The organism is Streptomyces sp. CoH27, assembly GCF_020181035.1.
Lineage (GTDB): Bacteria > Actinomycetota > Actinomycetes > Streptomycetales > Streptomycetaceae > Streptomyces > Streptomyces camelliae.
This window is the reverse complement of record NZ_JAIQYY010000008.1, coordinates 116801-232143: the sequence shown is the minus strand read 5'-3', so window position 1 is coordinate 232143 and position 115343 is coordinate 116801. Positions and strand designations below refer to the sequence as shown.

The 115343-nt window shown below is 71.0% G+C and carries 99 protein-coding genes, 2 tRNA genes and 2 pseudogenes (1 of these 103 cut by a window edge); 68 read left to right on the top strand and 35 right to left on the bottom strand.

Translation table 11 applies throughout. The features are described from left to right. Together LE548_RS15205 and LE548_RS15200 are read left to right on the top strand one after the other, a co-directional pair. Positions 1 to 494, top strand: the 3' portion of a protein-coding gene (locus tag LE548_RS15205) for a SigE family RNA polymerase sigma factor (RefSeq protein ID WP_374116097.1). It extends 187 nt beyond the left edge of the window; 494 of the gene's 681 nt are visible here — the last part of the coding sequence; the start codon falls outside the window, past its left edge; it ends in the stop codon at positions 492 to 494. An 88-nt stretch (positions 495 to 582) separates the two neighbouring features. Next, positions 583 to 1725, top strand: a complete 1143-nt coding sequence (locus LE548_RS15200) for a hypothetical protein (RefSeq protein ID WP_225097358.1) — start codon at positions 583 to 585, stop codon at positions 1723 to 1725. A gap of 77 nt (positions 1726 to 1802) precedes the next feature. Here LE548_RS15200 and LE548_RS15195 read toward each other — a convergent pair whose 3' ends face one another. Then, complete coding sequence (locus LE548_RS15195; protein WP_225097357.1) at positions 1803 to 2597, bottom strand: SURF1 family protein; 795 nt, start codon at positions 2595 to 2597, stop codon at positions 1803 to 1805. Positions 2598 to 2929: 332 nt separating this feature from the next. Here LE548_RS15195 and LE548_RS15190 point away from each other — a divergent pair, with 332 nt between their 5' ends. Next, positions 2930 to 4747, top strand: a complete 1818-nt coding sequence (locus LE548_RS15190; RefSeq protein ID WP_225097356.1) for a prolyl oligopeptidase family serine peptidase — start codon at positions 2930 to 2932, stop codon at positions 4745 to 4747. A 63-nt stretch (positions 4748 to 4810) separates the two neighbouring features. Here LE548_RS15190 and LE548_RS15185 read toward each other — a convergent pair whose 3' ends face one another. Next, positions 4811 to 6694 carry an NAD-binding protein gene (locus LE548_RS15185; protein WP_225097476.1) on the bottom strand — a complete coding sequence of 628 codons (1884 nt, stop codon included), beginning with the start codon at positions 6692 to 6694 and terminating at the stop codon, positions 4811 to 4813. 170 nt (positions 6695 to 6864) lie between these two features. On the opposite strand from LE548_RS15185, the gene LE548_RS15180 reads away from it, so the two are divergent. Beyond that, positions 6865 to 7881, top strand: a complete 1017-nt coding sequence (locus LE548_RS15180; protein WP_225097355.1) for a permease — start codon at positions 6865 to 6867, stop codon at positions 7879 to 7881. Further along, the gene (locus LE548_RS15175; protein ID WP_225097354.1) at positions 7878 to 8618 is read left to right on the top strand and encodes a TIGR03943 family protein; all 741 of its coding nucleotides are present in this window, start codon (positions 7878 to 7880) and stop codon (positions 8616 to 8618) included. Before LE548_RS15180 ends, LE548_RS15175 begins: the two co-directional genes overlap by 4 nt. Positions 8619 to 8622: 4 nt before the next feature. Here LE548_RS15175 and LE548_RS15170 read toward each other — a convergent pair whose 3' ends face one another. Beyond that, on the bottom strand, positions 8623 to 10659 hold the full coding sequence (locus LE548_RS15170; RefSeq protein ID WP_225097353.1) for an NAD(+) synthase: 2037 nt from the start codon (positions 10657 to 10659) through the stop codon (positions 8623 to 8625). Between the two features lie 160 nt (positions 10660 to 10819). On the opposite strand from LE548_RS15170, the gene LE548_RS15165 reads away from it, so the two are divergent. Then, the gene (locus tag LE548_RS15165; protein WP_225097352.1) at positions 10820 to 11815 is read left to right on the top strand and encodes an ATP-binding cassette domain-containing protein; all 996 of its coding nucleotides are present in this window, start codon (positions 10820 to 10822) and stop codon (positions 11813 to 11815) included. Next, the gene (locus LE548_RS15160) at positions 11812 to 12606 is read left to right on the top strand and encodes an ABC transporter permease (protein WP_225097351.1); all 795 of its coding nucleotides are present in this window, start codon (positions 11812 to 11814) and stop codon (positions 12604 to 12606) included. The genes LE548_RS15165 and LE548_RS15160 overlap by 4 nt, the downstream gene beginning before the upstream one ends. A gap of 21 nt (positions 12607 to 12627) precedes the next feature. On the opposite strand, the gene LE548_RS15155 is transcribed toward LE548_RS15160, so the two are convergent. After that, a complete protein-coding gene (locus tag LE548_RS15155; protein WP_225097350.1) occupies positions 12628 to 15768 on the bottom strand; it encodes a BTAD domain-containing putative transcriptional regulator in 3141 nt (1046 codons plus the stop codon). A 350-nt stretch (positions 15769 to 16118) separates the two neighbouring features. On the opposite strand from LE548_RS15155, the gene LE548_RS15150 reads away from it, so the two are divergent. Further along, on the top strand, positions 16119 to 17696 hold the full coding sequence (locus LE548_RS15150; protein WP_225097349.1) for a Na+/H+ antiporter: 1578 nt from the start codon (positions 16119 to 16121) through the stop codon (positions 17694 to 17696). Between the two features lie 130 nt (positions 17697 to 17826). Here the strand turns inward: LE548_RS15150 and LE548_RS15145 are convergent, their stop codons facing one another. Next, positions 17827 to 18381, bottom strand: coding sequence for a flavoprotein (locus LE548_RS15145; protein ID WP_225097475.1), 555 nt, complete (start codon positions 18379 to 18381; stop codon positions 17827 to 17829). A gap of 124 nt (positions 18382 to 18505) precedes the next feature. On the opposite strand from LE548_RS15145, the gene LE548_RS15140 reads away from it, so the two are divergent. The 5 genes from LE548_RS15140 (at position 18506) to LE548_RS15120 (ending at position 22528) form a co-directional block, all read left to right on the top strand. Then, a complete protein-coding gene (locus LE548_RS15140; protein ID WP_225097348.1) occupies positions 18506 to 19696 on the top strand; it encodes a helix-turn-helix domain-containing protein in 1191 nt (396 codons plus the stop codon). Positions 19697 to 19926: 230 nt separating this feature from the next. Further along, positions 19927 to 20517 (top strand): hypothetical protein, encoded by a 591-nt coding sequence (locus LE548_RS15135; protein ID WP_225097347.1) that lies wholly within the window; start codon positions 19927 to 19929, stop codon positions 20515 to 20517. A gap of 43 nt (positions 20518 to 20560) precedes the next feature. Then, complete coding sequence (locus LE548_RS15130; protein WP_225097346.1) at positions 20561 to 20701, top strand: hypothetical protein; 141 nt, start codon at positions 20561 to 20563, stop codon at positions 20699 to 20701. A 56-nt stretch (positions 20702 to 20757) separates the two neighbouring features. Beyond that, the gene (locus tag LE548_RS15125) at positions 20758 to 21876 is read left to right on the top strand and encodes a methyltransferase domain-containing protein (protein ID WP_225097345.1); all 1119 of its coding nucleotides are present in this window, start codon (positions 20758 to 20760) and stop codon (positions 21874 to 21876) included. Between the two features lie 142 nt (positions 21877 to 22018). Further along, positions 22019 to 22528: a DUF6879 family protein gene (locus LE548_RS15120; protein ID WP_374116096.1), complete on the top strand. Its 510-nt coding sequence runs from the start codon at positions 22019 to 22021 to the stop codon at positions 22526 to 22528. 19 nt (positions 22529 to 22547) lie between these two features. Here the strand turns inward: LE548_RS15120 and LE548_RS15115 are convergent, their stop codons facing one another. Together LE548_RS15115 and LE548_RS15110 are read right to left on the bottom strand one after the other, a co-directional pair. Next, complete coding sequence (locus LE548_RS15115; RefSeq protein ID WP_225097343.1) at positions 22548 to 22754, bottom strand: hypothetical protein; 207 nt, start codon at positions 22752 to 22754, stop codon at positions 22548 to 22550. Positions 22755 to 22787: 33 nt separating this feature from the next. Next, positions 22788 to 23300: a hypothetical protein gene (locus LE548_RS15110; RefSeq protein ID WP_225097342.1), complete on the bottom strand. Its 513-nt coding sequence runs from the start codon at positions 23298 to 23300 to the stop codon at positions 22788 to 22790. Between the two features lie 218 nt (positions 23301 to 23518). Here LE548_RS15110 and LE548_RS15105 point away from each other — a divergent pair, with 218 nt between their 5' ends. The 4 genes from LE548_RS15105 to LE548_RS15090 all read left to right on the top strand — a co-directional run bounded on the left by LE548_RS15105 (position 23519) and on the right by LE548_RS15090 (position 29655). Beyond that, positions 23519 to 25357, top strand: a complete 1839-nt coding sequence (locus tag LE548_RS15105; RefSeq protein WP_225097341.1) for an APC family permease — start codon at positions 23519 to 23521, stop codon at positions 25355 to 25357. A gap of 200 nt (positions 25358 to 25557) precedes the next feature. Further along, entirely contained in the window at positions 25558 to 25911 is a 354-nt protein-coding gene (locus tag LE548_RS15100; protein WP_263636140.1) for a metalloregulator ArsR/SmtB family transcription factor, read from the top strand. Between the two features lie 49 nt (positions 25912 to 25960). After that, the gene (mgtA, locus tag LE548_RS15095) at positions 25961 to 28582 is read left to right on the top strand and encodes a magnesium-translocating P-type ATPase (RefSeq protein ID WP_225097339.1); all 2622 of its coding nucleotides are present in this window, start codon (positions 25961 to 25963) and stop codon (positions 28580 to 28582) included. A gap of 152 nt (positions 28583 to 28734) precedes the next feature. Beyond that, positions 28735 to 29655 (top strand): undecaprenyl-diphosphate phosphatase, encoded by a 921-nt coding sequence (locus tag LE548_RS15090; RefSeq protein ID WP_225097338.1) that lies wholly within the window; start codon positions 28735 to 28737, stop codon positions 29653 to 29655. Between the two features lie 17 nt (positions 29656 to 29672). On the opposite strand, the gene rodA is transcribed toward LE548_RS15090, so the two are convergent. The 4 genes from rodA to LE548_RS15070 all read right to left on the bottom strand — a co-directional run bounded on the left by rodA (position 29673) and on the right by LE548_RS15070 (position 35814). Then, a complete protein-coding gene (gene rodA, locus LE548_RS15085) occupies positions 29673 to 30872 on the bottom strand; it encodes a rod shape-determining protein RodA (protein ID WP_225097337.1) in 1200 nt (399 codons plus the stop codon). Positions 30873 to 30969: 97 nt separating this feature from the next. Next, positions 30970 to 32706: a TIGR03767 family metallophosphoesterase gene (locus tag LE548_RS15080; protein WP_225097336.1), complete on the bottom strand. Its 1737-nt coding sequence runs from the start codon at positions 32704 to 32706 to the stop codon at positions 30970 to 30972. Between the two features lie 156 nt (positions 32707 to 32862). Beyond that, the gene (locus tag LE548_RS15075; protein ID WP_225097335.1) at positions 32863 to 33717 is read right to left on the bottom strand and encodes a ZIP family metal transporter; all 855 of its coding nucleotides are present in this window, start codon (positions 33715 to 33717) and stop codon (positions 32863 to 32865) included. A 234-nt stretch (positions 33718 to 33951) separates the two neighbouring features. After that, entirely contained in the window at positions 33952 to 35814 is a 1863-nt protein-coding gene (locus LE548_RS15070; protein ID WP_225097334.1) for a protein kinase, read from the bottom strand. Positions 35815 to 36351: 537 nt separating this feature from the next. Between LE548_RS15070 and LE548_RS15065 the strand changes: the two genes are divergently transcribed. Continuing rightward, the gene (locus LE548_RS15065; RefSeq protein ID WP_225097333.1) at positions 36352 to 36885 is read left to right on the top strand and encodes a hypothetical protein; all 534 of its coding nucleotides are present in this window, start codon (positions 36352 to 36354) and stop codon (positions 36883 to 36885) included. Between the two features lie 86 nt (positions 36886 to 36971). On the opposite strand, the gene LE548_RS15060 is transcribed toward LE548_RS15065, so the two are convergent. Beyond that, positions 36972 to 38429, bottom strand: a complete 1458-nt coding sequence (locus LE548_RS15060; RefSeq protein ID WP_225097332.1) for a cell wall metabolism sensor histidine kinase WalK — start codon at positions 38427 to 38429, stop codon at positions 36972 to 36974. Positions 38430 to 38571: 142 nt separating this feature from the next. Further along, entirely contained in the window at positions 38572 to 39354 is a 783-nt protein-coding gene (locus LE548_RS15055; protein ID WP_225097331.1) for a class I SAM-dependent methyltransferase, read from the bottom strand. 182 nt (positions 39355 to 39536) lie between these two features. Between LE548_RS15055 and LE548_RS15050 the strand changes: the two genes are divergently transcribed. The 5 genes and pseudogenes from LE548_RS15050 (at position 39537) to LE548_RS15030 (ending at position 43480) form a co-directional block, all read left to right on the top strand. Next, the gene (locus LE548_RS15050; protein ID WP_225097330.1) at positions 39537 to 40352 is read left to right on the top strand and encodes a hypothetical protein; all 816 of its coding nucleotides are present in this window, start codon (positions 39537 to 39539) and stop codon (positions 40350 to 40352) included. 169 nt (positions 40353 to 40521) lie between these two features. Then, positions 40522 to 40623: pseudogene (locus LE548_RS15045) on the top strand (fluoride efflux transporter CrcB); the annotation flags it as partial. 29 nt (positions 40624 to 40652) lie between these two features. Beyond that, the gene (locus tag LE548_RS15040; RefSeq protein WP_225097329.1) at positions 40653 to 41864 is read left to right on the top strand and encodes an MFS transporter; all 1212 of its coding nucleotides are present in this window, start codon (positions 40653 to 40655) and stop codon (positions 41862 to 41864) included. Between the two features lie 246 nt (positions 41865 to 42110). Beyond that, positions 42111 to 42833: a dienelactone hydrolase family protein gene (locus LE548_RS15035; protein ID WP_225097328.1), complete on the top strand. Its 723-nt coding sequence runs from the start codon at positions 42111 to 42113 to the stop codon at positions 42831 to 42833. 302 nt (positions 42834 to 43135) lie between these two features. After that, positions 43136 to 43480 carry a hypothetical protein gene (locus tag LE548_RS15030; protein WP_225097327.1) on the top strand — a complete coding sequence of 115 codons (345 nt, stop codon included), beginning with the start codon at positions 43136 to 43138 and terminating at the stop codon, positions 43478 to 43480. Positions 43481 to 43988: 508 nt separating this feature from the next. On the opposite strand, the gene LE548_RS15025 is transcribed toward LE548_RS15030, so the two are convergent. Then, a complete protein-coding gene (locus LE548_RS15025) occupies positions 43989 to 44900 on the bottom strand; it encodes an exonuclease domain-containing protein (RefSeq protein ID WP_225097326.1) in 912 nt (303 codons plus the stop codon). A gap of 916 nt (positions 44901 to 45816) precedes the next feature. Here LE548_RS15025 and LE548_RS15020 point away from each other — a divergent pair. From LE548_RS15020 to LE548_RS15010, 3 genes and pseudogenes are all read left to right on the top strand, one after another. Further along, entirely contained in the window at positions 45817 to 46164 is a 348-nt protein-coding gene (locus LE548_RS15020; protein ID WP_225097325.1) for a trypco2 family protein, read from the top strand. After that, positions 46109 to 46672: pseudogene (locus LE548_RS46485) on the top strand (trypsin-like peptidase domain-containing protein); the annotation flags it as partial. The gene LE548_RS15020 and the pseudogene LE548_RS46485, both read left to right, overlap by 56 nt. A gap of 69 nt (positions 46673 to 46741) precedes the next feature. Continuing rightward, entirely contained in the window at positions 46742 to 49441 is a 2700-nt protein-coding gene (locus tag LE548_RS15010) for an NACHT domain-containing NTPase (protein ID WP_225097474.1), read from the top strand. Positions 49442 to 49828: 387 nt separating this feature from the next. Here the strand turns inward: LE548_RS15010 and LE548_RS15005 are convergent, their stop codons facing one another. The 3 genes from LE548_RS15005 to LE548_RS14995 form a co-directional block, all read right to left on the bottom strand. Beyond that, positions 49829 to 50206: a hypothetical protein gene (locus LE548_RS15005; RefSeq protein WP_225097324.1), complete on the bottom strand. Its 378-nt coding sequence runs from the start codon at positions 50204 to 50206 to the stop codon at positions 49829 to 49831. Continuing rightward, positions 50203 to 50415: a hypothetical protein gene (locus tag LE548_RS46015; protein WP_308030182.1), complete on the bottom strand. Its 213-nt coding sequence runs from the start codon at positions 50413 to 50415 to the stop codon at positions 50203 to 50205. The genes LE548_RS15005 and LE548_RS46015 overlap by 4 nt, the downstream gene beginning before the upstream one ends. A gap of 128 nt (positions 50416 to 50543) precedes the next feature. Continuing rightward, entirely contained in the window at positions 50544 to 50951 is a 408-nt protein-coding gene (locus tag LE548_RS14995; protein ID WP_225097322.1) for an ATP-binding protein, read from the bottom strand. Positions 50952 to 51164: 213 nt separating this feature from the next. Here LE548_RS14995 and LE548_RS14990 point away from each other — a divergent pair, with 213 nt between their 5' ends. The 13 genes from LE548_RS14990 to xerC all read left to right on the top strand — a co-directional run bounded on the left by LE548_RS14990 (position 51165) and on the right by xerC (position 59326). Then, complete coding sequence (locus tag LE548_RS14990; RefSeq protein ID WP_225097321.1) at positions 51165 to 51479, top strand: putative quinol monooxygenase; 315 nt, start codon at positions 51165 to 51167, stop codon at positions 51477 to 51479. After that, the gene (locus LE548_RS14985; protein WP_225097320.1) at positions 51469 to 52698 is read left to right on the top strand and encodes a helix-turn-helix domain-containing protein; all 1230 of its coding nucleotides are present in this window, start codon (positions 51469 to 51471) and stop codon (positions 52696 to 52698) included. The genes LE548_RS14990 and LE548_RS14985 overlap by 11 nt, the downstream gene beginning before the upstream one ends. A 318-nt stretch (positions 52699 to 53016) precedes the next feature. Continuing rightward, entirely contained in the window at positions 53017 to 53367 is a 351-nt protein-coding gene (locus tag LE548_RS14980; RefSeq protein ID WP_225097319.1) for a hypothetical protein, read from the top strand. 5 nt (positions 53368 to 53372) lie between these two features. Beyond that, positions 53373 to 54746, top strand: coding sequence for an FtsK/SpoIIIE domain-containing protein (locus tag LE548_RS14975; RefSeq protein ID WP_225097318.1), 1374 nt, complete (start codon positions 53373 to 53375; stop codon positions 54744 to 54746). Between the two features lie 55 nt (positions 54747 to 54801). Continuing rightward, positions 54802 to 55035, top strand: coding sequence for a hypothetical protein (locus LE548_RS14970; RefSeq protein WP_225097317.1), 234 nt, complete (start codon positions 54802 to 54804; stop codon positions 55033 to 55035). Further along, on the top strand, positions 55035 to 55655 hold the full coding sequence (locus tag LE548_RS14965; protein WP_225097316.1) for a DUF2637 domain-containing protein: 621 nt from the start codon (positions 55035 to 55037) through the stop codon (positions 55653 to 55655). Before LE548_RS14970 ends, LE548_RS14965 begins: the two co-directional genes overlap by 1 nt. 19 nt (positions 55656 to 55674) lie before the next feature. Further along, on the top strand, positions 55675 to 55878 hold the full coding sequence (locus LE548_RS14960) for a hypothetical protein (protein WP_225097315.1): 204 nt from the start codon (positions 55675 to 55677) through the stop codon (positions 55876 to 55878). Beyond that, on the top strand, positions 55875 to 56066 hold the full coding sequence (locus LE548_RS14955; protein WP_225097314.1) for a mobile element transfer protein: 192 nt from the start codon (positions 55875 to 55877) through the stop codon (positions 56064 to 56066). The genes LE548_RS14960 and LE548_RS14955 overlap by 4 nt, the downstream gene beginning before the upstream one ends. 12 nt (positions 56067 to 56078) lie before the next feature. Continuing rightward, a complete protein-coding gene (locus LE548_RS14950) occupies positions 56079 to 56273 on the top strand; it encodes a hypothetical protein (protein WP_225097313.1) in 195 nt (64 codons plus the stop codon). 14 nt (positions 56274 to 56287) lie between these two features. Further along, positions 56288 to 56545 carry a SpdD protein gene (locus LE548_RS14945; RefSeq protein ID WP_225097312.1) on the top strand — a complete coding sequence of 86 codons (258 nt, stop codon included), beginning with the start codon at positions 56288 to 56290 and terminating at the stop codon, positions 56543 to 56545. 132 nt (positions 56546 to 56677) lie between these two features. Continuing rightward, entirely contained in the window at positions 56678 to 57982 is a 1305-nt protein-coding gene (locus LE548_RS14940; protein ID WP_225097311.1) for a replication initiator, read from the top strand. Continuing rightward, positions 57975 to 58157, top strand: coding sequence for a helix-turn-helix domain-containing protein (locus LE548_RS14935; RefSeq protein ID WP_225097310.1), 183 nt, complete (start codon positions 57975 to 57977; stop codon positions 58155 to 58157). Before LE548_RS14940 ends, LE548_RS14935 begins: the two co-directional genes overlap by 8 nt. After that, entirely contained in the window at positions 58157 to 59326 is a 1170-nt protein-coding gene (xerC, locus tag LE548_RS14930; protein WP_225097309.1) for a tyrosine recombinase XerC, read from the top strand. The genes LE548_RS14935 and xerC overlap by 1 nt, the downstream gene beginning before the upstream one ends. 96 nt (positions 59327 to 59422) lie before the next feature. On the opposite strand, the gene LE548_RS14925 is transcribed toward xerC, so the two are convergent. The 3 genes from LE548_RS14925 to LE548_RS14915 form a co-directional block, all read right to left on the bottom strand. Next, a tRNA-Pro gene (locus LE548_RS14925) sits at positions 59423 to 59496 on the bottom strand. Positions 59497 to 59570: 74 nt separating this feature from the next. Beyond that, positions 59571 to 60329: a Pr6Pr family membrane protein gene (locus LE548_RS14920; protein ID WP_225097308.1), complete on the bottom strand. Its 759-nt coding sequence runs from the start codon at positions 60327 to 60329 to the stop codon at positions 59571 to 59573. Between the two features lie 55 nt (positions 60330 to 60384). Continuing rightward, positions 60385 to 61320 carry a metallophosphoesterase gene (locus LE548_RS14915; RefSeq protein WP_225097307.1) on the bottom strand — a complete coding sequence of 312 codons (936 nt, stop codon included), beginning with the start codon at positions 61318 to 61320 and terminating at the stop codon, positions 60385 to 60387. A 109-nt stretch (positions 61321 to 61429) separates the two neighbouring features. On the opposite strand from LE548_RS14915, the gene LE548_RS14910 reads away from it, so the two are divergent. Continuing rightward, positions 61430 to 61897, top strand: coding sequence for a GatB/YqeY domain-containing protein (locus LE548_RS14910; protein ID WP_225097306.1), 468 nt, complete (start codon positions 61430 to 61432; stop codon positions 61895 to 61897). 248 nt (positions 61898 to 62145) lie between these two features. Here LE548_RS14910 and LE548_RS14905 read toward each other — a convergent pair whose 3' ends face one another. After that, a complete protein-coding gene (locus LE548_RS14905) occupies positions 62146 to 64473 on the bottom strand; it encodes a transglycosylase domain-containing protein (RefSeq protein WP_225097305.1) in 2328 nt (775 codons plus the stop codon). A 408-nt stretch (positions 64474 to 64881) separates the two neighbouring features. On the opposite strand from LE548_RS14905, the gene wblA reads away from it, so the two are divergent. Then, positions 64882 to 65220 carry a transcriptional regulator WblA gene (gene wblA, locus LE548_RS14900; RefSeq protein WP_225097304.1) on the top strand — a complete coding sequence of 113 codons (339 nt, stop codon included), beginning with the start codon at positions 64882 to 64884 and terminating at the stop codon, positions 65218 to 65220. A 286-nt stretch (positions 65221 to 65506) separates the two neighbouring features. On the opposite strand, the gene LE548_RS14895 is transcribed toward wblA, so the two are convergent. Together LE548_RS14895 and LE548_RS14890 are read right to left on the bottom strand one after the other, a co-directional pair. Beyond that, a complete protein-coding gene (locus tag LE548_RS14895) occupies positions 65507 to 66976 on the bottom strand; it encodes an ArsA family ATPase (protein WP_225097303.1) in 1470 nt (489 codons plus the stop codon). After that, positions 66973 to 67950, bottom strand: a complete 978-nt coding sequence (locus LE548_RS14890) for an ArsA-related P-loop ATPase (protein ID WP_225097302.1) — start codon at positions 67948 to 67950, stop codon at positions 66973 to 66975. The genes LE548_RS14895 and LE548_RS14890 overlap by 4 nt, the downstream gene beginning before the upstream one ends. A gap of 116 nt (positions 67951 to 68066) precedes the next feature. On the opposite strand from LE548_RS14890, the gene LE548_RS14885 reads away from it, so the two are divergent. Genes LE548_RS14885 through LE548_RS14870 form a run of 4 tightly spaced genes read left to right on the top strand, consistent with a single transcriptional unit; the run spans position 68067 to position 70456 of the window. Continuing rightward, positions 68067 to 68225, top strand: a complete 159-nt coding sequence (locus LE548_RS14885; protein WP_086024262.1) for a DUF4177 domain-containing protein — start codon at positions 68067 to 68069, stop codon at positions 68223 to 68225. Further along, positions 68222 to 68686 (top strand): RidA family protein, encoded by a 465-nt coding sequence (locus LE548_RS14880; RefSeq protein ID WP_225097301.1) that lies wholly within the window; start codon positions 68222 to 68224, stop codon positions 68684 to 68686. The genes LE548_RS14885 and LE548_RS14880 overlap by 4 nt, the downstream gene beginning before the upstream one ends. A 58-nt stretch (positions 68687 to 68744) precedes the next feature. Further along, entirely contained in the window at positions 68745 to 69629 is an 885-nt protein-coding gene (locus tag LE548_RS14875; RefSeq protein WP_225097300.1) for an NUDIX domain-containing protein, read from the top strand. Continuing rightward, a complete protein-coding gene (locus LE548_RS14870; RefSeq protein ID WP_225097299.1) occupies positions 69626 to 70456 on the top strand; it encodes an MBL fold metallo-hydrolase in 831 nt (276 codons plus the stop codon). The genes LE548_RS14875 and LE548_RS14870 overlap by 4 nt, the downstream gene beginning before the upstream one ends. A 30-nt stretch (positions 70457 to 70486) precedes the next feature. Here LE548_RS14870 and LE548_RS14865 read toward each other — a convergent pair whose 3' ends face one another. Next, complete coding sequence (locus LE548_RS14865) at positions 70487 to 71308, bottom strand: nucleotidyltransferase domain-containing protein (protein WP_225097298.1); 822 nt, start codon at positions 71306 to 71308, stop codon at positions 70487 to 70489. 114 nt (positions 71309 to 71422) lie between these two features. Beyond that, the gene (locus LE548_RS14860) at positions 71423 to 72097 is read right to left on the bottom strand and encodes a Crp/Fnr family transcriptional regulator (protein WP_014674022.1); all 675 of its coding nucleotides are present in this window, start codon (positions 72095 to 72097) and stop codon (positions 71423 to 71425) included. Between the two features lie 275 nt (positions 72098 to 72372). Between LE548_RS14860 and nth the strand changes: the two genes are divergently transcribed. The 3 genes from nth to LE548_RS14845 all read left to right on the top strand — a co-directional run bounded on the left by nth (position 72373) and on the right by LE548_RS14845 (position 75412). Then, the gene (gene nth, locus LE548_RS14855; protein WP_374116095.1) at positions 72373 to 73350 is read left to right on the top strand and encodes an endonuclease III; all 978 of its coding nucleotides are present in this window, start codon (positions 72373 to 72375) and stop codon (positions 73348 to 73350) included. Positions 73351 to 73426: 76 nt separating this feature from the next. Further along, positions 73427 to 74119 (top strand): CoA pyrophosphatase, encoded by a 693-nt coding sequence (locus LE548_RS14850; protein ID WP_225097297.1) that lies wholly within the window; start codon positions 73427 to 73429, stop codon positions 74117 to 74119. A gap of 93 nt (positions 74120 to 74212) precedes the next feature. Next, on the top strand, positions 74213 to 75412 hold the full coding sequence (locus tag LE548_RS14845) for a MarP family serine protease (protein WP_225097296.1): 1200 nt from the start codon (positions 74213 to 74215) through the stop codon (positions 75410 to 75412). Positions 75413 to 75903: 491 nt separating this feature from the next. Here the strand turns inward: LE548_RS14845 and LE548_RS14840 are convergent, their stop codons facing one another. From LE548_RS14840 to LE548_RS14820, 5 genes are all read right to left on the bottom strand, one after another. Next, complete coding sequence (locus tag LE548_RS14840; RefSeq protein WP_225097295.1) at positions 75904 to 76824, bottom strand: alpha/beta fold hydrolase; 921 nt, start codon at positions 76822 to 76824, stop codon at positions 75904 to 75906. Beyond that, a complete protein-coding gene (locus LE548_RS14835) occupies positions 76821 to 77309 on the bottom strand; it encodes a phage holin family protein (RefSeq protein WP_225097294.1) in 489 nt (162 codons plus the stop codon). Before LE548_RS14835 ends, LE548_RS14840 begins: the two co-directional genes overlap by 4 nt. Before the next feature lie 71 nt (positions 77310 to 77380). After that, positions 77381 to 78835 (bottom strand): Na+/H+ antiporter NhaA, encoded by a 1455-nt coding sequence (gene nhaA, locus LE548_RS14830; protein WP_225097472.1) that lies wholly within the window; start codon positions 78833 to 78835, stop codon positions 77381 to 77383. 187 nt (positions 78836 to 79022) lie between these two features. Further along, positions 79023 to 80978, bottom strand: a complete 1956-nt coding sequence (gene acs / locus LE548_RS14825; RefSeq protein ID WP_225097293.1) for an acetate--CoA ligase — start codon at positions 80976 to 80978, stop codon at positions 79023 to 79025. A 116-nt stretch (positions 80979 to 81094) separates the two neighbouring features. Further along, entirely contained in the window at positions 81095 to 83830 is a 2736-nt protein-coding gene (locus tag LE548_RS14820; RefSeq protein ID WP_225097292.1) for a SulP family inorganic anion transporter, read from the bottom strand. 281 nt (positions 83831 to 84111) lie between these two features. On the opposite strand from LE548_RS14820, the gene LE548_RS14815 reads away from it, so the two are divergent. Beyond that, on the top strand, positions 84112 to 85380 hold the full coding sequence (locus tag LE548_RS14815; RefSeq protein ID WP_225097291.1) for a hypothetical protein: 1269 nt from the start codon (positions 84112 to 84114) through the stop codon (positions 85378 to 85380). 3 nt (positions 85381 to 85383) lie between these two features. On the opposite strand, the gene LE548_RS14810 is transcribed toward LE548_RS14815, so the two are convergent. Then, a complete protein-coding gene (locus LE548_RS14810) occupies positions 85384 to 86364 on the bottom strand; it encodes an ATP-binding protein (protein ID WP_225097290.1) in 981 nt (326 codons plus the stop codon). Between the two features lie 101 nt (positions 86365 to 86465). Between LE548_RS14810 and LE548_RS14805 the strand changes: the two genes are divergently transcribed. After that, a complete protein-coding gene (locus tag LE548_RS14805; RefSeq protein ID WP_225097289.1) occupies positions 86466 to 87290 on the top strand; it encodes a Fic family protein in 825 nt (274 codons plus the stop codon). Positions 87291 to 87638: 348 nt separating this feature from the next. Here the strand turns inward: LE548_RS14805 and LE548_RS14800 are convergent, their stop codons facing one another. Beyond that, positions 87639 to 88469 (bottom strand): HAD family phosphatase, encoded by an 831-nt coding sequence (locus tag LE548_RS14800; protein ID WP_225097288.1) that lies wholly within the window; start codon positions 88467 to 88469, stop codon positions 87639 to 87641. Between the two features lie 593 nt (positions 88470 to 89062). Between LE548_RS14800 and ssd the strand changes: the two genes are divergently transcribed. The 7 genes from ssd (at position 89063) to LE548_RS14765 (ending at position 94445) form a co-directional block, all read left to right on the top strand. Next, positions 89063 to 90169, top strand: a complete 1107-nt coding sequence (gene ssd / locus LE548_RS14795) for a septum site-determining protein Ssd (protein ID WP_225097287.1) — start codon at positions 89063 to 89065, stop codon at positions 90167 to 90169. Further along, positions 90166 to 91356, top strand: a complete 1191-nt coding sequence (locus LE548_RS14790; protein ID WP_225097286.1) for a TadA family conjugal transfer-associated ATPase — start codon at positions 90166 to 90168, stop codon at positions 91354 to 91356. The genes ssd and LE548_RS14790 overlap by 4 nt, the downstream gene beginning before the upstream one ends. Positions 91357 to 91437: 81 nt before the next feature. After that, a complete protein-coding gene (locus LE548_RS14785) occupies positions 91438 to 92319 on the top strand; it encodes a type II secretion system F family protein (protein ID WP_374116094.1) in 882 nt (293 codons plus the stop codon). A 98-nt stretch (positions 92320 to 92417) separates the two neighbouring features. After that, positions 92418 to 93197 (top strand): type II secretion system F family protein, encoded by a 780-nt coding sequence (locus LE548_RS14780; protein ID WP_225097285.1) that lies wholly within the window; start codon positions 92418 to 92420, stop codon positions 93195 to 93197. Positions 93198 to 93272: 75 nt separating this feature from the next. Beyond that, positions 93273 to 93479: a DUF4244 domain-containing protein gene (locus LE548_RS14775; RefSeq protein ID WP_225097284.1), complete on the top strand. Its 207-nt coding sequence runs from the start codon at positions 93273 to 93275 to the stop codon at positions 93477 to 93479. 22 nt (positions 93480 to 93501) lie between these two features. Continuing rightward, the gene (locus LE548_RS14770; protein ID WP_308030181.1) at positions 93502 to 93840 is read left to right on the top strand and encodes a TadE family type IV pilus minor pilin; all 339 of its coding nucleotides are present in this window, start codon (positions 93502 to 93504) and stop codon (positions 93838 to 93840) included. 239 nt (positions 93841 to 94079) lie between these two features. After that, the gene (locus LE548_RS14765; RefSeq protein ID WP_225097282.1) at positions 94080 to 94445 is read left to right on the top strand and encodes an Rv3654c family TadE-like protein; all 366 of its coding nucleotides are present in this window, start codon (positions 94080 to 94082) and stop codon (positions 94443 to 94445) included. Here the strand turns inward: LE548_RS14765 and LE548_RS14760 are convergent. Next, the gene (locus tag LE548_RS14760; protein WP_225097281.1) at positions 94354 to 97122 is read right to left on the bottom strand and encodes a DEAD/DEAH box helicase; all 2769 of its coding nucleotides are present in this window, start codon (positions 97120 to 97122) and stop codon (positions 94354 to 94356) included. The two genes, LE548_RS14765 and LE548_RS14760, sit on opposite strands and share 92 nt — an antisense overlap. Positions 97123 to 97203: 81 nt before the next feature. Between LE548_RS14760 and bldG the strand changes: the two genes are divergently transcribed. From bldG to LE548_RS14705, 11 genes are all read left to right on the top strand, one after another. Continuing rightward, positions 97204 to 97545, top strand: coding sequence for an anti-sigma factor antagonist BldG (gene bldG / locus LE548_RS14755; protein ID WP_225097280.1), 342 nt, complete (start codon positions 97204 to 97206; stop codon positions 97543 to 97545). A gap of 157 nt (positions 97546 to 97702) precedes the next feature. Continuing rightward, positions 97703 to 98137 carry an ATP-binding protein gene (locus LE548_RS14750; RefSeq protein WP_225097279.1) on the top strand — a complete coding sequence of 145 codons (435 nt, stop codon included), beginning with the start codon at positions 97703 to 97705 and terminating at the stop codon, positions 98135 to 98137. A gap of 271 nt (positions 98138 to 98408) precedes the next feature. Continuing rightward, the gene (locus LE548_RS14745; protein ID WP_225097278.1) at positions 98409 to 100811 is read left to right on the top strand and encodes a sodium-translocating pyrophosphatase; all 2403 of its coding nucleotides are present in this window, start codon (positions 98409 to 98411) and stop codon (positions 100809 to 100811) included. Positions 100812 to 101048: 237 nt separating this feature from the next. Beyond that, a complete protein-coding gene (locus tag LE548_RS14740; protein WP_225097277.1) occupies positions 101049 to 101675 on the top strand; it encodes a small secreted protein in 627 nt (208 codons plus the stop codon). Positions 101676 to 101763: 88 nt separating this feature from the next. Then, on the top strand, positions 101764 to 103284 hold the full coding sequence (locus LE548_RS14735; protein ID WP_225097276.1) for a class I SAM-dependent methyltransferase: 1521 nt from the start codon (positions 101764 to 101766) through the stop codon (positions 103282 to 103284). A gap of 545 nt (positions 103285 to 103829) precedes the next feature. Next, positions 103830 to 104027, top strand: a complete 198-nt coding sequence (locus tag LE548_RS14730; RefSeq protein ID WP_225097275.1) for a hypothetical protein — start codon at positions 103830 to 103832, stop codon at positions 104025 to 104027. A gap of 268 nt (positions 104028 to 104295) precedes the next feature. After that, positions 104296 to 107130, top strand: a complete 2835-nt coding sequence (gene topA / locus LE548_RS14725) for a type I DNA topoisomerase (protein ID WP_225097274.1) — start codon at positions 104296 to 104298, stop codon at positions 107128 to 107130. Between the two features lie 138 nt (positions 107131 to 107268). Beyond that, positions 107269 to 110679, top strand: a complete 3411-nt coding sequence (gene tmk, locus LE548_RS14720) for a dTMP kinase (protein WP_225097273.1) — start codon at positions 107269 to 107271, stop codon at positions 110677 to 110679. A 215-nt stretch (positions 110680 to 110894) separates the two neighbouring features. After that, positions 110895 to 112100, top strand: a complete 1206-nt coding sequence (locus LE548_RS14715; protein WP_225097272.1) for a DNA polymerase III subunit delta' — start codon at positions 110895 to 110897, stop codon at positions 112098 to 112100. A 100-nt stretch (positions 112101 to 112200) separates the two neighbouring features. Continuing rightward, entirely contained in the window at positions 112201 to 113814 is a 1614-nt protein-coding gene (locus tag LE548_RS14710; RefSeq protein ID WP_225097271.1) for an alpha/beta hydrolase, read from the top strand. Positions 113815 to 113945: 131 nt separating this feature from the next. After that, positions 113946 to 114019: transfer RNA gene (locus LE548_RS14705), tRNA-Thr, on the top strand. 232 nt (positions 114020 to 114251) lie between these two features. On the opposite strand, the gene grpE is transcribed toward LE548_RS14705, so the two are convergent. Further along, positions 114252 to 114818 carry a nucleotide exchange factor GrpE gene (gene grpE / locus LE548_RS14700; RefSeq protein ID WP_225097270.1) on the bottom strand — a complete coding sequence of 189 codons (567 nt, stop codon included), beginning with the start codon at positions 114816 to 114818 and terminating at the stop codon, positions 114252 to 114254. A gap of 2 nt (positions 114819 to 114820) precedes the next feature. Further along, the coding region (locus LE548_RS14695) for an Hsp70 family protein (protein ID WP_225097269.1) at positions 114821 to 115343 on the bottom strand (523 nt) is incomplete at its 5' end.

Sequence of the window (115343 nt, the reverse complement as noted above, 5' to 3'; positions counted from 1 at the left end):
CCGGGACGACCGTCGACCACCTCACCGAGACCTACCGCGCGCACTACCGCTCGCTGCTCGGTCTCGCCGCGCTGCTCCTCGACGACACCGCCTCCTGCGAGGACGTCGTCCAGGAGGCCTTCATCCGCGTGCACTCCGCCCGCAAGCGGGTGCGCGACCCCGAGAAGACCCTCGCGTACCTCCGCCAGACCGTCGTCAACCTCTCCCGGTCCACGCTGCGCCGGCGGATCCTCGGCCTGAAGCTGCTCTCCAAGCCGATGCCCGACATGGCCAGCGCGGAGGAGGGCGCCTACGACCAGCTGGAGCGCCGGGACCTGATCAAGGCGATGAAGGGCCTCCAGCGCCGCCAGCGCGAGGTCCTCGTGCTGCGCTACTTCGCGGACATGACCGAGGCGCAGGTCGCCGAGACCCTCGGGATCTCCCTGGGCTCCGTGAAGGCTTACGGTTCGCGGGGCATCGCCGCGCTGCGGGTGGCCATGGAGGCACCGGCATGAGCGAGCGAGGGACGGCATGAAGCGCCATGAGCAGCGCCATGAGCAGCGCTTTGAGCAAGAGCACACGCAATCGCACGCTGGGAACGGAATGGTGAACCACGGCCCCGACGAGAAGCACCCCGAGGGGCGCGGCCCGGATCCGGACCAGGGCTTCGGCTCACTGTCCGGCGCCGGTCCCGAGAAGCTCGCCGCGGAGCTCGGCGGGCTCGGGAGCGAGGAGCTCGCCCTGCGGCGGCTGCTGCACTCCGTCGTCGACGACATCGAGCCGCGCACCGGGACGCTGGAGCATCTGCGCCGGGCGGTGCCCGCCCGGCGGGCCCGCAAGCGGCAGGCCGTCGTCGGGATGGCCGCCGCGGCCCTGTTCCTCGGCACCGCGATCCCGGCCCTCGTACACGTCTCGGACTCCGGTGGTTCCGACCCCGACACCGTCATGGCGGGTCAGTCCTCCCAGGCCCAGGGCGGCACCGGGCAGGGCAAGGACGAGACCGGCGGCACGGGCGGCACGAAGGACACGGGCGGTACGAGCGCCCAGCCCGGCAGGCCGCACGGCGGACGCGGCGAGAAGGGCCGCGGCGGCGCCGGAACCACCGGTTCCACCGGCGGCGCCAACCCGAGCGCCTCGGTCTCCGCGGGCGGTGCCCCGTCGTGCACGGCGGCCCAGCTGGGCTCCGCCACCGGCAGCGCCGAGGCCCCCGACTCCGCCGGCGTGGTCTACGGCGTCTTCAAGGTCACCAACATCTCCAAGGCCGCCTGCGCCGTCAGCGGCGCGGGGTCCGTCACCCCCGCCGCCCGGGGCGCGGCCGACCCGGCCAAGATCACCACCGCTCGGCACACCGCCGGCGACGCGGCGACCGGACTGCCCGACCCCTCCCAGGAGGTCTCCGGGCTGGTCCTGCAGCCCGGCGCGGCCTACGCCGAGAAGTTCGCCTTCGTGCCCTCGCAGACGTGTCCCACCACCGGCGGCGGCACCAGCACCGGCGGCACCACGACCGGCGGCGCCTCGCCGACCCCGAGCCCGACCCAGGGCGCGAGTGCCACCGGCGGCTCGGACGCGGGGACGGGATCCACGACGCCGGGTACGACCACCCAGACGGTCACGGAGGAAGGCACGGCCGACGGGAGTGTCGTGGTGACGCACACGGCACAGGGCGGCTCGCCGTCGGCCTCGGCGACCGTGCCGGGTGAGTGCGCCGGGGTCGTCTACTACACCGGGGTGCTGGCGGGGTCGTAGAACCCTCTGCACCGGGGTGCTGGCGGGGGTCGTAGAACCGTTTACACCGGGGTGCCGGCGGGGTCGTGGAACCGTCGCTACGGGGCGCTCACCGTCGCCGGAGCCGTCTCCTCCTCCGGCACCAGGCCCAGCTCGGCGTCCCGTACCGCCTCCGCCTCGCGGCGCAGCAGGCGGAACCACATGAAGACCACGAAGCCGGCGAAGACGAACCACTCGCCGGTGTAGCCGAGGTTCTGGAAGGCCTTCAGGTCCAGGCCGGTGCCCTGCGGGGCGCTCGCGGGGACGGCCTTCATGCCGGAGTCGGCCTTGTCGAGGGTGATCCAGGCGTCGTACAGCTTGTCCGGCACCAGGTTCACCAGCGAGGCCGAGCTGATCGCCGCCGTCTGGCCCGAGGGGAGTCCGCCGCCCGCGCTGACGCCGTTGTCGCCCGGCGTCTCGGAGGCCTGGAGCGCGCCGGTGACGGTGACCTCACCGGTGGGCGGGGCCGGGGCCTTCGCCGCGTCCGCCGTGCCGGGCAGCCAGCCCCGGACCACCGGCAGGGACTTACCGGAGCCGGTGCGCAGCAGGGTCAGGACGTAGAAGCCGCTCTTGCCGTCGACCTGCCGGCCGGGCACCAGCAGCTGGGTGCCGTACCGCCCGTGCGCGCTGACCCGGCGGCCGGAGGTCGCCTTGTCGACGGGCAGCATCCGGTCCAGCGGCTGTGCGGTCTCGTGCCGGTCGGAGGCGGCCTGCTGCGTCGCGGCGCGGCTGTCGTGCACCCGCCCCTCGAACCGGCTCAGCTGCCACGACCCCATGAAGATGCAGAACGGGATGGCGAGCAGCACGAAGACGTTGATGCCCCACCAGCGGGGTGTCAGCAGAAACCGGTACACGCCCTCCACGGTACGGCGCCCCCGCCGCCCGCCCGCCCGCGGGGCGGCCCCTCAGGGTCTGGCGGCTCTCAGGAAGCAGATCAGCGGGATGCGCGGGTGGCCGGCCGGGAAGCGGTGGAAGCGGTGGAAGCCGTCGAGGTCGGAGAAATCGCCCGCGACATGGGACCGGGACCCTTTCGTCCCACATGGAACGGGTTGTCCTCGCGCCGGTTCGAGGGGACGGACGCGGAGGAGGGGGGCGGCGGTCATGGCCGGGAAGTTATCCACAGGCTGCGGACACTCGCCACACAATTGTCGGCGCGGCCAGGCAGTATGGGCGCATGACTGGGGTGATGAGTGAGAGCAACCGGCCGGGCACGCACAGTGCGCCGGCCACGCCGGACTGGGAGAAGCGCTTCCGGGCGCCACGGGTGTCGCTGCCCGACTGGGCGGAGGACGCGCCGCACCGCTCCCTGTTCGTGTCGAACGCGACGGGGACGTACGAGCTGTATGCCTGGGACCGGGCGTCGGGCGAGCAGCGGCAGGCGACGGACCGGCCGAACGGCACGACGGACGGCGTGCTCTCCCCGGACGGCACCTGGATCTGGTGGTTCGACGACAAGGACGGCGACGAGTTCGGCATCTGGCGCCGCCAGCCCTTCGCGGGCGGCGCGGCCGAGCCGGCGGTCCCCGGCCTCGCCCCCTCCTACCCGGCCGGCCTGGCCCTGGCCCGCGACGGACGCACGGCGGTCGTCGGCCGCTCCACGGACGAGGACGGTACGACGATCCACCTCGCGCGCGAGGGCGAGGCCCCGGCCGAGATCTACCGGCACCGCGAGTCGGCGGGCGTCGGCGACCTCTCCCACGACGGCACCCTGATCGCCGTCGAGCACACCGAGCACGGCGATGCGATGCACGCGGCGCTGCGCGTGCTGCGCCCGGACGGCACGACGGTCGCCGAGCTGGACGACACCAAGGGCGGCACGCAGGAGCTGGGCCTGGAGGTGCTCGGCTTCGCCCCCGTCGAGGGCGATGCCCGCCTGCTCATCGGCCATCAGCGCCGGGGCCGCTGGGAGCCGCTGGTGTGGGACGTGGCGACGGGCGAGCAGACCGACCTCGACCTGGAGCTGCCCGGTGACGTCAGCGCCGAGTGGTATCCGGACGGCTCGGCCCTGCTCATCGCGCACGGCTTCGAGGCCCGCAGCGAGCTGTTCCGCTTCGACCTCGCCACGCGCGAGCTGACCCGCATCTCCACCCCGCCCGGCACGGTCTCCGGCGCCACGGCCCGCCCCGACGGCAGCGTGGAGTACCTGTGGTCGTCGGCCGAGGAGCCGCCGGCCGTGCGCTCCACCTCCGGCGGGGTCGTGCTGGACCCGCCGGGTATTGTCTGCCCGCCGTCGGTGCCGGTGGAGGACGTGTGGGTGGAGGGGCCCGGCGGCCGCATCCACGCCCTGGTCCAGAAGCCGGTCGGCGCCACCGGCCCCCTCCCCACGGTCTTCGACCTGCACGGCGGCCCGACCTGGCACGACAGCGACTCCTTCGCCGCGGGCCCGGCCGCCTGGGTCGACCAGGGCTACGCCGTGATCCGCGTCAACTACCGCGGCTCCACGGGGTACGGCCGGGCCTGGACCGACGCGCTGAAGCACCGGGTCGGCCTGATCGAGCTGGAGGACGTGGCGGCGGTCCGCGAGTGGGCGGTGTCCTCGGGCCTCGCCGACCCCAGCCGCCTGGTCCTCACCGGCGGCTCCTGGGGCGGCTATCTCACCCTGCTCGGCATCGGCACCCAGCCCGACGCGTGGACGGTGGGCATCGCGGTCGTGCCCGTCGCGGACTACGTCACCGCGTACCACGACGAGATGGAGGCCCTGAAGGCCATGGACCGCACCCTGCTCGGGGGCACCCCCGAGGAGGTCCCGGAGCGCTTCGCGGCGTCCTCCCCGCTGACCTACGTCGACCAGGTCAAGGCACCGGTCTACATCTCGGCGGGTGTCAACGACCCGCGCTGCCCGATCCGCCAGATCGACAACTACGTCAAGCGCCTGGAGGCGAGGGGCGCGGTGCACGAGGTCTACCGCTACGACGCCGGCCACGGCTCGCTGGTCGTGGACGAACGCATCAAGCAGGTCCGCCTGGAGATGGACTTCGCGGCGAGACACCTGCCGGGGGCGTAGGTAGGGCCTGTCCGGCGGATCAGGTCGGAGGAAAAGTGCGGCGCCTGATCAGGGCCCTGGCGGTCAGCGGAGTTCCGCCAGGCCCCGGCGGGTGGCGGCCACGACGACCCGGTCGCCCTTCTCCAGGACGTGGTCGGGGGCCGTGTCGGTGCGGCCCTCCAGGGCCAGGACACGCCAGGAACCGGCCCGGAAGGCCTCGCGGACCGTGCGGCCCTCCAGCTGGGGGTGGGCGGCGACGTCCACCGCGGCGAAGAGCAGGACCCTGCGCTCCACGGGGATCGCGCCCAGCACCTGCCGGCCCAGCATCGCCCCGGCGAACGCGGGCGCGGCCAGGTGCGTGACGCTGCGGCTCCGGGTCAGGGCGTGCGGGTACGCGGCCCGGAGCGTGCGGTACACCGCGGTGGCGAAGTCGTCGTCGTAGAGGCGCAGCACCACCCGCAGATCGGGGCGTACGGTGCGCGCGTACAGCACGGCCTCCAGGTTCGTGGTGTCGGCGCTGGTCACGGCGAGCAGGGCGTACGCCCGGTGGATCTTGGCGGCCTCCAGCACACCCTCCTGGGTGACATCACCCAGGACCACCGGCACCCGCAGGCTGCGCGCGGTCGCGAGGCCACGCGCCTCCGGGTCGGACTCCACGCACACGACGGGGACGTTCAGCTCGCGCAGCCGGGTCAGCACCCGGGTGCCGATCTTCCCGAGCCCGAGCAGCACCACATGCCCGCCGAGGCCGCGCGGCGGTTTGCGCAGGGCGGAGGCGGTGCGGAAGGTGCCGAGCGCCTCCAGCACGGCCGCCAGCAGTACCGGCAGCAGCAGCAACCCGACGAGACCGGAGAGGAGTTGGAGGATCTGGCGGCCCAACGAGTCACCGATGGCGGGGTTGTCGATGGCGAACAGGTCGAGGAGCGTGAGGTAGAAGGCGCCCAGGGGGTGGATACCGGTCACCAGCCACAGTGAGACGGCGAGCGCGACGACACAGCCCACGATGCCGGCCAGCGACCAGCGCAGCCGCCGGGAGAAGAGGGAGGCGAGGGGCGGCACGCCACCCACCCCGCGACCGCCCGCCCCGCGACCGCCCCTCCTCCGGCGGCCGGGCGTGGCCGGCTCCGGGCCGACCGCCGCCGACGCCTGCTCCAGCACCAGGGCCGTCCGCCCGGCGGCCCGCCCCCGTTCCACCTCCTCGTCGTCCGGCAGCAGCCGGGGCTCCTGCTCCGCGGTGCCGTCGTGCTCGTCCGTACCTGCCGTGGCGGCGGGGTCGTTGCCCGACAGCAGGGCCAGCGTCGGCAGCCCGGAGCCGGCGGCCGGCCCGCCCTCGGGCAGCGGGCGTTCCACGGCCCGCAGCAGCAGCCCCTCGGTCTGCACGACCTTGCTGGTGCCGGCGACGGCGGTGGCGGCGAGCGCGGGCGCGGCGGTGTCGGCGTCGGACAGCACGGTCGTGGAGGCGTCCGCGCCGCCCTCGCCGCCGCCCGTCGCCAACGCGGCCGCCTGGTCGAGGAGTTCCTCGATGTGCTGGCCCAACCGGCGGTTGTAGAGCCGGAGGACGAGCCGGAGGCGGGGGTTGAGCCGGCGGGCGGTCAGCGCGGCGCGGATGTTGGTCTCGTCGTCGTCGAAGACGAGGGCGAGCGCGGCGGCCCGCTCCACCCCGGCCTCGGCGAGAACGGCCTCGGTGAGGTCGGCGGCCTCCAGCACCCGGGGCCCGTCGGCCCCGCCCGCGCCACTGGCCGCACTCGCCGGCGCCGTCGCAGTCCCGGTGACGGCGCCCGCCCGGTTCACCGCGGCGCTGACCATACGGTCGAACAGCGCCGCCGACGCGGCGCGGGCCCGGCCGACGACCGGAGGACGGGCGGTGCGCTCGTTCGGTGGCAGCACCAGGGTGACCTGCTCGCCGTAGACCCCGCGCAACTCGGCCGCCAGCCGGTGCGCGAGCCCGTCGTCACCGCACACCACCATGTGCGCCGCCGGGGCACCACCCCCCGGCCCCCCTTGATACGGAACGCTCGCCACGAGGGAAAAGAGTGCCCCAAGGAGAGGAGTGGTTCCAGCAACGGTGTGAACGCCCGAGGGACCATGCGCGTACGCAGGGGGAGCGAGCCAGGACAGCCAGCCGGAGGTAACCACCCGTGGCCATCACCGAAGAAGCCCCGCCCGGCACGGAGACCGGCCCCGGAACCGAAACCGGGGCGGAGAGCCGACGGGGCAACTCCTCGCTGGTGCTGACCCTGCTGCTGGTGCTGGCGGTGCTCGCCCAGTCCCCGATCCGCGGGCTCCTCGGCACCCCGTTGATGCAGAGCTGGATGACGGTGTTCGTCGCGGTGACCGTGCAGGCGCTGCCCTTCCTGGTGCTCGGCGTGCTGCTCTCGGCGGCGCTCGCGGTGTTCGTGCCGCCGTCCTTCTTCGCCCGCGCTCTGCCCAGCCGCCCCGCCCTGGCCGTCCCGGTGGCCGGAGTCGCGGGCGCGATCCTGCCGGGCTGCGAGTGCGCGTCGGTGCCGGTGGCGGGCGCGCTGGTGCGCAGGGGAGTCACCCCCGCCGCCGCCCTCGCCTTCCTCCTCTCCGCCCCCGCGATCAACCCGATCGTGCTGACCGCCACCGCCGTCGCCTTCCCGCGCAACCCGGAGATGGTCCTCGGCCGGTTCGCCGCGAGCCTGCTGGTGGCGTGTGCGATGGGCTGGCTGTGGCAGCGGCTGGGCCGCACCGACTGGCTGCGCCCGCCGGCCCACGGCGCGCACGAGGGCGCGACCAAGGGGGAGGCGTTCTGGAACTCGGTACGGCACGACACGGTGCACGCCGGCGGCTTCCTGGTGCTCGGCGCGATGGCCGCCGCGACCCTGAAGGCGGTGGCCCCGGCGTCCTGGCTGCGCACGGCCGCCGGCAATCCCCTGGTCGCGATCCTCGCCCTGGCCGTCCTCGCCGTGCTGCTGTCCATCTGCTCGGAGGCGGACGCGTTCGTCGCGGCCTCCCTCACCCAGTTCTCCCTGACGGCCAAGCTGGTGTTCCTGGTGGTGGGCCCGATGATCGACCTCAAGCTGTTCGCGATGCAGGCCGGCACCTTCGGCCGTACCTTCGCCCTGCGCTTCGCCCCCGTCACGTTCGTGATGGCCGTCGCGGGCGCCGTGGTGACCGGGACGGTGCTCCTGTGAACCGTCAGTCCCAGGCCGCCGTCATGTTCCTGCTCGGCGCCGCCCTGCTGCACGCGGGCAGCACCGATCTGTATCTGCGCTACGTCAAGGCGGGCCTGCAACCGCTGCTGCTGGCCTCGGGCGCGGTGCTGATCGCGGGGGCGCTGGCGACCGTCTGGTACGAGCGCAAGCGCCATCGCCTGCGGCACCAGCCCCACGAAGGCCACGCCCACGAAGGACACGCCCACCCCGAGCCCCGCATCTCCTGGCTGCTCCTGCTCCCCCTCCTCGCCCTCATCCTCATCGCCCCGCCCGCGCTGGGCTCGTACAGCGCCCTGCGCTCCGGTACGGCGCTGCAAAAGCCGTACGGCCTCGGGCCGTTGCCCGGTGGCAGCGGGCCGGTGCAGCTGTCCGTGGTCGACTACGCCTCCCGCGCCGCCTACGGCAACGGCCGCTCCCTGGACGGCCGGACGGTCCAGGTCACCGGATTCCTCGCGCTGGACGGCTCGGGCGCGCCGTACCTGGTGCGCATGGCCCTCAACTGCTGTGCCGCGGACGCCCAGCCGGTCAAGATCGCGCTGACCGGCCAACTGCCCCCCGTGCTGCGGCCGGACGCCTGGCTGACGGTGACCGGCAGCTACAGCCCCCGGCTGAGCCGCGACCCCGTCAACAACGGCCCGATCCCCTATCTGAAGGTCACCTCGGCACAGCCGGTACCGGTGCCGCAGGACCCGTACGACGAGACCTGGAACAACTGAGCGCCTACGTCAGATCGAACCGCTCCAGATCCCGCAGCCACGCCAGCGCGTTCCCGTCCGACGGCGCCCGCCAGTCGCCTCGGGGCGACAGCGCGCCGCCCGCCGAGACCTTCGGGCCGTTGGGCATCGCCGAGCGCTTGAACTGGGAGAAGCCGAAGAAGCGGCGGATGAAGACCTCTAGCCAGCGGCGGATCTCGGGGAGGTCGTAGGAGCCGCGTTCGGCCTCGGGGAAGCCGGGGGGCCAGGCGCCCGACTCGCGGTCGTGCCAGGCGTGCCAGGCCAGGAAGGCGATCTTGGAGGGGCGGAAGCCGTAGCGCAGCACGTGGTAGAGGGTGAAGTCGTGCAGCGCGTACGGGCCGATCTTCGACTCGGTGGACTGCAACTCCTCGCCCGGCACCAGCTCGGGGCTGATCTCGGTGTCGAGGATCGCGGCGAGGATCTTGCCGGTCTCGTCGTCGAACTGGCCGCTGCTGATCACCCACCGGATCAGATGCTGGATCAGCGTCTTCGGCACGCCGGAGTTGACGTTGTAGTGGCTCATCTGGTCGCCGACGCCGTAGGTGCACCAGCCGAGCGCCAGCTCGGAGAGGTCGCCGGTGCCGAGGACGATGCCGTCGCGCTGGTTGGCCAGCCGGAACAGGTAGTCGGTGCGCAGGCCCGCCTGGACGTTCTCGAAGGTGACGTCGTAGACCGGCTCGCCCGCGGCGAAGGGGTGGCCCATCTCCTTCAGCATCAGCCGCGCGGTCGGCGTGATGTCCAGCTCGGCCGCCGTGACGCCGAGCGCGCGCATCAGCTTGTGGGCGTTGTCCTTGGTGTGGTCGCTGGTGGCGAAGCCGGGGAGGGTGAAGGCCAGGATGTCGGTGCGCGGGCGGCCGGCGCGGTCCATCGCGCGGGCGGCGACGATCAGCGCGTGCGTGGAGTCCAGGCCGCCGGAGACACCGATGACGACCTTCGGGCCGCCGATCGAGGCGAGGCGCTGCTGGAGCGCGGCGACCTGGATGTTGTAGGCCTCGTAGCAGTCCAGGGCGAGCCGCTCGGCGTCGGCCGGCACGAACGGGAAGCGCTCCACACGCCGGCGCAGACCCAGGTCGGCGGTGGCGGGCGGGGCGAGTGCGAAGGAGACCGTGCGGAAGTCGCCGGTGCGCGCGGCATGCGTACGGCGGTTGTCGTCGAACGTGCCCATCCGCTGCCGTTCCTGGCGCAGCAGATCCAGATCGACGTCGGCCACCGCGTACTGCTCGCCGGCCGGGAAGCGCTCGGTCTCGGCCAGCAGCACCCCGTTCTCGTAGATCAGGGTCTGGCCGTCCCAGGACAGGTCGGTGCTCGACTCGCCGAGACCGGCCGCCGCGTAGACGTAGGCGGCGAGGCAGCGCGCGGACGCCGAGCGGCACAGCAGCTTGCGGTCCTCGGCGCGGCCCACCGTGATCGGGCTGCCGGAGAGGTTGAGCAGGACGGTCGCGCCGGCGAGGGCCGCCTCCGTGCTGGGCGGCACCGGGACCCACATGTCCTCGCAGATCTCGGCGTGCAGCACGAGGCCGGGGACGTCGTCCGCGGCGAAGAGCAGGTCGACGCCGAAGGGGAGGTCCGTGCCGCCCAGGCGGATCGTTCCGCCGCGCTCGTCGTCGCCGCCGGCGATCTGCCGGCGCTCGTAGAACTCGCGGTAGTTCGGCGGGTACGACTTCGGTACGACGCCCAGGATCCGGCCCCGGTGCACGACCACCGCGCAGTTGTAGATCCGGCCGCGGTGGCGCAGCGGGGCGCCGACGACCAGCACCGGCAGCAGCTCGGCCGACCCGGCGACGACGGTGGCGAGCGCCTTCTCGACGTCGTCGAGCAGCGCGTCCTGGAGGAGGAGGTCCTCGATCGCGTACCCGGACAGGCACAGCTCCGGGAAGACGGCGACGGCCACGCCCTCCTCGTCGCACCGGCGCGCGTGGCGCAGGACGGAGGCGGCGTTGGCGGGCGGGTCGGCGATGACGGTGTGGCCGGTGCAGGCGGCGACCCGTGCGAAGCCGTGCTGATAGATCGACCAGAAGCTCAACGGGACGCCCTCTTTCCGATGCGACTTTCCTACGAGGGAAGCCTAAACGCCGTGTCTCCACCCGCCGCCCACCTGCGGGTTTCAGCGTGCTGAAGCCCTCCCCGGCGGCTGAAACCCGGTTGAAGCCGCCGTGAACCGCCCCCGCCGCACGCTCTACGGCATGACGACGACCGACCACGAACTCGCGATCGCGGCCACCGGGCTGCGCAAGGCCTACGGGGACAAGACCGTCCTCGACGGCATCGACTTCCAGGTGCCCGCCGGCACGATCTTCTCCCTCCTCGGGCCGAACGGCGCGGGCAAGACCACGGCGGTCAGCATCCTGTCCACCCTGATCTCCGCCGACGCGGGCCAGGCGCGGATCGCCGGGCACGACCTCACCGCCGAGGCCCACGCGGTCCGGGGCGCCATCGGGGTCACCGGGCAGTTCTCCGCCGTGGACGGGCTGATCACCGGCGAGGAGAACATGCTGCTGATGGCCGACCTGCACCACCTCTCCCGCCGGGAGGGACGGCAGGTCACCGCCGACCTGCTGGAGCGCTTCGATCTGGTCGAGGCCGCGAAGAAGCCCGCCTCCACCTACTCCGGCGGCATGAAGCGCCGCCTCGACATCGCCATGACCCTGGTCGGCAACCCGCGGATCATCTTCCTCGACGAGCCGACCACCGGCCTCGACCCGCGCAGCCGCCACACCATGTGGCAGATCATCCGCGAGCTGGTCTCCGGCGGTACGACCGTCTTCCTCACCACCCAGTACCTGGACGAGGCCGACGAGCTCGCCGACCGGATCGCGGTGCTCAACGGCGGCCGGATCGTCGCCCAGGGCAGCGCGGCGGAGCTCAAGCGGCTCGTGCCCGGCGGTCATGTACGGCTGCGGTTCGCCGACCCGGCGGCGTACGAGCGGGCGGCGACCGCGCTGCGCGAGGCCTCCCGGGACGACGACGCCCTCAGCCTCCAGATCCCCAGCGACGGCAGCCAGCGCGAGCTGCGGGCCGTCCTCGACTGGCTCGACGCCGCCGGCATCGACGCCGACGAGCTGTCCGTGCACACCCCCGACCTCGACGACGTGTTCTTCGCCCTGACCGGCAGTTCCGTACCCGCCCAGACCGCCCCCCAGACCACCGCTCGGACCGCCGACAAGGAGACCGCCCGATGAGCACCGCCGGCCACGCCTTCCGCGACAACCTCACCATGCTGCGACGCAACCTCCTGCACGCGCGCCGCTACCCCTCTCTCACCCTGAACCTCCTGCTCACCCCGGTCATCCTGCTGCTGCTCTTCGTCTACGTCTTCGGCAACGTGATGAGCGCGGGCATCAACGGCGGCCACGCGAACCGGTCCGACTACGTCGCCTACCTCGTCCCCGGCATTCTCTTCCTGACCGTGGCCATGACCTCGCTCGGCACCGCGGTGTCCGTGTGCACCGACATGACCGAGGGCATCATGGCCCGGTTCCGCACCATGGCGATCTCCCGTGCCTCCGTGCTGACCGGCCACGTGGTCGGCAGCGTGATCAAGACGATGACGGCTCTGGTGCTCGTCCTGGGCATCGGACTGGCCATCGGCTTCCGGCCGAACGCCACGCCGGTGGAGTGGATCGCGGCGGCCGGGCTGATGGCGCTGGTCAGCCTCGGGCTGACCTGGATCGCGGTCGGCATGGGCCTGGTGAGCCCCAACCCCGAGGGGGCCAGCAACATCGGGACCCCGCTGGTCATGCTGCCGTTCCTGTCCAGCGCGTTCGTACCGGTGGACGCCATGCCGGGCTGGTTCCGCTGGTTCGCCGAGTACCAGCCGTTCTCGCCCGCCATCGAGACCCTGCGCGGGCTGCTGCTGGGCAGCGGGATCGGCACGAAGAACGTGGTGCTGGCCGTCGCGTGGTTCGTGGGGATGACGGTGCTGGGTTATGTGTGGGCCAGGGCGACGTTCAACCACGAGCCGAAGCGGTGAGAACGCGGGAGGGGCGGGGCGTCACCCCGCCGTCAGCTCCCTCAGCACCTCCGCCCGCACCTCCTCCCGTCCCAGGGCGGCGTACTTCGACCTCGCGTCGGTGTATGCCGCCCTGTCGGCGTTCTCGGCCGCCTCCCGGGAGCGGGTCAGGGACATGGTGGGGAAGTCCCGTACCGCCGGCATCCGTTCCGCGAGCGCCATCAGCCGGACGGCTCCCGCGTCGCCCCGGGCCAGTCCGGCGAAGCCGAGGGCCAGCAACACCGTGCCGTTCACCGACGTTTCGGCCGCACCCCGGCCGGCCCCGTCGGACAGCATCCCGAGCAGCCGCGCCCGCAGCTCCTCGGCGAGGCCGGCCACCGGCTGGAGCCGGCCGGCCTGCGCGTGCGCCGCCAGCGCGCCCGAGCGCACCGTCAGCGACCACGGCTCCACGAACGGGTCATCGGGATACAGCAGGCTGTCCTCCCGGATCTGCGCGACCGCCCGGCGCCACAGCCCGAGTCCGACCTCGGTCAGCCCCCGGGCCAGCGCGATCTCCGCCCGGTTCGGCAGGTCGGAGCTGAAGACCTGGGCGGACTCCGGCGGCCGGTCCAGTGCCGCGAGCCCCAGCCAGTACTCCGCCTCGTCGACGTCCCCGCGTTGCAGGCAGGCGAGCACCAGCGCCGAGTGCACCCCGACCGAGTCCGACCAGTCGCCGAACCCGCTGAACTCGCTGAGCGCGTCCAGCGCAGCCCGCAGATGGCCGTACGCCTCCGCGCCCCGCTCGGACTGCAGACACAGCTCGCCGACCCGGCCCTGACTGAGCAGTGCCGTGGCCGGATTGCCGAGCGGATTCAGCGCGTCGAGCGCCCGGCGGGCGTACTCCAGCGCGCGCTCCGTCTCGTGCTGCGCTTCCCACACATAGCTCGCCACGGTCGCCGCGACGCCCGCCAGCAGCGGTTCGCCGGCCGCGCAGAGCTCCTCCAGCCGCTCGTACCCCGGCGGCTGAATGTCCGGTACGGCGCACAGCACGACGGCCAGCGCCCGCAGCAGGGTGTCCGGCGGTGCGGGCGGCAGCCGGCGCAGGGTGACCAGCTGCCGTAGGGCGGCCTGCGGGCCGTGGGCCATGAAGAGGCTGGCCGCGCACACGGCCGCCGCGCTGCGGGCCGGCTCCGCGTCCTCGGGGTTCCGGGGCCCGGGGCGGAACCGGGACAGCGGCCCGCCGGTCTCGGCGACGAGGGCGGCGAGCCGGGGGTAGTTGGAGTCGATGGCCCACAAGGAGGCCAGTACGCCGGCGAGGGCGGCGATGGCGGGTCCGTCGGCGCGGGCCAGGGCGTGCCGCAGCGCCAGGACGAGGTTGTCCTGCTCGGCGCGGACGCGCAGCCAGGCGGGCACCGGGTCGGGGCCGAACAGCACGTCGTGGTGGGCGCGGCCGAAGTCCCGCGCCCAGGCCAGGAACCGGTCGGTGACCGCCTCCTCCTCGCCGGCCTCGGCACGCCGGTCGGCGCCGAACTCCCGCAGGGTCTCCAGCATGCGGAAACGCACCCCGGACGGGCTGTCGTCCACCTTGATCAGGGACTGTCCGGCCAGCTGCTCCAGCAGCGCCAGCGTGTCCCCGGTCTCGCCGAGGACGTACTCCGCCGCGTCCTCGGCGAAGCCCCCGGGGAACACGGACAGGGCGCGCAGGGCTGCCCGGCCGTCGGGTTCCAGGAGGTTCCAGCTCCAGTCGACCACGGCCCGCAGCGTGCGGTGCCGCTCGGGGGCGTCGCGGGCGCCGCCGCGCAGCAGCGCGAACCGGTCCCGCAGCCGGCGGGAGATCTCGGGCACGGACAGCACCCGGACCCGGGCCGCGGCCAGCTCCACGGCGAGCGGCAGCCCGTCGAGGTGCCGGCAGATCTCGGCGACCGCCTCCGCGGGCAGCTCCACGCCGGGCCGGGCGGCCCGCGCCCGCTGGGTGAACAGCTCCACCGAGGTCGTCAGGGACAGCTCCGGCAGCGCGTACACCGACTCCGACGTCAGCCCCAGCGGGGCCCTGCTGGTGGCCAGGACCCGCAGCTTGCTCGACCGCGACACCAGCGCCTGGACGAGGGCGGCGGCGCCCGCGACGACGTGCTCGCAGTTGTCCAGCACCAGCAGCGCCGGCCCGGTGCCCAGGGCACCGACGATGCCGGTCACCGTGTCCCCGCCGGCGAACCGGCTCTCTCCGGCGCCGACCGCCGAGGCGACCTCACCGGCCACGTCGTCGTCGGCGGTGACACCCGCCAGCGGGACGAAGTGCACCACGGGCTGCTCGGCGGCCCGGCTCACCGCGTGGGAGAGGCGGGTCTTGCCCAGCCCGCCGGGGCCGGCGAGGGTCACCACCCGGGCCTCGCGCAGCAGCCCGGTCACGGCGGCGAGGTCGGCCTCCCGCCCCAGCAGCGGGTTCGGGTCGTGCGGCACGCCGTGGCGGACCGGCGGGGCGTCGGCGCTCAGCAGCTCCTGGTAGACGGCCCGGAGTCCGGGGCCCGGATCGGTTCCCAGGTCGTCCCGCAGGGCGCGGCGGTAGCCGTCGTACCGGGTCAGCGCCGCGGCCCGGCCGGCGGTGGCGGCCTCGCAGCGCAGCAGCTCCGCCAGCACCTCCTCGTCCCGCGGCAGTTCCTCAGCCAGCCCGGCCAGGGGCGCGGTGGCCTCTTCCCGCCGCCCCAGCCGGGCGAGCGCGAGCGCCCGGGAGCGGACCAGCGCCCGGTGCGTGCGCACCCGCGCGGCCCGCAGCGCCACCACCGGATCGTGCAGATCCTCTCCCGACCCGGCGGCCACACTCCCGTCCCACAGCGCGAGCCCCGCCTCGGCCCGGGCGAGGGCGCCCTCGTGATCCCCGGCCCGCGCGCGCTCGGCGCTCGCCGCCTCGTGCAGCAGCAGTGCGGCGCTGTCGACCCGCGTCTCCTCCAGCGCCAGCCGGTAGCCGTTCGGCGTGCTCACGACCACCTCGGCCCCGAGCTGCGCCCGCAGCCGCGACACGAGGATCTGCACCGCCTTGCCCGGCCGCTCCGGCAGCTCCTCGGCCCACAGCCCCTCCACGAGCCGCCCGGTGCTGCATCCGGCCCGCAGGTCCTCCGCGAGCAGGGCCAGCAGTCCGCGCAGCCGGGGTGCGGTGATCTCCCGGCCACGGAAGGCGACTTGGGGCAGCAGGGTCAACTCGGTCGTCACACGTGCAGGTTAGCCAGCGGTCACGAAAGACCGGAGGCCCGGAGCACCGCCGGTTCCGTCTCGCCGTCGACACGGTGGCCCAGCCGGTCCAGGACGTCCGCGCCGTGACACAGCGTGCCGCACGGGAGCGAGCGGCGCACGCCGGTGCCGGGACCCGCGCTCAGGCGTGCCCGGCGGGACCGGCGACCGTCGCTGAGGCGGCCCTGACGGGGCGGTGCCGGATCCTGACGCGGCCCTTACGCGCCCGATAGGGTGAGGGCAGGTGTGCCGGGAAGTCTGGTCGGCCGGAGGCCGGGGTGGCTTCCGCAATCCCCTTCCGTGTTGTCGGAGGGAATTCCCAGGGGGACGGCATGCGCAGCGTCGGTACGGTTCTCGCCCTCGTGGTCCTCGCCACGGTGGTCGCCACCTTCGCGCGCCGGTGGCGGATCCCGGCGCCGTCGCTGCTCGTGGTCGCCGGTCTCGCCGTCGCGCTGCTGCCGGGCACCCCGCAGATCCAGATCAGCCCGCAGATCATCGCCCTCGTCGTCCTGCCCCCGCTGCTCTACGCGAGCGCCGAGGACATGCCCTGGCGGGAGCTGCGCGCGGTGTGGAAACCGGTCGGGATCCTCGCGATCGGCCTGGTGCTGGCCTCGGCGGCGGCCGTGGCCGCGGTGGCGGCCCTGATCACCCCGCTGCCGTGGCAGATGGCGTTCGTGCTGGGCGCGGTGCTGGCCAGCACCGACCCGGTGGCGGTCACCGCGCTGGGCCGCCGGCTCGCGCTGCCGCCCCGGGTGCAGGTCCTGGTGCAGGCGGAGAGCCTGTTCAACGACGCGACCTCGCTGGTGCTGGTCCGGGTGGCGGCGGGCATCGCCATCGCCGCGGCGGCCGCGGACTGGGGCTCGGCGAGCGGCGAGTTCTTCCTGCTCGCCGGCGGCGGCACGGTGATCGGAGCGGCGGTCGCGGGAGTGATCGCCCTGATCCGGCGCCGCACCGAGGATCCGGTGCTGGAGACGGTGATCGCGCTGGTCACCCCGTACGCCGCCTACCTCCTGGCGGAGGCCGCGCACACCTCCGGCGTGACCTCGTGCGTGGTCGCCGGAGTGGTCCTGGGCGGCCGGGGCGACCGCCTCACCAACGCCCGCATCCGCCTCCAGCTGCACGCCGTCTACGGCACCGTCGTGTTCCTGCTGGAGAGCGTGGTGTTCAGCCTGATCGGGCTGGCCCTGCCCGCGCAGGTGCGGGCGCTGGCCCACGGCGACCGGGCCTGGCCGCTGTACGCCCTCGCGGTCGCCGCCACCCTGATCGCCGTACGGCTGCTGTGGCTCGCGCCGCTGTCGGCGGTCGTGCAGCGCAAGGGCGGGCTCGGCCGCCTGAACTGGCGGATCCCGGTGGTGCTGACCTGGGCCGGCACCCGGGGCGTGATGCCGCTGGCCGCCGCGCTGTCCATCCCCGAGGTGACGAAGAGCGGCGCACCGCTCGACGGCCGCGCGCTGGTGCTGGTCCTGACCACATCGGTCGTGGTCGTCACCCTGGTCGTGCAGGGCTTCACCCTGGCCCCCGTCGTCCGCGCCTCCGGCATCGCCCTGGAGCCCGCGCACACCGCCCGCGAGGAGGCCCAGGCCCGCTCCCACCTGGCCCACGCCGGTCTCGCCCGGCTGGAAGAACTGGCCGAGCTGGAGGCCGTGTCCGACGTCGTCCTCGACCGCCTCCGCCGCGGCCTCACCGCCCGCCTGGAGGACGCCCGGGACCGGCTGGCCGAGAGCAACGGGGAGAACAGCGCGGCCACCGAGTCGGCCGACCTGGTCTACCGGCAGTTGCGGCGGGACCTGATAGCGGTGGAAACGGCGGAACTGCACCGGCTCTACGACGCCCACGCCATCAGCGACACCACGCGGCGGCGGCTTCAGCGAGCGCTCGATCTGGAGGAGGCGCGGTTGTCGGATGCGTGACGCTTCGCTGAGGGGCCGGTTCCGGGCGCCGGACGCCCGAGGAAGCCGCGAGGACATCTCTGTGACGATCGCCCGGATCACGGGTCGGTCACGCACCTGCCCGGGCCTGAGCGCAGGCTCGCTGAGCGACTCAGTCACACATGCCGGCCATGCTCTGCGCGGCATCGAGGACCAGGTGCCACGGGTACTCCTTCGGCTTGCCCTGGCCCGGCTGGTTCGGGACGAAGCCGCCCTCGCCGTACAGGACGCGCACGCCCATGTCGCGCAGCTCCGCGACGCTCCGGTCGAACTGGCGGTGCTGCACGTAGGCCGCGTTCACGCAGGGCATCGTCACCATGGGGATTTCCTTGCCGATGCCTTCGGCGGCGACGCCCACCACGAAGTCTCGTGTGATCCCGAGAGCCCATGCGTTGATCGTGTTGAAGGTCGCCGGCGCCATTGCGATCACATCGGCTTTCGGCCATACGTCCGGCTCGCCCGGCAGCTTGTACTCGCTGCGCACCGGGTGCCCGGTCAACCGTTCCAGCTCCGCCAGCTGCGGTGCGAGCCAACGGGCGGCGGTCGGGGTGAGGCCGAGGCACACGTCGAACCCGCGGGCCTGCGCATCCTGAATCACCGACGCGGCTTCGAAGACGGGCGGGGCCGCCGAGCCGAACAGGTACAGCACACGATCCGTTGTCGTCATGGTCATGGGGCCATCCGATCACGCGCAACCGCCCCCACTCTCAGGGGAGTCGGGGGCGGAAGGCTGCACCCACGCCGCTCGGCGCGGGTACTTTTCCAAGTGGGTGCTGAGAACGGAGACCACTATGCCCCCACTGGACGACAACCACACGGGCGCACGCATCAAGGAACAGCGCCGACTGGCCAGGCTCACGCAACGCCAACTGGCCGACCGTCTCCCGTACTCCTACAGCTTGGTCAACCAGGTCGAGTGCGGCGCGCGCCCCGCCACGGCAGACTTCGTGGCCGCGTGCGCCAAGGCACTCAGCATCGATGTGACGGTGCTGACCGGGCAGCCGTACGTGACCGAATTGCAGCGGGACCGTCTGGCCGAACTGGTCCGTCCCATCCGGGAATCCCTCGACCTGTACGACCTCGGCCCCAATCCGGATCTGACCGTAGGCCCGGCCGAGCAGCTCATCGCAGGTGCCGACGCGTTGTGCGAAGAGGTCCGTGCCACGCACCTGCGCAACGCCGCCCGCCGGCTCCCCGGCCTCATCGCTGAACTCACGCACAGCGCCTGGTCGGCGTCCTCGACCGAGCTGTGGCGGGCCCTCGCCTCGACCTACCGCACCGCGCACGACATCAGCGTGAAGCTCGGCTATTACGATTTGTCCGCGGTGGCCCTGGACCGCATGGACTGGGCGGCGCAGCGCGCCTCCGACCCGTGCCTGTCTGCCGTCCGCCAGTACATGCGGGCCCTGGTGTACTTCCGTGAGGGCGAATACCGGATCGGGCAGCGCCTCGCCGCCTCCGGCCACAACGCCGTCGCACAGGCCGGCGACACCCGCGAGGCCCTGGCCGTCGCCGGGCAGCTGCACCTCGGGGCCTCGGTCATCTCCGCGCGAGCCGAGGACGAGACGGCGGTGAAGACCCACATTGCCGAGGCCCGTCGGATTGCGAAGCGGATCGGTGACGCCTCCGAGGTGCACTGGCTCAGTTTCGGCCCGACCAACGTGGACTTGCATGAGATGTCCGCCGCTGTCGAGATGCACCAGTACGACGTCGCATTGAAGAGGGCCCGCAAGATCGGCAAGAAGCTGCCGACACAATTCGCGACATCCCGTCGCGCCCACTTTCTGATCGACCAAGCCCGCACCGAGATGGAGACAGGGCACACCGAGGACGCGCTCAAGTCCCTGGTCGAAGCCCGGCGCATGGCCCCTGAACAGACGCGGTATCACCCCGCTGCCCGCGAGACGATCACCGGCCTCGTGCACCTGTCACGCCGAACCCCGGACACCCTCAGTCACATGGCCGCCTGGGTCGGCCTGTAGGGAACGCTCACAGCGCTCACAACACTGTGAGCGTTCCGGCCTTCTCGGAGCGTCACGCTGTTCTCACACTTCGTCAACGACGATCGGGGAGCAGCGAGGTGCCCCACGGCTGGAACGGTCTGACGTGCACCCTCGCCACTCGCCGCCGTCGTCGCAAGCTCAGGCCCGGCGGCCGCGCACACGGCCCCGGGAGTGGCCAACGCTCGAACCAGAGAGGGAGCGTCGACACCATGAAACCTACCGCTGCACCCGGGACTACTGCACTACGGCCGGTCGTATCGGAGCCGGGTGCGCTGGTCCACTCCGCCGCTGACCGGCGGCTGGCCAGCGAGCACTGGCTGATGGCGACCTGTCCCGCGTCGGGTCACGAGCGGATCCGGGCGGAGTGGCAGGAGAACAAGGTGGCGCTGCTGCCGTTGGGAACCCTGTTCTCCGCCGTGCGGATCCCGGGTCGCCTGATCTTCGCGACGGCCCTGACGGAAGATTTCGAAGAGGTCGACGCCTTCCTCGACGACGCCCTGAAGGGCGGGCCGGTCATCTGTGACCCGTCCAGCCGCCGCTACTACGCGCTCGTGCCCGCGAGCATGGCCCGTACCTGGCACAAGGCGGCGGACGAGTGGCGGGCGAAGTCGGACGTCGAGGTCCTCGGCAGCGGCACCTACCTCGGCGTACCACGGCTCGACCTGACCGAGTTCGACCCGCAGGGACACGTCTCCTACTGGTCGGTCCCGATGGCGTCGGCCGCCGCGCTGTGTGCACCGCTGACCGTCGCACGGCTGATCGCGGCCGGACAGCACGCGACGCCGGACGACTCCCGGTAGTCGGGCTGGTCAGGCAAGACCCACTGAAGTGAAGGAGAGGACGATGAAGGTACGTATCGAACTGCACGACCAGCCGGGCGAGGGTGACGGCGACGGCCACCCCGGGCAGCCCTGGCAGCCTCCGCAGGACCCGCCGAGCCCCGACGGTTCCAGCCCCGAAGGCGACGGGAAGCACCGCAGGTGACACCCGACGTTCTTCGTACGGACCGCCCCGGCCGCACAGAGCTGGGGCGGGTCCTCATGGCATCCGGTGCGCTGTCGTCGGACTGGGCGCCGACGTTCACGGCCGTCGACCGGGCCGCGTTCCTTCCGGATCTGATGTGGCCGTACGACCTGGACACCCGCGCGAGTGTCACGGTCGACAAGCGGGAGGACCCGGACGCCTGGTACGCGGCGGCGGACAGCAACGTTCCCATCGTGACCCAGTGGGACGACGGCGCCCACTCCGGGCCAAGCCCGGGGAGGCTGTCCACGAGTTCGTCCTCCATGCCCGCCACGGTCTACCTCCTGCTCCAGGACCTGGCCGGGGAGGACGGCATGCGCGTGCTGGACGTGGGCACGGGCACCGGCGAGACGGCCGGCGCGCTGACCCACCGACTGGGGCCCGGCCACGTGACGACCGTCGAGGTGGACGGGGTCGTGTCAGGGACGGCCCGGGAGCGGCTGTGCCGGTACGGCCTGTACCCGGAGGTGGTTGTCGGCGACGGGTTCGAGGGGTACGCCGACGCCGCACCGTACGACCGCGTCCTCGCCACAGTAGGTGTCCGGGAGATCTCTGGTGCCTGGGTCACCCAGACCCGGCCCGGGGGGATCATCCTCGCCTCGTTCGGCACCCCCTACGGCAACGCCGACGCCATGGTGCGCCTGGAGGTCAAAGGGGAGGTGTCTATGGGCCACTTCACCCGGCGGGTGGAGTTCATGAAGCTCCGCACACAGAGGGGCCCCGACATCGGCGCGGACGACTACCTGTCCGCGGGCCCCCTGGCGGACGCCGACAACGACAGGACCTCCCTCACGGAAGGGGAGTTCCTGACCGGCCAGTGGTCCGATCTGCCGTTCGTACTGGGTCTCCGGGTGCCTGCCTGCCGCCACATGGTGGCGGACAAGCGTGACGGCGCGCGGCCGGTGTGGTTCTACAGCCTGTCCGACCTGTCGTGGGCGTGCGTGATGTTCCGGGACGGGGAGGCGGAGGCGGAGGTCTGGCAGTCAGGCCCGCGCCGCCTGTGGGGCGAGGTGTCCGACGCCTACCACTGGTGGCAGGACCAGGGGTCTCCCGACGTGACCCGGTTCGGGCTCACGATCGCACCTCACGGTCAGCGCGCCTGGCTGGACGACCCGAAGGAGTCCTGGCCGGTCTGACGTCCCGAGCGGCGCGTTTATCTTGGGAGTGAAGGCGGGCGAGTTCGCCCACTTCGTGAACTGACCGGCTCGGTGCGGGAGAAACCGTGATCCGACCTCCCGCCAGCATGCTCCCGTTCATCCCACGCCCGGAGGCCGACCAGTGACGTCAGCAGTCCGCCAAGGGTTCGCTGCCGCTCAGCACTCCGCCGTCCACCTGGAGATGCGCGACAGTTATATGACCGACGACCCTGTATTCATCGCGTGGCAGCAGGGACGCCCGTTCGACCCGGCCGAGGAGTACCGCTCGTGGTCCGAACTGATGCGAGAGGTGACCGGTCGCGGGGTGGTGGTTCGCCGCGCTCGCATCGTGTCGGAGCCGGTCAGCGAATACATCCGGTGGGAGCACTCCCTCACCGGTCCGCACAACATCGCGGCCGGTGAACAGGTCCGGTGGCTTCCCAGACCCCGAACCAAGGATCTCGCGCTCCCCGGGGTCGACTACTGGCTGTTCGACGGAACCACCGTGGTCTTCAATCACTTCACCGGCGACGGTCAATGGGCGGACCCCGGCATGGAAACGCTCACCGAGCCGGCCGTGGCCAAGCTGTGCTCGGCCGCGTTCGAGTCAGTGTGGGAGCGTGCCATCCCGCACGAGCAGTACCTCATCTGACCCGGCCCGACCCGACAACCTAACGGCCCACCCGCCGCCGCCCAGGAAACAGCGCGCACAGCGTCCCGCACACCAGCGCCCCGAACAGCAGCCCGCCCCACGGCACCCCACCCGGCCGGTGCGTGACCACCGCGTACGCGAAGGTGCCGAGGCCGCCGCCCAGCAGGAAGACGGCGAAGCCGCGCAGCCCCAGCCACCAGCGGGGGCGAACCGTCCGTGCGTTCATGCCGGGCATTGTGCACCCCACCGGATCACGGCCTCACTCCAGCCCCGACGCCCGGAACACACCCAGCGCCGTCTCCCGGTCCAGCCGGGACGACAGCCGGCGCAACGCGGTCTCCCCGCACAGCAGTACGCCGCTCGCCGCGGCCTTCCGCGCGCCCTCGTCGAGGAGGTGCCACAGCCGCGGGTTGCGCGCCAGCACCTCGGGGTCGATCTCGACGTGCCCGCCCAACGCGTCGCGCAGCAGCAGCCGTGGGGAGATGCCGTCCAGGCAGCGCACCGAGATCAGGAGGTCCGTGCGCACCCGGCGCTCGCGGCCCAGCCGGCGTGCGGCCAGCCAGTCGGTGCCGGCGGAGATCCGGGCGGGGTACAGCACGGCGAACAGCAGCCCCGAGATCGCGCACCACAGCGCAGTCCGCCACAGGGCGCCGCGGCCGGAGCCCCAGTCGACCAGGAGGAGCAGAGCGAGCAGGACGCCGGCGCAGCGGACGGCGCTCCACCACTCCTGTCGCCAGTCCTGGTCGTTCGCCACCACGCCGGAACCCGCCATGGCGACGACGGTACTGACCTGCGGAAGCGGATTCCGGCACCTTGACACGGCTCTGACGCGGATCCCTGTCAAGGTCCCGTCAAGACGGACCCATTGGGTGCGAAGATCCCGTAAAGACCGGTCGGATGCGGTCGGAAACGGACGGAACCTGGGTGCGCCCGCGCACGTAAGGAATGGGTGCGCCCGCGCACGTAAGGAAAAAAGAGGAGCACGTGCCCATGTCCGTCCTGACCACCGAACCGGATGCCGTCCCCGCCGGCGAGGAGCCTCCTGATACCGGCGAACGGCACCGGCTGACCGCCCTCACCGGGCTCGCCGCCCTGTCGCTGGACGCGATGGCCTCGGTGGCGTACGGGCCCGAGGCGATCGTGCTGGTCCTCGCCGCCGCCGGCGCGCACGGGCTGGGCTTCACCCTGCCGGTCACACTGGCCATCGCCGCCCTGCTCGCCGTCCTCGTCGCCTCCTACCGGCAGGTCATCGCGGCCTTCCCGGACGGCGGCGGGTCGTACGCCGTCGCCCGGACGCATCTGGGGGCGCGGACCAGTCTCGTCGCCGCCGCCTCCCTCGTCCTCGACTACGTCCTCAACGTCGCCGTCGCCGTCACCGCGGGCGTCGCCGCTCTCACCTCCGCCTTCCCCTCCCTCTACGCCGACCGGCTGTGGCTGTGCCTGGCCGTGCTCGCCCTGGTCACGGGCGTCAATCTGCGCGGCATCGCGGAGTCCGCGAAGGCCTTCATCGTGCCGACCGTCGTCTTCGTCGGGTCCGTCCTCGTCCTCATCGCCGTCGGGCTCTTCCGGTCCCACCCGGTGAGTACGGCGACCGCCGCCGGGCATGCCTCCGTCGTCGCGGGCAACGCCTCCGGCGTGGGCGCGCTGCTCCTGCTGAAAGCATTCGCCTCCGGCTGTGCCGCGCTGACCGGCGTCGAGGCCATCGCCAACGCCGTCCCCTCCTTCCGGGTCCCGCGGGTACGGCGGGCCCAGCGCGCGGAGGTCGCCCTGGGCGCCGTACTGGGCCTGATGCTGATCGGTCTGTCGGTGCTGATCGGCCGCTTCCACCTCCAGCCGGTCGCGGGCGTCACCGTCCTCGCCCAGCTCGCGGACGCCTCCCTCGGCCACAACTGGGCGTTCTACGTGCTCCAGTTCGCGACGATGATCCTGCTCGCCCTGTCCGCGAACACCTCCTTCGGCGGGCTCCCGGTGCTGCTGAAACTGCTCGCCCGGGACAACTACGCCCCGCACGTCTTCGCTCTGAAGGCCGACCGCCAGGTCCACCGGCACGGTGTCCTCGCGCTCGCCGTCGTCTCGGCCGCGCTGCTGGTCTTCTCCGGCGGCGACACCAACACCCTGGTGCCGATGTTCGCGATCGGTGTCTTCGTCGGCTTCACCATCGCCCAGGTGGGGATGGTTCGGCACTGGCGGCTCGAAAAGGGCCCCGGCTGGCGCGGGAAGGCGCTGCTCAACGGGTTCGGGGCCCTGCTCACCGGGGTCGCCGCCGTCGTGGTCACCGCGAGCAAGTTCACGGAGGGCGCCTGGCTGATCGTCGTCGCGCTGCCGCTGCTGGTGGCCGCCTTCCTCGCCGTCCACCGCGCCTACGGCCGGATCGGCGAGCGGCTCGGGCTCGGCCGGATCCCCGAGGCCCCGCACCGCGACCGCTCGCTGGTGATCGTGCCGGTGTCCTCGCTGTCCCGGCTCACCTCCGAGGCGCTGACCGCGGCCGCCTCCCTCGGTGACGAGGTCCGCGCGGTGACCGTCTGCTACCCCGACCCCGAGGACCGGGCCCAGCTGCACGCCCTGGAGCGCGCCTGGGCCGAGTGGGACCCCGGGGTGCCCCTGGTACGGCTGGCGTGCGAGCGGCGCACCCTCGGCCGGCCCATCGCCGCGTACGTCGGTGCGGCGGCCGCCGAACCGGGCACCCGGGTCACCGTCCTCATCCCGGAGGCCGAGCCGGAGCGGCTGTGGCAGCGGCTGCTCCAGAACCAGCGGGGCGCGGTCGTCGCGCACGCCGTACGGCGGGAGACGGACGCGGTGATCTGCCGGCTGCGGTTCCGGCTGTCGTAACCGGCCACGGGGGAGCCGCGGCCGGAGGACAGCCGTGGGCGGGCGGTCGGATCCGGCCGGACAGGCGACTGCGGGTGAGCGGGGAGCCGATCACTCCGTCCCCGGCCGGCGCGCGGCCGGTGACACCTACACTGAGGGCCGCGCGTTCCTGTGACGCGGCGGACCGGGCAGGGGACGGACGGGAGAGGACTGTGGGGCAGATGGCCGGCGGTTTCGAGGATCCGTCCGCCGAGGTGCTCGCGGAGGCCGCCGCCGCGTTCGGGCTGCTGGCGGCGGCGCCCCGGCTGCACATCATGTGGGCGCTGGCCCAGGGCGAGAGCGATGTCAGCCATCTCGCGGACCGGGTCGGCGGTGCGCTGCCCGCGGTCAGCCAGCACCTGTCGAAGCTGAAGCTCGCCGGTCTCGTCCGCTCCCGCCGTGAGGGCCGGCGGCAGATCTACTACGTCGGCGACCCCGATGTCGTCACGGTCGTACGGGTGATGGTCGGTCAGCTCGCCCAGCGTGCCGCGCAGGCACCCGGGGCGACGGGCGGGCTGCAGGGGACCGGTGCCTAGGACCGCCCCGGCCTGGGGAGAGGACGCCGGGACGCCGGTGCCGGGGGCCGTGCCCGAAGCGCCGGCCGCGAGCGAGCCCGGGGAAGCGGCCGCGGCGACCGCGCTGCAGGTGCTGCGGCGGCTGGACACCGGGCCGCGCGGGCTGACGGAGGACGAGGCCGCGCTCCGCCTGGGCCGGGTCGGGGCGAACACGCTGCCGGCCCGCCGGCACGCCTCCTGGCCGCGGCTGCTGCTGCGGGGCCTGCGCGATCCGTTCACCGCCGTGCTGCTGTGCCTCGCCCTGGTCTCCGCCGCCGTGTTCGCCTGGTCCACCGCCTGTGTGATCCTCGTGCTGGTCGTGACCAGCAGTGTGCTGCGGGCCTCCGGCGAGTACCGCGCCGACCGGTCCATGGCCCATTTGCGCGAGCTGGTCGCCACCACCTCCTCCGTGCTGCGGCGGGCCGCCGAGGACGCGGCACCCGTCGCCCGGGAGGTCCCGGTGGAGGAACTGGTCCCCGGCGACATCGTCCAGCTCGGCCCGGGGGACCTGGTCCCGGCGGACGTACGGCTGCTGCGCGCCCGGGGTCTCACGGTGCATCAGGCGGCGCTGACCGGGGAGTCGGTCCCCGTCGCGAAGCACGCGGGGGACGTCGCCGGGCCGGACCGGGGCGCGGTGTTCGAGCAGCCGCAGCTGTGCTTCCAGGGCAGCAGCGTCGCCACCGGCAGCGCTACCGCGGTCGTGGTGGACACTGGCGGGCGCACCCGGTTCGCGGCGGCTCACGACCGTACGGCAGGGCTGCGCGAGGCGAGTGCCTTCGACCGGTCGGTGTACGGCATCTCGTGGATCCTGATCCGGTTCATGCTGCTCACCCCGCCCCTGGTGCTGATGGCCAACGCGGCGCTGCGCGACCGGGGCCTGGAGACCCTGCCGTTCGCGGTGGCGGTGGCGGTGGGGCTGACGCCGGAGATGCTGCCGGTCGTCGTGACCACCTGTCTGGCGCGCGGGGCGGCGCTGCTGGCCCGCGCGCACGGGGTGATCGTCAAACGGCTCCCGGCCCTGCACGACCTGGGCGCGGTCGACGTGCTGTGCCTGGACAAGACGGGCACCCTCACCCAGGACCGGCCGGTGGTCGAGCGGGGCCTGGACGCGGCAGGCGCAGACGCCCCCGAGGCGGTGCACTGGGCCGCCGTCAACGCCTGGTGGACCCTGCAACTGGCCGAACTGCCCGCGCCCGACGCCCTGGACGAGGCGGTCCTGGACGCGGCCGACGAGGACGGCCTCATGGCGTACGACGGGATCGCGGCGCTGCCGTTCGACCCCGTGCGCCGGCTGTCCACGGCCGTGGTGCGCACCCCCGGCCGGCTGGGCACGCACACGCTCGTCGTCAAGGGCGCCGTGGAAGCCGTCCTGGAGCGCTGCGCCCTGCGGCCGGAGGAGACGCGGCGGCTGACCGAGCTCGCGGACCGGGCCGCGCGGGACGGCCTGCGGGTGCTGGCGGTCGCCACCGCCGAACGCCCGGCCCGGCTGCGCGACTACACCCCGGCCGACGAACGCGGCCTGGACTTCCGGGGCCTGGTCACCCTGCGCGACGCCCTCGCGCCCACCGCCGCGCCGGCCCTGGCCGCGCTCGCCGGCCGGGGCGTCACCGTCAAGATCCTCACCGGCGACCACCCGGGCACCGCCGCGCGCGCCTGCCGCGATCTGGGCATCGCGCTCGGTGCGGACGCGGTGGTCACCGCCGACCGCACCGACGCCCTGACCGACGCCGAACTGGCCCAGCTGGCCGCCCGTACGACGGTCTTCGCCCGCTGCACCCCGGAGCACAAGGCGCGGATCAGCGCCGCGCTGCGCACCGGCGGGCACACGGTGGGCTTCCTCGGGGACGGCGTCAACGACGTGTCCGCGCTGTGGGCGGCCGACGTCGGCATCGCCCCGCGCGACGCCACCGACGTGGCCCGGGAGAGCGCCGACGTGGTGCTCGCCGAGAAGGACCTCACCGCAGTCGACCACGCCATCGCCGCGGGCCGACTGAGCGGCGGCAACATCGCCACGTATCTGCGCATCACCCTGTCGTCGAACCTCGGCAACGTCGTCGCGATGCTCGCCGCCGGCCTGCTGCTGCCCTTCCTGCCGATGCTCCCGGCCCAGGTGCTGGTGCAGAACCTGTGCTTCGACTCGGTGCAGCTCGCCTTCGCCTACGACCGCCCCCACCCGGCGTTGCTGCGCCGGCCGGCCCGCCTCGACCCGCGCGCCCTGCTGCGCTTCATCACCGGGTTCGGCATCCTCAACGCGGCGGCCGACCTCGCGACCTTCGGCGTCCTGGCGCTCGCCCTGCACGGCCGGGGGCCGGGGGAGGACGAGGCGGTGTTCCACTCCGGCTGGTTCACCGAGAACCTGATCACCCAGAGCCTGGTGATGCTGCTGCTGCGCACCGGCCGCCGGCTGTTCGAGGACCGCCCGCCCGGCCCGGTGGGCTGGACGGCGGGCGCCCTGGCGGTCATCGGCGTGCTCCTGCCGCCGTCCCCGCTCGGCCCGCCGCTCGGTCTGACGGCATTGCCACCGGAGTATTACCTGCTTCTCACCGTCGTCCTCGCGCTGTACGCCGCCGCGCTCGTCCTGGCCCGCACCCGCCAGGAACAGCACCTCATCGGGCGGGGCGAATGGGTGGAAAGCGGTCGTTTTCCGCGCTGACGTTCCCGGGATGGAGGCGGTGAACGGGCCGCTTCGTGCGACCTGTCCGCGTTTTTACACTCGTGTAGTAGCTTCTGCGCGCGGAGCCGCCCCTCGCGCGTGCTGTCCCCGGCTCCATCCCTTGTCGCGCACCTGGAGTCGAAGGCCGGCCGATGTCCGTTCTGACCTATCCCGAAGCCGTGGGCGTGGGCCTGCTGCAAGGCGTCACCGAACTGTTCCCCGTCTCCAGCCTGGGGCACAGCATCCTGATACCCGCGCTGCTGGGCGGGCACTGGAAGCACGACCTCGACGTCTCCGCCGACGGATCCCTGTACCTCAACGAGCTGGTCGGCCTCCATCTGGCCACCGCGCTCGCCCTCGTCGTCTACTTCTGGCGGGACTGGGTGCGGGTGATCCGCGGCCTGTCCACGTCGATCACCCAGCGCCGGATCGAGACCGTCGACCAGAAACTCGCCTGGCTGATCATCACCGCGTGCGTCCCGGTCGCGGTCGCGGGCGTCGCGCTCGACAAGGTGTTCCGTACGACGCTCGGCAAGCCCGTCCCGACCGCGATCTTCCTGGCGCTCAACGGCATCGTGCTCTTCGTCACCGAGCAGCTGCGGCGCGGCGGGACCGGCCGCCGGCGGGCCGGAGCCGCCGTCGCCCCCGGCGAGGAGCATCTGTCCGCGGACGAGCAGTCGGACCTGCGGATCACCCGCATGACGATCCGGCAGGCCGTGACGATCGGCGCGGCCCAGATCCTCGCCCTGTGCCCCGGCATCAGCCGCTCCGGCTCCACCATCAGCGCGGGCATCTTCAAGGGCCTGGGCCACGAGGACTCCGCGCGCTTCGCGTTCCTGCTCGCCACGCCGGTGATCGGCGGCGCCGCGCTGCTCAAGCTGCCGCCGCTGCTCGGCCCGCAGGGCAACGGCCTGCGCGGTCCGCTGCTGGCGGGCAGCGTGGCCGCGTTCGTGGCGGCCTACCTCGCCACCCGCTTCCTCGTGCGCTACTTCGAGGACCGCACCCTGATCCCGTTCGCGATCTACTGCTCCGTCGCGGGCCTCGGCAGCCTGGCCTACTTCACCCTCGCCTGACCGCGCGCGGGCCGGCGCTAGGCCCGCACCGGCCGCTGGACCTTGATCGACTGAAGCAGCCCCACGGCCACCCACACGGCGAACATGGACGAGCCGCCGTAGGAGACGAAGGGCAGCGGGATGCCCGCCACCGGCATGATGCCGAGCGCCATCCCGATGTTCTCGAAGGACTGGAAGGCGAACCAGGCGACGATCCCGGCGGCCACGATCGTGCTGTACAGCTCGGTCGACTCGCGCGCGATACGGCAGGCCCGCCACAGGATGACCCCGATCAGGCCGATGATCAGGATGCCGCCGGCGAAGCCCAGCTCCTCCCCGGCGACCGTGTAGACGAAGTCGGTCTGCTGCTCCGGCACGAACTGCCCGGTGGTCTGCGCCCCGTGGAAGAGCCCCTGCCCCGTCAGGCCGCCGGAGCCGATGGCGATCCGGGCCTGGTTGGTGTTGTAGCCGACGCCGGAGGGGTCCAGGCTCGGATCGGCGAAGGCGGCGAAGCGGTTGATCTGGTACTGGTCCAGCAGATGCAACTGCCAGATGGCGACCGCGCCGAGCACCCCGACGGAGAGCAGCCCGAAGATCCACCGGTTGGAGGCGCCGGAGGCGAGCAGCACACCCAGGATCGTCACGGTCATGACCATCGTCGAGCCGAGGTCGGGCATCATCATGACGACCATGATCGGTACGGCGGCCAGCCCCAGCGCCTGGATCACGGTGCGGCTGTCGGGATACGGCCGGTCGCCGGCGTCGACCTGCGCCGACAGCAGCATCGCCATGCCCAGGATGATCGAGACCTTCACGAACTCCGAGGGCTGGAGCGAGAACCCGCCGCCCAGCACGATCCAGTTGCGGTTGCCGTTGATGGTCGCGCCGAGCGGAGTGAGCACCGCCAGCACGCCCGCCAGGGACAGGCCGTAGAGGACCGGCACCGCGTTGCGCAGGGCGCGGTGGCCCAGCCAGAGGGTGCCGGTCATCAGGACGAACCCGATGCCGAGGTTCATCAGATGCCGGACCAGGAAGTAGTGCGGGTCTCCCTGGTTGATGGCGGTGCGGTTCCGGGTCGCCGAGTAGACGAGCAGCGAGCCGATGAACGACAGCGCGAGCGCCGACAGGAGTATGGGCCAGTCCAGCCGCCGGATCACGGAATCGCGGGCGAGGAGCCGCGTCCACCGGGGCCGTTCGGGCCCGTACCCCGAGACGGAGAAGCTTTTCACGCTGGTCATGTCAGCAGCCTCCGGCCTGCCCACCTGCCTGGTCGCCGAAATGCTAGCTGCGCAGTTGCGTAAGACAGCAAACGTCACGCGTGCCGGAAGGTAAGAGTCAGGTGGTGGCCGGCCTGGTGAGGAGCAGCTCGGTGTTGTGGTCGGCGGCGGTGCCGATGCGGGTGGCGGGGGTGGCGTAGGGGTCGTTGTAGGCGAGTTCGCGGTACAGGGCGGCGAGGCCGGGGTCGGAGGTGTCGGCGAAGTCGGTCCGGTAGGGGGCGGCGGACTCGATGAGGGTGGTGAACAGCGAGAGGGTGCCGTCGTGATTGTCGGCGATCTCGATGATCCGGGCGTGGTGCGGATAGTCCACGTGCGAGGCGGTGTTGATCTCCCAGAAGGCCCGCTCCGCGACGCTGTGGCCGTGCGGGATGATCTGGTTGGTGTGGGTGTGCCCGTTGACCCAGGCCACGACGTTCGGGAACCGCTGGAGCAGGGCGACCAGCTCGGCCCCGCTGTGCCGCCCCTCGAAGAGCCGGTACGGATCGGGCAGCAGGTTCCCCATGGTGCCGCTGGTGTGATGGCTGAACACCACGACGAGCCGGCTCTGGGATCCGCCTCGCACGACATGCCCGTCACCGTCGTACCAGTGCCCGCTGTTGGCCTTGAGGACCGACTCCAGCCAGTGCAGCTGCGCCGTACCGAGGGAACCGTCGGCGAATCCGGCGCGGTTGGTGGTGTCGAGGCTGATGCCGAGGACACCGTCGGCGAGGTCGAAGGTGTAGTAGAGCCGCCCGCTGTCGGCGGACTCCTGGCTGAACCCGTGCCCGACGGGTCCGGCGCCGGTGTGCGCGGGGTCGAGGTGGGCGCGGGCGAACTCGGCGGGCGTGAACGGGTGCCGCCGCTCGTCGGGCGTCACGGTACGCAGGGCACCGCCGCCGGCCAGCAGCTTGCCGAGCAGGAGGACGGCCTCACCGGGATCGTGCAGCAGGGCGTCCGCGAGCTGCCGGGCGGTGGCGTCGTCACACCCCTCGACCTTCCGCGCCCCGGTGTAGAGGTCGTTCAGCAGTCCCAGATCGGGCAGGCTGCCCTCGATGCTGTCGTCGTGGTTGCCGACCGTGGTGTACCAGGGCACGCTCAGCCCGGGCGCGTCGAAGGGCCGGATGGCGGAGCTGAGCAGCCCGGGAATCAGCGGCAACCCCTTGGCCTTGTAGGCGTCCTGAAGCCCGGACTCGGGATTCCAGTACATCCCGCTCCCGGAGTTCTGCACCCCCTCGTACCGCCCGGGATCCCCACTGTTCGGAGTGATCCGCCCGCCGCTCATGACGGTGAGATACCAGTCGAGCTCGATCCGCTCGTGGTTGTCGGTGTTGTCCCCGGTGGCCATGACGAAGGAGAACGGCAGCCCCGTGTAGGGCCCTTGCCGCACCGCGTTGACCCGCTCGACGAGCGACGAGGCGCCCCGTACGGTCAGCGTCTCCTGCGGCCGGTGCGCACTGTCGTTGAACCGCGCCAGATACTCGAACCGCACCGGCGACTCGGTGTCCGTCAGATGCAGATCGGTGAACTGCACGAAGGAGGCGAGCCCGGCCCGACGCGCGTCCCGCCCGCCGTCGGCCCCGGCCAGCTCACCCCGCACCACCAACGGCCACCCGGGCCCGGCCACCAGCCGCTTGTACGCCCCGTCCCCCACGGGCATGGCCACCTGCTCCAGCGTGGTCCCGCCGATCCGCACGGCCCGCTCGGCACTGCGCGTCAGGGCCCGCTCCCGCGCCGCGGCCCGCCCCGGCCACAGCGCGACACCGGCCCCCGCCCCGGCCATCCCCGCGACCAACCGCCGCCGACTGATCCCACCCATGAATCCCCCTGTCCACCAAGGCGTTCGCCTCGTCCGTCTCACTCACCGGGCCGAGACGGCCCGCCGCCCGAACCTTACTGACGAGTAGTGAGGTGTCCAGGGGGTGGACGCAAACTTGGGGGAAACAGGGGGTCAAACAGGGGACTTGGGTACTGCTCAGGCGCCCGCGGCCGTGACGACGGCGTCGGTGGCGAAGCCGAGCAGGAGGCCGAGGAGGATGCACCAGGTGGTGAGCGTCTTGAAGCCGGCCTTACGGGCCACGGCCAGCAGCTCGATGACGACGTAGAGGATCGAGCCCGCGGCGAGGCCGAGGAAGGCGATGGACAGGGTGTCGTTGACGAGGTGCTGGCCGACGACCGTGCCGAGGAAGGTGGGGCCGCCGCCGATCAGGCCGAGCCACAGCAGGGTGAGCCAGGAGGGGCGTTCGCCCTCGGCGGCCAGCGGGGCGACGATGCCGAAGCCTTCGGTGGCGTTGTGCAGGCCGAAGCCGACGATCAGCAGCACGGCGAGGGAGAGTTCGCCCTGGGCGGCGGAGTTGCCGATGGCCAGGCCCTCGGCGAAGTTGTGCAGTCCGATGCCGGTGGCGATCATCAGCGCGAGCGAGCTCGCCTGACTGCGGACCTTCGGCGCCGCTTCGGCCAGTTCGGCGGAGGCGGCCGCGCCGGGGCCCGCGGACCGGGCGGCGGCGGCGCGGTCCACGGCGGCCTTGCGGCGGCGGGCGATCCAGCCGTCGTAGTGGACGAGTCCGGCGAGTCCGATGGTCAGGCCCGCGACCAGGGTGAGGCCCCCGGACGCCACCGTCCCCCAGTCGTGCTTGCCGAGCGCCTCGTCGGTGGGCTCCCAGGCGTGGGTCAGCACGTCCCAGACGAGGAAGACCAGGATGCCGATGGCCACCGCGTTCAGGCCCGCCTTGAGCCGGGGCGTCGGCGTGCGCAGGCGGCCGAGGGGCAGGCCGAGGTAGATGGTGAAGCCTGCGATGGCACCGAGCAAGGTGATGTTCGCGCTGGACATGACGGGACTCCGGTCTGACGTGCACAAGAAGCCCACAGAACGTAAAGGAGGTAAGCCTTACCTAACAAGGCAGGGTGGCTGACTTGATGGAAGCTTGGCGAAGTCATTACGTGCGTCATTCCGACGGATTTCGCCGCCGAGGACGACGAATCGCTGGTCATCGACGCCTGCGCACTCCTGGCCAGACGGACTGACGCTTCCACGCGGCAGGACATCCTGCTCGTCCGAGCCGATCTAGTAGGGCACTGTGTTGCACCAGGTCTGCGCCCAGGCGGAGGCGCCGTACTTGTTGGCCGCGCGCACGGTGATGCAGATCTTGTCGCCCGAGTACGGGCCGTTGATCGTGTAGCTGGTGTTGCTGGTGGAGTAGACGGTGTCGACGTTCTTCGCCGTGAAGTTGCTGCCCTTGTCGGTGTAGTGGATGTCGTAGCGGGTCGCTCGGGAGACCGCCGTCCAGCTCGCCTTGATCGGCATGTCGCACGCTCCGAAGCAGGAGTTCGTGTACTGAAGGCGGTAGCTCTTCAGATCGGGCGGCGAGGAGCCGGCGGAGGAACCGGAGGACGAGTCGCCGGAGCCGGACGAGCTTCCAGCGGTCGTGTCCGAGGAGTTGCCGGACGAGCCGCGGCCGGAAGCGTCCCCGCCGGCCGTCCCTGCGCTCCCGCTGCCTCCCTCCGCCTTGCCGCCGTTCGTGGCGTCCCCGCCACCATCGGAACCCGTTTCCTTCTTGTTCTTCCCGTTCTTCCCGTCGGACGTCTTGGACGGTGAACCGCCGCGCGTCACAGGTGAGTCACTGCCTTCCGGCGTGGGACTCACGCTGCTGCCCGGCGCCTGGGCGTGGGCTCCGCCCCGATCGCTGCTCCAGGACCAGGGCTGGAGCACGACCATCGTGGTCCCACCGACGGTGAGGACGACGACCACGGGCAGGGCGATGAAGGTGCGGCGGCGGCGCGGGCGGCGTTCACGCTCTTTCGGCTCGCCGCCACTGCCCGGCTCGCCGCCGCTGCCCGGCTCGCCGCCGCTGCCCGGCTCGCCGCCGCTGCCCGGCGCGACGGCCGCGGGCGGCTCGGACGGCGGGCGCAGGCCCACGGTTGCCCGGTCCACGGACTCCTCGCGCAGCGGCCGCACCTCGGCGTCGAGCAGCTCGGCGGCCTGCCGAGCGATGCGGGCGAGGACGTCGGCGGGCAGCCACGCCTTGCCGACGGCCGAGGGCCGAGCCCGCTCCGGGTCGGCCAACAGCTCGTCCACATCGGGCCGTTGCCCGGCGTCCTTGGTCAGACACCGCGTGATGAGCGCCCGCAGAGCGGGGTCCTCGACACCCTTCAGATCCGGCTCGTCCTGCACGATCTGGTACATGACCGCGTGATGGTTGCCGGCCCCGTGCCCGAAAGGCAGCCGCCCCGTCGCCGCGTACGTGAGCACACACCCGAGGGTGAACACATCGCTCCTGGGTCCGGCGCTCTGCCCCTGGACCTGCTCCGGCGACATGAAGCCGGGCGACCCGACGACCATCCCCGTACTGGTCAGAAGCGACTCGACGGAGGTCTCCAGGGCCCGCGCGATCCCGAAGTCGATGACCTTGACCCCGTCCACGGTCAGCATGACGTTCGACGGCTTCAGGTCGCGGTGCACGATCCCCGCGTCATGGATGTCCTTCAGGGCGCGCAGCAACCCCTCGGCGAGGGTGTGCAGGGACTCGGCAGGCAACGGGCCGTACCCCCGCACGACCTGCTCCAGCGAGAGGCCCGGCACATACCCGGTGGCGACCCACGGTGGCTTCTCGTCGGGCCCGGCGTCGAGCACGGGTGCCGTGTACCGCTCGGCGACCCGGCTCGCGGCCTCGATCTCCCGCCGGAACCGCGCCCGGAACCGCGCGTCCGACACATGCTCCTCGTGCACCACCTTCACGGCGACGGTGCGCCCGCCGTCGGACCGTGCGAGGAACACTCTCCCCATGCCACCGGCGCCGAGCCGCCCGAGCAGCAGGTACGGCCCGATCCGTGCCGGGTCCAAGGCGGTGAGCGGTTCGACGCCCCCGCCGAAGCGGTCGTCCCGCCGGGTCTCCCGCTCGCCGCGCCCGCCCCCGTGCGTACCGCTCATGCTGGTATGACTCCCCGCCTCTTGCCGCCCGGTCGATCGGCGTAACGCCCCTGAGAACAGAGGTCGTTGATGATCCCGGTGGAGAACGAGGACACGCGGGCGGAAGCAACGGTTCTGTGTGACAGTCCGGGTACGGGTACGTACGCAGACCCGGGTCCGGTGAAGGACGTGGCTTCTCTTGGGCGGGCGACGACCACGCCGGCCGCAGGATCTCGCGAACTTCGGTGCCTCGGCTCAGGGCCACGTGCGCTCGATACGGTCGTACCGCACGGCGTACGCTGCCGGACCGCCTTTCTCGACGGCCCGGTGGATCGCGTCACGGCACTCGACGAGCCGTTCGGTCATCAGTCACCGGCTCAGACGGCGAACGTGACCGCCCGTGTCCCGCGCCTGCAAGCTGGTCACCCGGACGGGTGACGCGGGCCGTGCGGGCCCCGGCCTCGACTCGCCTGTGCATACCCCGCAGCTGACGACGGTCGGCGTCGCCGTGGGTGCCCGTCCTGTCCCCAGCTCCTCGTCTCCGGAGACGATACGACCATGTCCATCTTCAGCAAGCGCCGTACCGTCCGGCTCTCCCAGCACCGTACGGCCGAGAGCCCGTTCGGGCCGATACGGATCAGCTACGACCGCTGGCCCGCCGTCATCGCGCTCGTCCAGGGACCCGGCATGCCGCCCGTCACGGTGCGGCCCGGCCGTGAGCACGGCTGGATCAAGGTCGACGGGCAGGTGATCCCCACGCGCCGGGGAAGCGACAGCCGCTGGGCCCTGCGCCGCAGAACGCGTACCCGTACGGCCGTGGTGGGCGAGCGGACCTACGAGCTGCGGCCCACCGGCCTGTGCCGGGCCCGGATCCTGCGTGACGGCATGCCCATCGCCGAAGCGCATGGCACCCTGGGCGCGTACGGCCCTCTCCGTAGCATCCCCGGCATCGACGCCAGGCTGACCTGGTCCCACGGCCTCGGCCGCTACGACGTGGCGATCGGGCAGGCCATGGTGGTCGCCTTCGGCGCGGGCGCCCCCGGTGCCCTGGCCACGATCGCCTCCTTCTGGCTCGACCTCATCGGCTCCTGACACACCACCGGGCCTTCGGCGGCGTGGCGGACGCGGGAGTCGTGGTCGGCGGGGTGCTCTGAGGACGGCCGGGCCGGTTGTGCCGGTCAGCGGGGTGTGGCGGCGGGGTCGGCCGTCGGTGCCGTACGAGGCCGTCGGACGCGGGACGCGGGGTCGAGGGTGAAGCCGATGATCGCGCCGCCGCCGGCGCGGTTGTGGGCGAAGGCCGTGCCGCCGTGGGCGACGGCGACGGCGTGCACGATCGCCAGGCCCAGCCCGGAGCCGGGCAGGCTGCGGGCGCTGTCGGCGCGGTAGAAACGGTCGAAGACACGGGGCAGGTCGGCCTCGGCGATGCCCGGTCCGCGGTCGCGCACCTCCACGCGGATGCCCTTGATGGCGAGTTCTATCGGCTCGGTTCCGTCGTGGTCGAACTTGGCCGCGTTCTCCAGGAGGTTGGTCAGCGCCCGCTGCACCGCGTCCGGCCGGGCTCGTACGACGGTGTCGTCGGCCTCGATGAGGATCTCCCGGCCGGTGCGGCGCCGGGTGAGGGCGGCCGCGTCCTCGGCCAGGGCACCCAGGGTGATCTCCGTGGGCTGTTCGGCGTTCCGGTCGCCGGCGGCGAGGTCGACCAGTTCGTTGACGAGGTTGATCAGTTCGCGGGTCTCGCTCTTCATGTCCGCGATCAGATCCGCCTTGGCCTGCGGGGGCAGTTGGTCGATGCGGTCCAGGAGGGCCGCGTTGGCCTGCAACGAGGTCAGCGGGGTGCGCAGTTCGTGCCCGGCGTCCTGGACGAGGCGACGCTGGATCTCCTCGGACGCGGCGAGCCGCCCCAGCATGCCGTCGAACGCCCGCCCGAGCCTGCCGACCTCGTTCTGCCCGGCGACGGGGACCTCGGTGTCCAGCCGGCCGGTCCGGGCCACGTGCTCGGCGACCCGGGTCAGCCGTACCAGCCGCCCGGCGATCCGGCGCGCCAGCCACCAGCCCGCGAGGCCGGCCACGACGATGACGATGGCACTCAGTTCGACGGTGCGGTCCTTGAGCTTCCGGAGCAGATCCTCCGTGTCGCTGTACTGCTGAGCCACCTGCACGGCGCCCCGGCCGCCACCCAGCGCGACGGTGGCGACGCGGTAGCGGTCCCCCTCGATCCGGGCCTTGTAGTAGATGGTGTGGCCGGCCGTGGCGTGTGAGGCCGCGGCGCGGTCGGCCGCGCGGACCGGCAGCGCCGGGAAGCCGCGTTCCTCGACGCGGCCCGCACGGCCGAGGACCTGGACGTCGGTGCGTATGCGCCGCGAGAGATCGTCGCGGGGGCTGTCTCTGTCGGGGCTGACGCTGAAGTAGTCGGACGGCGACAGGCGACGCTGGGCGACCTGCTGGTGAAGGTCGTTGACGACGCCGCGGAAGACGGCGTCCTGGTCGACGCGCACCATCTGGGCCGCCGCGTTGTAGCTGAGGAAGCCGCCGAGGAGGGTGGTGGCAGCGGTGACGCAGGCGAAGGAGAGGGCGAACACCGTGCCCAGGCTGCGGCGGGGGTGCAGGATGGCGAGCCGTTGTCGCGTGCTGTCCATGGGTGGGGCTTCCTCCGGGGCGGTCGGCGCCGCCAGTGTGCCTGGCCGACCACCGCCGACGGCAGCGCCCGGGGCCCGTCGGCGACTGCTCTTACTGGCCTCTCACCAGCGGCTTCACCAGGACCGCCGCAGAGTGTGGCCGCTACACCGGCACCGCGTGCGTGACCCGGATCTTCGACTGGCCGTGCGGGCGCCGTTCCCAGTCGTCCATGAAGCGGGCGGTCAGCCCGTGCCGTTCGGCCAGCGACAGGAGGGTCTCGGTGCGGTAGTAGAAGTCCTCGCGGAGCACCTGGTGCTCCGGGCCCTCCGTGCGGTCGTAGGTGAAGTCGAAGAAGCCGCCGGGGGCCAGCACCCGTCCGACGCTGGCCAGACACTCGTCGATCACCTCCAGCGGCGAGTGCGAGAAGACGCTGTGGGCGTGCACCACGGTGAACCAGCCCGGGGGCAGGAAATCGAGCGTCAGGTTCTCGACGAGGGCCAGATGGGGGAGGCGGTCCTGCAGCCCTCGGTGGACGAGGGTGCGCTGTGCTTCCAGGAGGATGTCCGGCGAGATGTCGATCCCGTAGTAGTGGCCCGGTTCGAGGTGGTCGATGAACCGCCACCCCGCGCGAAGGTTCCCGCAGCCGATCTCCAGCATGCGGTCCTGCGGCCTCAGGCCGTGTTCGATCAGGTAGTCGAACTGCATCTGGCCCAGCGCCAGCCAGCCGGCCTGCGAACCGCTGCCTACGGCACGCTCGGGGCTGCGCGCGGTGTCGGAGGCCATGACGGCGCGGTAGTAGGCGACGTGATTGCGGTGCCGGAGGCCCAGCCAGGTGTCCCGGGCGGCGCGGCGCAGGTGGGGAGAGATGCGGTCAGGGTGCCGCAGGGCGTAGCGGATCTTGTGTCGCAGAGAGGACCGGTTCCGCTGCAGTTCGGGCTTCGGCATGGCTGACTCCGTGATCCAGGACAGCCCCCGCCTGGCAGCGTAGCCCGGAGCCTGCGGCACGGCCTCCCCACAGCGTGATCGGCTGAAGGAACGAAAGGCTGCTCTGTTCGGCCCTGAGCGCATGGCCGTGGTGAGTACCCCGAGCGAGTCTGTGCTCACGTCGGCTGCGGAGAGGTGCTTCGGTGAGCAAGGTCCCTGTGAACAAGTTGCCGATGGTCGGCGTGCTCTTCTGGACGATCAAGATCGTGGCGACCACGCTGGGTGAGTCGGTGTCGAACTTCGTGTCGATGGCACCCCTGAACCTCGGCTACGCCACCAGCGCACTCCTCTTCCTGACGGCCTTCGCGCTCACGCTGACCATGCAGCTGAGGACCGACCGGTTCCGGCCTGTGGTGTTCTGGTCGGTGATCCTCACGACCAGCATCGTGGGCACCGCGATGTCGGACTTCATGAACCGCACCGCCGGCCTGGGTTATGCCGGCGGTGCGACCGTGCTGACGACCCTGCTGGTGCTCGTACTGATCGGATGGCGGGCGACCGGCCAGACCATGGACGTGGAACGGATCGCCACCACCAAGAGTGAAATCCTGTACTGGACCGCGACCCTCGTGTCCAACACGCTGGGCACCTCCAGCGGTGACTTCCTCTCCGACGGACTGGGCATCGGTTTCCGCGACAGCGCCCTGGTGCTGGGCGGGGCGATGCTGCTGATCCTCGCCGCCCACTACTTCTCACCGATCTCGGGCACAGTGCTGTTCTGGGCGGCCTACGTCCTGACCCGGCCCCTCGGCGCGGTGGCGGAGAACGCCGTGGAAAAGCCCGTGGCGCAGGGCGGCCTCGGGGTGGGGACCACCATCACCTCCGGCGCCCTGCTCGCCGTGCTGGCCATCCTGGTGGGCTACCAGCAGCTCACCCACCAGAAGCAAACCGTCACGCTGGAAGGTCCCCGAGCGGAGGGCCAGGCCGATCAGCAACCGGAGGCGGCTCCACGGCGGTGACAGCGGACTGTCCATGGCGGTGACAGCGGACTGATTGTCCAGGTGATGGACGCAGGGCTCTCTGGTGACCCGGGATGGCGATAGCCTGATCGTCGGTTGTGGTCTGTGATCTGTCATCTGTGATCACGAGGAAGGCGTGAACCGGCTGCTCGTTGTCGGCGCCATGGTCGGCGCGAGGTTCTTCGCCGCCGCCGATGTCGTCGCCGGTGTGGTGGCCGGCCTGGGGGCGGCGTTCGTCGGGGTGTCGTTCGCACAGGCGCTGTGGGCATGAACCGGCCGGTGCCCGAGGAGAGGGAACCGGTGCCCGAGGAGAGGGAAGAGGAGCGGCCGTCGGCGCGGATGGGGCCGTGGCGGTTCGTGGTGTGGTTCGGCACGGTCAGCATGCTCGCGGACGTGGTGTACGAGGGCGCCCGCTCGATCACCGGGCCGCTGTTGGCTTCGCTGGGCGCTTCCTCGCTGGTGGTGGGCGTGGTCACGGGTGCGGGGGAGGCGGCTGCGCTGGGGTTGCGGCTGCTCTCGGGGCCGATGGCGGACCGTACCCGCCGCTTCTGGGGCCTGGCCATCGCCGGGTACGCCCTGACGGCGGTCTCGGTGCCGTTGCTGGGTGTGGCCGGGGTGCTGTGGGCCGCGTGCGTGCTGGTGATCGCCGAGCGGGTCGGCAAGGCGGTGCGCTCACCGGCGAAGGACACGCTGCTGTCGCACGCCACCGCGGCGACGGGGCGGGGCCGCGGCTTCGCGGTGCATGAGGCGCTGGACCAGATCGGCGCGCTGGCCGGTCCGTTGCTGGTGGCGGGCGTGCTCGCGCTGACCGGGAACGACTACGGCCCCGCGCTCGGCGTCCTCGCCGTCCCCGGCATCGCCGTGCTGCTGCTGTTGTTCTGGCTGCGGGCGCGGGTGCCGGACCCGGAGGCGTACGAACGCGAGGTCACCGGCGTGGTGCCCGCGACGGCGCGGGTACCGGAGAGCCGGCTGCCGAGGGCGTTCTGGACCTACGCGGCCTTCACGGCGGCCACCACGACCGGGTTCGCCACCTTCGGTGTGCTCTCCTACCACCTCGTCGAGCGGCATCTGCTGTCCGCTGCGTGGGTGCCGGTGCTGTATGCGGGGGCGATGGCGGTGGACGCGGTCGCGGCGCTGGCCACGGGATGGCTCTACGACCGGGTCGGCCCGCGTGTGCTGCTCGCGCTGCCGGTGCTGACGGCGGGTGTGGTGGCGCTGGCATTCACCGACACGGTCGCGATCGCGGTGGCTGGGTCGCTGGTGTGGGGGGCGGCCATGGGCATCCAGGAGTCCACGCTGCGCGCGACGGTCGCCGATCTGGTGCCCAGCGGGCGGCGGGCGACGGCGTACGGGCTGTTCGCGGGTGTGGTCGGTGCGGCGAGCCTGGCCGGCGGCGCGCTGACCGGCGGTCTGTACGGCTACTCGATCCCCCTGCTGATCACGGTCGTCGTCGCCATCCAGGTCCTGGCTGTGGCGCTGCTGGCAGCCACCAGGGCCGGCCGACGGCACTGAGCCGGTTGTACGTCGCGACGCATTTGGGCGTAACCGGCGTCTCGATGACTTCTCTGCACCGGAGCGTCCGCAAAAACCCGTTGGCGGACCACTGCGAGCACTGCTACTTTTCCGGAGGCCGTGCGAGAGAACGAGGAGGTGGTACCCGTGAACGCAGTATCGACATGGGTGCTCCCCTCCGGGGTCACGGTCGGACGGTAGGTCGTCCGGGAGCGCCGTTCACGAGCCCTCCCGAAAGGCACGACCATGCGATTCACTTCCGAACAGCGCCTCGACGACGGCGTCCTCGAACGCGAATTCACCCTCGGTGAGATCCCCGGCACCCTGTGGACGCCTGAATCCGCCACACCGGCCCCGCTGATCCTGATCGGCCACAACGGCGGCCTGCACAGGCGGGAATCGCGGCTGGTGGCCCGGGCCCGGCAATCCGCGGCGTACGGCTACGCGGTGGCCGCCATCGACGCCCCCGGGCACGGGGACCGGCCCCGTTCCGCCGGCGATGACCAGGCCCGCGCCGACCTCCGCCGGGCGATGCAGGCCGGCGAGCCGGTCGACGAGATCTTCGAGTCCTTCATCGGCCCGCTGGTCGAAAAGGCGGTCCCGGAGTGGCGGACCACCCTGGACGCCCTCCTTGCGCTGCCCGAGATCGGCGGCCCGGTCGGGTACTCGGGGTGGACCGCCGTCGGTATTCGGCTGGCGGTGGTCGAGCCGCGCATCGCGGCCGCCGGTTTCTTCGCCGGGGGTTACGTGCCCCGCGCCCAGCGCGAGGAGGCCCGGCAGGTCACCATCCCGCTGCTGTTCCTGCTCCAATGGGACGACGAAGGAAACCCCCGGCAGCGGGCCCTGGACCTGTTCGACGCCTTCGATTCCCAGGAGAAGACGCTGCACGCCAATCTGGGCGGACACGCCGGTACCCCGTGGTTCGAGGTGGACGACGGGGACCGGTTCTTCGCCCGGCACCTGAAGTGAGACCGGGCCGTCAGGCCGGCAGCAGACGGTAGGCAGTACCGGTCAGGATGCCGCTCATCGAGGACAGGCCCCGCATAGCGCGAGTCACCGTGGGTTCACATCCCACCCCCACCGCGCAGATGAACGGCCCCTGACCAGGCGTTACGGTCGGGGGCCGTTGCGTTGCGCGGTGCCCGCTCGTCTCCGTAGCTCCCCGTGGTTTTCCGCAGGATCGGGCACGGATGGGGCACGGGCCTGCTACGAGGCAGACGAACAGGATGCACTCTGGCGGGCTTGCCTTGCACTTCTATGATCTCCGGGTGATGAGACGTGATGGCCTCACGGTCACGGTCGCGGTGATGGTCGGGCGTGGCACGCCTGTCCATGGGTGGGGCTTGCTGGTGCCGTTTTCTCTCGGGGTGCTCTTCGCGGCTGTGGGTTTGGTTCTGGTTCTCGATTACCGAGGGTTCGCGACCTGGCACCGCCGGCGGGCTGAAGCGAGTGTGCCCTCGTGGCTGCGGCGCCTGTCCGAGGGCCGTAGAGGGCAGCGGCGCGACCTCAACGACCGCGTCAACCGGGTCATGCAGAAGGTCGTGGCCTGGGGGTTCCTGGTTGTTGGCGTGTTCTTCGCCGTCGGCGTGTTGGTCCAATGGATCTCGGGACTGTAGGTCTGGTACTTCAGCTTGGGCAGCTGCGGGCATTTTGCGGCCCGTTCGTGCGCTCACCTGGGCGAACGGTCTGGGCGCCGCCCCGTTGTCCTCGGCGGCTCTCCCCGCTGGTCCCGCCCATCTTCGCCGAAGATCAGGAAGAGGAGGAGACGGAGGACCCGGAGGGAGGGCGACGCAGTGGCCTGATCAAATTCGTTTGGCCCCCCGTTTGGCCCCCCAAACACATCAGAGGCCACATACGGAAGTCCGTATGTGGCCTCTGATCAGCGTCGGGGTGGCGGGATTTGAACCCACGACCTCTTCGTCCCGAAGCAACTTGGGCGGGCGCCTGGCCTTGGCCTGGTGTGCCGTCCACCTGCGACGATGGTCCGCCGACGTCCGCGCTCGTCCGCCGACGTACGTCGGCGTTGTCACGCAGTTAGGCACTCATCCCGCACCTCTGCTCTCCGCTGAACGACTGTGAACCAGACTGGATGAGAGGGGTCTCTCATGCCCGGCGGGGGGTGTGTCAGCAGTGCAGACGTCGAAGAAACTCGTCCTCGTCGATGACCTCGATGTCCTGCCCGGATTGCAGAAGTGCCTGTGCTTTCTTGGCCTTGCCGCTCAGGGTGTCGCCGGGCCTGAGCCTGGACTGGGAGGCGGAGACGAGGATGTCGGTGCTCTTGGTGACATTCTCCGCCGGCTGCGCACCGACCTCGGCGAGCGTGCGGAATGCCTCGTCCCTGGTCATGGAGCTGAGTTTCCCGGTCAAGCACACCGTTGCCCCATACAGCGCACCGTCTGGATCGGCGTTCGGGTTGGCATCGGGCAGGGGCTTGCGCGGGCGTGCGTTGTGGCCTCTGTAGTGGCTGCCCAGCCACTCGCCCGCCGGTGTCATCCAGCCCCAGCGGATCCTGTGGCCGTCGAGCAGGCTGTCGAGCGATGTGGTCTCGGCGGATCGTAGCGCCGCGAGCATGACCTCGGCGGCTGCGGTGGCGTCCGCGCCTGCGTTGTGATGGTCAGCGAAGGCAACCCCGGCGGCGTCCGCGCAGTAAGGGAGGCTGTAGGAGAGTAGTTTCCAGGTGCGGCGGGCCACGACCTGCGAGCATGTGTATCGCAGTTCAGGCCATGCCATGCCGTCAGCGTCGCAGGCGGCCCGAATGACGCTCATGTCAAAGCCTGCGTTGTGGGCCACCAGGGGGAGTCCGTCGGTGAACGCCACGATGTCGGCGAGGGCTGCCTTCCAACCTGGGGCGCTCACTACATCGGCAGCGGTGATGCCGTGAATCGCGATGTTGAACGGGTTGAAGACGCGCAGACCGGCGGGCGGCTGGATCAGCGTGCCCCAGGTGTCGGCTATGTGACCGTCGATGACCTTTGTGATGCCGACGGCACAGGGGCTTCCCCTGTGCTCGTTCGCGGTCTCGAAGTCAATAGCCACCCATGTAGAAGACATAGCGTCAGATTTCCCGACGGTTCACTTCCGGTCAAGGGACGTAACGATCCTCCGTCACGACGATTTGACCCACACCTCGACCAAAGCTTGGCGGACGGCTGCGTACGCCCCAGCGACGCATGAACCTCAGCCGCGACAGTCAGCTACGACGGCGGCCGTGCCGACCGCTCAGGCGCGCGTATGCCCCGCTGCACCCCAGCCGCGGGTGCAGTGCTGTGACGGCAGAAGTCGCGCCGGCCGGACCGTAGGGACGGCACAGAGCTGATCGCCGCCCGAAGCCTCAGCTTGGGAAGCTTGGGTCTTCTGGGAAGCAGTTGCTGTGCTGACCTGCAATTGAGTGGCGTTGGAGTCCTGGTCGCCCCTGTGGCCAGTGCCCGCTGCTCCCCGTGGTTCCCCGCACGATCTGGCACGCGACTGGCACGGCTCCTTCGTCTCAGCCACCTGGGGCGGGTAGGCCCCGACCGAACGCAGTTAGAGACACTCAGCCGCGCAAGCCGGCCAGGCGCTCAGAAGATGCGGGCACGCCTTGGTGGGTGGCGCTGACGCGGCCTTGCCGATGCCGCCTAGGGGCTGGTGTCCATCTCATTGCCGTCACTGGCGCATATCGGAGCCGTGCCGCCAGCCTGCCAGTTCAGCCACAACTGATCACCGACGGCCATGGCCTGCGGCCGCCTGAACGATCAGCGCCCTGACCTGCAGGGCTGTTGGCAGTTGTCGACGTTGGACACCATCGAGCGCCCTTCCACGGCCTCAGGACAGCCCGGCACAGCGCTCGTCTATGTGATGAGCGCACCTGGCTGGAAGCGACTGACTGAGCTTCTGCCGCGCCTCGGCTCTGGTTGAGGACCCCAATTGGCAGGAAGCCATGGCACAGCCACCCCGGGAGCCGTACCGTACGCGAGTGGATGCTTCCTTGAGCAGGATTGATCTGGCAGAGGCCATCGGGGCGATTCGCGACGACATCCTTGCCGCAACGTACCGGAACACTGGTTCGCCTCTGCGCTTCGAGCTTGGCGATATCCAAATGGAGTTTAGCGTCGAACTTCGACGTGATCAGCGCGCCAAGGGCGGGGTTAAGGCATGGGTTGTCGATGTCTCCGCAGAGGGTGGACAGGCAACTACGTCTGTGCAGCGTGTAGCTTTCAACCTTAAGCCCAAAAACGCGACAACTGGCGCTGGCTGGGATATCGCAAATGATGACGAAGGTTCGACAAGTAATTTTGGCGCAACTGGAGAACCTCATGCATGAGAGAGGACCCAGCAAAAACCGTGTGGCAGCAGTTCTTTCCGGCGGTCGACAAGGCAGCGGTTACGTAATAGCGCCGGGCCTAGTGTTAACCGCAGCTCATGTTTTGACGGACCTCAATGATGTTCGCGTTGCGATTCTAGGTCGGCCAGAACAGGTCCGATGCGCGGTCGTCTGGCAACGCCATGATGACCGATGTGACGTGGCGCTAATCACCCCTAAGGTCGGAAATTTCTCAGATTTCACCTCCACGTCTCCGGTCCGTTTTGGCCTTTGTCAGGAGTCATTGGAACCTATACCAAACTGTCAAGCGGTCGGATTTCCCAGTGTTCAGCGTAATAGCGGTGGACTGCTAGACACGGAACAATTTTTGGGAACGCTAAAGACGGGGGCAAAGCTACTCAGCGGGCGTCACGTTTTAGATAGCTCCCATAATCCCCCCGCCAGTCAAGGTGATTGCAACTCCCCTTGGGCCGGATTCTCTGGCGCGGTTGTTTTTTCAGAGGGGGCAATCGTTGGCGTAGTAGCTCACGATCCATCGGGTTGGCAGCACGGGCGCCTGGAGGTTACCCCTACGGCTGTGCTATCGACGGATGCACAATTTAGGAATGTGCTAGAGCGTGCCGATGTGGCACACTTTTTTACCCAACTAGCCGGAGCGAACCCATCAAATACGGCAGAATTCGAAGACCGGTACCGTCAATATGTTATCTCTAAGTACGGGACCCTCACCATCTTTGGCATTGACCTCACCGACCGTTCGCATGCTGAGTGGCCGCTAGACGCCGCCTATCTGAGCCTAGAAGCGAGCGGTTCCGAGGATCCCATCGGAAGCCGCCCACCCGACGGCTTGGCAACGAAATTGCAGGGGCAAGCTCAGCCTGCTGATCGAGCCCTAGCGGGCCATGAGCGAGTACTTCTTCGCGGCGTTGCCGGCTCCGGGAAGACCACACTCGTACAGTGGTTGGCAGTTTCGGCGGCTAAGCAAGAACTCGGAGAGCATCTTGGCCACCTTCAAGGTCGTATTCCCATCGTCCTCCCATTGAGAACCCTCATTCGATATGGAGAGCTACCTCTCCCTGCAGAATTTCTAGCTGCAGTCCGTAGCCCTCTTGTTGGGATTCAGCCTGAAGGCTGGGTTGAGAATATCCTTGCCACGAAGAGGGGACTACTCCTCGTGGACGGTATTGATGAGATCTCTGAGCGAGATCGAGAACGCGTTCGCGAATGGCTTCGCGAACTTATGCTAGCCTTTCCCGGCAATATGTGGCTGGTGACATCACGCCCGTCGGCGGTAACAGATTCTTGGCTGTCCAGCGAGGGGTTTATAGAGCTCAGCCTTCACGCAATGGGCCGTAGCGAAGTCGCGGCCTTTGTGCACCGCTGGCATACTGCCGCAATTTCAACATGTCGGGACGACGAGGAAATTAAGCGCCTTGCCGTATACGAATCTGCTCTCATAACCGCCATCAGAACTAAGCAGGATCTTGGAAGGCTCGCTACCAACCCACTCATGTGCGGGCTTATCTGCGCCTTGCACCGCGATCGTCGAGGCTATCTCCCCGCTGGCCGCAAGCAACTCTATGACGCAGCACTTTCCATGCTGATCGCTCGACGCGATCGCGAGCGAGACCTAGACGTTCGCCTGGACGAGGAATCCCAAATTCAGCTACTTCAGAAGTTGGCTTACTGGCTAATTAAAAACGGCCAAGTAGAAATGGATCGTGCGGATGCACTCGATCTGATCAGCGCCGCACTCCCCGCTATTCCTTCGGTCGCCGAGCTGGGGACGCCGTCACAGATATACAATTATCTGCTCCTTAGGAGCGGCCTGTTGCGTGAACCTGTTCAAGGCGTTGTTGATTTTGTTCATAGAACTTTTCAGGATTATTTGGGAGCAAAAGCGGCGGTAGAAGAGCGCGATTTTGATCTTATGGTGCGAAATGCACATCACGATCAGTGGGAAGATGTAATCCGTATGGCGGTGGCGCACGCATATCCTGCGGAGAGGGCGCGGATACTGAATAAGCTCATCAAGCGTGGTGACCGCACTAAGACCCATCGCACGCGTCTTCACCTGCTGGCCATGGCCTGCCTGGAGCACGCCACTGAGCTGGATGCGAGCGTCCGTAGCGCAGTAGAGGAACGTGCGGCAAGACTTATTCCTCCAGAGGATCATGACGCGGCCGAAGCGCTTGCCTCGGCGGGGCCTATGGTTCTGGATTTGCTGCCGGGGCCCGAGTCTCTTACCGAGGAGCAGGCTTATGCAGTAGTGCTGACAGCTACCCTCGTGGGCTCAGACGCAGCGCTGCCCATCCTTGCGAAATTCCGCGGTAGCACTGATACCAGCGTCCAAGACACGTTGGTTAGAGAGTGGCGAAATTTCGATTTCGATCAGTATGGTCGCGACATTATCGCATATTTGCCGGAGGATCAGCTTTTCTGGGCGTACTCCACTAAAGAGCTCAGATTTTTAAAGGAACTCGGTGGCCGTAAGCAGGTGATCTTTAACGGGAATGCTCCAGTGGACACGCTTAGAGATCTATTTCCTGGGGACGGTCCGACGACTCTCGGTCTTCATGAAAATGCAGAAATTGAGGATCTTTCCGGCTTTCCGTTGGGGCGCCTTGAAAATCTATACTTGTATAATTGCCCGCGTTTTCACGACCTTTCTCCGCTGCAACAAAGTGATAATCTTGCCGAATTGAGTATCAATAAAATGAAGGGACTGTATGACCTGCGTGGTCTAGATTTCCTGACGAGTCTGACTGAACTCAGCATCTTTCAACCGGTCGCGGGATTGGCGCTCTCCTCCTTGCCTAAAAATGGCAGATTGGAGTGGCTTGCGCTGTGTGAGGGGGCAGTTGAATCGACTGGCCTGCGTGGTCTGCGTGATTGCGGAACGCTCAAAACCCTCGTACTGCGCCTTCGTGACCCAGGATCACGCGGCACCCCTGTGGTAGAGGATGCTCTGCCTGTTGATTGGGGCGAGATTTCTGCTCACCCCAGCCTGGAAAGTATCCGTCTGGATGGTGCACTGCTTCAGTTGCTTCTGCATTCTGCGATTCAACTCCCCAGGATAAGGCATCTGGCTCTGGATTTCGCGAGAGGTGATGCCCTTACAGCCGAAGAATCCCGGGCAATTACCAGGGTTTTCCCCGGCCTGCGGAAAGTCTCTGGCTATTTTGGCGATGACGAGATTCGCGAAATAGAGAATGTCATGCCGGACCTTGAGGTCGGCGACATTCTAGAGCCAGTACTTCGCGATGATCGAGACTAGGAGAAATTTCACTCGAAGGATACCAGCTCAAGATCGATGCAAATAGGTCGGCGGAGCGGCTTTGGGCTGGAGCTGCTTTGGCGCGAGTGATCATGGCCCCGTAAGCTTCCGGCGCGTCGGGCAGTCTGTGGACCTGCCCGGTAAAGCACGACGTAGGGGCCATGATCTTCGAGGCTCGCGCCAAAGTGGCTGCCTAAAGCCGTGGAGCCGACCGCCCCAGCCACGACGTACCCCTTCTCTTGCATCAGGCGGCTGACTGCTGTGCGCGCGGCACGGGCGCCGGCCGGGCTGGAGCGGGGCGGAGACAGGAGCGCAGGCCCGGCCGGGGGCCGGGCCGCGCGCGGTGAGCGGAGCGAGCCGCCTTGAACCCGTAGAGAAAGTTGTAACTCAGTCGGTCGCGTGGGGTTTGAAGTCGTGTGCGCAGGCCGGTAGTTCGGCCCCTTGGCGGTGGGCGAGCGGCACGAAGAGAACCGGCCGGATCGTCCACGTGATGCGAGTGCTGGCTTGAGTGATCGTGACCGTGCAGGACTCGAAGCGCAGGAGGGCTCGGCGGGTTGCGATCCGGCCCTCGTACAGCCAAGCCCACGCAACGTCTGAGGCGTCGGAGTCCAGGGCCGGTGAGATCGTGCGGAGGGTGACCGCGACCCATCTGTCTGCCTGGGGTGCGGAGTAGGCGTCGAAGGCTGCCCTGAGTGCTGGCGGCTGGTCGCCGCTAAGGTCCTCGGTCCAGCACTCGCACCAGTAGCCGCGCGCGAGTCCCGTCACGATGCCGCTCCTCTGGGGTAGGCGACGAGCACGTAGCGCGTGTTCTCGTCGTACAGGGTGAGTTGGTAGGCCGTTCCTGTGGCCAGGTACGCGAGGGCTCGTTCGTGTTCAGGCTCGTCGGTGAGCCAGTGGCGGCCTGGCTGTGCGTAGGCGGCGTCGAGCTGGTCCGTGATGTGCCTCGTACGCTCCTGAAGCCAGCGCAATGCCACGCGGGGGCTTGTGGCGGTGTGCGACCCCAGAGTGATGGAACGGACCTCGTGCAAGGGGTAGGCGGCGGCCCAGCACTGATAAGAGGCGTACTGGCCGCCCGCATGTAGGTCCTCAGCAAGGGCCGACGTCAGCATGACTGTCCTTCTGAGCCCGGCTGTGCGAAGAGTTCCGCGGTGACCGTGCGGCCGGATTCGTCGCCTTGGACCATGACGCTGTCGGCGAGGGCGGCGACCATGCCAAGCCCTCGGCCGTGGGTGGCGGTGAGGGGTGGATGCTGGACCCCGGGCGTCGTCTTGGCGTGTCCGGAGTCGGTCACCGCGATGGTGATGGTCAGCTCGGAGACGGTGACTGCGACGCGGAAGGTACCTGCGGCGTCGCCGCTGGCGGTGTGCATGAGGGCGTTGGTGCCGAGTTCGGTCACGATCAGCGCGGCGTCTTCGCAGTGAGGGTGGCCGTCCAGTGTGGTGCGGATCCAGTTGCGCGCGGCGCGGAGTTCTTGGGGATCTCCAGGGAAGGTGCGTCGGTGGGTGGGCATGGCGTCCTCCATGGCGGTGACCTGCTGTTTTCGGTGCCAGCTGTGTCGACCGGCTGACACGGACCATGCAGAGCCGTACAATTAGTACTAGCACCGTACCGAATGTGCGCGTACTTGGAGTGCGGGTTCGTACTTTTCGTGCGGGCGGGCCGCGCATAGCGTTCGCCGTGTGGTCTGGTGCTGATCTGGATGCCGATGGAGAGAGGACCTCGCATGTTCGGACTGATGGTGCGCTTTACCTGCAAGGACGAGGCGGCGGCGGCTGGCTTCGACGACCTGGTGGCGCGGACCGGTGAGCAGATCCGTGCGAACGAGCCCGGAACGGTGATCTACACCGTTCACCGCGTTGACGGCCGTCCGCTGGAGCGCGTGTTCTACGAGCTCTACCGGGACAAGGCGGCCTTCGAGGAGCACGAATCGAAGGACTACGTGCAGGCATTCCTCTCCGAGCGGGACCGCTACCTCTCGGCCACAGAGGTCGACCGCTTGGACTTCATGTCCGGCAAGGGCGTGGACGTTGAGCACTGAGTATCAGAAGGCACTCGGCCGCAAGATCGCCTTCAACCGCAAGCGCCGGGGACTGTCCCAGAAGGAGTTCGCCGGGCTCTTGGGGCGCTCCGAAGCATGGGTGTCCCAGGTGGAGCGGGGCGTGCGCCGTATCGACCGGATGACCGTGTTGGAGAAAGTCGCCGACGTCCTTGAGGTGCCGGTCGCCGAGCTGGCGGCCGAGGCCCCCATCGTGGCGTCGGTGGCCGAAGGCGAGCCGCCTGGGGCGAGTCGGCTGCGGCTGGTGCTGAGCGCCGCGCACTCGCTGAAGGCGATCCTCGGCCGACAGGACGCTTCCCCCGATGTGCCGGCGCTTCGCGCCGAAGTCGACCGCGCCTGGTCGCTGACACATCAGGGCAACTACGCCGACTTGGCCGAACTGCTCGAAGGGTTGGTTCCCCGGCTGGAGTCGGCCGCCCGCTCGGTTCCGGAGTCGGACCGCGTCGAGCTGTTTCGTCTGCTCGCCGTCATGTATCACACGTGCAGTGGCGCGCTCGCGAACTTGGGAGAGCCAGAGGCAGCTTGGATCGCTGTCGACCGTGCCGTGGTTGCTGCCGAGCGGGCGAGTGATCCGCTGCTGATGGCGGCTGGTGAGTTCCGGCTTTCGATCGTCTTCCTCGGCGCGCGCCACTTCGAGCAGGCGGCCCAGGCGTCGGGGAGTGCAGCCGATGCGCTGCGGCCTCTGTCGGAGTCGGGACAGATCGAGGCGGTGGCGCTTCGGGGTGCGCTGACGTTGCAACGGGCTGTGGCTGCCGCTCGGTTGAACCTCGCCGATGAGGCGTACGGGTATCTCCGCGACGCTCGCGCGATGGCCGAACAAGTCGGCGATGGGCGCAACGACTACAACACTGAGTTCGGGCCCACCAACGTCGGTTTGCACGAGGTCTCCGTCGCGGTCGACCTGGGGGATGCCGGAGTCGCTCTGAGAGCTGCGCAGGCCCTCGACGCGTCGGAACTCTCCGCCGAACGCCAGACGCGCTTTCAGATCGATGTCGCCAGGGCCTATGCCCAGCGCCGGCAGGTCGCTGAGGCCGTATCAGCATTGATGAGGGCACGTGAGTTGTCGCCCGAGATGGTGCGGGCCCTGCCGATGGTCAAGCAACTTGCGGCGGACCTGCTGACCATGAGCCAGCCGCCCTCTCAGGAACTGCGCTCCCTGGCGGCTGAGTTGGGCGTACACGAAGTACGGACTGGTACCTGAAGTACTAGACAGTACTTGGAGTACGGGTTACTGTGGTTGGTGTCAGCACACCCATTCGCATCCAGCGAAGTGGGTTGTGCGGGCATGCGAACGGCCGGAGCAGGAAGGCAGGCCTGCACCGGTGCGTGAGCGGAAGGGCCACAGAAACAGATGTGGCCTGAGCGGGAGGCAGCCCACTCAGGCCGGGTGCGTCGTTGGCATCAACGCTCTTGGAGCGTATCGCGCCCAGTCGGTATGCGGTCAACCTCCCGTTGCGTAGTCATTCGTCACTAAGTGCACCGTGCGTGCGTACGGTGCAGCGCAAGGGAGAGCAATTCTGTGCGTGTAATCCGTGTGGAGACCTCGGCCGCGACGATCCTGCTGACCGAGGCTCCGGAACCCAAGGTCCGGGACCGGCAGACCGGGGAGCGAGCCACCGACGCTGTCAGCGGTGAGCCGCTGATGACGATCGGCGTCGTCTATATCGAGGACGGCGAATCGTCGCTCATCAAGGTCACGGTCCCGGAGAGCGGCGTCACTGAGGGACTGACGCTCGGTGCTCCGGTCTCGCTGGTGGGCCTGGTGGCCCGGCCGTGGGAGAGCGTGTTCAACGGCCAGCAGCGGCACGGCATCGCCTATCGGGCCACCGCCGTTGCGCCGGGTGCCTTTCCGATGGCTCAGGCGGGTTGATCGACGTGACCGACCTGATGACGGTGGCCGAGCTGGGCGGGTCGCTCGCTGCGATAGGCGGCGCGGCCTACGCCCGGCAGGCTCACCCGGCGGTGTACTGGTCCACGGTTGGGCTGCCGGTCTCGGTGGTCCGGCTGATGGCCTCGTACTCCTCGACCATGGACGCCTGCGGCCTGACCGTCGAACCGTCCCGGTGGCGGGCGCTGGCCGTCAGGGCGACGACTCGCCGTGAGGTGCGGCCCGTTCCGCCCCGCCGGGGGCTGATCCGGCCCACCTCGACCGGTCTCCGGATCCGGCTGCGGCTGGCTCCGGGGCAGGAACCGGCGGACGTGGCGGCCTCGGCGGAACGGCTCCGGCACGCCTGGGGCGTCCATGCCGTGTACGTGCGGGACGTCAAGCCCGGCGTCGTGGAACTCCGGCTCGTCGGCTTTGACGTCCTGCGGAGTGTGCGGATGCCTCGCCGGATCGACGGCGGGTTCCTCCGGGTGCCGGTGGCCGTGCGGGAGGACGCGACTGCGTGTGTCCGCGACTACCGCGCCGTACCGCATGAACTCGTTCTCGGCGCCACGCTGTCCGGCAAGTCCATGTACCTGCGGAACCTGGTCACCGGACTGGCGGCTCAGCCCGTGGTCTTGGTCGGCATCGACTGCAAGCGTGGGGTCGAGCTGGCGCCGTTCGCCGCCCGGCTCTCCGCGCTGGCGACCGACCCGGATCAGGCGGCCGAGCTGCTTCCCGTACTCGTGAAGGAGATGGAGGACCGCTACGACCTGATCAAGGCCCGGCAAGGCATCGCGCCCGGCACCCCGGATGAGCTGATCACCTCGGACATCTGGGGACTGCCCGAGAGCGAACGCCCCGCTCCCATCGTCCTGTTCATCGATGAGGTGGCCGAACTCTTCCTCGTCGCCACAAGGAAGGAGGAAGAGCGGCGGGACGAGATGGTCACCCAGCTCATCCGCCTCGCCCAACTCGGCCGCGCCGCCGGCATCTACCTGGAGGTCTGCGGACAGCGCTTCGGCGCCGAGCTGGGCAAGGGAGCGACCATGCTCCGCGCTCAGCTCACCGGACGTGTCTGCCACCGCGTCAACGACGAGGCCTCCGCCAAGATGGCACTCGGCGACATCGCTCCTGACGCGGCCTTCGCCGCCTGCGCCATCGCCGCCGAGCGGCCGGGCCTGGCCGTCGCTGGAGACACCTCCGGCGGCTGGTCCCGCATCCGCACCCCCTACCTGTCCCTCGCCGACGCTGCGGCCACCTGCCGAGAGTTCGCGCACCTCGCCCCCGACCTACCGGCGCTGACGCCTTTCCGGCCGTACGTCCCGCCCGTGCCCGTGGAGGACGCCGGGCCGGTGACCGCCCCTCGCCCGGTCACCGGATAACCCACCCAACCCAATGGCCGGCGCGGCCGTCCCGCGCCAAGTCCCTACCCCCGCCATGCCTGAAGAAGGGAGAGCGCTCGCCGTGTGCCCCCGCTGCGAGGACTTCGCTCGGACCGTCCTGCTCCTCGGCCAACTCGCTCTGTACGCCAGCACCTATGGCGCTGACGAGGACTTCATCACGGCCGTGGGCCCGTCCCTGGCTGCATCCCTGCCGGAGCCGCCGCCCGGAGTCCTTCCGCCCGGCTACGACCCCGACGGCGGCCCGGAGTACCCCGGCAAGGCGTCCTGATGACCCGATCCGCCCCGCGCGTGGACGCGGTCCTGGTCCAGGCCGTCATCGCCGGTGCCCTGTCCTTCGCCCACCTGCACGACCTCGCCGCCGCTGCCGGACAGAACGGCTGGAAGGCCTGGGCCTACCCGATCAGCGTGGACCTGCTCCTGGTCGCCGCCTGGCGGCGGCTCCGCTCCGGCGGATCGAAGACGGCGGCCTGGTGCTGGTTCCTCGTCGCGCTGACCGCCTCGCTCGGCGCCAACGTCGCCACGGCCGGACTGCTCGACCTGGGCGCCGTACCGGCCTGGCTGCGCATCCTCGTCGCCGGATGGCCTGCCGTCGCCTTCCTCGGCGGAACCCTGCTGGTCCACGCATCCCCGAAGCCGGAAGAGACACCGGCTCAGGAAGAAGGGAACACCGCCCCGGCTGCTCCATCGGCCCCGGAACTGCCCGATGCGGAACCAGAACCCGCACCGGCCTCGACCGCCCCTGTCCCGCCCGCGCTCGTCGCCCTGGCCCGCAAGGTCGCCGACGAACACCGTGCGCGGACCGGAACCGGTATCGACACCTCGACCCTTCGCGCCCGGCTCGGCGTTCCACTGCCGCTCGCCGAAGCCATCGCCGCCCAACTCACCTGACCCCGGGAGAACTTCCCCAGTGCGTCCGTCCACGCTCCGCGCGCTGAAGCGCGCCGCCGAGCTGACCCGACAGAACCGCCTCACCGAAGCCGTGCTCATCGCCGAACCGGTGATCCTCGCCGCCGACAGCTACGAGGGCGACGAGATCTTGCGCTGGCTCGCCGAGCACGTCACCGACTTCACCGGCGAAACCAACGAAACCGACGAGGAGACCCGCCGATGACCGCCAACCGCCGCTTCCGCAACGTCGTCCGCATCGGCCCCGTCCAGGTCGCCACGTACTACGACAACCGGGGCCACGAGAAGCACACCGCCGCCTGCACCGCCCCGCGCTGCGGCTTCTCCACGGACTACGACAGCCGCGCCGCCGCCGAGCTGGCCGCCCGTACCCACCGCTGCGCCGTCCGCTGAGAGGTGCTGCCCGTGACCGTCTCGCTCCCGCTCGTCTTCATCCTGGGCGTCATCGCCTGGGCCGCGATCAAGTTCCTCGGCATCCGCCTCTGGGTCGCCGTCGTGATCGCCCTGTTCGGCTTCTACCTCTCCCACACCTTCCTCGCCCCCGCCATCGACTCCGGCACCCGTTCCGGGGTCGGCGTCGTCGATGGCACGCACAAGTGACAAGGAGGTCCACCGTGTTCCGCCCCAAGCTGCCCGACGTCCCGACCCTGCCGACCACGACCGTCACGCCTCACCAGGTGCAGGCCCCTGCCCCTTCAGCCGGCCGTCCCCTCGCCCCGTACGTGGGCATCGGCGCCGGTGCCGTCGCCGCCGTGGTCGTCGTCGGCATCGTCCTGACCGCGCTCCTGATGGCGGTCGCCATCTCGGCCGTGTCCGTGGCCATCGCCGCCGTGGTCCTGCGCTCCCTCGTCAGCAACGCCCACAAGCGCTGACCGGCCTCCGGGGCGACAACAACGCCGCCAAGCATCCCGTCGCCCCGGGGCCGCACCTCCCAACCGCCGAAACAGCCGAAAGGAACCCCCATCATCACCCGGCAGACTCCGCCCCCGCTGGCGGAACTCTCCATGCTGGCCTCGCTGGGCACCATGCCCGAGCTGGCCCACCAGCTCTCCGGTCTGGGCGGCTGCACCAACCCCGTACGCCTCGACGGCCACCGCACCGAATACGCGGTCGACACGACCACCGGCGAGATCGGCCGAGTCCTGCACCACCTCGACTCCGGCTCGCTGCCCGCTGGTCAGCTCCTCGTCCGTTGCAACAACCGCCGTGCCACCCGCTGTGCGGCCTGCGCCGAGACCTACCGCCGCGACACCTTCCACCTGATCACCGCCGGACTCCGGGGCGGTAAAGGCACCCCGGAACAGGTCGGCACGCACCCGCGCGTATTCGCCACCTTCACCGCCCCGAGCTTCGGCCCGGTCCACAACCGCCCCTCCGGCGGCCGGGACTGCCGCTGCGGCACCCGGCACGACGAAACGGACCCTGCCCTGGGCTCACCCCTCGACCCAGACACCTACGACTACGAAGCCGCCGTGCTCTGGAACGCGCACGCCGGAGCCTTGTGGCAGCGCTTCTCGATCTACCTCCGCCGTGAAGTCGCCAAGCGCGCCGGACTCACCCAGCGCGACTTCCGCGACCACGCGCGCATCTCGTTCGCCAAGGTCGCCGAGTACCAAAAGCGCGGTGCCGTCCACTTCCACGCGGTCATCCGCCTCGACGGCCCGGAGGGAGGCGACAGCAATCCGCCGGCCTGGGCCACCACCGAGCTGCTGACGGATGCCATCCATGCGGCTGCCGCTGCCGCCCGCCTCGACGGCCCGGAGATCGACGGCCGGTCGCACCCCTTCGTCTTCGGCCGTCAGCTCGACGTCCGCCCGATCCTCTCCGCCGACTTCAACGACGGCCAGGAACTGACCGAGCGGGCCGTAGCGGCCTACATCGCCAAGTACGCCACCAAGGGAGCCGAGACGACGACCGGCACCCTGGACCGCCCGATCCGCTTCCTCGCCGAGCTGGCACAGGCCCGAATCTCCGAACACGCCCGGCGCATGATCCGCACCGCCTGGACCCTCGGCGCCCGCGTCGAGCTGGAGGATCTCCGGCTTCGCGCCTGGGCGCACATGCTCGGCTTCCGCGGCCACTTCTCCACCAAGTCCCGCCGCTACTCCACCACTCTCGGCGCCCTCCGCGAAGCCCGTGCCGAATGGCGCCGAGCACAAGCCGGTCCGGCCTTCCGGCAGGACGGCGAAACCACGCTCGTGCTCGCCCACTGGGTGTTCTCCGGTACTGGCCTCAGCACCGCTGAAGCCTGGCTCGCCGCCTCACTCGAACCCGCACCCGGAACGGAAGGAGAACCGACGCATGCGTGACGACGAGCTGCTGACCGTGGCCGATGTCATGGCTCGCCTCAAGGTCGGCCGGTCGACGGTCTACGACCTGATCCGCACCCGGCGTCTGCCCTCGGTCGCCATCGGGCGGTGTCGGCGCATCCCGGCCTCCGCCCTGGGCGACTTCATCGCGAGTGAGATGGAGCGTGCGGCCTGATGACCAAGCGTCGGAGTCGCGGTGACGGCGGTTTGCACTGGGACGAGAAGAGACAGCGATGGATCGCCACGGCCAACCTCGGGTTCGATCCGAGTGGCAAGCGGATCGTGAAGCGGGGGAGTGGCAAGACCAAGACGGACGCGAAGAACAAGCTCAAGGAGGTGCTGCGGGACCATGAAGACGGTCTTGCGATCGCGCCCACCAACTACACGGTGAAGGACGCCGTGACGGACTGGCTGGCATACGGCTTGGCGGGCCTCGACCCCAGCACCGTTGAGACCGTGACGCTCCTGAGCCAGAAGCACGTGATTCCATCGCTCGGCGCGCGAAAGCTTCGCGACCTGAGCGCGGAGGATGTAGATCGCTGGCTGGCCACCAAAGCGAAGACGCTCAGCACGCGGACGCTCCAGGGAATCCACTCCTGCCTCAACCGCGCGGTAAAGCGGGCCATGGCGCGGGACAAGGTGAAGCGGAATGTCGTCGAGCTGTGCTCAGTGCCCCAGGGGCAGGCCGGGCGCCCGTCCAAGGCGCTCACCTTCGCCCAGGCTGAGGCCGTGCTCAAGGGCGCCGAGGGAACCTCGATGTACGCGTACATCGTCGTCGCGCTTCTGACCGGTGCCCGCACGGAAGAACTGCGGGCCCTCACCTGGGACCACGTCTTCCTGAAAGGCCGCCCGGACCTCGACCCGCCGCAGCCTCCGCACATCGCCGTCTGGCGCTCGGTACGGCGGAGTGGGGACACCAAGACCAAGAAGTCCCGGCGCACGCTCGCTCTGCCGGCGCGCTGCGCCGAGGCCCTCTGGCAGCAGTTCGAAGATCAGGGGTGGGATCGGCTCGCCGCTGGGGACGACTGGGAGGAGCACGGCCTCGTCTTCTCCTCGGCCGTGGGTAAGCCGCTCGACGCTGCCAACGTCCGCCGCGCCTTCCGCCAGGCGCTCAAGGGCATCGACGGGATCAACGCCGACGAGTGGACTCCGAGGGAACTGCGGCACAGCTTCGTGTCTCTGCTGTCCGACCGTGGTGTCCCGCTCGAAGAGATCTCCCGGCTTGTCGGACACTCCGGGACGGCCGTGACCGAGGAGGTGTATCGGAAGCAGATCCGACCCGTGATCCAGACCGGCGCGGTGGTCATGGACGGGATCTTCGGCGCCGACCCGCGACGCTCGTAGACGCTCAGAAATCGATAGTCACGCAGATAGACACGCAGACCAAACAGGTTAGGCACCTACTAGTGATTAGTAGGTGCCTAACCTGGTACTACGGCGTCGGGGTGGCGGGATTTGAACCCACGACCTCTTCGTCCCGAACGAAGCGCGCTGCCAAGCTGCGCTACACCCCGGTGTCGCTGCTGTTCTGCTTCTCGCGGCGACGACGTTTACTTTAGCCCACCGGTGGCTGTAGACGAAATCCGGTTTAGACGCGGCGGCGGACCGGGGTCGGGCGGGTGTGGTCCAGGGCTACCAGGAAGACGGCCAGGGCGTAGATCGCGAGGCCCAGGAGGAGGGCGTTGGCCAGGGTGCTGCGGTAGCCGTGGGTGGCCGCGTCCAGGAAGGGATAGAGGTAGCGGCCGGGGGACGAGGGGGTGAGGAGCGCGGCCCGCGTCAGGTAAAAGGCCAGGTAGGCCAGCGGGTACAGGAGCCAGGCCGCGGCCTGGCGGAGGTGCAGGCGGGCAGCGGGGGTCAGCAGCAGCCAGTCCAGGACGGCCGCCAGCGGGGTCACCGTGTGGAGGAGCTGGAGGGTCACCCAGGAGCCGTGCCAGCGGGCCGGGAGCGTCGTCGCGCCGGTCATGGAGAACGGGGGCGTCGTGTGGGCCAGCAGCAGGTGGTAGACCAGCGCGGTGATCACGGCGTAGAGAAGTGTGGCGCCCATCACGCCCGACGGCAGTGGGCGGCGGGCCCGCCAGGCCCTGCGTGCCGACAGGAGCATGACCACGGCCAGCAGGATGTTCGTCTGGACGCTGAAGTAGCTCAGCGTGCGGGCCGGCGTGCCCAGCAGGAGCTCCAGTGCGACGCCGCCGGCCGCCGCCAGGGCGGTCAGCAGGCGGAAGAGCGCGACCATGGGGCGGCGGACCGGGGCGACCACCGCCGTGGCCGGGACCGGGGAGGGCAGCAGCAGGGGCGGACCCGGGACCGCGGGCAGGTCCGGGATGTCCCTGGGTATCGGTGCGGTCATGCCCTCACGCTAGGAGCGGGGGAGCGGTGCGGCCACGTGGGCTGCTCCAGGTGGGTTATCCCGGTTCTCCCCGCCCCACCAACGTCAGCAACGTCGCCTCCGGCGGGCACGCGAAGCGGACCGGGGTGTAGCGGTTCGTGCCGCAGCCTGCCGAGACGTGGAGGTAGGAGGTGCGGGCCTCCGCCGTGTGCGTCGACAGGCCCTTCACGCGGTCCGTGTCCAGGTCGCAGTTGGTGACGAGGGCGCCGTAGAAGGGGATGCACAGCTGGCCGCCGTGGGTGTGGCCGGCCAGGATCAGGGGGTAGCCGTCCGCCGTGTACGCGTCCAGCACCCGCAGGTACGGCGCGTGCACCACGCCCATCGAGAAGTCGTACGTCTCCGAGGGGCCGCCCGCCACCCGGGCGTAGCGGTCGCGCTTGATGTGGGGGTCGTCGAGGCCCGTCAGCTCGATCGACACGCCCTCGACCTTCAGCACGCCCCGCGTGTTCGTCAGGTTCAGCCAGCCCGCCGTGTCGAAGCCGTCCCGCAGGTCCTCCCACGGGTTGTGGATGGCGCCGACCACCGGCGGGTTGCCGTTCAGGCCGTGGCGGCCGCTCACCTTCTCCAGCAAGTAGCGCGCGGGGTTGCGGGGCTTGGGGCCGTAGTAGTCGTTGGAGCCGAAGACGTACGCGCCCGGGAACTCCATCAGCGGGCCGAGCGCGTCCAGGGCCTCGGGGACGGCCTCCGGGTCGGACAGGTTGTCGCCCGTGTTGATCACGAAGTCCGGGCGCAGGCCCGCCAGCGACTGCAACCAGCGCTGCTTCTTGCGCTGGCCGCTCACCATGTGGATGTCGGAGACCTGGAGCACGCGCAGCGGGCGCATGCCCGGCGGGAGGACCGGGACCGTCACCCGTCGCAGGCGGAAGGAGCGGGCCTCGAAGCCCGCCGCGTACGCCAGACCGGCGGTGCCTGCCGCCATGATTCCCAGGGGTACTCCGTATCGCGCGCGCATACGTCCATCGTGTCAGACCCCGGGAGGGCGGGAAGACCGGCGGTCCCCCGAATCAGGCGCCGCTAAATCAACGGGCGTTCGCCTCGGGCAACCTGCGACAATCGACCCCATGACCACCACGCTCAAGTCGAAGCTGCACGACGACCTCAACGCCGCGATCAAGGAGCGCGACGAGCTCCGCTCCTCGACGCTGCGGCTGACGCTCGCCGCGATCACCAAGGAGGAGGTCGCGGGCACGGAGAAGCGGGAGCTGTCCGACGACGAGATCCTCAAGGTGATCACCCGTGAGGCGAAGAAGCGGCGCGAGGCGGCCGAGGCCTTCGCGCAGGGTGGTCGTGCCGAGTCGGCCGAGCGGGAGAAGGCCGAGGGCGAGGTCCTCGCCGAGTACCTGCCCAAGCAGCTGTCCGACGACGAGCTGAATGCCATCGTCGCCGAGGCCGTGGCCGAGGCGAAGGCGGCCGGTGCCGAGGGGCCGAAGGCCATGGGTGCCGTGATGAAGATCGTGAAGCCGAAGGTGGGCGACCGGGCCGAGGGCGGCCGCGTCGCCGCCGCGGTGAAGCAGCTCCTCCAGGGCTGAGCCGAGGGGCCGGTCCGGCAGGGCTGAGCCGAGGGGCTGATCCGGCGGACTCGTCCGGCAGGGCTGACCGGGCCGACCGGCGTAAGGCCGCAGCACGGCCGCAGTCCCGTCGCAGCACGGCCGCAGTCCCGTCGCAGCACGGCCGCAGTCCCGTCGCAGTACGGCCGCAGCACGACCGGAGTACGACGACCGCGGGGCCGCACCCCGATTCCCGAGGTGCGGCCCCGCTGCCGTACGTACGCCCGGCGCTAGCGCGGGAAACCGCCGTTCCCGTTCCCATTCCCGTTGGTGCCGCCGTTGCCCTGCCCCTGGATGAAGTTGCCCGGGAGGGAGAAGGTCGGCGCCGGGACGGGGCCGCCGGTCGTGGTGCCCGTGGTGCCGCCGTCAGCCGTGCCGCCGGCCGTCAGTCCGCCGATCAGCCCGCCGATTCCCGCCGTGGTGTCCCCGTTCTTGCCGCCGTCCGTCCCCCCTTGGCCTTTTCCCTGACCCTTCCCCTTGTTGGTGTCGTCGGGGATGTCGATCAGATGGAAGTCCTGGGCGGGCTTGCCCTGCAGTGCGCCGGTCATCATGTCGCGCCAGATCGGGCCGGGGACCTCACCACCGAAGACCTTGTCGTGCGGGACGCCGCCGATGGTGATGTTGATCATCTTGCGCTTGTGCTGCGGGTCGCCGACCCAGACCGCGCCCGCCATGTTCGGGGTGTAGCCGACGAACCAGGCGGCGTAGCGCTCGTCCGTCGTACCCGTCTTGCCCGCGCTCGGGCGGTCGCCGAGGCCGGCTTCCTGGCCCGTGCCGTCCTCGACCACGCCCTTGAGGATCGTGCTGACCGTGTCCGCGGTCTTCTCGGACATCGCGCGTGAGCAGGTCGACTTCGGCACCTGCAGGGACTTCTCGTCGCTGCCGATCTTCTGGGTGATCGACTCTATGGCGACCGGCGTGCAGTACATGCCGCGCGAGGCGAACGTGGCGTACGCGTTCGCCATCGTCAGCGGCGAGACCTCCTGGGTGCCGAGCGCGATGGACGGGGCCTGGTCGATCTTGCGGCCGTCCGCGCGCCGCACGCCCATCTTCTGCGCCATCTGAGTGACCGGGCAGATGCCGATGTCGCTGATCAGCTGCACGTAGTAGGTGTTGACCGACTTGGCGGTCGCTTCCTTCATCCCGTACGGGCCGTGCTCCGAGGGGTTCTCGTTGGTCAGCTTGTCCGGGTTGTTCGGATCGGTCTTCCAGACCTTGCCGTCACACGCCTGCACGGGGCTCGGGTACGCCATCTGGTACGGCGACGAGTACTGCTGCGTCGGGGGCTTGCCGCCCTCGATCGCGGCCGCCGCGACGATCGGCTTGAACGTCGAACCGGGCTGGTAGCCCGCACCGCCGCCCATGTCCGAGTTGACCGAGAGATTGATCTGCGTCTCGTTCTTGCCGAAGCCGTACGGGCGGGACTGGCCCATCGCAAGGATCTTGCCGGTGCCCGGCTCGACGATGGTCGCGGCCGTGGCCACCGGGTCGGACTCGTAGACGTGGTTCTTGACGGATGCCTGCACGGAGTCCTGGGCCTGCGGGTCGAGCGTCGTCCGGATCGTCAGGCCGCCCTGGTTCCACAGCTTCGCCCGGTCCTCCTTGGTCTTGCCGAAGACCGGGTCGGTCAGGACGACGTCGCGGACGTAGTCGCAGAAGAAGCCGGCGCCGCGGACCGCGGTGATGCAGCCGTTCTTGGGCTGGCTCGGCTTCAGCCCGAGCGGCTTCTGCTTGGCCTCGTCGGCCTCCTGCGGGGTGATGTCGCCGACCTCGGCCATGCGCTGCAGGACGATGTTGCGCCGCTTGGTGGCCTCCGCCTCGTCGTTGACCGGGTCGTAGCGGCTCGGGGACTGCACGATGCCCGCGAGCAGCGCCGCCTCCTGGAGGTTCAGGTCCTTGGCGTGCTTGGAGAAGTACCGCTGGGCGGCGGCCTCGACGCCGTAGGCCTGCTCGCCGAAGAAGGTGATGTTCAGGTAGTTCTCAAGGATCTTCTTCTTGCCGAGCTTCTCCTCGGTCTGGATCGCGTACTTCAGCTCCTTGATCTTGCGGCCGATGGTCTGCTGGGTGGCCTCGGCGACCTTCGTCGGGTCGTCGCCGGCCTCCTCGATGAAGTAGTTCTTCACCAGCTGCTGGGTGAGCGTGGAGGCGCCCTGCGCGACCCCGCCCTCCTGCGCGTTCTTGTTCAGCGCGCGCAGCACGCCCTTGAGGTCGATCGCGCCGTGCTGGTAGAAGCGCGAGTCCTCGATCGCGACGATCGCCTTCTGCATGTACGGCGAGATGTCCTTGAGGTCGACCACCGTACGGTCGCGGGAGTAGACGCTCGCGATCTGATTGCCCTGGTTGTCCAGGATCGTCGTGCGCTGGCTCAGCTGGGGGCTCTTGAGGTTGGCCGGGATCTCGTCGAAGCTCTGGACCGATCCCTTGGCCGCGAGGCCGAGCGCGCCGGCCGCGGGCAGTGCGATGCCCGCCATCACGGCTCCGGCGAGCACACTGACACCGAGGAACTTGGCGGCCTGCTGCGTTGCCGACAGGCCACCGCCCGAGCGCTTTTTTGGCATGGGGGCAGCCTACGTTCTCAATCGCCGGACACGCGTATATGCCTTGGCCTAAGCTGCTCTCAACTGTCACAGCAGTGCGGTCACGTATCAATACGTCCGGCGACCCCGAATCGTTCCGGAGGTTCCCCAACTCTTTTGGTGGGGACGTGTCCGAATCCGCCTCGTGTGTCATCTGGTGCCCGATGTGGCGCACCACGGCTGTCCTGGTTTGCCGGGAGAGTCGTGTATGTCGCCAGCTCACTCCCGCGGGTGATCTGCCGCTTACCCATAGTCCGTTCGGGCCATTCAAGATTGGGCCCGAAGGGGGTGTTGCGCTGTCCCCACCTTCCGTAACGTCCTCAACTGGCGGCGGTGAATATGCCGCTGCCGCCGTGGGGGAGCCTCGATTCGGGAGAGGACGGCGCCGGTATGGGCTGGGTAACCGACTGGAGTGCGCAGGCTGCCTGCCGCACTACCGATCCGGATGAACTGTTCGTTCAAGGAGCAGCGCAGAACAGGGCCAAGGCGGTGTGCACCGGATGCCCGGTACGCACCGAATGCCTGGCCGACGCGCTGGACAACCGCGTCGAATTCGGCGTGTGGGGAGGCATGACGGAGCGGGAACGCCGCGCACTGCTGCGCCGGCGGCCCACCGTGACCTCCTGGCGCAGGCTGCTGGAGACCGCCCGCTCGGAGTACGAGCGCGGTTCCGGGATCGTGCCCCTCGACAGCGACGAGGTGTACGAGCACTACGCGGCGGTGAGCTGAGAGGGCAAGCGGCTCTTGGGCAGAGGGCAGTAGAGCACAGGGGCCGCACGGCACCCGTGACCGGCAAGCGCCGATCGGGCCTGGACCTGGGGGCGCCACGATCGGCCTGCGGCCCGCCCGTGGGTGCGCCTTCCGCTTCGCAGCCGTACGGCTCCCGTAACGGCACCGTACGGCATACGGCTCCCGCAACGGCATCCGTACGGCATACGGCTCCCGTGCGCGTGCCTGTGCCTGTGTGTGCCCCCTCGCCGCATGCGCACGTGCTCACCTGCTCACGTGCTCGTACTCACGTGCTTGCCCACCGCTCGGTGTGCGCCTGTGCGCCGCCCGCGGCCAGCAGGGTGCCGATGTCGCGCAGGCCTGTGAGGTCGTGGACGTCGCCGGGCAGCGCGGGTACCTCGACGACCGCCACCTCGGGGTGACGGGCGGTGAAACGGTCACGCGTGCGCTGCTCGCGCGCGAGCAGCTGCATGCGGTCGGCGTGCAGCCTCAGCAGTCCCGCGGTGAGCCGGTCGACGGGGCGCTCCGCGTCGGCGGGGGAGCCTTCCTCGGAAGCGGCGGGGGAACCTTCTTCGCGAGCGGGGGCGCCGGTTGCGGCCTCGGGTGCGGGAGGCGATGCGGAAGATTGTGAACTGCCGTACGTGTCGGGAGAGTTACGAAGTCCAGCTTTCCCGTCACCCTGATCGACAATGCGCGGGTCCTCAAGATTTTCCGCGGCGGCGAGCGCCCGCTCGGCCGACAGCCCGTCGGCACCGCTGTCGTGCACCCGGTTGAGCACCAGGCCGACCAGCGGCATGCGCTCCTCGGCCAGCCTCTCCACGAAGTACGCCGCCTCGCGCAGCGCGTCCCGCTCCGGGGCCGCGACCACCAGGAACGCCGTACCGGGCGCCTGGAGCAGCTTGTACGTGGCGTCCGCGCGTGTACGGAACCCGCCGAAGGTCGTGTCCATCGCGGCCACGAACGTCTGGACGTCCTTCAGCAGCTGACCGCCCAGCAGCTTGCCCAGTGTGCCCGTCATCATCGACATGCCGACGTTGAGAAAGGCCATGCCCGCGCGGCCGCCCAGCTTGGCCGGGGCCGTCAGCAGACGGATCAGGCGGCCGTCCAGGAAGGAGCCGAGCCGCTTGGGCGCGTCCAGGAAGTCCAGCGCGGAGCGGGAGGGCGGGGTGTCGACGACGATCAGGTCCCACTCGTCCTTCGCGCGCAGCTGGCCCAGCTTCTCCATCGCCATGTACTCCTGCGTGCCCGCAAAGCCCGCCGAGAGCGACTGATAGAAGGGGTTGGCCAGGATGGCGGCCGCCCGCTCGCGGTCCGCGTGCGCCTCCACGACCTCGTCGAAGGTGCGCTTCATGTCGAGCATCATGGCGTGCAGTTCGCCGCCCGCCCGTCGCCCGCCACCGCCCTCAGCCGAGTCGCTGCGCGATGCCCCTCCTTGATCGTCAGTGCCCTTCACCCGGCGCGGGACGTTGTCGAGGGAGTCGATGCCCATCGACTGGGCCAGCCGCCGGGCCGGGTCGATGGTCAGGACGACCACCTTGCGGCCCCGCTCGGCGGCCCTGAGGCCGAGCGCCGCCGCGGTCGTCGTCTTGCCGACCCCGCCCGAGCCGCAGCACACCACGATCCGGATCTTCGGGTCGTCCAGCAGCAGGTCGATGTCCAGCACGCGCGCGGGGGAGAGCCGGTGGGCCTTGTCGTGCCCCTCGGCGGATTCCCGCCCCTTCGCCGCCGTGGACGCCTCGGCCGGGTCCGGACTCATGACAACCCCTGCTTCCGCAGCTCGGTGGCGAGTTCGTAGAGCCCCGCCAGGTCCATGCCCTCGGCGAGTAGCGGCAGTTCGCCCAGCGGCAGGTCCAGCTCGCCGAGGACCGCGCGCTGCTCCTGCTCCAGCGCGTACCGCTCGGCATACTCCGCCGCCTGCCGCAGCAGCGGGTCCACCAGCCGCTCGGCGTGCCCGCCCCGCCGGGCCCCGCCCAGGCCGGCGGCCGAGAGTGCCTGTGCGACAGAGGAACGCTCCACGGTCCGTACGAGTTCCAGGTCGGCCGCGTCGAGCACCTCCGGCCGGACCATGTTCACGATGACGCGGCCCACCGGGAGCCGGGCCGCGCGGAGTTCGGCGATGCCGTCGGCGGTCTCCTGGACCGGCATCTCCTCCAGCAGCGTCACCAGGTGCACGGCCGTCTCCGGGGACTTCAGCACGCGCATCACGGCCTGCGCCTGATTGTGTATCGGGCCGATCTTCGCCAGGCCCGCCACCTCGTCGTTGACGTTCAGGAAGCGGGTGACGCGGCCGGTCGGCGGGGCGTCCATGACGACGTAGTCGTACGCGAACCTGCCGCTCTTGTCCTTGCGGCGCACCGCCTCGCACGCCTTGCCGGTCAGCAGCACGTCCCGGATGCCGGGCGCGATGGTGGTGGCGAAGTCGATGGCGCCGAGCTTCTTCAGGGCGCGGCCGGCACCACCGAGTTTGTAGAACATCTGGAGGTAGTCCAGAAGGGCCAGTTCCGGGTCGATGGCGAGCGCGTACACCTCCCCGCCGCCCGGAGCGACCGCGATTTTCCGCTCCTCGTACGGCAACGCCTCCGTCTCGAAGAGCTGGGCGATGCCCTGCCGGCCCTCGACCTCCACGAGAAGCGTCCGCTTCCCCTCGGTCGTGAGGGCCAGCGCGAGTGCGGCGGCGACCGTCGTCTTTCCGGTCCCGCCCTTGCCGCTGACGACCTGGAGCCTGCTCACGTCTTCGAGACTAACCAGTCCGGCCGACACTCACGCGGGAGGCTGTGGATAACGCAGGTCACCGTCGCCGGAACGCAGGTCACCGTCCCCGCGGCCGCAGCGGCTACAGTCGGCCCATGACCAAGTGGGAATACGCAACCGTGCCGCTGCTCGTCCATGCCACGAAGCAGATTCTGGACAACTGGGGCGAGGACGGCTGGGAGCTCGTCCAGGTCGTGCCCGGGCCCAACCCCGAGCAGCTCGTCGCCTACCTGAAGCGGGAGAAGCAGGCATGAGCGCGGTCGAGGCCAAGCTGGCCGAACTGGGCCTGACCCTGCCGGACGTCGTACCGCCGCTGGCCGCGTACCAGCCGGCCGTGCGGTCGGGCCTGTACGTGTACACCTCCGGCCAGCTGCCGATGATCGAGGGCAAGCTGCCGGTCACCGGCAAGGTGGGCGCCGAGGTGACGGCCGAGGAGGCCAAGGACCTCGCCCGTACGTGCGCGCTGAACGCGCTGGCCGCCGTGAAGTCCGTCACCGGTGACCTCGACCGCATCGCGCGCGTGGTGAAGGTCGTCGGCTTCGTCGCCTCCGCGTCCGACTTCACCGGGCAGCCCGGTGTCGTCAACGGCGCCAGCGAGCTGCTCGGCGAGGTCCTCGGCGACAAGGGCGTGCACGCGCGCAGCGCGGTCGGCGTCGCGGTGCTGCCGCTGGACGCGCCCGTCGAGGTCGAGATCCAGGTCGAGCTGGTTCCGTAAGCCCCGCTGACCTCGGGCACCTCTCGAACATTCGCCCTACACGGGATAGCCTCCGGCCATGGCGAACGGTCAGTGGTACCCCGAGGAGTGGCCGGACCGCATCCGCGCGCTCGCGGACGGCACCCTCACCCCGGTGTCCCCCCGGCGCGCAGCCACGGTGCTGCTGCTGAGGGACACCGAGTCCGGTCCGGTCGTCCACATGCTGCGCAGACGCGCCTCCATGGCCTTCGCCGGAGGCGCGTACGCATATCCCGGGGGCGGTGTCGACCCGCGTGACGACGACCGCCTGGTGCGCTGGGCGGGGCCCACGCGCGCGTGGTGGGCCGAGCGGCTCGGCGTCGACGAGGCGGGCGCCCAGGCGATCGTGTGCGCGGCCGTACGGGAGACGTACGAGGAGGCGGGGGTCCTGCTCGCCGGGCCCGGCCCGGAGTCGGTCGTCGGCGACACCACCGGGGAGGACTGGGAGGCGGACCGGGCCGCGCTGGTCGCGCGCGAGCTGTCCTTCGCCGAGTTCCTCGACCGGCGCGGGCTGGTGCTGCGCTCGGACCTGCTGGGCGCGTGGACCCGCTGGATCACCCCGGAGTTCGAGGCCCGCCGCTACGACACCTGGTTCTTCGTCGCCGTCCTCCCCGAGGGCCAGCGCACCCGCAACGCCTCCACGGAGGCCGACCGCACGGTGTGGATCCGCCCCGAGGAGGCCGCCGCCGGCTACGACAAGGGCGAGCTGCTGATGATGCCGCCCACCATCGCCACGCTGCGCCAGCTGCAGCCGTACGCCACCGCCGCCGAGGCACTGACAGCCGCACCCGCGCGGGACATGACGCCGGTGATGGCCGGTGCCCGTCTGGTGGACGGTGAGATCGTCCTGTCCTGGCCGGGGTATGCGGAGTTCACCAAGCACATCCCGACGGCCGAGACGAGCACCGGTGGAGGCCCCGCATGACCGACGCAAGCACACTGCCCGGCCAGCCCCGCGGCCAGGTGCTCTCCGGCCCCGCCACCGAACGGGCCGTCAACGTCCTCGCGCCCAACGCCTCCGCGATGACCCTGGACGGCACGAACACCTGGATCGTCGCCGAGCCCGACTCCGACCTGGCCGTGGTGATCGACCCGGGCCCGCTGGACGACGGCCATCTGCGCACGGTCGTGGACACCGCCGAGAAGGCCGGCAGGCGCATCGCGCTGACCCTGCTCACCCACGGCCACCCGGACCACGCCGAGGGCGCCGCCCGTTTCGCGGATCTCACCGGTACGCGCGTGCGTGCCCTCGACCCGGCGCTGCGCCTCGGCGACGAGGGCCTGGCCGCCGGCGACGTGATCACCGTGGGCGGCCTGGAGCTGAGGGTGGTCCCGACCCCCGGCCACACCGCCGACTCCCTCAGCTTCCATCTCCCGGCCGACCGCGCGGTCCTCACCGGCGACACGATCCTCGGGCGCGGTACGACGGTCGTGGCGCACCCCGACGGCCGCCTGGGCGACTATCTGGACTCCCTGCGCCGGCTGCGCTCCCTGACGGTCGACGACGGCGTCCACACGGTCCTGCCGGGCCACGGGCCGGTCCTGGAGGACGCCCAGGGCGCCGTCGAGTTCTATCTCGCCCACCGCGCCCACCGGCTCGCCCAGGTGGAGACGGCGGTCGAGAACGGCTACCGCACCCCGTCCCAGGTCGTCGCCCACGTCTACGCCGACGTCGACCGCTCCCTGTGGCCGGCGGCGGAACTCTCGGTACGGGCCCAGCTGGACTACCTGACCGAGCACGGCCTGATCTAGTCCCGGCGACCGGCTGGTCCGGCCGATCGGCTAGTCCGGCCTGGGCGCCTTGATGCCGTGCACGCGCGCGTACTCGGCGGCGAGCCAGGGGCCGAGGTCGTCGACGTACATCCGCAGCAGCTCGGGGTCGCCGACGGGTTCGTAGCCGTACTCCGCCGCCGTGCGCAGCTGTGCGGCCCGCTCCGGGTAGGAGGCGGCGAACGCCTCGGCCATCTCCCGCAGGTCGCTCGTCCAGCCGTTCCAGCGGGGCATGACGAGGGTGAAGCCGGTGCGGACGAGGTGGCGGGACATGAAGCGCACGAGGGGGCGCCGGGCCTCCTCGGTGTCGGCGGCGTCCGCGATCCGCTTCCGCCAGCGGAGCAGGAACAGGGCCAGGTCGCCGTTGGTCTCGCGGGCGAGCAGGGACTCGGGCCGGTAGCGCGGCAGGTACTCGGCGAGGTCCTCGCCGAGCAGCGGGGTGCACAGACAGGCCACGAACCAGCCCAGGTCGTAGCGCTCCAGCTCGCTCAGCACCCGGTCCCGGCTGGACAGCAGCGTGCCGACGCCGTCGATCTGCGGGAACTCCTTGTCGACGGCCTCGTCCAGCGCCCGCGCGGCCTCCCGGTCCGTCTCGGCCGGCTCCTCCCGCAGGACGACGAGCAGGTCCAGGTCGCTGCGTCCCACGCGCGCGGTGCCGCGCGGGATCGACCCGTAGAGGTAGGCGCTGTGCAGGCGCGCCCCGAAGACGTCCAGCAGCCGGTCGCGCGCGGCGGCCACGACCGGGCGGAAGGCGTCGGGCACGCGCGCGAGGGAACCTTCGCGCGCGATGAAGCCCTGCTCGTCGAGACCGGGACGACGGATCGTTTCAGCCATGGGGCAACTGTGGCGTGCCCAGGGGCCCCGAGCAGCTGATTTAACCGGGCGCCGCACTGCGGGAGCAGCCCGGCGCAGCCCCCGGCGCAGTCGGCCGGGACCGGCCGACCGGCGTCAGCGCGACCGCTTGGCGAGCCGCTCCACGTCCAGCAGGATCACGGCCCGCGCCTCCAGGCGGAGCCACCCGCGCTGGGCGAAGTCCGCCAGCGCCTTGTTCACGGTCTCGCGTGAGGCGCCGACCAGCTGGGCCAGCTCCTCCTGCGTGAGGTCGTGGACGACGTGGATGCCCTCCTCGGACTGCACGCCGAAGCGGCGCGAGAGGTCCAGCAGGGCGCGGGCCACGCGGCCGGGGACGTCGGAGAAGACCAGGTCGGACATGGCGTCGTTGGTCTTGCGCAGCCGGCGTGCGACGGCGCGCAGCAGGGCGCCGGCCACCTCGGGGCGGGCGTTCAGCCAGGGCTGGAGGTCGCCGTGGCCGAGACCGAGCAGCTTGACCTCGGTCAGCGCGGTCGCGGTGGCCGTACGCGGGCCCGGGTCGAACAGCGACAGCTCACCGATCAGCTCACCGGGGCCGACGACGGCGAGCATGTTCTCGCGGCCGTCGGGGGAGGTGCGGTGCAGCTTGACCTTGCCCTCGGTGACGACGTACAGCCGGTCACCGGGGTCGCCCTCGTGGAACAGTGAGTCACCGCGCGCGAGGGTCACCTCACTCATGGAGGCGCGGAGCTCCGCGGCCTGCTCGTCGTCGAGCGCCGCGAAGAGCGGGTTGCGCCGCAGAACGTCGTCCACGAGTTCTCTCCCTTGTCGACCTGCTCAGGGGATCTTGTTCCCCCGTGTACCAGGGGACCGTGCTCCCCATTTTGCCGGACGGTCCAAACAGTGTGATCTGTCACAAGGATGCCGCACAGGTGTCCTGAGGTAAGCGTCAGGGGTCCAATCGGGGGCCGATCTTGCGGGTCCGGGGCGGATGTCGGTGCCGGGCTCTAGGCTGGCCGGGTGTCCAAATCACCGTGAGAGCACAGGCCAAGGGGGCTTAGCGGGTGGTTGTACGTCGCGATTCCGCTGTGGGCGAACATGGTCCTGGCGGTAGTGAGAAAACCGGAAAAACGGCTAAAAAGGTCACCGCTGCCAAGAAGGCGGCCGCCAAGAAGGTGTCCGCCAAGAAGGTCGTGGCGGCCGCCAAGAAGGCCGAGGCCGTGCGGACCGGGAAAGCCGTCGCCGTGAAGAAGGCCGCGTCCGTCAAGAAGGTCGCGGTGAAACCCCCGGCGCAGGAGTCCCGCACCGCCCTGGTCCGCCGCGCCCGCCGCATCAACCGCGAGCTGGCCGAGGTGTACCCGTACGCCCATCCCGAGCTGGACTTCGAGAACCCCTTCCAGCTGCTCGTCGCCACGGTGCTGTCCGCCCAGACCACGGACCTGCGCGTCAACCAGACGACCCCGGCGCTGTTCGCCAGGTACCCGACCCCCGAGGACCTCGCCGCGGCCAACCCGGAGGAGGTCGAGGAGATCCTGCGCCCCTGCGGCTTCTTCCGGGCCAAGACCAGGTCGGTGATAGGGCTCTCCAAGGCACTCACCGAGGACTTCGGCGGTGAGGTGCCCGGCAGGCTGGAGGACCTGGTCAAGCTGCCCGGTGTCGGCCGCAAAACCGCCTTCGTCGTCCTCGGCAACGCCTTTGGGCGGCCCGGGATCACCGTGGACACCCACTTCCAGCGGCTCGTACGGCGCTGGCGGTGGACCGAGGAGACCGACCCGGACAAGATCGAGGCGGCCGTCGGCGCGCTCTTCCCGAAGAGCGAGTGGACCGATCTGTCCCACCACGTGATCTGGCACGGCCGCCGGATCTGCCACGCCCGCAAGCCCGCCTGCGGCGCCTGCCCGATCGCCCCGCTCTGCCCGGCCTACGGCGAGGGCGAGACCGATCCGGAGAAGGCGAAGAAGCTGTTGAAGTACGAGAAGGGCGGCTTCCCCGGCCAGCGCCTCAAGCCCCCGCAGGCGTACCTCGACGCGGGCGGCAAGCCGGCCCCGCCGCTGGGGGCCGCGTGACGGGCCGGTCTCGCCGCGTGACGGAACGATCTCGGGGCCCTCGGGCGTTGGACAGGCAGAGGCGACGGGGGTGGCGATGACGAAGGCCAGTGAGGCGCGGGGCGCGGTGACGCTGAGCAAGGAAGGGCTGCCCGACTGGCTGGCGCCGGTGGTGAAGGCGGCCGAGACGGTCGAGCCGGTCCAGCTGAGCAGATTCCTGCCGCCGGAGAACGGCTCGGGCCGGCAGTCGGCGGTGCTGATCCTGTTCGGCGAGGGCGAGCGCGGCCCCGAGCTGCTGCTCATGGAGCGCGCCGGCTCGCTGCGCTCGCACGCCGGGCAGCCGTCCTTCCCGGGCGGCGCCCTCGACCCCGAGGACGGCGATCCGCACGCCGACGGGCCGCTCAGAGCCGCCCTGCGCGAGGCCGAGGAGGAGACCGGCCTCGACCCGTCCGGCGTCCAGCTCTTCGGCGTGCTGCCCGCGCTCTACATCCCGGTCAGCGGCTTCGTCGTCACGCCCGTGCTCGGCTGGTGGCGCGAGCCCAGCCCGGTCGGCGTCGTCGACCCCAATGAGACGGCCAGGGTCTTCACGGTCCCCGTGGCGGATCTCACGGACCCCGCCAACCGCGCCACCGCCATCCACCCCCGGGGTCACGCCGGCCCGGCATTCCTGGTCGAATCGGCCCTCGTCTGGGGCTTCACGGCCGGCGTGATCGACCGTCTGCTGCACTACGCGGGCTGGGAGCGCCCCTGGGACAGAGAGAAGCGGGTGCCACTCGACTGGCGGTCATGACAGGGTGTCGTCGTGCTGTGTCTTTCCGGGGGACAACCCCGGACCCCCGGCCAGGCCGCGGGGAGCGGAGTGGAGTAGGCGAGGCCTGAAGCAGTGAACGCGCTGGACATCCTGTTGCTGGTCGCGGCCGTGTGGTTCGCGGTCGTGGGCTACCGCCAGGGCTTCGTCGTCGGCATCCTGTCGGTGATCGGTTTCCTCGGCGGCGGCCTCGTCGCCGTGTACACCCTGCCCGTGATCTGGGACGCCGTGACCGACAAGGCGACCGTCGGCACCACCGCGGCCGTGGTCGCCGTGGTCGTCGTGATCGTGTGCGCCTCCGTCGGCCAGGCCCTGACCACCCACCTCGGCAACAAACTGCGCCGGTACATCACCTGGTCCCCGGCCCGCGCCCTGGACGCCACCGGCGGGGCGCTGGTCAACGTCGTCGCGATGCTGCTGGTAGCCTGGCTGATCGGCTCCGCCCTCGCCGGTACGACGCTGCCGACACTCGGCAAGGAGGTGCGCGGCTCCAAGGTGCTCCTCGGGGTCTCCCGGGCGCTGCCCGCGCAGGCCAACACCTGGTTCGCGGACTTCTCCACCGTCCTCGCGCAGAACGGCTTCCCGCAGGTCTTCAGCCCCTTCGCCAACGAGCCGATCAAGGACGTCCAGCCGCCCGACCCGGCCCTCGCCGGCAGTGGGGTCGCCGCCCGCGCCCAGGACTCCATCGTCAAGGTCACCGGCACCGCCGAGAGCTGCGGCAAGGTCCTGGAGGGCACCGGCTTCGTCTTCGCCGACCGCCGCGTCATGACCAACGCGCACGTGGTCGGCGGGGTCGACGCGCCCACCGTGCAGATCGGCGGTCAGGGCCGCAGGTACGACGCCAAGGTCGTCCTGTACGACTGGAAGCGCGACATCGCCGTACTCGACGTACCGGATCTGAGGGCGACCGCGCTGCGGTTCTCCGGCCAGGAGGCGGCCGGCGGCGACGGCGCGATCGTCGCGGGCTTCCCGGAGAACGGCTCGTACGACGTGCGCGCCGCGCGCGTGCGCGGGCGCATCACGGCCAACGGTCCGGACATCTACCACCGCGGCACGGTCAGCCGTGACGTCTACTCGCTGTACACGATCGTCCGCCAGGGCAACTCCGGTGGCCCGCTGCTCACGCCCGACGGCAGGGTGTACGGCGTGGTGTTCGCCAAGTCCCTGGACGACGCCGAGACCGGCTACGCGCTCACGGCGGACGAGGTCCGCCCCGACATCGAGCGGGGCCGTGCGGCGACCGAGGAAGTGGGTACGGACAGCTGCGCTCTGTGAGCCCTGGCGGGTTCGCGTGGTGCGGGGTTCAGCCGCGCGGGTGACGCAGACGTACCGAGACCCAGCGGGCCCGGCGGCGCAGGATGTGCGGGATTCCCACCCGGAGGTCCGCCTCCGCGAGTTGCGGGGTGCCTCGCTGAGGCGTGCTCAGACCGGAGGTCGAGCGGCGGTTGCGGGGTGCGTCACTGTCGTGCGTCCAGCCCATACCCCGACGTGTGCCCCGTCAGAAGGTCGATAACCGCGTGTGCGCCCCCCAATTGGCCTATGCGGCAGGCATGTGGCCGTTCGAGGGACAAGTGTTCACCAACCGGATACATCACGCATCGACCCCGTCACCGCACGGTCACCGGCATACCGTCACCGGTCCGGCTCGGGATCCTTCAGCCAGTTGACGAGTTCCGTGGAGAACGCCACCGGGTCCTCCTCGTGCGGGCTGTGCTTTCCCGGGGGCCGACCCCCGGACCCCCAGCCGCGCGCGTGCGGGGGGCGTTTCACCGGTCCGGCTCGGGGTCTTTCAGCCAGTTGACGAGTTCCGTGGAGAACGCCACCGGGTCCTCCTCGTGCGGGAAGTGGCCGAGGCCGTCGAACAGGCGCCAGCGGTAGGGGGCTTCGACGTACTCGCCGGAGCCGGCCGAGCTGCGCGTGCGGGTCACCGGGTCGAGTGAGCCGTGCAGATGGAGCGTGGGCACCCGAACGGGGCGTTTCATACGGCGGTTGAACTGGATGCCGTCCGGCCGGGCGAACGAGCGGACCAGCCAGCGGTACGGCTCGATCGAGCAGTGCGCGGTCGACGGGATGCACATGGCCCGCTGGTACGTCTCCACCGCCTCGTCCTCCGGCGGGCGCGGCCCGGACCAGTCCCGGATCAGCCGGCCCACCAGCGCCCCGCCGTCCGCGGTGAGTTGACGCTCCGGGAGCCACGGCCGCTGGAAGCCCCAGATGTAGGAGTTCGCGGCGGTCTGCCGGGCGTCGAGCAGCATCGCCGCACGCCAGCGCCGCGGGTGCGGCATCGACACGACCACGAGCCGTCGTACGAGCTTCGGCCGCATCGCCGCCGCCGTCCATGCCAGATAGCCGCCCAGATCGTGGCCGACCAGCGCCGCGTCCGGCTCGCCGAGCGAGCGGATCACGCCGGTGACGTCCAGTGCCAGGTTGGCGGGGTCGTACCCGCGGGGCGTGCGGTCGCTGCCGCCGACGCCCCGCAGGTCCATCGCCACCGCCCGGTAGCCCGCGTCCGCGAGCGCCGTCATCTGGTGCCGCCACGTCCACCAGAACTGCGGGAAGCCGTGCAGCAGCAGCACCAGCGGGCCGTCGCCGAGCTCGGCGATGTGGAAGCGCGCGCCGTTGGCGGCGACGTCCCTGTGGGTCCAGGGACCGTCGATCCGTACGGCCGAGGGGGCGGGGTCGCTCATGACGACGAGCGTGCCACAGCTTCGATGGCCGCGGGGGTGCGGTCCTCGGGCAGTTCCGCGCGCGGGTGCGGCTTGGCGTTCTGCAGGACGCCCGCCGTCTCCTTCACCGACGCGGCCACCTTCTGCGGGCCCTTGCTCTTCTTGGCCTTCTTCGCGAAGACCAGGCCGATCAGCGCGAGGAGGACGGCGACAAGCACGTTGGCCGCGAAGGACAGCACGAAGCAGATCGCCAGATTCCAGTGGGTCCAGGTCCGGATGCCGTACGCGAGCGCGAAGTTGAGCATCGGCAGGGAGAACAGGAGCACCATGCCCGCCATCGAGAAGGCGCCGCCGCTGACCGCGCCGCGCTTCACGTCCTGCTTCAGCTGGGCCTTGGCCAGCGCGATCTCGTCGTGCACCAGCGCCGACAATTCGGTCGTCGCCGAGGCGAACAGCTGGCCGATGCTGCGTTCGGCGCCGACCGGGCTGCCGTCGGGTGCGCTCATCGCGTTCTCCCTCAGAGGTCTGTCCGGCCGTCCTGCGGGGTGGCCGTCTTGTTTTGTACCGTCTCGTCAGATCATGCCGGACGGTCGTCGTCCTCGCCTGCCCCGCCCGCCACTTCCGCAAGCCCGTGGCGGGCCGCGGCCGTCCGCTCGGCGGCTCGCTCGGCGGCGATCCGCCGGTGTTCGGCGGCCTTGCGCTCGTGGATCTCGGCCATGCGCAGGTGGTACGCCGGGTCGTCCTGCTCGTACACGTCCGGGATGCCGTCGAGGTCGTCGTCGCGCTCCTCCTCCGAGCACAGCCTGCGGTACTTGCCGTTGCGTATCTTCAGCAGCACCGTCGCCCACACCGCCGCGATCAGCGATCCGGTGAGGACGGCGGCCTTCACCTCGTCGGTGAGGACGGCATCGCCGGCGAAGGCGAGCTCGCCGATGAGCAGGGAGACGGTGAAGCCGATCCCGGCGAGCGAGGCCACCGCGAAGACGTCGGCCCAGGCGAGGTCCTCGCTGAGGGAGGCGCGGGTGAAGCGGACGGTCAGCCATGTGCCGCCGAATATGCCGAGCGTCTTGCCGACGACGAGCCCGAGCACCACGCCGAGCGTCTCCGGCTTGGTGAACACGTCCCCGAGTGCCCCGCCGGAGACCTTCACCCCGGCGCTGAACAGCGCGAACAGTGGTACGGCGAGCCCGGCCGACAGGGGCCGCACCAGGTGCTCGATGTGCTCGCCCGGGGAGTGCTGCTCGCCCTCGCGGGTGGCGCAGCGCAGCATCAGGCCCATGGCCACACCGGCGATGGTGGCGTGCACGCCGCTGTTGTACATCAGCGCCCAGATCACCAGGGCCAGCGGAACGTACACGTACCAGCCGCGCACGCCTTTGCGCAGCAGCAGCCAGAAGACCACCAGCCCGGCGACGGCCCCGCCGAGGGCGGCGAAGTTCAGCCGCTCGGTGAAGAAGACCGCGATGATCAGGATGGCGAAGAGGTCGTCGACGACCGCGAGGGTGAGCAGGAAGGCGCGCAGGGCGCTGGGCAGGGAGGTGCCGATGACCGCGAGGACGGCGAGCGCGAAGGCGATGTCGGTCGCCGTGGGCACCGCCCAGCCCTGCGCGGAGCCGTGCCCGGTGACGGCGGTGAGGGTGTAGACGAGCGCCGGTACAGCCATGCCGCACAGCGCGGCGACCACGGGCAGCGCGGCGGCTCTGGGTTCGCGCAGGTCCCCGGCGACCAGTTCGCGCTTGAGCTCGATGCCGGCGACGAAGAAGAACACCGCGAGCAGGCCGTCGGCGGCCCAGTGGGTCAAGGAGAGGTTCAGGCCGAGCGTGCCGGGGCCGAGGTGGAAGTGGCTGACGGTCTCGTAGCTGTGGTGGAGAGCCGGGATGTTCGCCCAGACGAGGGCCGCGACGGCGGCGAGAAGCAGCAGGACACCGCCGACGGTCTCGGTGCGCAGCGCGTCCGCGACGATGGCCCGCTCGGGCAGGGAGAGCCGTCCGAGGGCCTTGCGGGGGGCTTTCTGGGTGCGGGGCGCGGCCACGGCGGGGACCTCCGGGTCGGTACGGCGATGATCACGCCGTCGTGCGGGATCGCCGGCGGCGTCGCCGACCAGACTTCCCGGCACACCCTGAGGCTGCCACTTTACCGGATTTTGACGCTGGAGGTTAGTGAGGCGAACGAAAAAGGGCGCCCGGTAGTGACACCGGGCGCCCTCGCCGCCGTTGTGCCTAGTCCTCGCTGGGCGCGGCCGGCAGCTTGGCCTGGATCAGGTCCATGACCGTGGAGTCCGTCAGCGTGGTGACGTCACCGAGCTGGCGGTTCTCGGCCACGTCGCGCAGCAGGCGGCGCATGATCTTGCCGGAACGGGTCTTCGGCAGCTCGGCCACCGGCAGTATCCGCTTGGGCTTGGCGATCGGGCCGAGCGTGGCGCCCACGTGGTCGCGCAGCTCGCCGACGAGCGACTCGGTCTCCGCAGCCGTACCGCGCAGGATCACGAACGCGACGATCGCCTGGCCGGTCGTCTCGTCGGCGGCACCGACGACGGCCGCCTCGGCGACCGACGGGTGGGACACCAGCGCCGACTCCACCTCGGTGGTGGAGATGTTGTGCCCGGAGACGAGCATGACGTCGTCGACCCGGCCCAGCAGCCAGATGTCGCCGTCGTCGTCCTTCTTCGCGCCGTCACCGGCGAAGTACTTGCCCTCGAACCGGGACCAGTAGGTGTCGATGAACCGCTGGTCGTCGCCCCAGATGGTGCGCAGCATCGACGGCCACGGCTCGGTCAGCACCAGATAGCCACCGCCGCCGTTGGGCACCTCGTTCGCCTCGTCGTCGACGACGGTCGCGCTGATGCCGGGCAGCGGGCGCTGTGCGGAGCCGGGCTTGGTCTCGGTGACGCCGGGCAGCGGCGAGATCATCATCGCGCCGGTCTCGGTCTGCCACCAGGTGTCCACGACGGGCGTGCGGTCCGCGCCGATGTTCTTGCGGTACCAGACCCACGCCTCGGGGTTGATGGGCTCGCCCACCGAGCCGAGGACGCGCAGGGAGGACAGGTCGAACTTCGCGGGGATGTCATCACCCCACTTCATGAACGTCCGGATCGCGGTCGGCGCGGTGTAGAGGATCGTGACGCCGTACTTCTGCACGATCTCCCAGAACCGGCCCTGGTGCGGGGTGTCCGGCGTGCCCTCGTACATGACCTGCGTGGCGCCGTTGGCCAGCGGGCCGTAGACGATGTACGAGTGCCCGGTGACCCAGCCAACGTCGGCCGTGCACCAGTACACGTCCGTCTCCGGCTTGAGGTCGAAGACCGCGTGGTGTGTGTACGCCACCTGGGTGAGGTAGCCGCCGGAGGTGTGCAGGATGCCCTTGGGCTTACCGGTCGTGCCGGAGGTGTAGAGGATGAACAGCGGGTGCTCCGCCTCGAACGCCTCCGGGGTGTGCTCGGCCGACTGACGCTCGACCAGGTCGTGCCACCAGTGGTCCCGCTCGTCGTTCCAGGCGACGTCCTGCCCGGTACGGCGCACCACCAGCACGTGCTCGACGTTGTCGACCTTGCCGATCGCCTCGTCCACGGCGGGCTTGAGGGCGGACGGCTTGCCGCGCCGGTAGCCGCCGTCGGAGGTGATGACGACCTTGGCGTCCGCGTCCTGGATGCGGGTCGCGAGCGCGTCCGCCGAGAAGCCGCCGAAGACGACCGAGTGCGCGGCACCGATCCGGGCCGAGGCCAGCATCGCGATCGCGGTCTCCGGGATCATCGGCATGTAGACGGCGACCCGGTCCCCCTTGCGAACGCCCAGCTCCAGAAGGGCGTTGGCCGCCTTGGAGACCTCGTCCTTCAACTCCGCGTAGGTGATCGAGCGGCTGTCGCCAGGCTCACCCTCGAAGTGGATGGCGACCCGGTCGCCGTGTCCGGCCTCGACGTGGCGGTCCACACAGTTGTAGGCGACGTTCAGTTCGCCGTCCTCGAACCACTTCGCGAACGGAGGGTTCGACCAGTCCAGCGTCTCGGTCGGCTCCTTGGCCCAGGTCAGCCGGCGGGCCTGCTCGGCCCAGAAGCCGAGCCTGTCAGCCTTGGCCTGTGCGTACGCCTCCGCCGTGACGTTGGCGTGCGCGGCCAGGTCGGCGGGGGGCGCGAACCTGCGTTCTTCCTTGAGCAGGTTGGCCAGGCTCTCGTTGCTCACGACATCTCCCTCTCGAAGGGTGTCCGTTGTGTCCCAGGCCACAGCTCATCAGACGTGGGGCCCCATGACAAGGGTCGTCGGAAAAATTGGTTTAGACCTGTTCCGAATTCGGTGGCTCACACCGCCTCGCGCGCCTCCGCTTCCACGGCGACGCCCTCCCTGACGTCCTCGAACACCCTGTCTCCTGCCGCCTCCGCGAGCAGATACGCCTGCGCCTCAGCCACGTGGAAGTACATCCCGTGCAACTCCAGCTCGCCCCTGGCCAGCGCCTGGGCGACCGGCCGGTGCGCCCGCAGATGCTCCAGCTGCTGCACCACGTTGACCAGGCACAGCTGCTCGACCGCGTCCGCCGGCGCCCGCCCGGCCAGCCGGGGCCCACTGTGGCGGTCCCGGTCCATCCGGGCGAGACTCGGCATCCCGTGCCGGAGCCAGCGGCGCAGGGGGGTCGGCGCGCCGGCGAAGGCAGGTCCGGCGGATGCGGTTGTGGCGGCCCCGGGTTCGGCGGATGCGGTTCTGGCGGACCCGGGGCCGGCGGATGCGGTTGTGGCGGACCCGGGGCCGGCAGATGCGGTTGTGGCGTACCCGGACTCGCCGGCTGCGGTCTCGACGGGCCTGGGTTCGCCAGGTACGGTCTCGCCGGACCCGGACCCGGACCCGGACCCGGACCCGGACCCGGACCCGGACCCGGACCCGGACCCGGACCCGGACCCGCCGGCCGCGGTCTCGGCGGCCCCCCTGGCACCGTGCGCGTCGGACAGCAGCGCCTGCATCGCCCCGCATCCCGAGTGCCCGCACACGGTGATGGAGCGCACCCCGAGCACCTCCACCGCGTACTCGATGGCCGCCGCCACCGAGTCGTCGCCGTGCTCCTCGCCCGGCGGTGGGACCAGGTTGCCGATGTTGCGGACGACGAACAGGTCGCCGGGGCCGCTGGCGGTGATCATCGACGTGACGAGCCTGGAGTCGGCGCAGGTCAGGAAGAGCTGCGCGGGGCGCTGGCCCTCCCGGGCGAGCCGGGCCAGCTCCGCCCGCACCAGCGGCGCAGTGTGACGCTGGAACGAGCTGATGCCACGCGCCAGTTCCCGTCTCGCCGCCCGCTCCGCCTGCTGCCCCGGCGCCTGCCCCGCCGGGCCGGACGGCCTCCCCGTGGCGCACTGCTGGTGGTTGCGCCAGGGCGTCCAGGGGCGGCATGGGCACGGGGCGGACCGAGCCGGGGCGGTGGCGTCGAGGGTGCCGCTGGTCAGGGTGGAGCCGGTGGTGTCGGTCAGGGTGGTCCAGGTGGTGTCGGCTGGGGCGGAGCCGGTCGGGGTGAGCCTGGTGGCGGTCCGGATTCCGCCGCGCCGGCCCGACAGCTCGGCCGTACCGCCGCGCGCGGTGTGGGCGGCGCGCCAGTCCTGCAGGGACTCGTACGCCGCGTGGTCCATGAACGACCCGTCCAACTCCACTACGGCGTGGGCGCCTTGGGGTACGAGCTGCAGGGTTCTGCTGAGCCGGGGCACGGCGAGGAACGTCAACTGGCCTCGGACACGTACGTGATGGACTCCTTCCTGCTGGTCATGGGTGATGCGGGTGCGGGCGAGGCGGTGCAGGGCGACGGCGACCGCCACGGCGACTCCGAGGGCCACGCCCTGGAGGACGCCGAGGAGCACCACGCCGAGTGTGGTCGCGGCGTAGACCAGCACTTCGCGGTGGCGCGTCACCGTGCGGATGTGGTGCAGGGACACCATCCGGATGCCGATGGCCATCACCAGGGCGGCGAGGGAGGCGAGCGGGATCTCCTCCAGGACCGGGACCATCAGCAGCGCGGCGGCTACTACGAGAACGCCGTGCAGCATCGTGGAGTTCCGGCTTTCGGCACCGGAGTTCACATTGGCCGTGCTGCGCACCGCCACCCCCGCGACCGGCAGCCCGCCGAGCGCCCCGGAGACGATGTTGGCGGCGCCCTGGCCCAGCAGCTCCCGGTCGAGGTCGGAGCGGCCGACGCGGGGGACCGGGCCGGAGCGGGCGGCGACCAGCTTGTCCACGGCCACCGCGCCGAGCAGCGACTGCACGCTGCACACCAGGGTGGTGGTGAGTACGGCGGCGGAGATGCCGAGGACCGGTCCCTCGGGCAGCCCGGCCAGGGCGTGGCTGCGCCAGGACGGCAGATCGACCCGGGGCAGGTCGAGTCCGGCGAGGGCTGCTGTGACGGTGGCCCCGGTCACGGCGACGAGGGCGGCCGGCACCCTGCGCAGCATCCGTCCGGTCCGGCCGGGGAGCCGGGGCCAGGCCAGCAGCAGGGCGAGCGTGAGCGCGCTCATCGACGCGGCGCCCGGGTGCAGCCGGGCCAACTGGGTGGGCAGTGCACGGAGGTTGGCGACGACCGAGCTGTCCGGGCTGCCGCCGAGGACGATGTGCAGCTGGGCGACGGCGATGGTGATGCCGATGCCGGCGAGCATGCCGTGCACGACCGCCGGACTGACCGCGAGCGCGCCGCGAGCCACCCGCAGACAGCCGAGCGCGAGCTGGGCGAGTCCGGCGAGGACGGTGATGCCGCAGGTCGCCCGCCAGCCGTAGCGGTGGATCAGGTCGGCGGTGACGACAGTGAGTCCGGCGGCGGGCCCGCTGACCTGGAGCGGGCAGCCGCCGAGCCGGCCGGCGACGAGCCCGCCCACGGCCGCGGCGACGAGACCGGCCTGGAGCGGGGCGCCGGTGGCCAGGGCGATGCCGAGGGACAGGGGCAGGGCGATCAGGAAGACCGCGACGGACGCGGACAGGTCGGCGGTCCCGACAGGGAAGCGCCGACGGCGCCCGGTCGGCGGGCTGTGCGGCGGGTGGGGGTGCTGGGTGTGAGGGGGTGCGCAGATCGGCATGGTCCCGTCTCCTCCGGGGCGGCGTGGTCGCGGACTGGGGCGGGATGGAGCACTGTCAGTAAATTAAGAGTAACGCAAAGTAAAGAAAGGGCATAGTTTTTCGGGGTAAATAGCGCATTTGATCCCCCGTGTGAGTGAAGTAATCAATCGATCGGCTTGTCGTACTAATCCCTTCCCGGTCCCGTGCGACCTTGGCCGCACTGTCGGTGCAAGCCCGGCACTTCACCAGAAAACGGCCATCGTCAGCGTCTGTCCGAGAGAAGGAAGAAGGTGGGCGGAGCATGACCGCCACCCAGAGGATCGCCGTCGGCGTCGTGGTCGCCGCGGCCTGCGCCTCGTCGCTCGCCGGTTGCGCGACCGGCTCCCACGGTTCCAAGGAAGGGGTGTCCGGTCCGCCGAAGGGTGCGCCGGCGCCGCCCAAGAGCGTGGTCCGGCTGATCGGTGACGGATCGACCGCGTACACCGGCGCGCAGCCGCATCTGCCCCGGCCCGAGCGGCTGAAGCCCGGTCAGAAGCCACCGCAGTTCGTCGTCTTCTCCTGGGACGGCGCGGGCGAGGACAGTCAGAAGCTGTTCTCGCACTTCCGCAAGGTCGCCAAGGAGAACAACGCGACCATGACGTACTTCCTGAGCGGCGTGTACGTGCTGCCGGAGGACAAGCGTGACCTCTACAAGCCCCCGCAGCACTCGCCGGGGCGCTCGGACATCGGCTTCAACGACGAGCAGGGGATCGCCGACACCGTCAAGCAGGCACGGCTGGCCTGGCTGGAGGGCAACGAGATCGGCACCCACTTCAACGGTCACTTCTGCGGGCCCGACGGCGGGGTCGGCACCTGGTCGGTGGACGAGTGGAAGAGCGAGATCGCCCAGGCCAAGCAGTTCGTGAAGACCTGGAAGACCAACAGCGGCATGAAGAACGCGGCCCCGCTGCCCTTCGACTACGACAAGGAGCTGATCGGCGCCCGCACCCCCTGTCTCGAAGGCCAGAAGAACTTCATGAAGGCCGCCCACGACCTGGGCTTCCGCTACGACTCCAGCGGCGTCAACAACCAGGTCTGGCCCAAGAAGAAGGAGGGCCTGTGGGACCTGTCGATGCAGCTGGTGCCCTTCCCCGGGCACACCTTCGAGCAGCTGACCATGGACTACAACTTCATGGTCAACCAGTCCGGTACCCAGACCCAGGGCGACCCCGACAAGTTCGACTACTGGGGCGACCAGATGCGCGACGGCCTCGTCAAGGGCTTCTACCGGGCCTACGACGGCAACCGCGCGCCGCTGATCATCGGCAACCACTTCGAGTCCTGGAACGGCGGCACGTACATGCGCGCCGTCGAGGACACGGTGAAGGAGGTGTGCAACAAGCCGGACGTGCGCTGCGTGTCCTTCCACCAGCTGGCCGACTGGCTGGACGCCCAGGACCCGAAGACCCTGGAGAAGCTGCGCACCCTGAAGGTGGGTGAGGCGCCCCGGCAGAGCTGGGCGTCCTTCCTTTCCGGCGGTCCGGCTCCGGCGCCCAAGGGCGTGCCCGGGGCGCCGGCGGTCAGGCAGTAGGCGTCAGACCGGAGTTGCCACACTCTCGCCGAGCACGAAGGAGGGGTCGACCTGCGCTGCCAGGTCGGCCCCGGTGCGTTCGTTGCCCCAGGCCTCGGCGTTCTTCAGGTGGAAGTGCACCATCTGGCGGGTGTAGCGCTCCCAGTCCCGCAGCTCGTACGTGGCGTCCGCTGCGTCCTTGAGGGTGTGCAGGGCACGGGAGTTGGCCTCTTCCAGGAGGTTGAACCGGGGCGGGCGGCCCTTCTCCATGGCGCGGACCCAGTCCGAGCGCCCGACCGTCACGAGCAGGTCGTCCCCGACCTCCGCGCGCAGGAAGTCGATGTCGTCCTGTTCCTGGATCTTGTTGCCGACGACCTTCAGGGCGACGCCGAAGTCGCTGGCGTACTCCTTGTACTGGCGGTAGACGGAGACCCCCTTCCGGGTCGGCTCGGCGACGAGGAACGTCATGTCGAAGCGGGTGAACATGCCGGAGGCGAAGGAGTCCGAACCCGCCGTCATGTCGACCACGACGTACTCGCCGGGGCCGTCGACGAGGTGATTCAGGAACAGCTCCACTGCTCCCGTCTTGGAGTGGTAGCAGGCGACCCCCAGGTCGGCGTCCGTGAAGGGGCCGGTGACCATCAAACGGACGGCGCCCCCGTCGAGTTCCACCGGACGCGCGCAGGCGTCGTAGATCTGGTTCGGCTCGCGCACGCGCACCAGGCGCGAGCCCTCGCCGGGCGGGGTCGTTTTGATCATCGTCGCGGCCGAGGGGATGCGCGGGTTGCCGCCACGCAGGTAGTCCTTGATCAGCGACAGCCGCTCGCCCATGGCGGGCAGTGCGGCCGCCTCCGCCTCGTCGAGGCCGAGCGCCGGGCCGAGGTGCTGGTTGATGTCTGCGTCGATGGCGACCACCGGGGCGCCGGTGACCGCGAGATGGCGGATGAAGAGGGAGGAGAGTGTGGTCTTGCCACTGCCGCCCTTCCCGACGAAAGCAATTTTCATGTTCACCAACGGTAGTCGGGTGATAGCTGTATGTGTCAGGTGGAAGTGAAGAAGACCACTCCTTCGAGGGGTCGGCCGAAGAGGTGCGTAGGGTCGTACTCATGAGTAAGACAGGCGCGACCGCCGATCCGCTCGCGGCCCTGGGCTCGCTGCCCGGTGTGGCCGAGTCCGTGGAGTCCGTGCGCAAGGCCGTGGACCGGGTCTACGGACACCGGGTCATGCGGCGCCGCAGCACCGAGATCACCGCCGAGGCGGCCCTGCGCGGCGCCCGCGGCTCCGCGGCGCTGTCCGGTGCCGACTGGGCCCTGGAGGAGGTGCGGCGGCGTACCGACTTCAGCGGCGATGCCGAGGCGCGCGTGATGGGCGCCGCCCTGCGGCTGTCGGCCGAGGCGGGGCAGCTGCTGTCGATCTGGCGTCAGTCGCCGCTGCGGGTGCTGGCCCGGTTGCATCTGGTGGCCGCGGCGAGTGGCGGCGAGGAGGTCGGCCGGCCGCGCCAGGCCGGCGAGCCGGTGGACGAGCCGCTGATCGAACTGCCGCTGCCGGATGCCGCGGAGGTCTCGGGCCGGCTGGAGGGGCTCGCGGACCTGATCATCGCCGGAACGTCGGCGCCCGCGCTGGTGACGGCCGCCGTGGTGCACGGCGAACTGCTCGCGCTGCGGCCCTTCGTGTCCCACAACGGGCTCGTCGCGCGCGCGGCCGAACGGATCGTGCTGATCGGCAGCGGCCTGGATCCGAAGGCGATCTGCCCGGCCGAGGTCGGGCACGCCGAACTGGGCCGCGCCTCCTATCTGGCCGCGTTGGACGGATATGTCTCGGGTACCCCCGAGGGCATGGCTGCCTGGATCGCCCATTGCGGGAAGGCGGTCGAGCTGGGTGTGCGTGAGTCGACGGCGGTGTGCGAGGCGCTGCAGCGCGGCGCGGCCTGAGCGGACGAGGGCGGCGCCGCGGGGCCGGACACGGGTTGCGGCGGTACGAGTGCTCGTACCGCCGCTGGCATGCTCATCGGGTTACCAAGCGTCCTCGATATGTGCCCATCAGGTCGGGGACTTTGCCCGTCACCTGGTGCTGCTGGCCCGTAATCGACGGGTCGACGTCGCGTGGGTGCCCGGTGTTCATGCGGGGTCCGTGGGCCAAGTGCGTAGTGGTAGGTGATCCTCGCGGATGTCCTTTGGTCTCGCGGGCCTATGTTCTTTCTACCGCGAGCCGGGAGGAAGCGGAACCCCTGCCCGCACTTCTTTACTTTCAGGTTCAAACGCGGGTGAAACGGGCGGCGTTCAGGCGGTGCTCCGGCGCCGGCTGGTGTACCAGACGAGGCCGGCGGTCGCGGCCGCCGCTCCTATCGCCGCCGCCGCGACGAGCGCGGGGCGGGGCGGAACCGACAGTGCGGGCAGTCGCTTCTTGAGCGGGACGGGCCGGCGGAACTCCAGAACCGGCCACCCGCGCGCGAGTGCCTCGCGGCGCAGTGCGCGGTCCGGGTTGACCGCGTGCGGGTGTCCGACCGTCTGGAGCATCGGCAGATCGGTCACCGAGTCGCTGTAGGCGTAACAGCGGTCGAGGTCGTACCCCTCGGACGCGGCCAGCTCGCGGATCGCCTCGGCCTTGGTCGGGCCGTAGGCGTAGTACTCCACCTCCCCGGTGAAGCAGCCGTCCTCGCCGACGACCATGCGCGTGGCCACCACCCGGTCGGCGCCCAGCAGTTCGCCGACCGGCTCGACCACTTCGGCGCCCGAGGTCGACACGATCACCACGTCTCGTCCGGCCGTGTGGTGCTCCTCGATGAGGGAGGCCGCCTCGTCGTAGATGATCGGGTCGATCAGGTCGTGCAGCGTCTCGGCCACGATCTCCCGCACCTGCTGCACGTTCCAGCCGCGACAGAGGGCGGACAGATACTCGCGCATGCGCTCCATCTGGTCGTGATCCAGGCCGCCGGCCAGGAAGACGAACTGGGCATAGGCGGTACGCAGCGCGGCCCTGCGGTTGATCAGCCCGCCTTGGTAGAAGGACTTGCTGAAGGTGAGCGTGCTCGACTTCGCAATGACCGTCTTGTCCAGGTCAAAGAAGGCTGCCGCGCGGGGCAAGGAGTGGTTTTCCACGTCCCTGAGCATAGGCGCCCACCATTCGGCGTAAGGTGGGGCGCGTGGGTTTGCCTGAGAGGGCTCTCGGGTACACCATGGAAGTCACGGATCGTTCGCGACCGTGCTAACCCGGTCCGACTCCTCCCCCCCCGAGTCGGCCGTGGGGACGACCCCCGCTCTCCCCCCCGGCGGGGGTCGTCGCATGTCCGGACGGGTTTTCACCCTCTTTCCCCTTCCTTCCGCGACCGTACGGCCGCTCCGGCGCCGCAGCGGCCGTCGCTTCGACATGCCCATGATCCGTTACTCACGGTAATCTCCAGGCTGCTCTGTGGAAGTCGCACAGGGATCGGTACAGGCGTCACCGGTATGGGTGATGGAGATATTCACAGGCCCGGAGTTGTCCACAGTTTTCGACCAAGATCCACATTATTTCGCCGTTCCCTGCACCGTGATTCCAGCGCACCGCGGCCGGGGCGAGTTCATGGCCGGTTCCGATTGCCGGAGTGCGTATGGCCGGTTTCCGTCGGCCGTTCATATGGAGGCCTGCTTGCCGGTTCTCCACATCTTTGGGAAACGCGGGGCCGCAGGGGCTGCGCGGCCCACGCAGCGAAGGGGGAACACTCGTGACCGGAACCGTCACCCACGACCCGCCGCCCGCCACCTCGGACCGGCCGGGCCGGCCGCTGATCGTCACCGAGGACGCCGAACTCCTGGACGACCTGCTGCGCCTGTGCGCGGCCGCCGGCGCCACACCCGAGGTCCATCCCTGCGTCCCGGACCACGGCGACGGCTGGGCGACGGCCCCGCTCGTGCTGGTCGGCGATGACGCCGCCCGGCGCGTCGGCGGGGCCGCGCGCCGCCGCGGAGTGGTGCTGGTCGGCCGGGACCAGGACGACTCGGGGGTGTGGAAACGAGCCGTCCAGATCGGCGCCGACCACGTCCTGATGCTGCCCGACGGCGAGCAGTGGCTGGTCGACCGCATCGCGGACGTCGCCGAGGGCGTCGGCCGCCCGGCCCTCACCGTCGGGGTGATCGGCGGCCGCGGCGGGGCCGGCGCGTCCACGCTCGCGTGTGCCCTCGCCGTCACCTCCGCGCGCGAGGGACTGCGCACCCTCCTCGTGGACGCCGATCCGCTCGGCGGCGGACTCGACGTACTCCTCGGCGGGGAGAGCGCCGAGGGGCTGCGCTGGCCCGCCTTCGCCGCCTCCCGGGGGCGGGTCGGCGGCGGCGCGCTGGAGGAGTCGCTGCCGGAGCTGCACGCGCTGCGCGTGCTCAGCTGGGACCGCGGCGACTGCGTCGCCGTCCCGCACCAGGCGGTGCGCGCAGTGCTCGCCGCAGCCCGGCGGCGCGGCGGCACGGTCGTCGTCGATCTGCCCCGCCGCCTCGACGACGGCGTCGCCGAAGCCCTCGCCCAGCTCGACCTGGCCCTGCTCGTCGTCCCCGCCGAGCTGCGAGCGGTCGCGGCCGCCGGGCGGGTGGCGTCCGCCGTCGGCGTGGTCGTACGCGATGTGCGGGTGGCCGTGCGCGGGCCGTACGCGCCCGGCCTGGACGCCACGGAGGTGGCCCGGCTGCTCGGTCTGCCGCTGGCCGGCGAGGTCCCGGTCGAGCCGGCACTGCTGCGCCCCCAGGGCGGCGCGAAGCCGCCCGGCGCGACCGGGCGCGGCCCGCTCGCCCGCTTCTGCACGGCCTTCTGGGAGCGGGCGCTGGTCGAGGCCGGAGGCACCCGATGACGCTCCCCGGACTCGACCGGGCCGACGGCGCCGCCCTGCTCGACGGCGTCCGGCGCTGGCTGGCAGAGAGCGGCGCCGAACCCACCCCCGCGCGCGTGGCGCAGGCCCTGCGCGAACAGGGCCGGGTGCTCGGTGACGCCGAAGTCCTCGGCGCGGCCGCACACCTGCGCAGCGAACTGGTCGGCAGCGGCCCGCTGGAGCCGCTGCTCGCCGATCCGGACGTCACCGACGTCCTGGTCTCGGCCCCGGACCGGGTCTGGGTGGACCGCGGCGGCGGCCTGGAGCTGACCCCGGTGACCTTCCCCGACCCGGCGGCGGTACGCCGCCTCGCGCAGCGGCTGGCCGCCGTGGCCGGACGGCGCCTGGACGACGCCCGGCCGTGGGCGGACGCCCGGCTGCCCGACGGCACCCGGCTGCACGCGGTGCTGCCCCCGGTCGCCGTCGGCTGCACATGCCTGTCCTTGCGGGTCGTACGGCCCCGGGCGTTCACCCTGGAGGAACTGGTCGCGGCCGGCACCGTGCCGCCCGGCGGCGACCGGATCCTGCGGGCGCTGCTGGCGGCCCGGCTTTCCTTTCTCGTCAGCGGCGGCACCGGGAGCGGCAAGACGACCTTGCTCAGCACCCTGCTGGGCCTGGTCGGAGCGGACGAACGGATCGTGCTCGCCGAGGACTCGGCCGAGCTGCGACCGGACCACCCGCACGTCGTCCGGCTGGAGACCCGGCCCGCCAACCAGGAGGGCGCCGGCCTCGTCACCCTGGAGGACCTCGTCCGGCAGGCGCTGCGGATGCGGCCCGACCGACTGGTCGTCGGCGAGGTGCGCGGACCCGAGGTCGTGCATCTGCTCGCGGCCCTGAACACCGGCCATGAGGGCGGCTGTTGCACGGTCCACGCGAACGCCGCCGCGGACGTCCCGGCCCGGCTGGAGGCACTGGCCACGGCCGCGGGGCTCGACCGGGCCGCCCTGCACAGCCAGCTCGCGGCCGCGCTCTGCGTCGTCCTGCACCTCGCACGGGACCGCTCCGGGCGGCGCCGGATCGCCGAGGTGCATGTGCTGGAGCGGGACGGTGCGGGACTGGTGCGGACGGTGCCCGCGCTGCGCTGGGGCGAGCGGGCCTTCGTCCGGGAGCGGGGCTGGGAGCGGCTGCGGCAACTGCTCGGTCCAGCGGGGGAGTTCGAGGAGGACTGAGGGCCGAGGGGGAGAGGCGAGCGGGACAGGTGACCGGAACAGGTGACTGGGAGAGGTGACTGGGAGAGGTGACTGGGAGAGGTGACTGATGTGATCAGTGGGGTCGGTGAGACGTCTCTGGGTGCGGCGCTGGTCTGTCTCGGGGCGCTGGTCTGGCTGCAGGGCGGGCGGCATCACGGGATGCGGCGTGCGCGGCTGCTGCTCGCGGGCGGCGGAGTGGTGCCGACCGGACCGACCTCCTGGGAACAGGTGAGCGCGGAACTGCGGCGACTGCGTGGCCGGTTGGGTGCTGAGTGGTGTGCGCTCGCGGCCGGGCTGCTGCTCGCGGTGCTGGGCACCTCGGTGATTCCGGTCGTCGCGGGGGTGGCCGGGGTGCCGGTGCTGCGCCGGGTGCGGCTGGCCCGGCAGGCCCGGCGGGACCGGGAGCGACGGGCGGACGCGGTGATCGCCCTGTGCGGGTCCCTCGCCGGGGAGGTGCGCGCCGGACGGCAGCCGGGTGAGGCGCTGCCCCGGGCCGCGTGGGACACGGGCGGGCTCGGGGACGCACAGGCGGCCGTCGTCGCGGCGGCGCGGTTCGGCGGGGACGTGCCCGCAGCGCTCGCCGCGGCCGCTCGGCAACCGGGTGCCGAGGGGCTGCTCGGACTGGCCGCGTGCTGGCGGGTGGCCGTGCACCAGGGCGCCGGACTCGCGGCCGGCCTGGACCGGCTGGACACGGCACTGCGCGCTGAACGGGACCAACGCGCCGACCTGCGTGCCCAGCTGGCCGGAGCCCGGGCCACGGCGGTCCTGCTCGCCGCCCTGCCCGCCCTCGGTCTCCTCCTCGGCACGGCCATGGGCGCCGCCCCGCTCCACGTACTTCTGCACACCGGCGCAGGACTGGGCTGCCTCGCGGTGGGCGTGGCCTTCGAGGCGGCCGGGATGGGGTGGGCGGTGCGGATCGTGCGGGGTGCGGAGGCGGCGTGAGGGGCGGAAGGAGGCAGTGTGAGCGGGGCGTATGGGCGGGGTGCGGAGTGAGCCGGTGCTGGTGGGCAGTGCGGAAACGGGCGAGGAGAACGGGCGGTATGAGCGGGGAAGTTGTCCACAGGGTGGGGATGGTCGTCGTCGTGGTGCTGGGACTCGGCTGGGGGGTTCGGTGGCTGGAGTTGGTGCGGCGGCGTAGTCGGGCGCGGCGGCGGGTGGCCGAGTTGCTGGCGCTGGACGCACCGGGGTCGAGGCGGTCGTTCGAGGTCGTCGGCGCGTTGTGGCGGTGGCTGCCGCCGGCCGGGGCCGGGTGTGGCGTGTGGGTGCTGGTCGGTGGCCCGACCGGTGTCGTCCTGGGGCTGGTCGTCGGTGCCGGGCTGTGGCGATGGCGGAGCCGGCAGACGGCGGCCGGTTCGGCGGAGCGGGTGGACACCGCCGCGGCCGCACAGCAACTGCCGCTCGCTGCCGATCTGCTGGCCGCCTGCATCGCGGCCGGCGCCGGACCGGTGATCGCTGCCCAGGCGGTGGGGGAGGCGCTCGGCGGGTCCGTCGGCCAGGCGCTGGCGCGGGGCGCGGCGGAGGTGCGGCTCGGTGGTGAACCGGCGGACGCCTGGCGCCGGTTGGCCGCGTTGCCCGGTGCGGGAGCGCTGGCGCGGCTGCTGGAGCGGGCCGACGAGTCCGGGCTGCCCGCGGCGGGCCCCGCTGCCCGGCTCGCCTCGGACGCCCGTGCGCAGTGGGCCCGCACGGCGACGGCCCGGGCCCGGCGCGCCGCCGTACTGATCTCCGCGCCCGTCGGTCTGTGCTTCCTGCCGGCCTTCATCGCGGTCGGGGTGCTCCCCGTCGTGATCGGACTCGCGGGCGGGGTGAGGGGAGGCGGGTGAGTTCTACAGCGGCGAACACGAGCAAGTGAGTCCACGCGCATGAGCACAAATGACCTGAACCTCACGGGGGTTGGAATGAACAGGAAGATCAAGGAAGTCGCGGCGGCGGTACGGCTGCGGGGCAGGTGCCGGAAGGACGCCGGCATGGTGACGTCGGAGTACGCGATGGGGATCATCGCGGCCGTCGGATTCGCGTTGCTGCTCTACGAGGTCGTCACCAGCGGCGAGGTCCGGGCGGAGCTCCAGGACATCGTGAAGAGGGCCCTCAGTGCGCGGATGTGAGCGAGGGGCGGACCGGGGGTTCGTGACCGCGGAGACGGCCGTGGTGCTGTGTGTGCTGGTGGCGTTCACGATGGCGCTGGTCTGGGGGCTGCTCGTGGTGGCGGCGCAGATCCAGTGCGTGGACGCGGCCCGCACCGGCGCCCGGGCCGCCGCCCGGCAGGACCCGGCCGACGCGGTGGTGACGGTGACCCGGGATGCGGCGCCGCGCGGCGCACGCGTGACCGTGGAGCGCGCGGGCGACCAGGTCCGGGTCACGGTGACGGCCAGGCCGCCGGTGCTGAGCGGGCTGCCCTTCGAGGTCCGCGAACAGGCCGTGGCGCTGGCCGAGGAGACGGTGGGAGCGAGGGAGGAGGGGCCGTGAGAGAGGGGGACGAGCCGGTCTGCGGTCCCACGCGCGCGTACGGCAGGCGGCGGATCGGCCTCCCTGGCCGGGCGGGCTGTGAGCCGGAGGCGGCAAGGAAACTGGAGGCGGCGGGGAGGCCGGAGGCGGCGGGGAGGCTAGAGGCGGCGGGGAGGGCGGAGAGGGCAAGGGAGCGGGAGCCGGCGCCGGGACAGGGGCGAGGTCGGCCGTGTTCCGGTCGGGATCGGGGGTCCGCCACGGTGTGGAGCCTCGGGGTGATCGCCCTGCTGTGCGCGGTGTTCGGTGCCGTGCTCGCGCTCGGGCACGCCGTCGTCGTCCGGCATCGTGCTGCCGGCGGCGCGGATCTGGCGGCGCTCGCGGCGGCGGACCACTGGGCCGAGGGCGGGGCGGCGGCCTGCGCCCGGGCCGAGCGGGTGGCGGCGGCCCAGGGGGTACGGCTGGTGCGGTGCGCGATCGTGGGCGAGACCTCGGACGTGACGGTGGCGTCGGGAAGCGGACCGTTCACGGCGGAGGTCAGGTCGAGAGCGGGCCCTGCGATGCCGCTGCCGACTCCTCCTGCGGCGCCACCGCCGACGTCTGCTCAGGCCCCTCCGACGTCTGCTTAGGCTCCTCCGGCGGCTGCTCAGGCTCCTTCTGTGGCCCCGCCGAGGACGCCTGCTCAGGCTCCTTCTGCGGCCCCGCCAAGGACGCCTGCTCAGGCTTCTCCTGCGGCCCCACCACGGACGTCTGCCCAGGCTCCCCCTGCGTCCCCGCAGTCGATCCCTCCCCGGGCTTCTCGTCCGGCGCTCCCCGCAGCAGCACCGTGAGGAGGCGGACCGCGCCCCGCTTGTGCAACGGGTCGTTGCCGTTGCCGCACTTGGGGGACTGGATGCAGGACGGGCAGCCGGCCTCGCACTCGCAGGAGGCGATGGCCTCGCGGGTGGCGGTGAGCCAGGTGCGGGCGGTGTGGAAGGCGCGCTCGGCGAAGCCCGCGCCGCCGGGGTGGCCGTCGTAGACGAAGACCGTCGGAAGGAGGGTGTCGGGGTGGAGGGGGACGGACACGCCCCCGATGTCCCAGCGGTCGCAGGTGGCGAACAGGGGGAGCATGCCGATCGAGGCGTGTTCGGCGGCGTGCAGGGAGCCGCCGAGGATCTCCGGGTTGATCCGGGCCTCGTCCAGCTGGTCCTCGGTGACCGTCCACCACACCGCGCGCGTGCGCAGTGTGCGCGGAGGGAGGTCGAGTTTGGTCTCGCCGAGCACTTCACCGGTGATCAGGCGTCTGCGGAGGAAGGAGACCACCTGGTTGGTGACTTCTACGGAGCCGTAGCACAGGCGGCCGGAGCCCCAGGGGATCTCGGTGTCCGTCTCCAGGACGGAGATCGAGGTGGTGTCGCGGGCGACCGTGGAGTACGGCGGATCGGCCTGCTCGACCAGGGCGACCGAGTCCTCCAGGTCGAGCGAGCGCACCAGATACGTGCGGCCCTGGTGCAGATGGACCGCGCCCTCGTGGACCGTGGCGTGCGCGGCGGCCGCGTCGACCGTGCCCAGCAGGCGGCCGGTGCCGGCCTCCACGACCTGCACGGGGCTGCCGCCCGCGCCGCGGATGTCGGTCAGGTCGGCGGCCCGCTCCCGGCGGGTCCAGTGCCAGGCCCTGGTCCGTCTGCGCAGCAGCTTCGCGGCCTCCAGCTGCGGCAGCACATCCGCGCAGGCGGGGCCGAAGAGGTCCAGGTCCTCCTCGGTGAGCGGCAGTTCCGCGGCGGCGGCGCACAGGTGCGGGGCGAGGACGTAGGGGTTGTCGGGGTCGAGGACCGTCGATTCCACCGGTTGGTCGAACAGGGCCTCCGGGTGGTGGACCAGAAAGGTGTCCAGCGGATCGTCGCGGGCGACCAGGACCGCCAGGGCGCCCTGTCCGGAGCGGCCCGCGCGGCCCGCCTGCTGCCACAGGGACGCGCGCGTACCCGGATAGCCGGCGATCACCACCGCGTCCAGGCCGGAGACGTCCACGCCCAGCTCCAGGGCCGTCGTGGCGGCGAGGCCGAGGAGTTCGCCGGAGTGCAGGGCGCGTTCCAGGGCGCGCCGCTCCTCGGGGAGGTAGCCGCCCCGGTAGGCCGCGACCCGCCGGACCAGGGAGCGGTCGACCTCGGCCAGCCGCTCCTGGGCGATGACCGAGATCAGCTCGGCGCCGCGCCGGGACCGTACGAAGGCGACCGAGCGCACGCCCTGCACGGTCAGGTCGGTCAGCAGGTCGGCGGTCTCAGCGGTGGCGGTACGCCGGACGGGGGCGCCCTTCTCGCCGTGCAGGTCGGTGAGCGGGGGCTCCCACAGAGCGAAGACGAGTTCCCCGCGCGGGGAGGCGTCGTCTGCGACCTCGACCACCGGCAGACCGGTCAGCCGGCGGGCGGCGACGGACGGCTCGGCGGCGGTCGCCGAGGCCAGCAGGAAGACGGGCGAGGAGCCGTAGCGGGCGCACAGGCGGCGCAGGCGGCGCAGTACCTGGGCGACGTGCGAGCCGAAGACGCCCCGGTAGGTGTGGCACTCGTCGACGACGACGTACTTGAGCGCCTTCAGGAAGGAGGACCAGCGCGGATGGGAGGGGAGTATCCCGCGGTGCAGCATGTCGGGGTTGGTCAGGACGTAGTTGGCGTACTGGCGGATCCACTCCCGTTGCTCGACCGGGGTGTCACCGTCGTACACGGCCGGGCGTACGGCGTTGCCGAGGGGTTGTGAAAGTTCCTTCACCGACCGGCACTGGTCCGCCGCGAGTGCCTTGGTCGGGGCGAGGTAGAGCGCGGTGGCGCCACGCCCGCCCACCCGTCGCCCGCCACCGCCCCGTGGAAGCGCTTCGCGCTGCTGCGTCCATTGGGTGGGCGCCTCGGAGCCCTCCAGGAGGGCGGACAGGACGGGCACGAGGTACGCGAGGGACTTGCCGGAGGCGGTGCCGGTGGCGACCACCACCGAGTCGCCGTCCAGGGCGTGCTCGGCGGCCAGCGCCTGGTGCGCCCAGGGGTGCTCGATGCCGCACTCCTGCACGGCCGCGATCACCTCGGACCGAATCCGGTCAGGCCAGACGGCATGGCGGCCCGCGCGCGGGGGCAAGTGCTCCGTATGAGTGATGCGCGCAGCCCGGCTCGGCCCGGAGGCGAGCCGGTCCAGGACCGCGCTCGGAGACGGGCGGGATGCCGGGTCCGCCGGGGATCGATCGGATCGGTGATTCTTGGCCATCGGCACCGAGTGTGTCACTGGCGTGACGGACAATGGGGCCAAGGCGTCGTGCACGCCTGCCGGTAAGTGATTGAATGCCATCGCGGCTGGCGAAGCGTCCCGGGGGCCGCAAGCCGAGATGCCCGAGGGACGACCGCTCGATAGCAAGGTGCTGGAGGACCCGTGGACCTGTCCCTGTCGACCGAGACCGTCGGCGATCGTACGGTCGTCAAAGTCGGTGGCGAAATCGACGTGTATACCGCGCCCAAGCTGCGCGAGCAGCTGGTCGAGCTGGTGAACGACGGGAATTTCCACCTCGTCGTCGACATGGAGGGCGTGGACTTCCTCGACTCCACCGGGCTCGGCGTGCTGGTCGGCGGCCTGAAGCGGGTGCGTGCCCACGAGGGCTCGCTGCGCCTGGTCTGCAACCAGGAGCGCATTCTCAAGATCTTCCGTATCACCGGCCTCACCAAGGTGTTCCCGATCCACACCTCGGTCGAGGACGCGGTGCAGGCCACCGACTGACCGTGGACCGCTCTCCGGTGTCGGGCTTCCGCCGGGAGCCCGACACCGGACGGTCCCGTCCGGGCCGATGAGGTGACCCGGACACAGAAGTACATCTGGGGTGCGGGCGCTCGGCGGCCCCGCCCCCGACCGCACGCCCGTTTCGCGAGGGGGATGCATGGCCACCGTCGAACTCCGCTTCAGCGCGCTGCCCGAGCATGTCCGGACCGCCCGCCTGGTGGCGGCCGCGGTGGCACGCAGGGCCGGAGTGGACGAGGCCGTCCTGGACGAGGTCCGGCTCGCCGTCGGCGAGGCCTGCTCCCGTGCTGTCGGGCTGCACCAGAGCGTCGGTATCTCGGCACCTGTGAAGGTGGCGCTGATCGAGGAGGAGAAGCAGTTCTCCATCGAGGTCGGCGATGAGGCCCCGCACGCCACGCCGCGGGGCGACACGCCCGGCGGCGCGCAGGACGTCGAGGCGGACGTCGAGGAGGACGAGATGGGCCTCGCGGTCATCAGCGGCCTCGTCGACGACGTGAAGGTGACCACCGGCAAGGACGGCGGTCTCATCCGGATGACCTGGCCGACGGCACCGCCGTCGGCGGCCGTTCTCTGAGCGTCGCGCACCACTTCACGAGGGCCCTGCCGAGCAGGGCCCTCGGTGTTTTTCCGGCGCGAACACGAATTCGTGAAGGAATTCACGATCATTGGCGATCACCGGCAATGCTTTGAAGGCATTACTCCATTCGGGTGGAGTGGCGGGAACTCGATCATTTGCCGATGACCCGGTGGAGGCTAATTCCGTTTACCGCGCTCTGTTGAGATCACTCCGGGGTACCTAGAATCCGTCCACATCTTGAGCTCAGCCCAAGCGTCAAGGAGGACGAATGGCCGGGCTTTCTACTTCTCCATCGGATCACTCCGTCACCCTCGCGGCCGCGGTCCTGACCGCTCACAACCGGATCCTCGTGGCCGCCATTGCCGTGATCGCCCTGGCCGCGCTGGTGGTCGCGGGGGTCCTGGTGCGCCAGGTGCTCACCGCGGGCGAGGGTACCGACAGCATGAAGCGGATCGCCGAGGCGGTCCAGGAAGGCGCGAAGGCGTATCTCGCCCGGCAGTTGCGCACGCTCGGCGTATTCGCCGTCGTCGTGTTCTTCCTGCTCATGCTGCTGCCCGCGGACAACTGGAATCAGCGGGCCGGACGATCGGTGTTCTTCCTGATCGGCGCTGCCTTCTCGGCAGCCACCGGCTATATCGGCATGTGGCTGGCCGTGCGCAGCAATGTGCGCGTCGCCGCGGCCGCCCGGGAAGCCACACCGGCACCGGGGGAACCGGAAAAGGATCTCACCACCGTCTCGCACACCGCGATGAAGATCGCATTTCGCACAGGCGGCGTCGTCGGCATGTTCACGGTGGGCCTCGGCCTGCTGGGCGCCTCCTGTGTGGTGCTGGTGTACGCGGCCGACGCGCCGAAGGTGCTGGAGGGCTTCGGCCTCGGCGCCGCCCTGATCGCCATGTTCATGAGGGTGGGCGGCGGCATCTTCACCAAGGCCGCCGACGTCGGCGCCGACCTGGTCGGCAAGGTCGAGCAGGGCATTCCGGAGGACGATCCGCGCAATGCCGCGACCATCGCCGACAACGTGGGCGACAACGTCGGCGACTGCGCGGGCATGGCGGCCGACCTGTTCGAGTCGTACGCCGTGACCCTGGTGGCCGCGCTGATCCTCGGCAAGGCCGCCTTCGGCAACTCCGGGCTGGCGTTCCCGCTGCTCGTGCCCGCGATCGGCGTCCTCACCGCGATGATCGGCATCTTCGCGGTCGCCCCGCGCCGCGCCGACCGCAGCGGCATGACCGCGATCAACCGCGGCTTTTTCATCTCCGCGGTGATCTCCCTCGCGCTGGTCGCGGTCGCGGTCTTCGTCTACCTGCCCTCGAAGTACTCCGACCTGCACGGCGTGACGGACGCGGCGATCCGGGGCAAGGACGGCGATCCGCGGATCCTCGCCCTCGTCGCGGTCGCCATCGGCATCCTGCTCGCCGCCGTCATCCAGCAGCTCACCGGCTACTTCACCGAGACCAACCGTCGCCCAGTCCGGGACGTCGGCAAGACCTCTCTCACCGGCCCGGCCACGGTCGTGCTGTCCGGCATCTCGCTCGGCCTGGAGTCCGCCGTCTACACCGCGCTGCTCATCGGGCTCGGCGTGTACGGCGCGTTCCTGCTCGGCGGTACGTCGATCATGCTGGCGCTGTTCGCGGTCGCCCTGGCCGGCACCGGCCTGCTCACCACGGTCGGCGTGATCGTCGCCATGGACACCTTCGGGCCGGTCTCCGACAACGCCCAGGGCATCGCCGAGATGTCCGGCGACGTCCAGGGTGCGGGCGCGCAGGTGCTCACCAACCTGGACGCGGTCGGCAACACGACCAAGGCCATCACCAAGGGCATCGCCATCGCCACGGCTGTCCTCGCGGCGTCGGCGCTGTTCGGGTCGTACCGCGACGCGATCACCACCAATGTGCAGGGCGTCGGGGAGAAGCTCACCGGGCCGGGCGCGCCGCTGAGCCTGTCCCTGGACATCTCGCAGCCCAACAACCTCGTCGGCCTCATCGCGGGCGCCGCGGTCGTCTTCCTCTTCTCCGGACTGGCCATCAACGCCGTGTCGCGCTCGGCGGGTTCAGTGGTGTTCGAGGTGCGGCGGCAGTTCCGCGAGCACCCCGGGATCATGGACTACACCGAGAAGCCCGAGTACGGGCGTGTCGTCGACATCTGCACCAAGGACGCCCTGCGGGAGCTGGCCACACCAGGTCTGCTCGCCGTGATGGCGCCCATCTTCGTCGGCTTCACGCTCGGCGTCGGCGCGCTCGGCTCCTACCTCGCCGGCGCGATCGGCGCGGGCACGCTGATGGCGGTGTTCCTCGCCAACTCCGGCGGCGCCTGGGACAACGCCAAGAAGCTGGTGGAGGACGGCCACCACGGCGGCAAGGGCAGCGACGCCCACGCGGCCACGGTGATCGGCGACACGGTCGGCGACCCCTTCAAGGACACCGCCGGACCGGCGATCAACCCGCTGCTGAAGGTCATGAACCTGGTCTCGCTGCTCATCGCGCCCGCGGTGATCAAGTTCTCCTACGGCAACGACAAGAACCTCGGCGTACGGATCCTGATCGCGATCCTCGCGCTCGTGGTGATCGTCACCGCCGTGTACATCTCCAAGCGGCGCGGCATCGCCGTCGGCGACGACGAGAGTGCCGAGCGGGTCGCCAACTCGCCCAACACGGCGGTGGTTTCGTAGCCGTACTCCTGGTTCGTTCGAGAGGCCCTGTGCAACGGGTGGGCGGGCGGCGCGTGTTGACGTGCCCCCCCCCCACCCGCGTCTGCGGATCCGTGTGTGGGCTCGCCCACGTGGTGAGCCTTGTCTCCCATGGCGCAAAAGGTAATAAAAAGTGCTTTAGGGTGCGTACGGGGTGCTGGGGTTGTGCGTCCGCCGTGTAGGGTCCGTGGGCCGAGAGCCATGGAAGGGACCGATCCGGTGAACAAGAAGCTCACGGCCGCACTGTCCGGCGGTGCGGTACTGGTGGTGGCGCTGACGGGCTGCACCAGCAGCAGCGGCGGCGGCAGCAAGGGGCCCGACCCCAAGCTGGTCGCCTGGGCCAAGACCGTGTGTGACGCGGTGCCCGCACAGGACGCCAAGATCAAGGCGGCCAACGCGTCGATCGCGGCCATCGCCACGGACAGCAACCTCCCGCCGCAGAGCGCCCAGAAGACCTACTCGCATGCCTTCCAGGATCTGGCCGACGGCTACCAGGCGCTCGCCGACGCCATCGACAAGGCCGGCGCGCCCCCCGGCATCGGCGACGGCGCCAAGCGGCAGCAGGACGCCGCCAAGAACCTCGTCGGCCTCTCCACGTCGTACGTCAACCTGAAGAAGAAGGTCGACGGGCTCGACACCAAGGACCAGAGCAAGTTCGCCCAGGGACTCAAGGACGTCGCCGCCACCCAGACGGACGAGGTCGGCAAGCAGAGCAGCAACGGCACGGAGGCGCTGAAGCGGCTGGAGGAGGGCGACGTCAAGCAGGCGATGGCCCAGCAGCCCAGTTGCAAGGTCGCCGCCGCGTCCGTGTCCGCGTCCCCGACGGCGCAGTCGACCACCGGCTGACGGACGGCGCGGGCCACGAGGGGCTGACGTCGGCGAACGGCCCGCGCGCGGTCGGCCCCGGGCCTCCGCCGCGGGCCACAATGGGGACGTGACTGACTCCGGACTCGCCTCCCTGCCCGCTTCCGACCGGCCCGAGACCGCCGCGCGCCTGCGGGACGCGTTGCTGGCCGCCTCCTTCACCGCCGACGGGCTGCTCGACCTGCTCGGCGCCTCCGCGTACGCGGCGCTGGCCCGCAGCGAGACCGTGCCCGCCCTGCGCGCCACCCGTGGCGACACGCCACTGGAGACGCTCGTACGGCTGTTCCTGCTTCAGCAACCGGTGCCGTACGCGCGCGTGGCGCACGTTCTGCCCGCCGAGGAGGCCCTAGGCGCCGGGTGGCTCACGCGCGCGGGCGGCGACGAGGTGGCCGCGACCGTGGATGTGCGGCCCTACGGCGGCCCCGGCGGCGAGGACTGGTTCATCGTCTCCGACCTGGGCTGCGCGGTGGGCGGAGCCGGCGGGATCGGGCAGCGCGACGAGGGTGTCGTACTCGGCGTCGGCGGTGCCTCCACGACCCTCGCCGGCATCACCGTCCGTACGCCGGTCGCGTCCGCCCTGGACCTCGGCACCGGCTCCGGCATCCAGGCGCTGCACGCCGCCCAGCACGCCACGCGCGTGACGGCGACCGACCTCAACCCGCGCGCCCTTCACATCACCGCGCTCACACTCGCGCTCTCCGCCGCCCCCGCCGCCGACCTGCGCGAGGGCTCGCTGTTCGAACCGGTTCGGGACGACGAGACCTTCGACCTGATCGTCTCCAACCCGCCCTTCGTCATCTCGCCCGGCACCCGCCTCACCTACCGGGACGGCGGGATGGGCGGGGACGATCTGTGCCGCTCGCTCGTTCAGCAGGCGGGGGAACGGCTGAACGAGGGCGGGTTCGCGCAGTTCCTCGCCAACTGGCAGCACGTGGAGGGGGAGGACTGGCAGGACAGAGTCAGGTCGTGGGTGCCGCGCGGGTGCGATGCCTGGATCGTGCAGCGCGAGGTGCAGGACGTCACGCAGTACGCCGAGCTGTGGCTGAGGGACGCCGGTGACCACCGCGGGGATCCGGTGGAGTACCAGGCGCGATACGACGCCTGGCTCGACGAGTTCGAGGCACGCAAGGTGAAGGCGGTCGGCTTCGGCTGGATCACCCTGCGCCGTACGGGGTCCGCCGAGCCCGTCGTCACCGTGGAGGAGTGGCCGCATCCGGTCGAGCAGCCCCTCGGGGACACGATCCGGGCGCACTTCGAGCGCCTCGACCATCTCCGCGAACACGACGACGCGGCGCTGCTCGAAGGCCACTTCAGGCTGGCCGCCGAGGTGGTCCAGGAGCAGGTCGGCCTGCCCGGCGCAGAGGACCCGGAGCACGTGGTGCTGCGCCAGCACCGCGGGATGCGCCGGGCCACGAAGGTGGACACGGTCGCTGCGGGCTTCGCCGGCGTGTGCGACGGCACGCTCAGCGCCGGCCGCATCCTGGACGCCATCGCCCAACTCGTGGGTGAGGACCCGGTGCTGCTCCGCGATCGCACACCGGCACAGATCCGGCTGCTGGTGGAACAGGGGTTCCTGGAGCCGCTGGGCTGACCCGGCCGCCCGCCCGGCCTGCGCCGAGGGCTCGGTCGGGAGCCGGGCGAGAGGTGGGTGGGGCTGTGGGGCCTGACCGGCGGGCCGATGTCCGGCCTGCGCCGACAGTTCGACCGGGAGGCTGGAGTGAGGGGCGGGGGAGCCGGGGGCCGGAGCTGGTGGGCGGGTCGGGTCGGGTGGGGGCGGGGTCGTGTGCCTTCCGGGGCGCTGGGAGCGCGGTGCGCGTGTGCCGTGCCGGGGCAGGTGTCGTACCGGTCGTGCCTCCGCTGTCGTAGACGTGGTCGGATCGACACATCACGGCGTCGGGATCATCGTCGTATGCCCGCGGCACGCGACCGGAATCGGTGGCCGCGGGTGCGGGGCGCGCCGGGGTCGGCAAAAAGGCCGGAAAAGTATGGGTGCCGAGTGTGCGCGGGCCATACTCGACCTGGTGTTCGATATCACAGGGGCCCGCCGTTCACCCCGATGTCACCCGCCGGCTGCCCCCGCGTGCCACCCTCCCCGCGCTGGACGGAGCCGGACGGCGGAGAAGGGGAGCGCGGGGGATGGAGAGCGGGCCGGCGATCTTCGCGGGAGTGGTGTTCGCCCTGTTCGGGGGCGCCCTGCTGGCCTGGACCGGCGCCCGCGTCCGGCGCCGCGAGCCGGTGGCCCAGGGTGTGAACCAAGTCGCATCGGCCACCCTCGCGACGGTGGCCGGGACGGCCGCGCTGGCACTCGGTGTGTACTGCCTGACCTGCCTCTGACGTCGGCGGGCGCGCCTCGCCGGGCGTGTCGCGGGAGTAAGGGGAGCGTCACGCTCCGGACAGGCGCGTGGGACCTCCAGGCACTCCGGGCGGCAGGAATGGCGGTAGTCGGGTTACCGTTCGAGTGGCCGTTGTGGGCTTTTCCCGTTTGACACGGGGGCGGGATGTACCGTCACACTCCGCAGCGTCACACGTGCCAGCAGTACGCCGCGACCCCGGGACGAAGGCCCTGGGGAGGCCACAGCGTCGACCGGAGAGAAGAGCGAAGTTGTCCCCGACCAGCGAGACCGCACAGGGCGGCCGCCGACTCGTCATCGTCGAGTCGCCTGCCAAGGCGAAGACGATCAAGGGCTACCTCGGCCCCGGCTACGTCGTCGAAGCGAGTGTCGGGCACATCCGCGACCTCCCCAACGGCGCCGCCGAGGTGCCCGAGAAGTACACCGGCGAGGTCCGCCGCCTCGGTGTGGACGTAGACCATGACTTCCAGCCGATCTATGTGATCAACGCTGACAAGAAGGCGCAGGTCAAGAAGCTCAAGGACCTGCTGAAGGACTCCGACGAGCTCTTCCTCGCCACCGATGAGGACCGGGAGGGCGAGGCGATCGCCTGGCACCTCCAGGAGGTCCTCAAGCCGAAGATCCCCGTCAAGCGGATGGTCTTCCACGAGATCACCAAGGACGCGATCCGCGAGGCCGTCGCCAACCCGCGCCAGCTCAACCAGAAGCTGGTCGACGCCCAGGAGACCCGCCGCATCCTCGACCGTCTCTACGGCTACGAGGTCTCGCCGGTCCTGTGGAAGAAGGTCATGCCCCGGCTGTCGGCCGGCCGCGTCCAGTCCGTCGCGACGCGTCTCGTCGTGGAGCGGGAACGCGAGCGCATCGCTTTTCGTTCTGCCGAGTACTGGGACCTGACGGGCACCTTCGCGACCGGCCGCGCGGGAGACCCGTCGGACCCGTCGTCGCTGGTCGCCCGCCTCCAGACCGTCGACGGCAGGCGGATCGCGCAGGGCCGCGACTTCGACTCCCTGGGACAGCTCAAGAGCGAGAACACCCTCCACCTCGACGAGGCGACCGCCCGCGCCCTCGCCGCCGCCCTGGAGAGCACCCGCTTCTCCGTGCGCTCGGTCGAGTCCAAGCCGTACCGCCGCTCGCCGTACGCCCCGTTCCGTACGACGACGCTGCAGCAGGAGGCCAGCCGCAAGCTCGGCTTCGGCGCGAAGGCGACGATGCAGGTCGCCCAGAAGCTGTACGAGAACGGCTACATCACGTACATGCGTACGGACTCCACGACGCTGAGCGACACGGCGATCGCGGCGGCCCGTGCGCAGGTCACGCAGCTCTACGGCGCGGACTACCTCCCGCCGCAGCCGCGCACCTACGCCGCGAAGGTCAAGAACGCGCAGGAGGCCCACGAGGCGATCCGCCCCTCGGGTGATCGTTTCCGCACGCCCGCCGAGACCGGCCTGACCGGAGACCAGTTCAAGCTCTACGAGCTGATCTGGAAGCGGACCGTCGCCTCCCAGATGAAGGACGCGACCGGCAACAGCGTGACCGTCAAGATCGGTGGCGCCGCCGCCGACGGCCGGGACGTCGAGTTCAGCGCCTCCGGCAAGACGATCACCTTCCACGGCTTCCTGAAGGCCTACGTCGAGGGTGCCGACGACCCGAACGCCGAGCTGGACGACCGCGAGCGCCGGCTGCCGCAGGTCGCCGAGGGCGACGCGCTGTCCGCCGAGGAGATCACGGTCGACGGCCACGCCACCAAGCCCCCGGCCCGCTACACCGAGGCCTCCCTGGTCAAGGAGCTGGAAGAGCGCGAGATCGGCCGCCCGTCGACGTACGCGTCGATCATCGGCACGATCCTCGACCGCGGCTACGTCTTCAAGAAGGGCACGGCCCTGGTGCCGTCCTTCCTGTCCTTCGCCGTGGTCAACCTCCTGGAGAAGCACTTCGGGCGGCTCGTCGACTACGACTTCACCGCCAAGATGGAGGACGACCTCGACCGCATCGCGGCTGGTCAGGCGCAGGCCGTGCCGTGGCTGAAGAGGTTCTACTTCGGCGAGGGCACAGGTCACGGCGGGGCGGCCGAGGCCGGCAACGGCGACGGGGACCACCTCGGCGGCCTCAAGGAGCTCGTCACCGACCTGGGCGCGATCGACGCGCGCGAGGTGTCGTCGTTCCCGGTGGGCAACGGCATCGTGCTCCGCGTCGGCCGCTACGGCCCGTACATCGAGCGCGGCGAGAAGGACACCGAGGAGCACCAGCGCGCCGACATCCCGGACGACCTGGCGCCGGACGAGCTGTCCGTGGAGCTGGCCGAGGAGCTGCTGGCCAAGCCGAGCGGCGACTTCGAGCTGGGCGCCGACCCGGCCACGGGCCACCAGATCGTTGCCAAGGCCGGTCGCTACGGCCCGTACGTCACCGAGATCCTCCCCGAGGGCACCCCGAAGACCGGCAAGAACGCGGTGAAGCCGCGCACGGCCTCCCTCTTCAAGTCGATGTCGCTCGACACGGTGACGCTCGACGACGCGCTCAAGCTGATGTCGCTGCCGCGCGTCGTCGGCACCGACGCCGAGGGCCAGGAGATCACCGCGCAGAACGGCCGCTACGGCCCGTATCTGAAGAAGGGCACGGACTCGCGCTCACTGCAGTCCGAGGACCAGCTCTTCACGATCACGCTGGAGGAGGCGCTGGCGATCTACGCCCAGCCCAAGCAGCGTGGCCGCGCCGCCGCCAAGCCGCCGCTGAAGGAGCTGGGCGAGGACCCGGTCTCCGGCAAGCCGGTCGTGGTCAAGGACGGCCGCTTCGGTCCGTACGTCACCGACGGCGAGACCAACGCGACCCTCCGCTCCGGCGACAGCGTCGAGACGATCACCCCGGAGCGCGGCTTCGAGCTGCTCGCCGAGAAGCGCGCGAAGGGGCCCGCCAAGAAGACCGCGAAGAAGACGGTGGCCAAGAAGACGGCCCCGGCGAAGAAGACCGCGGCCAAGAAGACGGCGGCGAAGAAGACGACCGCGGCCGCGAAGAAGACCACGGCGGCCAAGAAGACGACCGCCAAGAAGACGACCGCCGCCAAGGCGTCGGCTTCCGGCGCGGAGGACTGATTCCGGCGCGGAGGACCGAGTTCTTCGCGCTCCTGTTCGGCTTCGCAACGCACACGCCTCGGCATCACTTTGGTGTCGGGGCGTGCGCATGCCAGGAGAGCGACGTGTGCTGTCGGTGGCTGCCGATAGGCTGAACGCATGACGCGAGCCGAGCAGCCAACGGCCCCCACCACAGCCCCGGACGACGCCCTGGTCGCGGACTCCCGCGAGCGCGCCGTCCGCTCCCTGCTGCGCCGCCCGGAGCTGCGGCGCCTGTGGAGCGCGCACCTGGTGGGCGGTGCCGGCGATGCCCTCGCCCTCCTCGTCCTGGTCGTCCTCGTCCTGCAGGCGGCGATTGCCCAGGGCTCCTTCGGCGGCGGGTACCGGGGCGTGGCGTTCGCAGTGGCGACGGTCTTCGCGGTGCGTGTGCTCGCCACGCTGCTCTTCGGCGCCGTCCTGCTCGGCCCGCTGACCTCGCTCACCGCCCAGGAAGGCCCGCTCGACCGGCGCTGGACCATGGTCGGCGCCGACGCCCTGCGCGCCCTGCTGCTGATCGTCGCGCCCCTGTGGATCGACTGGACGCCGGACAACGCCCTGGCGGTCCTGCTCGTCACCGCCTTCGTCACCGGCGTCGCCGAGCGCCTGTGGACGGTGTGCCGGGAAAGCGCGGCCCCCGCCCTGCTGCCCGGCCCGCCCCCGGAAGGCGCCACCGTACGGCCGCTGCCGGACCACATGGACGCCCTGCGCCGCCTTTCGCTGCGCACCAGCTTCCTGGCCGTCCCGTTGGCCGCCGCAGCGCTGGTCGTCGCCGGGCTGCTCAACAACCTGCTGGGCACCGGCGTGGCCTGGTTCGACCAGCACCACGCGGCCCTCGGGTCGTATGTCGCGGCGGGCCTGTTCGCCGCCTCCCTGTCCGTGCTGACCTCTCTCGAACTGCCCGCCGTGCGCACCCCGCGCGCGCGGTCCCCGCTGGAGGGCCTGCGCCGCCCGCGCACCGGCACCGGCGTGGACAAGGGCCGTACGGGCGCCATCCCGCTGCTCGTCCCGGCCTGCGCCGCCGTCGCGGGCGCGATCGCCGCCGCCGTCTCGGTGTGCGTGCTGCACGCCGCCGACCTGGGCGGCGGCCCGGTCCTGTACGGCCTGCTGGTCCTCGGCCTGACCGGCGGCGTCGCCGTCGGCATCCGTACGGCTCCCGCGCTGCTGCCCTCGCTCTCGCGCCGCAGGCTCCTCGCCCTCGCGATCGCCTTCACCGGCATCGCCCTGCTGGCCGCGGGCCTGGTCCCGGACGTCACCACGGTGCTGCTGATCGTCACGATCGCCGGTGTCACCGCGGGCGTGGCCGCGAACACCGGGCACGCCCTGCTCGACCAGGAGACCGAGGACTTCCGCCGCGCGCGCGTCACCGAGCATCTGCACGCGGTGGTCCGCGTCTGCATAGCGCTCGGCGTCCTGATCGCGCCCGTGGTCGCCGGGCTCATCGGCCGGCACCGCCTGGAGAACGGCCGGTTCGTCTTCGCGCACGGCGGCGCCTCCTTCACGCTGATGCTGGTCGGCGCGCTGCTGCTGCCGGTGGCCGCGCTGGTGCTCGCCAAGGTCGACGACCGTTCCGGCATCCCGCTGCGCCAGGACCTCAAGGACGCGCTGCTCGGCGGCGACGACCCCGTCGAGGCCCCGGCCGGGACCGGCTTCTTCATCGCCCTGGAGGGCGGCGACGGCGCCGGCAAGTCCACCCAGGCCGAGGCCCTCGCCGAGTGGATCCGGGCCAAGGGCCACGAGGTCGTGCTCACCCGCGAGCCCGGCGCCACGCCCGTCGGCAAGCGGCTGCGCTCGATCCTGCTGGACGTGTCCTCGGCAGGCCTGTCGCACCGCGCGGAGGCGCTGCTGTACGCCGCCGACCGTGCCGAGCACGTCGACACCGTCGTACGCCCCGCCCTGGAGCGCGGCGCGGTCGTCATCTCCGACCGCTACATCGACTCGTCCGTCGCCTACCAGGGCGCCGGCCGCGACCTGTCCCCGACCGAGATCGCCCGCATCAACCGCTGGGCGACCAATGGACTCGTCCCGCACCTCACCGTCCTGCTCGACGTCTCCCCGGAGACCGCCCGGGAGCGGTTCACGGAGGCGCCGGACCGGCTGGAGTCGGAGCCGGCGGAGTTCCACGCGCGCGTGCGGTCCGGTTTCCTCACGCTGGCCGCCGCCGACCCCGGCCGCTACCTGGTGGTGGACGCCGGCCAGGAGCCCGAGGCCGTCACCACGGTGATCCGGCACCGGCTCGACACCGTGCTGCCGCTGTCCGAGGCCGAGATCAAGGCCCAGGAGGAGGCGCGGAAGAAGGCCGAGGAGGAGGCCCGCCGCAAGGCCGAGGAAGAGGCCGCCCGCAAGGCCGAGGAGGAGCGCCTGGAGCGCGAGCGCCAGGAGCAGCTCGCCAAGCTCCGTGCCGAGGAGGAGGAGCGCAAGCGCCGCGAGCTGGAGGAGGCGCAGCGCCGCGAGGCCGAACGGCAGGCGGAGGAGGCCCGGCAGCGGGCCGAGGAGGCCGCCCGGCGCGCCGAGGAGGAGCGGCAGCGGCTGCTCGCCGAGGAGAAGGCCCGCGCCGAGGAGGAGGCCCGCCGCAGGGCCGAGGAGGAGCGGCGCCGCAGGCAGGCCGAGGAGGAGGCCCGGCTGCGCGCCGAGGAGGAGGCCCGGCAGGCCCGGCTGCGTGCCGAGGAGGAGGCGCGTCGGCTGGAGAAGCAGCGCAAGGCCGAGGAGGCGCTGCTGCGTGCCGAGGAGGCCCGGCGGCAGGCGGCCGAGGCCGCGGCGGCGGCCGACACGGCGGCCCGCCGGTCCAGCACCCCCCTGCCGGCCGCGCCGGGTGTCCTGCCCGAGGCGTCGACGGTCCCCACCCCGGTCGTGTCGCCGGACCCGCGCAGCACCGAGGAGACCGTCCCGACGCCGGTCGTGTCGCTCGGGAAGGACGAGCGGGACGCCGAGCAGACGGCCGTCCTGCGTCCGGTACGCGAGGACGGCGCCGGGGCCGACGAGGAGGCTCGGGAAACCGATGGGCGGGCGGAGACGTCCGCGCGGGACGCCCGTCCCGCGCGCGAGCCCGGGTCCGGCCCCGACGCCGAGGTGACGGCCGAGCTGCCGCAGTCTCCGGTGGTTCCGGGCACGGCGGACGAAACGGCGGTCCTGCCGCAGATCTCCCCCGAGGAGACGGCCGTACTGCCGCCGGTGCCTCCGGGCGCGGCCGACGAGACGGCCGTACTGCCGCCCGTCCGGGGTGACGTGCCGCCCGTACGAGGCGACGTACCGCCCGTGCCGGGGGACGCCCCGGCGGACCGGGTGCCGTCCGGCTTCTTCCGGGACGAGCGCCCGGCCGCGCGCCCCGACGGCTCCGAGGACCGCACCCGCGAGATGCCCCAGCTCGGCGCCGACGGCACCCCGCGGCGCCGGCCGCGCCCCGACTGGGCCGAGGAGACCCCGCTGGACGACCTGCCGTCGCTGGCGGACGAACTGCTGGGGTCGTACGACGAGCGGGACTACGGCGACCAGGACGAGGAGCAGGGCCGCAGGGGCCGGGGGCGGCGCGGCTGACGGCAGGTGCCTGCGGGGTACGGCGAGTGCGCGCCCCTGCTGGGCGGCGGAGCACAGGGCGGTGCGGGTCGGAGGACGACCGGCGCCGCCCTCGCCTTTCGCTGCTTTTCCCTGCCTTTCCGGCCGTCGGTGACGGCTCTCGGACGGCGCTGTCAGTGCCCGCCCCCACAATGGAGGGCAGGAACGCGAAGTGTGACGAAAGGGCGGTGTGACCCATGACCGTATGGGACGACCTCGTCGGGCAGGAGAAGGTGAGCGCGGTGCTCGACGCCGCCGCGCGGGACGCCGACGCCCTCGTCACCGCCGCCGCGGCGGACCAGCCGCTGCCCGAGACGTCGAAGATGACCCACGCCTGGCTGTTCACGGGCCCGCCCGGCGCGGGCCGGAACCAGGTGGCGAGGGCCTTCGCCGCGGCCCTGCAGTGCGTGAGCCCCGACCGCGCCCTCGGCGGCTCCCCCGGCTGCGGCTTCTGCGACGGCTGCCACACCGCGCTGCTCGGCACGCACGCGGACGTCGCCACGGTGGCCGCGGTCGGCGCCGAGATCCTGGTCAAGGACATGCGGGACACGGTCCGCAAGTCGTTCACCTCGCCGGCGAACGGCCGCTGGCAGATCATCCTGGTCGAGGACGCCGAGCGGCTGAACGAGAAGTCCGCCAACGCCGTCCTCAAGGCCGTCGAGGAGCCCGCCCCGCGCACGGTCTGGCTGCTGTGCGCCCCCTCCATCGAGGACGTCCTGCCGACGATCCGCTCCCGCTGCCGCCACCTGAACCTGCGTACGCCGTCCGTCGACGCGGTCGCCGACATGCTCGTACGGCGCGACGGCGTCGAGCCCCCGGTCGCGGCCGCCGCCGCCCGGGCCACCCAGGGCCACGTCGACCGCGCCCGCCGCCTGGCCACGGACCCGGCGGCCCGTGAGCGCCGCGCCGCCGTGCTGAAGCTGCCCCTGCGCCTCGACGAGGTCGGCGCCTGTCTCAAGGCGGCCCAGGAGCTGGTCGACGCGGCGGCCGAGGACGCCAAGCAGCTCGCCGAGGAGATGGACGGCAAGGAGACCGAGGAGCTGAAGGCGGCGCTGGGCGCGGTCCAGGGAGGCCGGCTGCCGCGCGGTACGGCGGGTGTGATGAAAGACCTGGAGGACATGCAGAAGCGCCGCAGAACCCGCACGCAGCGCGACAGCCTCGACATCGCCCTCGGCGACCTCACCGCGTTCTACCGCGACGTCCTCGCCCTCCAGCTCGGCTCCCGCGTGGCGATCGCTAACGCGGACGCCGAGGACGCCCTGGACCGCCTCGCCCGCGGCAGCAGCCCCGAGTCCACCCTCCGCCGCATCGAGGCCATCGCCGCCTGCCGCGAGGCCCTGGACCGCAATGTGGCCCCACTGCTGGCGGTGGAGGCGATGACGATGGCACTGCGGGCGGGGTGAGGAGTCTCCAAGGCGCCACACCCCCACCGGTGTCCCTCGTACGAGCACATCATCGCCCACGCACCGTACTCAACTCATCGCACAACGTTACGCTCGCCTGATGTACACCAGGCCATCCCTGCCATCCCCCCGCCGGACCCGGGGCGCCCGCCCCCGGGCGACGGCCCGCCTCACCGCCGGCCTTCTCGCGGCCGCCGCCCTGCTCGTGTCCGCCTGCTCTCCCGGGAGCTCGACCACCTCGGCCGGAGACACGGCGGAGGCGGCCCTGGCCGCGTTGCCGCGGTCGACACCGTCGGCATTGTCGTCGTACTACACCCAGCGGTTGCGCTGGCGCAGCTGCGGCACCCCCGGTTTCCAGTGCGCGACGATGACGGCCCCGCTGGACTACGGCAAGCCCGGCGCGGGCGACGTCCGGCTCGCCGTCGCCCGCAAGAAGGCCACCGGTACGGGCCAGCCGATCGGTTCGCTGCTGGTCAACCCGGGCGGTCCGGGCGGCTCGGCGGTCGATTACCTGCAGAGTTACGCGGGCGTCGGCTATCCGGCGGATGTCCGCGCCCGCTACGACATGGTCGCGATGGATCCGCGGGGCGTCGCCCGCAGCGAGCCTGTGGAGTGCCTCGACGGCCGGCAGATGGACATGTACACGCAGACGGACATGACGCCCGACGATCAGCAGGAGCGGAACGCGCTGGTCGCGGCGGACAAGACGTTCGACGAGAGCTGCGGGGCGCACTCGGCGCGGCTGCTGCGGCATGTCTCCACCGTCGAGGCGGCGCGGGACATGGACATCCTGCGGGCGGTGCTGGGTGATCGGAAACTGAACTATGTGGGGGCGTCGTACGGCACGTTCCTCGGCGCGACGTACGCGGGCCTGTTTCCCGACCGGGTCGGCCGGATGGTCCTGGACGGCGCGATGGACCCCTCCATCGACGCCCGCACGCTGAACCTGGACCAGACTTCCGGCTTCGAGACGGCGTTCCAGGCGTTCGCGAAGGACTGCGTACGGCGCGCCGACTGCCCGCTCGGCGGCAGGGGCACGACGCCCGCGCAGGTCGGCGACCACCTCAAGGCGTTCTTCCGCGAGGTGGACGCGCACCCGATCGCGACGGGCGACGCGGACGGCCGCAAGCTTGGCGAGTCGCTGGCCACGACCGGGGTGATCGCGGCGATGTACGACCAGGCGGAGTGGGAGCAACTGCGCGAGGCGCTGACCTCGGCGATGAAGGAGCACGACGGCGCGGGCCTGCTCGCGCTCTCCGACAGCTACTACGAACGTGACGCGAGCGGCCGCTACAGCAACCTGATGATGGCCAACGCCGCCGTGAACTGCCTGGACCTGCCGCCCGCCTTCACCGGCCCCGAGCAGGTGGAGCGGGCCCTGCCCGCGTTCGAGAAGGCGTCCCCGGTCTTCGGCGACTACCTGGCCTGGGCCGCGCTGAGCTGCACGTACTGGCCGGTGAGGGCCACCGGTTCGGCGCATCGCATCGAGGCGAAGGGCGCCGCCCCGATCGTCGTGGTCGGCACCACCCGCGACCCGGCGACCCCCTACCGCTGGGCCCAGTCCCTGTCCCGCCAGCTGTCCTCGGCGCGCCTGCTGACCTACGTCGGCGACGGCCACACCGCCTACGGGCGCGGCAGCACCTGCATCGACACCGCGATCAACACCTACCTGCTGAACGGCACCCCGCCAAGCGTCGGCAAGCGCTGCTCCTAGCCCCGGGAAAGCCCTGCTCACAGCCCCTGCGCCCGGCCCCGGAGCCCGCCTCTCCGGGGCATGGTCAGAGCACCCCGGAAAACTGTGTAGACTTACCGACGTTGCCGATCGCACCATAATGCGAACGGCGCGCCGCCTTAGCTCAGATGGCCAGAGCAACGCACTCGTAATGCGTAGGTCTCGGGTTCGAATCCCGAAGGCGGCTCCGAAAAAGCCCCAGGTCGCGCGCTGCTGACCTGGGGCTTTTGCCTTGTCGTAACCTTGCTCGGCCCTGGCTCGCCGCCGGTGTGCGGGGCTCGGACCTCGTCCGGTGGACGAGCGGTGGACACGACTGCAAGCGCGCTGCATGGGGCTGCTGAGCAGGTCCGTCTTCGGGCAATGGCCGCCGGATCAGATCGGGGGTCGGGGGCGGGCACGCCGGGACGACGGCGCCCGATTCATCCACGCGGCGGGCCGGACTGGGGGAGTGGGTTTTTCGTCCTCTTGTTCCGCTTGTTCCGCGTTGTCGCGGGTGCTTCGCCGCGTCCCGCGGCCAGGTTCCTCGCGGGCGGGGGCGGCCCGGTGACCTCGACGTGGGCCGGACGCAGGAGTTGGTCACCGAGCCGGTAGCCGGGGCGCAGGATCTCCGTGCAGATCAGCCGGTCGGTGTTCGGGGAGACGTGATGGACCACAGCCTCGTGCCGGGCGGGGTCGAAGAGGTCGCCTTCCTGGCCGAACGCCTCCAGGCCCAGGCGTCCCAGCTGGGTCCGGAGCGTGTCCGTGATCTCCTTCAGTCCCGGGGTCATGGGCTCGTGCGCGCAGGTGCGGTCGACGGCGTCCAGGACGGGCAGCAGGGCGCGCAGGACGTTCGCCACGGCGATCTGACCTACGGCCATACGGTCCCGGCGCACCCGCTTGCGGTAGTTGTCGTACTCGGCCTTCACCCGCTGCAGGTCCTCCGTGCGTTCCTCCAGCAGACGCCGCAGCCGGTCGGGGTCGGTGTTCTGCAGCCGGCCGTTGTCCATCGTCAGCCCGCCTCCCCCTTCTCGTCGTCGACGATCTCGGCGTCCACCACCTCGTCGTCCGATCCCGAGGCGCCCGGAGCCTGCGCGCCCGTGGGCTGCTCGGCGCGCGACTGCTCGTACAGTGCCGTGCCGATCTTCTGAGCCGCCTCGGCCGCACGCTCCATGGCCTGGCGGATCGCCGCGGTGTCCTCGCCCTTGAGCTTCTCCTTCAGCTCGGCCAGCGCCGCCTCGGTCTCGCTCTTCGCGTCCGCCGGGATCTTGTCGGTGTTGTCATGGATCAGCTTCTCCGTCGAGTAGACCAGCTGCTCGGCCTGGTTGCGGGTCTCCGCCGCCTCCCGGCGCCTGCGGTCCTCCTCCGCGTGCTGCTCCGCCTCGCGGACCATGCGGTCGATGTCGTCCTTCGGCAGGGCGGAACCGCCGGTGACGGTCATCTTCTGTTCCTTGCCGGTGCCCAGGTCCTTCGCCGAGACGTGCATGATGCCGTTGGCGTCGATGTCGAAGGCGACCTCGATCTGCGGCACGCCA

Coding starts and splice junctions, on each gene's coding strand:
- LE548_RS15200 (WP_225097358.1), top strand. CDS start 583: ATGGTGAACCACGGCCCCGACGAGAAGCACCCCGAGGGGCGCGGCCCG.
- LE548_RS15190 (WP_225097356.1), top strand. CDS start 2,930: ATGAGTGAGAGCAACCGGCCGGGCACGCACAGTGCGCCGGCCACGCCG.
- LE548_RS15185 (WP_225097476.1), bottom strand. CDS start 6,694: ATGGTGGTGTGCGGTGACGACGGGCTCGCGCACCGGCTGGCGGCCGAG.
- LE548_RS15165 (WP_225097352.1), top strand. CDS start 10,820: ATGACGACGACCGACCACGAACTCGCGATCGCGGCCACCGGGCTGCGC.
- LE548_RS15160 (WP_225097351.1), top strand. CDS start 11,812: ATGAGCACCGCCGGCCACGCCTTCCGCGACAACCTCACCATGCTGCGA.
- LE548_RS15150 (WP_225097349.1), top strand. CDS start 16,119: ATGCGCAGCGTCGGTACGGTTCTCGCCCTCGTGGTCCTCGCCACGGTG.
- LE548_RS15145 (WP_225097475.1), bottom strand. CDS start 18,381: ATGACGACAACGGATCGTGTGCTGTACCTGTTCGGCTCGGCGGCCCCG.
- LE548_RS15140 (WP_225097348.1), top strand. CDS start 18,506: ATGCCCCCACTGGACGACAACCACACGGGCGCACGCATCAAGGAACAG.
- LE548_RS15135 (WP_225097347.1), top strand. CDS start 19,927: ATGAAACCTACCGCTGCACCCGGGACTACTGCACTACGGCCGGTCGTA.
- LE548_RS15130 (WP_225097346.1), top strand. CDS start 20,561: ATGAAGGTACGTATCGAACTGCACGACCAGCCGGGCGAGGGTGACGGC.
- LE548_RS15125 (WP_225097345.1), top strand. CDS start 20,758: ATGGCATCCGGTGCGCTGTCGTCGGACTGGGCGCCGACGTTCACGGCC.
- LE548_RS15115 (WP_225097343.1), bottom strand. CDS start 22,754: ATGAACGCACGGACGGTTCGCCCCCGCTGGTGGCTGGGGCTGCGCGGC.
- LE548_RS15110 (WP_225097342.1), bottom strand. CDS start 23,300: ATGGCGGGTTCCGGCGTGGTGGCGAACGACCAGGACTGGCGACAGGAG.
- LE548_RS15105 (WP_225097341.1), top strand. CDS start 23,519: ATGTCCGTCCTGACCACCGAACCGGATGCCGTCCCCGCCGGCGAGGAG.
- LE548_RS15100 (WP_263636140.1), top strand. CDS start 25,558: ATGGCCGGCGGTTTCGAGGATCCGTCCGCCGAGGTGCTCGCGGAGGCC.
- LE548_RS15090 (WP_225097338.1), top strand. CDS start 28,735: ATGTCCGTTCTGACCTATCCCGAAGCCGTGGGCGTGGGCCTGCTGCAA.
- rodA (WP_225097337.1), bottom strand. CDS start 30,872: ATGACCAGCGTGAAAAGCTTCTCCGTCTCGGGGTACGGGCCCGAACGG.
- LE548_RS15080 (WP_225097336.1), bottom strand. CDS start 32,706: ATGGGTGGGATCAGTCGGCGGCGGTTGGTCGCGGGGATGGCCGGGGCG.
- LE548_RS15075 (WP_225097335.1), bottom strand. CDS start 33,717: ATGTCCAGCGCGAACATCACCTTGCTCGGTGCCATCGCAGGCTTCACC.
- LE548_RS15070 (WP_225097334.1), bottom strand. CDS start 35,814: ATGAGCGGTACGCACGGGGGCGGGCGCGGCGAGCGGGAGACCCGGCGG.
- LE548_RS15065 (WP_225097333.1), top strand. CDS start 36,352: ATGTCCATCTTCAGCAAGCGCCGTACCGTCCGGCTCTCCCAGCACCGT.
- LE548_RS15060 (WP_225097332.1), bottom strand. CDS start 38,429: ATGGACAGCACGCGACAACGGCTCGCCATCCTGCACCCCCGCCGCAGC.
- LE548_RS15055 (WP_225097331.1), bottom strand. CDS start 39,354: ATGCCGAAGCCCGAACTGCAGCGGAACCGGTCCTCTCTGCGACACAAG.
- LE548_RS15035 (WP_225097328.1), top strand. CDS start 42,111: ATGCGATTCACTTCCGAACAGCGCCTCGACGACGGCGTCCTCGAACGC.
- LE548_RS15030 (WP_225097327.1), top strand. CDS start 43,136: ATGAGACGTGATGGCCTCACGGTCACGGTCGCGGTGATGGTCGGGCGT.
- LE548_RS14995 (WP_225097322.1), bottom strand. CDS start 50,951: ATGCCCACCCACCGACGCACCTTCCCTGGAGATCCCCAAGAACTCCGC.
- LE548_RS14990 (WP_225097321.1), top strand. CDS start 51,165: ATGTTCGGACTGATGGTGCGCTTTACCTGCAAGGACGAGGCGGCGGCG.
- LE548_RS14970 (WP_225097317.1), top strand. CDS start 54,802: ATGCCTGAAGAAGGGAGAGCGCTCGCCGTGTGCCCCCGCTGCGAGGAC.
- LE548_RS14965 (WP_225097316.1), top strand. CDS start 55,035: ATGACCCGATCCGCCCCGCGCGTGGACGCGGTCCTGGTCCAGGCCGTC.
- LE548_RS14955 (WP_225097314.1), top strand. CDS start 55,875: ATGACCGCCAACCGCCGCTTCCGCAACGTCGTCCGCATCGGCCCCGTC.
- LE548_RS14940 (WP_225097311.1), top strand. CDS start 56,678: ATGCTGGCCTCGCTGGGCACCATGCCCGAGCTGGCCCACCAGCTCTCC.
- LE548_RS14935 (WP_225097310.1), top strand. CDS start 57,975: ATGCGTGACGACGAGCTGCTGACCGTGGCCGATGTCATGGCTCGCCTC.
- xerC (WP_225097309.1), top strand. CDS start 58,157: ATGACCAAGCGTCGGAGTCGCGGTGACGGCGGTTTGCACTGGGACGAG.
- LE548_RS14920 (WP_225097308.1), bottom strand. CDS start 60,329: ATGACCGCACCGATACCCAGGGACATCCCGGACCTGCCCGCGGTCCCG.
- LE548_RS14915 (WP_225097307.1), bottom strand. CDS start 61,320: ATGCGCGCGCGATACGGAGTACCCCTGGGAATCATGGCGGCAGGCACC.
- LE548_RS14910 (WP_225097306.1), top strand. CDS start 61,430: ATGACCACCACGCTCAAGTCGAAGCTGCACGACGACCTCAACGCCGCG.
- LE548_RS14905 (WP_225097305.1), bottom strand. CDS start 64,473: ATGCCAAAAAAGCGCTCGGGCGGTGGCCTGTCGGCAACGCAGCAGGCC.
- wblA (WP_225097304.1), top strand. CDS start 64,882: ATGGGCTGGGTAACCGACTGGAGTGCGCAGGCTGCCTGCCGCACTACC.
- LE548_RS14895 (WP_225097303.1), bottom strand. CDS start 66,976: ATGAGTCCGGACCCGGCCGAGGCGTCCACGGCGGCGAAGGGGCGGGAA.
- LE548_RS14885 (WP_086024262.1), top strand. CDS start 68,067: ATGACCAAGTGGGAATACGCAACCGTGCCGCTGCTCGTCCATGCCACG.
- LE548_RS14880 (WP_225097301.1), top strand. CDS start 68,222: ATGAGCGCGGTCGAGGCCAAGCTGGCCGAACTGGGCCTGACCCTGCCG.
- LE548_RS14875 (WP_225097300.1), top strand. CDS start 68,745: ATGGCGAACGGTCAGTGGTACCCCGAGGAGTGGCCGGACCGCATCCGC.
- LE548_RS14870 (WP_225097299.1), top strand. CDS start 69,626: ATGACCGACGCAAGCACACTGCCCGGCCAGCCCCGCGGCCAGGTGCTC.
- LE548_RS14865 (WP_225097298.1), bottom strand. CDS start 71,308: ATGGCTGAAACGATCCGTCGTCCCGGTCTCGACGAGCAGGGCTTCATC.
- LE548_RS14850 (WP_225097297.1), top strand. CDS start 73,427: ATGACGAAGGCCAGTGAGGCGCGGGGCGCGGTGACGCTGAGCAAGGAA.
- LE548_RS14840 (WP_225097295.1), bottom strand. CDS start 76,824: ATGAGCGACCCCGCCCCCTCGGCCGTACGGATCGACGGTCCCTGGACC.
- LE548_RS14835 (WP_225097294.1), bottom strand. CDS start 77,309: ATGAGCGCACCCGACGGCAGCCCGGTCGGCGCCGAACGCAGCATCGGC.
- LE548_RS14820 (WP_225097292.1), bottom strand. CDS start 83,830: ATGCCGATCTGCGCACCCCCTCACACCCAGCACCCCCACCCGCCGCAC.
- LE548_RS14815 (WP_225097291.1), top strand. CDS start 84,112: ATGACCGCCACCCAGAGGATCGCCGTCGGCGTCGTGGTCGCCGCGGCC.
- LE548_RS14810 (WP_225097290.1), bottom strand. CDS start 86,364: ATGAAAATTGCTTTCGTCGGGAAGGGCGGCAGTGGCAAGACCACACTC.
- LE548_RS14805 (WP_225097289.1), top strand. CDS start 86,466: ATGAGTAAGACAGGCGCGACCGCCGATCCGCTCGCGGCCCTGGGCTCG.
- LE548_RS14800 (WP_225097288.1), bottom strand. CDS start 88,469: ATGCTCAGGGACGTGGAAAACCACTCCTTGCCCCGCGCGGCAGCCTTC.
- LE548_RS14790 (WP_225097286.1), top strand. CDS start 90,166: ATGACGCTCCCCGGACTCGACCGGGCCGACGGCGCCGCCCTGCTCGAC.
- LE548_RS14780 (WP_225097285.1), top strand. CDS start 92,418: ATGAGCGGGGAAGTTGTCCACAGGGTGGGGATGGTCGTCGTCGTGGTG.
- LE548_RS14775 (WP_225097284.1), top strand. CDS start 93,273: ATGAACAGGAAGATCAAGGAAGTCGCGGCGGCGGTACGGCTGCGGGGC.
- LE548_RS14760 (WP_225097281.1), bottom strand. CDS start 97,122: ATGGCATTCAATCACTTACCGGCAGGCGTGCACGACGCCTTGGCCCCA.
- LE548_RS14750 (WP_225097279.1), top strand. CDS start 97,703: ATGGCCACCGTCGAACTCCGCTTCAGCGCGCTGCCCGAGCATGTCCGG.
- LE548_RS14745 (WP_225097278.1), top strand. CDS start 98,409: ATGGCCGGGCTTTCTACTTCTCCATCGGATCACTCCGTCACCCTCGCG.
- LE548_RS14730 (WP_225097275.1), top strand. CDS start 103,830: ATGGAGAGCGGGCCGGCGATCTTCGCGGGAGTGGTGTTCGCCCTGTTC.
- tmk (WP_225097273.1), top strand. CDS start 107,269: ATGACGCGAGCCGAGCAGCCAACGGCCCCCACCACAGCCCCGGACGAC.
- LE548_RS14715 (WP_225097272.1), top strand. CDS start 110,895: ATGACCGTATGGGACGACCTCGTCGGGCAGGAGAAGGTGAGCGCGGTG.
- LE548_RS14710 (WP_225097271.1), top strand. CDS start 112,201: ATGTACACCAGGCCATCCCTGCCATCCCCCCGCCGGACCCGGGGCGCC.
- grpE (WP_225097270.1), bottom strand. CDS start 114,818: ATGGACAACGGCCGGCTGCAGAACACCGACCCCGACCGGCTGCGGCGT.